General features: G+C 65.1%; 97 protein-coding genes, 6 tRNA genes and 1 riboswitch (2 of these 104 only partly in view). Of the genes, 58 read left to right on the top strand and 45 right to left on the bottom strand.

Annotated elements, in window-relative coordinates; genetic code table 11:
* From truA to C1O66_RS05035, 17 genes are all read left to right on the top strand, one after another.
* Nucleotides 1–726 carry the 3' portion of a tRNA pseudouridine(38-40) synthase TruA gene (gene truA / locus C1O66_RS05115; RefSeq protein WP_243392853.1) on the top strand. 60 nt of this gene lie to the left of the window's left edge, so 726 of the gene's 786 nt are visible here — the last part of the coding sequence; its start codon lies off the left edge, out of view; it ends in the stop codon at nt 724–726.
* 52 nt (nt 727–778) lie between these two features.
* Nucleotides 779–1,426: a phosphoribosylanthranilate isomerase gene (locus C1O66_RS05110; RefSeq protein WP_102766895.1), complete on the top strand. Its 648-nt coding sequence runs from the start codon at nt 779–781 to the stop codon at nt 1,424–1,426.
* 20 nt (nt 1,427–1,446) lie between these two features.
* Complete coding sequence (gene trpB / locus C1O66_RS05105) at nt 1,447–2,742, top strand: tryptophan synthase subunit beta (RefSeq protein ID WP_102766894.1); 1,296 nt, start codon at nt 1,447–1,449, stop codon at nt 2,740–2,742.
* A complete protein-coding gene (trpA, locus tag C1O66_RS05100) occupies nt 2,742–3,539 on the top strand; it encodes a tryptophan synthase subunit alpha (protein ID WP_102766893.1) in 798 nt (265 codons plus the stop codon). Before trpB ends, trpA begins: the two co-directional genes overlap by 1 nt.
* 34 nt (nt 3,540–3,573) lie before the next feature.
* The gene (gene accD, locus C1O66_RS05095) at nt 3,574–4,446 is read left to right on the top strand and encodes an acetyl-CoA carboxylase, carboxyltransferase subunit beta (protein WP_102766892.1); all 873 of its coding nucleotides are present in this window, start codon (nt 3,574–3,576) and stop codon (nt 4,444–4,446) included.
* A gap of 100 nt (nt 4,447–4,546) precedes the next feature.
* On the top strand, nt 4,547–5,914 hold the full coding sequence (gene folC / locus C1O66_RS05090; RefSeq protein ID WP_102766891.1) for a bifunctional tetrahydrofolate synthase/dihydrofolate synthase: 1,368 nt from the start codon (nt 4,547–4,549) through the stop codon (nt 5,912–5,914).
* 149 nt (nt 5,915–6,063) lie between these two features.
* Nucleotides 6,064–7,044: an SPOR domain-containing protein gene (locus C1O66_RS05085; protein WP_102766890.1), complete on the top strand. Its 981-nt coding sequence runs from the start codon at nt 6,064–6,066 to the stop codon at nt 7,042–7,044.
* A gap of 58 nt (nt 7,045–7,102) precedes the next feature.
* Nucleotides 7,103–7,591 (top strand): CvpA family protein, encoded by a 489-nt coding sequence (locus C1O66_RS05080; protein ID WP_102766889.1) that lies wholly within the window; start codon nt 7,103–7,105, stop codon nt 7,589–7,591.
* 91 nt (nt 7,592–7,682) lie between these two features.
* Nucleotides 7,683–9,197: an amidophosphoribosyltransferase gene (gene purF, locus C1O66_RS05075; RefSeq protein ID WP_102766888.1), complete on the top strand. Its 1,515-nt coding sequence runs from the start codon at nt 7,683–7,685 to the stop codon at nt 9,195–9,197.
* 2 nt (nt 9,198–9,199) lie between these two features.
* A complete protein-coding gene (locus C1O66_RS05070; RefSeq protein WP_102766887.1) occupies nt 9,200–10,438 on the top strand; it encodes an O-succinylhomoserine sulfhydrylase in 1,239 nt (412 codons plus the stop codon).
* On the top strand, nt 10,435–11,868 hold the full coding sequence (gene gltX, locus C1O66_RS05065) for a glutamate--tRNA ligase (protein ID WP_102766886.1): 1,434 nt from the start codon (nt 10,435–10,437) through the stop codon (nt 11,866–11,868). Before C1O66_RS05070 ends, gltX begins: the two co-directional genes overlap by 4 nt.
* A 124-nt stretch (nt 11,869–11,992) precedes the next feature.
* Nucleotides 11,993–12,068 (top strand) — tRNA-Ala (locus C1O66_RS05060).
* Nucleotides 12,069–12,187: 119 nt separating this feature from the next.
* Nucleotides 12,188–12,263, top strand: a tRNA-Glu gene (locus tag C1O66_RS05055).
* An 88-nt stretch (nt 12,264–12,351) separates the two neighbouring features.
* A tRNA-Asp gene (locus tag C1O66_RS05050) sits at nt 12,352–12,428 on the top strand.
* A 155-nt stretch (nt 12,429–12,583) separates the two neighbouring features.
* Nucleotides 12,584–12,659 (top strand) — tRNA-Ala (locus tag C1O66_RS05045).
* Between the two features lie 57 nt (nt 12,660–12,716).
* Nucleotides 12,717–12,792, top strand: a tRNA-Glu gene (locus C1O66_RS05040).
* 88 nt (nt 12,793–12,880) lie between these two features.
* Nucleotides 12,881–12,957, top strand: a tRNA-Asp gene (locus tag C1O66_RS05035).
* Between the two features lie 516 nt (nt 12,958–13,473).
* Here the strand turns inward: C1O66_RS05035 and lexA are convergent.
* On the bottom strand, nt 13,474–14,229 hold the full coding sequence (gene lexA, locus C1O66_RS05030; RefSeq protein ID WP_102766885.1) for a transcriptional repressor LexA: 756 nt from the start codon (nt 14,227–14,229) through the stop codon (nt 13,474–13,476).
* Between the two features lie 112 nt (nt 14,230–14,341).
* Between lexA and C1O66_RS05025 the strand changes: the two genes are divergently transcribed.
* A complete protein-coding gene (locus C1O66_RS05025) occupies nt 14,342–15,313 on the top strand; it encodes an asparaginase (RefSeq protein ID WP_243392712.1) in 972 nt (323 codons plus the stop codon).
* A 28-nt stretch (nt 15,314–15,341) separates the two neighbouring features.
* Here C1O66_RS05025 and C1O66_RS05020 read toward each other — a convergent pair whose 3' ends face one another.
* Both C1O66_RS05020 and C1O66_RS05015 read right to left on the bottom strand, forming a co-directional pair.
* Nucleotides 15,342–15,767, bottom strand: a complete 426-nt coding sequence (locus C1O66_RS05020; RefSeq protein ID WP_102766884.1) for an organic hydroperoxide resistance protein — start codon at nt 15,765–15,767, stop codon at nt 15,342–15,344.
* A 16-nt stretch (nt 15,768–15,783) separates the two neighbouring features.
* Nucleotides 15,784–16,269: a MarR family winged helix-turn-helix transcriptional regulator gene (locus tag C1O66_RS05015; RefSeq protein ID WP_102766883.1), complete on the bottom strand. Its 486-nt coding sequence runs from the start codon at nt 16,267–16,269 to the stop codon at nt 15,784–15,786.
* A 163-nt stretch (nt 16,270–16,432) separates the two neighbouring features.
* Between C1O66_RS05015 and C1O66_RS05010 the strand changes: the two genes are divergently transcribed.
* Nucleotides 16,433–16,789 (top strand): DUF1304 domain-containing protein, encoded by a 357-nt coding sequence (locus C1O66_RS05010; RefSeq protein WP_102766882.1) that lies wholly within the window; start codon nt 16,433–16,435, stop codon nt 16,787–16,789.
* 86 nt (nt 16,790–16,875) lie between these two features.
* On the opposite strand, the gene C1O66_RS05005 is transcribed toward C1O66_RS05010, so the two are convergent.
* From C1O66_RS05005 to queF, 9 genes are all read right to left on the bottom strand, one after another.
* Complete coding sequence (locus C1O66_RS05005) at nt 16,876–18,879, bottom strand: ABC-F family ATP-binding cassette domain-containing protein (RefSeq protein ID WP_102766881.1); 2,004 nt, start codon at nt 18,877–18,879, stop codon at nt 16,876–16,878.
* Nucleotides 18,876–19,793, bottom strand: a complete 918-nt coding sequence (gene prmB, locus C1O66_RS05000; protein WP_102766880.1) for a 50S ribosomal protein L3 N(5)-glutamine methyltransferase — start codon at nt 19,791–19,793, stop codon at nt 18,876–18,878. Before prmB ends, C1O66_RS05005 begins: the two co-directional genes overlap by 4 nt.
* A gap of 119 nt (nt 19,794–19,912) precedes the next feature.
* On the bottom strand, nt 19,913–21,730 hold the full coding sequence (locus C1O66_RS04995) for an aspartyl protease family protein (RefSeq protein ID WP_165794489.1): 1,818 nt from the start codon (nt 21,728–21,730) through the stop codon (nt 19,913–19,915).
* A gap of 137 nt (nt 21,731–21,867) precedes the next feature.
* Nucleotides 21,868–23,016: a succinyl-diaminopimelate desuccinylase gene (dapE, locus tag C1O66_RS04990; RefSeq protein WP_102766878.1), complete on the bottom strand. Its 1,149-nt coding sequence runs from the start codon at nt 23,014–23,016 to the stop codon at nt 21,868–21,870.
* 84 nt (nt 23,017–23,100) lie between these two features.
* Nucleotides 23,101–24,255: a PilT/PilU family type 4a pilus ATPase gene (locus C1O66_RS04985; RefSeq protein ID WP_102766877.1), complete on the bottom strand. Its 1,155-nt coding sequence runs from the start codon at nt 24,253–24,255 to the stop codon at nt 23,101–23,103.
* Between the two features lie 78 nt (nt 24,256–24,333).
* On the bottom strand, nt 24,334–25,158 hold the full coding sequence (gene dapD / locus C1O66_RS04980; RefSeq protein WP_102766876.1) for a 2,3,4,5-tetrahydropyridine-2,6-dicarboxylate N-succinyltransferase: 825 nt from the start codon (nt 25,156–25,158) through the stop codon (nt 24,334–24,336).
* A 29-nt stretch (nt 25,159–25,187) separates the two neighbouring features.
* Nucleotides 25,188–26,450: a succinyldiaminopimelate transaminase gene (dapC, locus tag C1O66_RS04975; RefSeq protein ID WP_102766875.1), complete on the bottom strand. Its 1,263-nt coding sequence runs from the start codon at nt 26,448–26,450 to the stop codon at nt 25,188–25,190.
* A 26-nt stretch (nt 26,451–26,476) separates the two neighbouring features.
* Nucleotides 26,477–26,902: an SET domain-containing protein gene (locus C1O66_RS04970; protein ID WP_102766874.1), complete on the bottom strand. Its 426-nt coding sequence runs from the start codon at nt 26,900–26,902 to the stop codon at nt 26,477–26,479.
* Nucleotides 26,903–26,947: 45 nt separating this feature from the next.
* Nucleotides 26,948–27,379, bottom strand: coding sequence for a preQ(1) synthase (queF, locus tag C1O66_RS04965; protein ID WP_102769474.1), 432 nt, complete (start codon nt 27,377–27,379; stop codon nt 26,948–26,950).
* A gap of 400 nt (nt 27,380–27,779) precedes the next feature.
* On the opposite strand from queF, the gene smc reads away from it, so the two are divergent.
* The 9 genes from smc (at nt 27,780) to C1O66_RS04910 (ending at nt 48,763) form a co-directional block, all read left to right on the top strand.
* Nucleotides 27,780–31,292: a chromosome segregation protein SMC gene (smc, locus tag C1O66_RS04960; RefSeq protein ID WP_102766873.1), complete on the top strand. Its 3,513-nt coding sequence runs from the start codon at nt 27,780–27,782 to the stop codon at nt 31,290–31,292.
* Between the two features lie 106 nt (nt 31,293–31,398).
* Nucleotides 31,399–32,454, top strand: coding sequence for a cell division protein ZipA C-terminal FtsZ-binding domain-containing protein (locus C1O66_RS04955; RefSeq protein ID WP_102766872.1), 1,056 nt, complete (start codon nt 31,399–31,401; stop codon nt 32,452–32,454).
* 60 nt (nt 32,455–32,514) lie between these two features.
* A complete protein-coding gene (locus C1O66_RS04950; RefSeq protein ID WP_243392711.1) occupies nt 32,515–33,819 on the top strand; it encodes a polyamine export protein PaeA in 1,305 nt (434 codons plus the stop codon).
* Between the two features lie 318 nt (nt 33,820–34,137).
* The gene (locus tag C1O66_RS04945) at nt 34,138–41,352 is read left to right on the top strand and encodes a carboxypeptidase regulatory-like domain-containing protein (RefSeq protein ID WP_133155108.1); all 7,215 of its coding nucleotides are present in this window, start codon (nt 34,138–34,140) and stop codon (nt 41,350–41,352) included.
* The gene (locus C1O66_RS23840) at nt 41,349–42,251 is read left to right on the top strand and encodes a choice-of-anchor A family protein (RefSeq protein ID WP_165794488.1); all 903 of its coding nucleotides are present in this window, start codon (nt 41,349–41,351) and stop codon (nt 42,249–42,251) included. Before C1O66_RS04945 ends, C1O66_RS23840 begins: the two co-directional genes overlap by 4 nt.
* A gap of 66 nt (nt 42,252–42,317) precedes the next feature.
* Nucleotides 42,318–45,509 (top strand): transglutaminase domain-containing protein, encoded by a 3,192-nt coding sequence (locus tag C1O66_RS04930; RefSeq protein WP_133155107.1) that lies wholly within the window; start codon nt 42,318–42,320, stop codon nt 45,507–45,509.
* 539 nt (nt 45,510–46,048) lie between these two features.
* Nucleotides 46,049–46,792 carry a hypothetical protein gene (locus C1O66_RS23600; protein WP_165794487.1) on the top strand — a complete coding sequence of 248 codons (744 nt, stop codon included), beginning with the start codon at nt 46,049–46,051 and terminating at the stop codon, nt 46,790–46,792.
* Nucleotides 46,789–47,268 carry a hypothetical protein gene (locus C1O66_RS04920; RefSeq protein ID WP_102766867.1) on the top strand — a complete coding sequence of 160 codons (480 nt, stop codon included), beginning with the start codon at nt 46,789–46,791 and terminating at the stop codon, nt 47,266–47,268. Before C1O66_RS23600 ends, C1O66_RS04920 begins: the two co-directional genes overlap by 4 nt.
* Before the next feature lie 637 nt (nt 47,269–47,905).
* The gene (locus C1O66_RS04910) at nt 47,906–48,763 is read left to right on the top strand and encodes a hypothetical protein (RefSeq protein ID WP_102766865.1); all 858 of its coding nucleotides are present in this window, start codon (nt 47,906–47,908) and stop codon (nt 48,761–48,763) included.
* A 34-nt stretch (nt 48,764–48,797) separates the two neighbouring features.
* On the opposite strand, the gene C1O66_RS04905 is transcribed toward C1O66_RS04910, so the two are convergent.
* Entirely contained in the window at nt 48,798–49,688 is an 891-nt protein-coding gene (locus tag C1O66_RS04905; RefSeq protein WP_341476778.1) for a DMT family transporter, read from the bottom strand.
* Nucleotides 49,689–49,812: 124 nt separating this feature from the next.
* Nucleotides 49,813–50,592, bottom strand: a complete 780-nt coding sequence (locus C1O66_RS04900; protein ID WP_102766864.1) for an SDR family NAD(P)-dependent oxidoreductase — start codon at nt 50,590–50,592, stop codon at nt 49,813–49,815.
* A 186-nt stretch (nt 50,593–50,778) separates the two neighbouring features.
* Between C1O66_RS04900 and C1O66_RS04895 the strand changes: the two genes are divergently transcribed.
* The gene (locus C1O66_RS04895; protein WP_102766863.1) at nt 50,779–51,747 is read left to right on the top strand and encodes a LysR family transcriptional regulator; all 969 of its coding nucleotides are present in this window, start codon (nt 50,779–50,781) and stop codon (nt 51,745–51,747) included.
* A complete protein-coding gene (gene ligA / locus C1O66_RS04890) occupies nt 51,744–53,864 on the top strand; it encodes an NAD-dependent DNA ligase LigA (protein WP_102766862.1) in 2,121 nt (706 codons plus the stop codon). The genes C1O66_RS04895 and ligA overlap by 4 nt, the downstream gene beginning before the upstream one ends.
* Here the strand turns inward: ligA and C1O66_RS04885 are convergent.
* The 3 genes from C1O66_RS04885 to C1O66_RS04875 form a co-directional block, all read right to left on the bottom strand.
* Complete coding sequence (locus C1O66_RS04885) at nt 53,856–56,114, bottom strand: putative bifunctional diguanylate cyclase/phosphodiesterase (RefSeq protein WP_102766861.1); 2,259 nt, start codon at nt 56,112–56,114, stop codon at nt 53,856–53,858. The genes ligA and C1O66_RS04885 overlap by 9 nt on opposite strands.
* A 182-nt stretch (nt 56,115–56,296) precedes the next feature.
* On the bottom strand, nt 56,297–57,613 hold the full coding sequence (locus tag C1O66_RS04880) for a 3-deoxy-D-manno-octulosonic acid transferase (protein WP_243392710.1): 1,317 nt from the start codon (nt 57,611–57,613) through the stop codon (nt 56,297–56,299).
* 32 nt (nt 57,614–57,645) lie between these two features.
* Nucleotides 57,646–59,034 (bottom strand): phosphomannomutase/phosphoglucomutase, encoded by a 1,389-nt coding sequence (locus tag C1O66_RS04875; RefSeq protein WP_102766860.1) that lies wholly within the window; start codon nt 59,032–59,034, stop codon nt 57,646–57,648.
* 261 nt (nt 59,035–59,295) lie between these two features.
* Between C1O66_RS04875 and C1O66_RS04870 the strand changes: the two genes are divergently transcribed.
* The 5 genes from C1O66_RS04870 to C1O66_RS04850 all read left to right on the top strand — a co-directional run bounded on the left by C1O66_RS04870 (nt 59,296) and on the right by C1O66_RS04850 (nt 64,268).
* A complete protein-coding gene (locus C1O66_RS04870; RefSeq protein ID WP_102766859.1) occupies nt 59,296–60,462 on the top strand; it encodes a sensor histidine kinase in 1,167 nt (388 codons plus the stop codon).
* 40 nt (nt 60,463–60,502) lie between these two features.
* Complete coding sequence (locus C1O66_RS04865) at nt 60,503–61,318, top strand: LytR/AlgR family response regulator transcription factor (RefSeq protein ID WP_102769470.1); 816 nt, start codon at nt 60,503–60,505, stop codon at nt 61,316–61,318.
* 107 nt (nt 61,319–61,425) lie between these two features.
* Entirely contained in the window at nt 61,426–62,079 is a 654-nt protein-coding gene (locus C1O66_RS04860; protein WP_102766858.1) for a DUF2306 domain-containing protein, read from the top strand.
* A gap of 255 nt (nt 62,080–62,334) precedes the next feature.
* Nucleotides 62,335–63,471, top strand: coding sequence for a sensor histidine kinase (locus tag C1O66_RS04855; RefSeq protein WP_165794486.1), 1,137 nt, complete (start codon nt 62,335–62,337; stop codon nt 63,469–63,471).
* Nucleotides 63,468–64,268: a LytR/AlgR family response regulator transcription factor gene (locus C1O66_RS04850; protein WP_102766856.1), complete on the top strand. Its 801-nt coding sequence runs from the start codon at nt 63,468–63,470 to the stop codon at nt 64,266–64,268. Before C1O66_RS04855 ends, C1O66_RS04850 begins: the two co-directional genes overlap by 4 nt.
* 230 nt (nt 64,269–64,498) lie before the next feature.
* Here C1O66_RS04850 and C1O66_RS04845 read toward each other — a convergent pair whose 3' ends face one another.
* Together C1O66_RS04845 and C1O66_RS04840 are read right to left on the bottom strand one after the other, a co-directional pair.
* Nucleotides 64,499–65,698: a helix-turn-helix domain-containing protein gene (locus tag C1O66_RS04845; protein WP_102766855.1), complete on the bottom strand. Its 1,200-nt coding sequence runs from the start codon at nt 65,696–65,698 to the stop codon at nt 64,499–64,501.
* Nucleotides 65,699–65,918: 220 nt separating this feature from the next.
* Nucleotides 65,919–68,471 carry a GspE/PulE family protein gene (locus tag C1O66_RS04840; RefSeq protein ID WP_102766854.1) on the bottom strand — a complete coding sequence of 851 codons (2,553 nt, stop codon included), beginning with the start codon at nt 68,469–68,471 and terminating at the stop codon, nt 65,919–65,921.
* A 263-nt stretch (nt 68,472–68,734) separates the two neighbouring features.
* On the opposite strand from C1O66_RS04840, the gene pcp reads away from it, so the two are divergent.
* From pcp to C1O66_RS04815, 5 genes are all read left to right on the top strand, one after another.
* Nucleotides 68,735–69,397 (top strand): pyroglutamyl-peptidase I, encoded by a 663-nt coding sequence (pcp, locus tag C1O66_RS04835; RefSeq protein WP_102766853.1) that lies wholly within the window; start codon nt 68,735–68,737, stop codon nt 69,395–69,397.
* A gap of 131 nt (nt 69,398–69,528) precedes the next feature.
* A complete protein-coding gene (locus C1O66_RS04830; protein WP_102766852.1) occupies nt 69,529–69,807 on the top strand; it encodes a BufA1 family periplasmic bufferin-type metallophore in 279 nt (92 codons plus the stop codon).
* Nucleotides 69,808–69,820: 13 nt separating this feature from the next.
* On the top strand, nt 69,821–70,726 hold the full coding sequence (locus tag C1O66_RS04825) for a DUF692 domain-containing protein (RefSeq protein ID WP_243392709.1): 906 nt from the start codon (nt 69,821–69,823) through the stop codon (nt 70,724–70,726).
* The gene (locus C1O66_RS04820) at nt 70,723–71,508 is read left to right on the top strand and encodes an HvfC/BufC family peptide modification chaperone (protein WP_165794485.1); all 786 of its coding nucleotides are present in this window, start codon (nt 70,723–70,725) and stop codon (nt 71,506–71,508) included. The genes C1O66_RS04825 and C1O66_RS04820 overlap by 4 nt, the downstream gene beginning before the upstream one ends.
* Before the next feature lie 55 nt (nt 71,509–71,563).
* Complete coding sequence (locus C1O66_RS04815) at nt 71,564–72,091, top strand: DoxX family protein (RefSeq protein WP_243392708.1); 528 nt, start codon at nt 71,564–71,566, stop codon at nt 72,089–72,091.
* A gap of 16 nt (nt 72,092–72,107) precedes the next feature.
* Here C1O66_RS04815 and tolA read toward each other — a convergent pair whose 3' ends face one another.
* From tolA to C1O66_RS04720, 19 genes are all read right to left on the bottom strand, one after another.
* Nucleotides 72,108–73,034 carry a cell envelope integrity protein TolA gene (gene tolA / locus C1O66_RS04810; protein ID WP_102766850.1) on the bottom strand — a complete coding sequence of 309 codons (927 nt, stop codon included), beginning with the start codon at nt 73,032–73,034 and terminating at the stop codon, nt 72,108–72,110.
* A gap of 7 nt (nt 73,035–73,041) precedes the next feature.
* Nucleotides 73,042–73,491 (bottom strand): protein TolR, encoded by a 450-nt coding sequence (tolR, locus tag C1O66_RS04805; protein ID WP_102766849.1) that lies wholly within the window; start codon nt 73,489–73,491, stop codon nt 73,042–73,044.
* A gap of 19 nt (nt 73,492–73,510) precedes the next feature.
* The gene (tolQ, locus tag C1O66_RS04800) at nt 73,511–74,209 is read right to left on the bottom strand and encodes a protein TolQ (protein ID WP_102766848.1); all 699 of its coding nucleotides are present in this window, start codon (nt 74,207–74,209) and stop codon (nt 73,511–73,513) included.
* A complete protein-coding gene (locus C1O66_RS04795) occupies nt 74,206–74,679 on the bottom strand; it encodes a YbgC/FadM family acyl-CoA thioesterase (protein WP_102766847.1) in 474 nt (157 codons plus the stop codon). Before C1O66_RS04795 ends, tolQ begins: the two co-directional genes overlap by 4 nt.
* 11 nt (nt 74,680–74,690) lie before the next feature.
* A complete protein-coding gene (locus C1O66_RS04790; RefSeq protein WP_102766846.1) occupies nt 74,691–75,902 on the bottom strand; it encodes a pyridoxal phosphate-dependent aminotransferase in 1,212 nt (403 codons plus the stop codon).
* Nucleotides 75,899–76,438 (bottom strand): transcription antitermination factor NusB, encoded by a 540-nt coding sequence (gene nusB, locus C1O66_RS04785; RefSeq protein WP_102766845.1) that lies wholly within the window; start codon nt 76,436–76,438, stop codon nt 75,899–75,901. Before nusB ends, C1O66_RS04790 begins: the two co-directional genes overlap by 4 nt.
* Nucleotides 76,435–76,908, bottom strand: coding sequence for a 6,7-dimethyl-8-ribityllumazine synthase (ribH, locus tag C1O66_RS04780; protein WP_102766844.1), 474 nt, complete (start codon nt 76,906–76,908; stop codon nt 76,435–76,437). The genes nusB and ribH overlap by 4 nt, the downstream gene beginning before the upstream one ends.
* 14 nt (nt 76,909–76,922) lie before the next feature.
* Nucleotides 76,923–78,023 carry a bifunctional 3,4-dihydroxy-2-butanone-4-phosphate synthase/GTP cyclohydrolase II gene (gene ribBA, locus C1O66_RS04775; RefSeq protein ID WP_102766843.1) on the bottom strand — a complete coding sequence of 367 codons (1,101 nt, stop codon included), beginning with the start codon at nt 78,021–78,023 and terminating at the stop codon, nt 76,923–76,925.
* 48 nt (nt 78,024–78,071) lie between these two features.
* Nucleotides 78,072–79,166, bottom strand: a complete 1,095-nt coding sequence (gene ribD, locus C1O66_RS04770; RefSeq protein ID WP_102769467.1) for a bifunctional diaminohydroxyphosphoribosylaminopyrimidine deaminase/5-amino-6-(5-phosphoribosylamino)uracil reductase RibD — start codon at nt 79,164–79,166, stop codon at nt 78,072–78,074.
* A 60-nt stretch (nt 79,167–79,226) separates the two neighbouring features.
* A complete protein-coding gene (locus tag C1O66_RS04765; protein WP_102766842.1) occupies nt 79,227–80,231 on the bottom strand; it encodes a recombination-associated protein RdgC in 1,005 nt (334 codons plus the stop codon).
* Between the two features lie 112 nt (nt 80,232–80,343).
* Entirely contained in the window at nt 80,344–81,606 is a 1,263-nt protein-coding gene (locus C1O66_RS04760; RefSeq protein WP_102766841.1) for a type IV pilus modification PilV family protein, read from the bottom strand.
* 4 nt (nt 81,607–81,610) lie between these two features.
* Nucleotides 81,611–82,957: a PilX N-terminal domain-containing pilus assembly protein gene (locus C1O66_RS23425; RefSeq protein WP_165794484.1), complete on the bottom strand. Its 1,347-nt coding sequence runs from the start codon at nt 82,955–82,957 to the stop codon at nt 81,611–81,613.
* A gap of 8 nt (nt 82,958–82,965) precedes the next feature.
* Nucleotides 82,966–83,721: a PilW family protein gene (locus C1O66_RS04750; protein ID WP_102766839.1), complete on the bottom strand. Its 756-nt coding sequence runs from the start codon at nt 83,719–83,721 to the stop codon at nt 82,966–82,968.
* A complete protein-coding gene (locus C1O66_RS04745) occupies nt 83,700–84,317 on the bottom strand; it encodes a pilus assembly FimT family protein (RefSeq protein WP_165794483.1) in 618 nt (205 codons plus the stop codon). The genes C1O66_RS04750 and C1O66_RS04745 overlap by 22 nt, the downstream gene beginning before the upstream one ends.
* Nucleotides 84,314–84,811 carry a type IV pilin protein gene (locus C1O66_RS24560; protein WP_102766837.1) on the bottom strand — a complete coding sequence of 166 codons (498 nt, stop codon included), beginning with the start codon at nt 84,809–84,811 and terminating at the stop codon, nt 84,314–84,316. Before C1O66_RS24560 ends, C1O66_RS04745 begins: the two co-directional genes overlap by 4 nt.
* Before the next feature lie 102 nt (nt 84,812–84,913).
* Nucleotides 84,914–85,456 carry a GspH/FimT family pseudopilin gene (locus C1O66_RS04735; protein WP_102766836.1) on the bottom strand — a complete coding sequence of 181 codons (543 nt, stop codon included), beginning with the start codon at nt 85,454–85,456 and terminating at the stop codon, nt 84,914–84,916.
* A gap of 139 nt (nt 85,457–85,595) precedes the next feature.
* Nucleotides 85,596–86,039: a transcriptional regulator NrdR gene (nrdR, locus tag C1O66_RS04730; RefSeq protein ID WP_102766835.1), complete on the bottom strand. Its 444-nt coding sequence runs from the start codon at nt 86,037–86,039 to the stop codon at nt 85,596–85,598.
* Between the two features lie 24 nt (nt 86,040–86,063).
* A complete protein-coding gene (gene glyA / locus C1O66_RS04725) occupies nt 86,064–87,314 on the bottom strand; it encodes a serine hydroxymethyltransferase (RefSeq protein ID WP_102766834.1) in 1,251 nt (416 codons plus the stop codon).
* Nucleotides 87,315–87,390: 76 nt separating this feature from the next.
* Nucleotides 87,391–87,530: riboswitch (ZMP/ZTP riboswitch) on the bottom strand.
* A gap of 67 nt (nt 87,531–87,597) precedes the next feature.
* On the bottom strand, nt 87,598–88,452 hold the full coding sequence (locus C1O66_RS04720) for a lytic transglycosylase domain-containing protein (RefSeq protein WP_102766833.1): 855 nt from the start codon (nt 88,450–88,452) through the stop codon (nt 87,598–87,600).
* A gap of 264 nt (nt 88,453–88,716) precedes the next feature.
* On the opposite strand from C1O66_RS04720, the gene ubiD reads away from it, so the two are divergent.
* Nucleotides 88,717–90,294 (top strand): 4-hydroxy-3-polyprenylbenzoate decarboxylase, encoded by a 1,578-nt coding sequence (gene ubiD, locus C1O66_RS04715; protein WP_102766832.1) that lies wholly within the window; start codon nt 88,717–88,719, stop codon nt 90,292–90,294.
* A 205-nt stretch (nt 90,295–90,499) separates the two neighbouring features.
* Here the strand turns inward: ubiD and C1O66_RS04710 are convergent, their stop codons facing one another.
* Entirely contained in the window at nt 90,500–91,309 is an 810-nt protein-coding gene (locus C1O66_RS04710) for a YdcF family protein (protein WP_133155105.1), read from the bottom strand.
* 185 nt (nt 91,310–91,494) lie between these two features.
* On the opposite strand from C1O66_RS04710, the gene msrA reads away from it, so the two are divergent.
* From msrA to C1O66_RS04680, 6 genes are all read left to right on the top strand, one after another.
* Nucleotides 91,495–92,049: a peptide-methionine (S)-S-oxide reductase MsrA gene (gene msrA, locus C1O66_RS04705; RefSeq protein WP_102766830.1), complete on the top strand. Its 555-nt coding sequence runs from the start codon at nt 91,495–91,497 to the stop codon at nt 92,047–92,049.
* 40 nt (nt 92,050–92,089) lie between these two features.
* Nucleotides 92,090–92,767 (top strand): ABC transporter ATP-binding protein, encoded by a 678-nt coding sequence (locus tag C1O66_RS04700; protein WP_102766829.1) that lies wholly within the window; start codon nt 92,090–92,092, stop codon nt 92,765–92,767.
* Complete coding sequence (locus tag C1O66_RS04695) at nt 92,764–93,981, top strand: FtsX-like permease family protein (RefSeq protein WP_102766828.1); 1,218 nt, start codon at nt 92,764–92,766, stop codon at nt 93,979–93,981. Before C1O66_RS04700 ends, C1O66_RS04695 begins: the two co-directional genes overlap by 4 nt.
* 66 nt (nt 93,982–94,047) lie before the next feature.
* A complete protein-coding gene (locus C1O66_RS04690) occupies nt 94,048–94,581 on the top strand; it encodes a DUF3299 domain-containing protein (RefSeq protein ID WP_243392707.1) in 534 nt (177 codons plus the stop codon).
* Nucleotides 94,582–94,611: 30 nt separating this feature from the next.
* Nucleotides 94,612–95,040: a hypothetical protein gene (locus tag C1O66_RS04685; RefSeq protein WP_102766826.1), complete on the top strand. Its 429-nt coding sequence runs from the start codon at nt 94,612–94,614 to the stop codon at nt 95,038–95,040.
* Nucleotides 95,041–95,254: 214 nt separating this feature from the next.
* Entirely contained in the window at nt 95,255–97,390 is a 2,136-nt protein-coding gene (locus C1O66_RS04680; protein ID WP_102766825.1) for a TonB-dependent receptor, read from the top strand.
* 37 nt (nt 97,391–97,427) lie between these two features.
* Here C1O66_RS04680 and pdxH read toward each other — a convergent pair whose 3' ends face one another.
* On the bottom strand, nt 97,428–98,090 hold the full coding sequence (gene pdxH, locus C1O66_RS04675; protein WP_102769466.1) for a pyridoxamine 5'-phosphate oxidase: 663 nt from the start codon (nt 98,088–98,090) through the stop codon (nt 97,428–97,430).
* 222 nt (nt 98,091–98,312) lie between these two features.
* Here pdxH and C1O66_RS04670 point away from each other — a divergent pair, with 222 nt between their 5' ends.
* Complete coding sequence (locus tag C1O66_RS04670; RefSeq protein ID WP_243392706.1) at nt 98,313–98,891, top strand: nucleotidyltransferase family protein; 579 nt, start codon at nt 98,313–98,315, stop codon at nt 98,889–98,891.
* On the opposite strand, the gene C1O66_RS04665 is transcribed toward C1O66_RS04670, so the two are convergent.
* Nucleotides 98,881–99,573 carry a gamma-glutamylcyclotransferase gene (locus C1O66_RS04665; RefSeq protein ID WP_102769465.1) on the bottom strand — a complete coding sequence of 231 codons (693 nt, stop codon included), beginning with the start codon at nt 99,571–99,573 and terminating at the stop codon, nt 98,881–98,883. The two genes, C1O66_RS04670 and C1O66_RS04665, sit on opposite strands and share 11 nt — an antisense overlap.
* Nucleotides 99,574–99,678: 105 nt before the next feature.
* On the opposite strand from C1O66_RS04665, the gene C1O66_RS04660 reads away from it, so the two are divergent.
* Nucleotides 99,679–100,599: an amino acid ABC transporter substrate-binding protein gene (locus tag C1O66_RS04660; protein WP_102766823.1), complete on the top strand. Its 921-nt coding sequence runs from the start codon at nt 99,679–99,681 to the stop codon at nt 100,597–100,599.
* Nucleotides 100,600–100,616: 17 nt separating this feature from the next.
* Here C1O66_RS04660 and C1O66_RS04655 read toward each other — a convergent pair whose 3' ends face one another.
* Nucleotides 100,617–101,963, bottom strand: a complete 1,347-nt coding sequence (locus tag C1O66_RS04655) for a sigma-54-dependent transcriptional regulator (RefSeq protein WP_102766822.1) — start codon at nt 101,961–101,963, stop codon at nt 100,617–100,619.
* A gap of 51 nt (nt 101,964–102,014) precedes the next feature.
* A complete protein-coding gene (locus C1O66_RS04650; protein ID WP_102766821.1) occupies nt 102,015–103,982 on the bottom strand; it encodes a sensor histidine kinase in 1,968 nt (655 codons plus the stop codon).
* Nucleotides 103,983–104,291: 309 nt separating this feature from the next.
* On the opposite strand from C1O66_RS04650, the gene C1O66_RS04645 reads away from it, so the two are divergent.
* The 9 genes from C1O66_RS04645 to eda all read left to right on the top strand — a co-directional run bounded on the left by C1O66_RS04645 (nt 104,292) and on the right by eda (nt 113,492).
* Entirely contained in the window at nt 104,292–105,215 is a 924-nt protein-coding gene (locus tag C1O66_RS04645) for a branched-chain amino acid ABC transporter permease (RefSeq protein WP_102766820.1), read from the top strand.
* A gap of 21 nt (nt 105,216–105,236) precedes the next feature.
* Nucleotides 105,237–106,322, top strand: a complete 1,086-nt coding sequence (locus tag C1O66_RS04640) for an ABC transporter permease subunit (RefSeq protein WP_102766819.1) — start codon at nt 105,237–105,239, stop codon at nt 106,320–106,322.
* 28 nt (nt 106,323–106,350) lie between these two features.
* Nucleotides 106,351–107,148 (top strand): ABC transporter ATP-binding protein, encoded by a 798-nt coding sequence (locus C1O66_RS04635; RefSeq protein WP_102766818.1) that lies wholly within the window; start codon nt 106,351–106,353, stop codon nt 107,146–107,148.
* 39 nt (nt 107,149–107,187) lie between these two features.
* Nucleotides 107,188–107,913 (top strand): ABC transporter ATP-binding protein, encoded by a 726-nt coding sequence (locus tag C1O66_RS04630; RefSeq protein WP_102766817.1) that lies wholly within the window; start codon nt 107,188–107,190, stop codon nt 107,911–107,913.
* A 298-nt stretch (nt 107,914–108,211) separates the two neighbouring features.
* Nucleotides 108,212–108,820 (top strand): choice-of-anchor J family PEP-CTERM protein, encoded by a 609-nt coding sequence (locus C1O66_RS04625; RefSeq protein WP_165794482.1) that lies wholly within the window; start codon nt 108,212–108,214, stop codon nt 108,818–108,820.
* A 91-nt stretch (nt 108,821–108,911) separates the two neighbouring features.
* Nucleotides 108,912–109,343, top strand: a complete 432-nt coding sequence (locus tag C1O66_RS04620; protein ID WP_102766815.1) for a post-PEP-CTERM-1 domain-containing protein — start codon at nt 108,912–108,914, stop codon at nt 109,341–109,343.
* The gene (locus tag C1O66_RS04615; protein WP_102766814.1) at nt 109,330–110,775 is read left to right on the top strand and encodes a PA domain-containing protein; all 1,446 of its coding nucleotides are present in this window, start codon (nt 109,330–109,332) and stop codon (nt 110,773–110,775) included. The genes C1O66_RS04620 and C1O66_RS04615 overlap by 14 nt, the downstream gene beginning before the upstream one ends.
* A 210-nt stretch (nt 110,776–110,985) precedes the next feature.
* Nucleotides 110,986–112,803, top strand: coding sequence for a phosphogluconate dehydratase (gene edd, locus C1O66_RS04610; RefSeq protein WP_102766813.1), 1,818 nt, complete (start codon nt 110,986–110,988; stop codon nt 112,801–112,803).
* Between the two features lie 56 nt (nt 112,804–112,859).
* Nucleotides 112,860–113,492, top strand: coding sequence for a bifunctional 4-hydroxy-2-oxoglutarate aldolase/2-dehydro-3-deoxy-phosphogluconate aldolase (gene eda / locus C1O66_RS04605; protein ID WP_102766812.1), 633 nt, complete (start codon nt 112,860–112,862; stop codon nt 113,490–113,492).
* 21 nt (nt 113,493–113,513) lie between these two features.
* Here eda and C1O66_RS04600 read toward each other — a convergent pair whose 3' ends face one another.
* A complete protein-coding gene (locus C1O66_RS04600) occupies nt 113,514–114,050 on the bottom strand; it encodes a PaaI family thioesterase (RefSeq protein WP_102766811.1) in 537 nt (178 codons plus the stop codon).
* Nucleotides 114,047–114,399, bottom strand: the 3' portion of a protein-coding gene (locus tag C1O66_RS04595; RefSeq protein WP_102766810.1) for a DsbA family oxidoreductase. It continues 325 nt past the right edge of the window; only the last 353 of its 678 coding nucleotides appear in the window; its start codon lies beyond the right edge, outside the window; it ends in the stop codon at nt 114,047–114,049. Before C1O66_RS04595 ends, C1O66_RS04600 begins: the two co-directional genes overlap by 4 nt.

Genomic DNA, 114,399 nt, shown 5'->3' with positions numbered 1-114,399 from the left:
CAGAAAGACCGGCGCACGGTGCAGGACGTGCTGGAGCGCGCGCTCAGCGAGTTTGCTGCGGCCGAAGTGCGCACCATCTGCGCCGGCCGCACCGACACCGGCGTGCACGGGCTCAACCAGGTGGTGCATTTCGACGCGGCCGTGCGGCGCGAGGCGGCCTCTTGGGTGCGAGGCACCAACCGCTACCTGCCGGCCGATGTGGCGGTCCAGTGGTGTGTGTTCCCGCCGGCCGACTTTCATGCCCGCTTTCTCGCGCGCGGCCGGCGCTACACCTTTGTGCTGCTGGAGTCGCCGGTGCGGCCGGCGGTGGAGGCTGGTTCGGTCGGTTGGGTGTTCCGTCCGCTGAATCTGGAGGCCATGCAGGCTGCCGCGGCCTTGCTGATCGGCGAACATGATTTCAGCAGCTTTCGCTCCTCGGACTGCCAGGCGCTGTCGCCGGTGAAGACGGTGCGCGCGATCGAGATCTCGCGCCGCGGCGCCTACTGGCGCTTTGACTTCGATGCCTCGGCCTTTTTGCATCACATGGTGCGCAACATCATGGGCTGCCTGGTGGCCGTGGGCGCTGGGCACCGCGACCTGCACTGGATGGCCGAGGTGCTGGCGGCTCGAGATCGCAGCCGCGCCGCGCCGACCTTCTCGCCGGACGGGCTCTACTTCAATGGCCCGTACTACGACGCGGAGTTGGCCATCCCGACCCGCACCGCGGCCATGGATTGGCTACCCTGAGCAGGTCCTGACTGAGTTTTCAACACCCCCGTTTTCGCCGAGGCGCCTGCGCATGAGCCGTACCCGAATCAAGATCTGTGGCCTGACCCGCGAGGCCGATGTGCTGGCTGCGGTGGCGGCCGGTGCCGATGCCGTCGGCTTCGTGTTCTACGCCAAGAGCGCCCGCTTTGTCAGCCCGGCGCGGGCGGCCGAGTTGGCGCGCCTGCTGCCACCGTTCGTCACGCCAGTGGGCTTGTTCGTCAACGCCAGCGAGGCTGAGGTGCAGGCAGCGCTGGCGGCACTGCCGAACATGCTGCTGCAGTTCCACGGCGATGAAAGCGCGGCGGATTGCGAGCGCTACGGCCGGCCTTATCTGCGCGCTGCGCGCATGGAGCCGGGCTTCGATTTGCTAGACTACGCTCAACAGTTTTCAACAGCACAAGCCATCCTGCTCGACGCCCACGTCGAGGGCTATGGCGGTGGTGGAAAGGTTTTCGATTGGTCACTCATTCCAAAAAACGTGCCCTCTCCAGTCGTTTTGTCTGGTGGGTTGCATGCCGGAAATGTGCTGACTGGCGTGCTTCAGGTCCGGCCCACGGCCGTTGATGTGAGCTCCGGCGTCGAACAGGCCAAGGGCCTGAAGGACGCTGCCCTGATCCAGCAGTTCTGCGCCGCCGTGCGCGAGGCCGATGCCGAGATGGCTCGCCAGAACTGCGCCTGAAGAGAAGCACGATTCCCACCATGCAAGACTACGCACAGCCCGATGCCCAGGGGCATTTCGGCCCCATCCATGGCCAAACCTACGGCGGCAGCTTTGTTGCCGAGACCCTGGTTCACGCACTCGACGAGTTGAAAGAGGCCTACGCTCATTTCAGCAAGGACCCGGAATTCATCAAAGAGTTCAAGCGTGAGCTGGCTCATTTTGTCGGCCGCCCGAGCCCGATTTATCACGCCGATCGCCTGAGCCGCGAGCTCGGCGGTGCCCAGGTCTACCTCAAGCGCGAGGACCTGAATCACACCGGCGCGCACAAGATCAACAACACCATCGGCCAGGCCCTGCTCGCCAAGCGCATGGGCAAGAAGCGCATCATTGCCGAGACCGGCGCCGGCCAGCACGGCGTGGCCACGGCCACCATCTGCGCCCGTTACGGCATGGAATGCGTGGTCTACATGGGCAGCGAGGACGTCAAACGCCAGAGCCCCAATGTCTACCGCATGCATCTGCTGGGCGCCCGCGTGGTGCCGGTGGAGTCGGGCTCCAAGACGCTGAAAGACGCGCTCAACGAGGCCATGCGTGACTGGGTCACCAACGTCGAGTCGACCTTCTACATCATCGGCACCGTGGCCGGCCCGCATCCGTATCCCATGCTGGTGCGCGACTTCCAGCGCGTGATCGGTGACGAGTGCCTGACGCAGATGCCCGAGATGATCGGTCGCCAGCCCGATGCGGTGATTGCCTGTGTGGGCGGCGGCAGCAATGCCATGGGCATTTTCTACCCCTACATCCCGCATGCCGGTACCCGCCTGATCGGCGTGGAGGCCGCCGGGGAGGGCATGGACAGTGGCAAGCATGCGGCCACGCTGAACGCCGGCAGCCCGGGTGTGCTGCATGGCAACCGCACCTACCTGCTGCAAGACGACAACGGCCAGATCATCGAGACCCATTCGATCTCGGCCGGCCTGGACTACCCCGGCGTCGGCCCCGAGCATGCCTACCTCAAGGACATCGGCCGCGCCGAGTACGTGGGCGTGACCGATGCGGAAGCGCTGGCCGCTTTCCACCACCTCTGCCGCACCGAGGGCATCATCCCGGCGCTGGAGTCCAGCCATGCGGTGGCCCACGCCATGAAGCTGGCGCCGACGATGCGGCCCGATCAGCACCTGCTGGTGAACCTGTCCGGCCGTGGCGACAAGGACATTGGCACCGTGGCCGATCTGTCCAAGGCCGAGTTCTACTGCCGGCCGTCCTGCAAGGGGCAGTCGGTCAAGGGCGGCGAGCAGCCGGTCCATGTGCTGAGCTCGAAAGGAGGCGTGTGATGAGCCGCATCCAAGCCACCTTCGCCCGTCTGGCCGCACAAGGCCGCAAGGCCCTGATCCCCTTCGTCCACACCGGTGATCCCTACCCCGAAACCACGGTGCCGCTGATGCGCGCCATGGCCGAGGCCGGCGCCGATGTGATCGAGCTGGGCGTGCCGTTCTCTGACCCCATGGCGGACGGCCCGGTGATCCAGCGTGCGGCCGAGCGTGCCTTGCAAAAAGGCATAGGCTTGGCCCGCGTGCTGGCCGATGTGCGCGAATTCCGCCAGGCCGACGATGTCACGCCGGTGGTGCTGATGGGCTATGCCAACCCGATCGAGCGCTACGGCATTGCCCGTTTTGTCGACGATGCGGCGGCAGCCGGTGTCGACGGCGTGCTGGTGGTGGACTACCCGCCCGAGGAGTGCGAGACCTTCGCCGCTCTGCTGCAGGCGCGTGGCCTTGACCCGATCTTCCTGCTGGCGCCCACCTCGACCGAGGCGCGCATGGCCCGCATCGGCAAGATCGCCAGCGGCTATGTCTACTACGTCTCGCTCAAGGGCGTGACCGGCGCGGGCCACCTGAACACCGCGGCCGTGGCCGAGATGATCCCGCGCATCCGGCAGCATGTCAGCGTGCCGGTGGGTGTGGGTTTTGGCATCCGCGATGCGGCCACCGCCCGGGCCGTGGCCGATGTTTCGGACGCGGTGGTGATCGGTTCTCGCCTGGTCGAGCTGCTGGAGACGCAGACACGCGATAATGTCGCTTTGACGGGTGCCCAGTTCATCCGCGAGATCCGTGCTGCGCTCGATGCGTAGCCTGACCTGAGAACCAGAACAAAGGAGTCTGCTTGTGAGTTGGCTTGAGAAACTGTTGCCGCCCAAGATGCAGCAAACCGACCCGACCGAGCGCCGCATGGTGCCGGAAGGTTTGTGGATCAAGTGCCCGTCCTGCGAGACGGTGCTCTACAAGACCGATCTGGAAAAGAACGTCAACGTCTGCCCCAAGTGCAGCCACCACCACCGCATCGGTGCCCGGGCTCGCCTGGATGCCTTCCTCGACGGCGAAGGCCGCTACGAGATCGGACAGGAAGTGCTGCCGGTGGACGCGCTGAAGTTCAAGGACAGCAAAAAGTACCCCGATCGCCTGAAGGAAGCGCTGGAGCACACCGGCGAAACCGACGCGCTGATCGTCATGGGCGGCGCCGTGATGACGCTGCCGGTGGTGGTGGCCTGCTTCGAGTTCAACTTCATGGGCGGCTCCATGGGTTCGGTGGTCGGTGAGCGCTTTGTGCGTGGCGTGGAAACCGCCATCGAGCAAAAGACTCCGTTCATCTGCTACACCGCCACCGGCGGCGCCCGCATGCAAGAAGGCCTTTTGAGCCTGATGCAGATGGCCAAGACCAATGCGGCCCTGACCCGTCTGGCCAAAGCCAAGCTGCCCTACATCAGCGTGCTGACCGACCCGACCATGGGCGGCGTGTCGGCCTCCTTTGCCTTTGTCGGTGATGTGGTGATCGCCGAGCCCAAGGCGCTGATCGGCTTCGCCGGCCCGCGCGTGATCGAGAACACCGTGCGCGAGAAGCTGCCCGCTGGCTTCCAGCGCGCCGAGTTCCTGATGGAAAAGGGCGCCGTGGACATGATCGTGGACCGCCGCGAACTGCGCGAGACCATCGCCCGCTCACTGGCCATGCTGCAACGCCAGAGCTCGGACGCCGTGGCCTGAGCTGCCTTGGCAGCCGCTGTCTGAGCCCTCGCTCCTCACCCCACACGGCCAGGCCCACAAGGTCTGGCCGTCTTTCTTTGCTGGAAGCGTTTTCTTCGCCATGACCTCTCAGAACCTCACGCCCGTGCCTGCCACTCTGGACGACTGGCTGGCCCATTGCGAGCGCCTGCACCCCAAGACCATCGACATGACCCTGGACCGGGTCACCACCTTGCGCGAGCGCTTGGGCTTGAACTTCGAGCCGCCGGTGGTGGTGGTGGCGGGCACCAATGGCAAGGGTTCGACCTGCGCCATGCTGGAGTCCATCGCCTTGCAGGCGGGCTACCGCGTGGGCCTCTACATCAAGCCGCATCTGGTTCATTTCCAGGAGCGCTGCCGCGTGAACGGCGCGCCGGTGGAGGCCGAGAGCCTGCTGCCGCATTTCGAGGCGGTGGAGGCGGCGCGCGGCGAGATGACGCTGAGCTACTTCGAGTTCACCACCCTGGCCATCATGCGCCGTCTGGCGGCCGAGCCGCTGGATCTGGTGATTCTCGAGGTGGGGCTGGGCGGGCGCCTGGATGCCGTCAACTGCATCGACGGCGACTGCGCCGTCATCACCAGCATCGACCTGGATCACACCGAGTACCTGGGGCCGGACCGTGAGTCGGTGGGCCGCGAGAAAGCCGGCATCATGCGCGCCGGCCGCACCGTGATCGTCAGCGACCCCATGCCGCCGGACAGCCTGGCGGCACGCGCCGCCGAGATCGGCGCCGATCTGCGCCAGCTGGGGGTTGATTTCAGCTACAGCGGCGATCGCCAGCAGTGGCAATGGTCGGGCCGCGAGCGCCGCTTCAGCGGCCTGGCCTATCCGGCGCTGCGCGGCGTCAATCAGCTGCTCAATGCGGCCGGTGTGCTGGCGGTGTTCGAGGCCTTGTACGAGCGCCTGCCGATCAGCGCGCAGGCGGTGCGCACCGGCCTGGCCTTGGTGGAGCTGCCCGGACGCTTCCAGGTCGTGGCCGGCCAGCCGGCCCTGGTGCTGGACGTGGCGCACAACCCGCATGCGGTGGCGGCCCTGGCCCAGAATCTGGACCAGATGGGCTTCTACCCGCGCACCCATGCTGTCTTTGGCGCCATGGCCGACAAGGACCTGGCCGGCATCTTCCAGCGCATGGCCCCGCTGGTTGACGTCTGGCATTTCTGCAATCTGGAACTGCCCCGTGCCGCCAGCGCCGCCGATTTGCAGGCTCAGTTCGCGGCCCTGCAGGCCGAAGGGCGCCTGAAGGCACCGCCGCAGGTGCTGCTGCACACCCATGCGCAGCCGCTCGACGCCCTGGCGGCCGCGGCGGCCGAGGCAGACCCCGCTGATAGAATTCTGGTCTTCGGTTCCTTCTACACAGTGGGTGGCGTACTCAAGAACGGTGTCCCCCGTTTGCAGTCCCACAAACCGCCGTCAGAAGCGGTGCCGCCACCGCAATTCCCCACCGCCTGATCGGGCTGGGTCGCCGGATTCTCCGGGCGGCCGGGCGGGGTGTTCGGTGCGGCGCTGAAGCGCCGAGGCCGGACGCCTCACCCGCTCCGGTGCTTCGCTTTCCATCGTCAACGCTGTCCTTCACCTCGGCGCAGGCCGGATTTCTTGCCATGGGTTTGCTGTCCTTTTTCAAGCGCGACAAGGCCGCACCGGCTGCCAAGCGGGTGTCGGATTCGGCCGATGCGGTGCAGCAGCTGCGCCTGCGCGCACGCCATCGCTTGATCGGTGCCGCGGTGCTGGTGGGTGTGGGTGTGATCGGCTTCCCGCTGGTGTTTGAGACCCAGCCGCGGCCCATCCCGGTGGACCTGCCGATCCAGATCCCCAGCAAGGACGGCGCGGCGCCGCTGGCGATTCCGCAAGCGCGTCCGGCACAGGCTCAGCAGCTGCCCCAGCAAAGCCTGCCGACACTGGCCTCCGAGGACGAATTCGAGGTGGCCAAGTCTTCCGCCAACACCGCAGCAGGCAGTAGCCGTGCCAGCGAGGGCAAGGTGGCGTCCAACGCGGCGCCGACCCCGCTGCCGGTTCCCGCTCCGGCCAAGGTGGCTGAAAAGGCGATCGAAAAGGCGGCAGAAAAGGTGGCCGAGAAGCCTCCGGTCAAGCCGATCGAGCGACTGGTCGACAAGCCCGCCGAGAAGCTGGCTGACAAGCACGCCGAAAAGGCCAGCACCAAGCCGAGCGCAGAAAAGCCTGCCGACAAGGCCGCAGACAAGGCTGCCGAAAGGGCCGCCGACAAGCGCAATGCCGCCGCCAACAGCAGCAACCACAGCCCCGAGGCCGCCCGCGTGCAGGCTTTGCTCGAAGGCCGCAGTGGCAGCGGCACAGCCGCTGCATCGGCCAGCAAGGCCGGCGACGCCGCAGCGGGCGCACGCCACATCTTGCAGATCGGCGCCTACGCCGACAGCAAATCGGCGCAGGAGGTTCGCATGAAGGTCGAGCGTCTGGGCCTCAAGACCTACACCCAGGCTGTGGACACCGCCGCAGGCAAGCGCATCCGCGTGCGCCTGGGCCCGTATGCCAGCCGCGACGAGGCGGACAAAGCCGCGGCCAAGCTGAAATCGGCCGGTTTGTCGGCTGCGGTGCTGACACTTTGATGCTGCACAAGGCCGCCTTGCTGGGGCATGCGCGACTTGCGCGGGAGCATGGCGCACCATGAGCTGGGTGGACCTGACCCTGCTGAGCCTCTTGCTGCTGTCCGTGCTGGTTGGCCTGTGGCGGGGTTTGGTGTTCGAGTTGCTGTCGCTGGCCGGCTGGCTGGTGGCCTACCTGGCCGCGCCGCATGTGTCGCCCTGGCTGCAGGCCTGGTTGCCCCAGCAGCGTCTGGGGCCGAGCCTGAGTGCGGGCTTGGGCCTTGTGCTGAGTTTTGCCCTGGTCTTGTTGCTCTGGGGCCTGGGTGCGAAACTGCTGCGGGCCTTGATCCAGGCCTCGCCTCTGAGTGTGTTGGACCGTTTGGCGGGCGCCGGATTTGGCGCGCTGCGGGGGCTGTTGCTGGCCTTGTTGCTGGTGGTGCTGGTGCAGATGACGCCGGCGGCCCAGTGGCCGGCCTGGCAGGAATCGCGGCTGGCGCCGCAGCTGCATCAGGTGCTGGGCGCCTTGCGGCCGCTGCTGCCGGAGGCGGTGGTGAATCGATTGCCGGCCTGAGCCACAAGCTCGGGCCGGTGTGAGTTGGAGCGGTGCCTCGTGGCGCCGCTGGGTATTGCGTAGAAAAGTCTCATCCAGAGAAGGAAAAGCCATGTGCGGCATCGTTGGCGTCATCTCCCGTTCCCCTGTCAATCAGCTGATTTATGACGCCTTGCTGCTGCTGCAGCACCGCGGTCAGGATGCGGCGGGCATCGTCACGATGCAGGGCAACAAGTGCTTCATGCACAAGGCGCGCGGCATGGTGCGCGACGTCTTCCGCACCCGCAATATGCGCGCGCTGCCAGGCAGCATCGGCCTGGGCCAGGTGCGCTACCCGACTGCCGGCAATGCCTACAACGAGGAAGAGGCCCAGCCCTTCTACGTCAACGCGCCGTTTGGTTTGGTGCTGGTGCACAACGGCAACCTGACCAATGCGCAAGGCCTGAAGACCGAGCTGTTCGACATCGACCGCCGCCACATCAACACCGAGAGCGACTCCGAGGTGCTGCTCAATGTGCTGGCGCATGAGCTGGAGCAGGTCGCGCGCGACCTGCCGCTGAGCCCCGAGGCCGTGTTCCAGGCCGTGCGTGCCGTGCACAAGCGCATCAAGGGCAGCTATGCCGTGATCGCCCTGATCGCCGGCCATGGCTTGCTGGCGTTCCGCGACCCCTTCGGCATCCGCCCACTGTGCTTCGGCCAGGCGGCCGATGGCGAATTCATGGTGGCCAGCGAGAGCGTGGCGCTGGAAGGCAACGGCTTCCAGCTGGTGCGCGATGTGGCGCCCGGCGAGGCCTTGTTCATCGACATGAACGGCACGCTGCACACCCAGCAATGCGCCGAGAACCCGACGCTGAACCCCTGCATGTTCGAGTTCGTCTACCTGGCCCGCCCGGATTCGGTGATGGACGGCATCTCGGTCTACCAGGCCCGTCTGAACATGGGCGAGACGCTGGCGCAGCGCCTGATCTCGACCATGCCGCCCAGCGACATCGATGTGGTGATCCCGATCCCGGAATCGAGCCGCCCCTCGGCCATGCAGCTGGCCCATCGCATCGGCAAGCCCTACCGCGAAGGCTTTGTGAAGAACCGCTACGTCGGCCGAACCTTCATCATGCCGGGACAGGGCGCGCGCAAGAAGTCGGTGCGCCAAAAGCTCAACGCCATCGGCCTGGAGTTCAAGGGCCGCAATGTGCTGCTGGTCGATGACTCCATCGTGCGCGGCACCACCTCCAAGGAGATCGTGCAGATGGCCCGCGAGGCCGGTGCGCGCAAGGTCTATCTGGCCTCGGCCGCGCCGCCGGTGCGCTTCCGCAATGTCTACGGCATCGACATGCCGACCAGCGAAGAGCTGGTGGCGCACAACCGCAGTATCGAAGAGATCCGCGCTTTCATCGGCGCCGATGCGCTGATCTACCAGGATGTGGATGCAATGAAGCGCGTGGTCGCGGCCCTGCAGCCGAATCTGCAAGGCTTTGAAGCGTCCTGCTTCGACGGCCGCTACATCACCGGCGATGTGACCGCCGAAGACTTCGCCAAGCTTGAAGCCCAGCGCCGCGCCCAGGGCGACGAAGAAGACGGCCCGGCCCGCACCCGCCTGGCCCTGCAAAGCGGGGGCGAGGGCCAATGAGCATGAGCGAGGAAGCCCGCCGCATCGCCCGCGCCACGCTGCCCGAGGGCCTGCGCCCCGAGACTCTGGCCGTGCGCACGGCCTTGCCGCCCAGCCAGCATTGCGAAAACTCAGAAGGCCTGTTCCTGACCAGCGCCTATGTGCAGCCGGACGCAGCCACCTCGGCCCAGCGCTTTGCCGACTCGGAAGACTTCACCTACTCGCGCACCAGCAACCCGACGGTGCGCAGCCTGGAAGCGCGCCTGGCCGCCATGGAAGGCACCGAAGGCGCCATCGCCACCGCCACCGGCATGAGCGCCATCCTGCTGCTCTGCATGGGCTTGCTCAAGGCGGGCGACCATGTGCTGTGCTCGCGCTCGGTTTTCGGCACCACCATCAATCTGTTCGCCAAGGAGTTTGGCAAGTTCGGGGTGGAGACGACGTTCGTTTCGCAGACCGAGCTAGCCGAATGGCGCGCGGCCCTGCGCCCCAACACCCGGCTGCTGTTCGCCGAGACGCCGACCAACCCGCTGACCGAGGTCTGCGACATCCGCGCCCTGGCCGATATCGCCCATGGTGCCGGTGCGCTGCTGGTGGTGGACAACACCTATTCGACGCCGGCGCTGCAGCAGCCCACGCGCTTTGGCGCCGACTTGGTCATGCACTCGGCCACCAAGTACATGGACGGCCAAGGCCGGGTCATGGGCGGTGCGCTATGTGGCCCCAATCGCCTGATCAAGGACGTGTTCGGCCCGGTAATGCGCACGGCCGGCATGGTGCTCTCGCCTTTCAACGCCTGGGTCATTTTGAAAGGCCTGGAGACCTTGAGCCTGCGCATGAAGGCCCAGAGCGAACAAGCCCTGGCCGTGGCCCGCTGGCTGGAGGCCCGGCCCGAGGTGGCACGGGTGTACTGCCCGGCTTTGCCCTCGCATCCCCAGCATGAACTGGCCATGCGTCAGCAGTCGGGGCAGGGCGGGGCGGTCCTGTCTTTCGAGCTGAAGGCCGACACGCCCGAGGCCGCGCGAGCCGCGGCCTTCCATGTGATCAACAGCACCCGGGTGCTCAGCATCGCCACCAATCTGGGCGACACCAAATCCATCATCACCCACCCAGCCACCACCTCGCATGGTCGCCTCAGCGAGGCCCAGCGCCAGGCCGCCGGCATCAGCCAGGGCTTGATCCGTCTGGCCGTCGGTCTTGAGCATGTCGACGACATCACCGATGACCTGAACCGCGGCCTCTCCACTTTGAACAGCTTATGAGCCAACACGCCAACACTCCCGTGCGCACCCGCATTGCGCCGTCGCCGACCGGTTTTCTGCACCTGGGCACGGCCCGCACAGCCCTGTACTCCTGGGCCTATGCCCGCCACTACGGTGGCAAGTTCGTGCTGCGCATAGAGGACACCGATGTGGCACGTTCCACCCAGGATTCGGTGGAGCAGATCCTGGCTTCGATGAAATGGTTGGGCCTGGACTACGACGAAGGCCCGATCTACCAGATGCAGCGCCTGGAGCGCTACCACGCGGTGGCCGAGCAATTGATCGCTGAAGGCAAGGCCTACCGCTGCTACTGCACGCCCGCCGAGCTGGACGAGATGCGCGAGGCTCAACGCGCGCGCGGCGAGAAAACCCGTTACGACGGCCGCTGGCGCCCGGAGCCCGGCAAGGTGCTGCCGCCCGTGCCGGCCGGTGTGACACCGGTGGTGCGTTTCAAGAATCCGCTGGACGGTGACGTCACCTGGGATGATCTGGTCAAGGGCCCCATCACCATCAACAACCGCGAGATTGACGACCTGATCATCGTGCGTCCCGCCGCTGAAGACGCGCCGGCCGGCAGCCTGGGTGTGCCGACCTACAACTTCGCCGTGGTGGTGGACGACTGGGACATGCAGATCAGCCATGTGTTCCGCGGTGATGAGCATGTCAACAACACGCCCTGGCAGATCAATATCTTCCGTGCCCTCGGCGCGCCGCTGCCGGCCTTTGGCCATGTGCCGGTGATTCTGGGTGACGATGGTCAGAAGCTGTCCAAGCGCCGCGGCGCGGTCAGTGTCACGGCTTACGAAGAGGGGGGTTACCTGCCCGAGGCCATGCTGAACTACCTCTCTCGCCTGGGATGGAGCCACGGCGATGACGAGCTGTTCAGCCGCGAGCAACTGGTGTCCTGGTTCGATGGCAGCCATCTGAACAAGAGCCCCGCGCAATGGGACCCGGCCAAGCTGGAATGGGTCAACAGCCAATACATCAAGCAGGCAGATGACAGCCGTCTGGCTGCGCTGGTGGCGGCGCATTTCGCTGCACGCGGCGTGCAGGTGGATGCCGCCAATCTCGCGCCCATGTGCAGCCTGTTCAAGGACCGTTGTTCGACGACCGTGGCTCTGGCCGACTGGCTGGCCATGTACTTCGGCCCGGTCAGCCCCTCGGCCGAGGATCTGGCGGCGCATGTCACGGACGCGGTGAAGCCGGCCCTGGCTGCGCTGGCGGACAAGCTTGAAGCACTGCCTGAGTGGAGCAAGCCCGTCATTGCCGCCGCCATCAAGGAAACCATCGGCGCGCATGGCCTGAAGATGCCTCAGCTGGCCATGCCGGTGCGGGCATTGGTGTGCGGGCGTGTGCAAACGCCCAGCGTCGACGCGGTGCTGGAACTGTTCGAACAAGAAATTGTTGTGAAACGCTTGCGCTCCTTGTAAAAAGCGTCCTATAATCTATGTCTTGCTTGAACAGCGCGAAACTTTAGATGTCTCGCGGTGCTTTGGAAGGCGAGTCGATCCGCAAGGAGCGGCTAGGCAGTCTGAAGTACTGATAAGAATCGTCGGGGGTATAGCTCAGCTGGGAGAGCGCTTGCATGGCATGCAAGAGGTCAGCGGTTCGATCCCGCTTACCTCCACCAAATTCAAATTGAGTTTGTGTGGCGCGCGGTTCAGATGCAAAAGTTTTGCGATATACTGCAGAGCTTGAATATATAGAGTTAATTGCTGTATACTATGCGGCAGTTAATAAGAAGGTTTAGTCCCCTTCGTCTAGAGGCCTAGGACACCACCCTTTCACGGTGACTACAGGGGTTCGAATCCCCTAGGGGACGCCAAGTTTGACAAGGCTTGGTAGTTATTGAAAAATAGCTGCAAACTTGTTTGATGTGATTTAAATTGTGTATATAATTTAAATCATCATCTGGAGTGGTAGTTCAGTTGGTTAGAATACCGGCCTGTCACGCCGGGGGTCGCGGGTTCGAGTCCCGTCCACTCCGCCAGCTTTGAGGCAAAGATTGAAATGTCTTTGTCTGCGTTGAAGAAATCTGCTGCGGTAGATTTCAAAGGCGGCCAAGAGATTGGCCGCTGTTATTTGTGAAGTTGTTTGAGGTTTGACACGCTTGAATGGCGCGGCGACCGAGATTCGCAAGGATCTGGGGGTATAGCTCAGCTGGGAGAGCGCTTGCATGGCATGCAAGAGGTCAGCGGTTCGATCCCGCTTACCTCCACCACCAAATTTTGTTTGGAAGTGGCGCGCGATTCAGGATGTGATCAGGCTAGAAGGTTGAGTCCCCTTCGTCTAGAGGCCTAGGACACCACCCTTTCACGGTGACTACAGGGGTTCGAATCCCCTAGGGGACGCCAAGTTTGACAAGGCTTGGCAGTGTTTGAATGAACACTGCGTAACTTGTCCGGTGCAGCGCAATATCGATTTCGATATTGTGGCTCATCTGGAGTGGTAGTTCAGTTGGTTAGAATACCGGCCTGTCACGCCGGGGGTCGCGGGTTCGAGTCCCGTCCACTCCGCCAACATATTGAGAAACCCCGCAAACGAAAGTTTGCGGGGTTTTTTCTTTGCCACTCGATATTCGTGGCTTTGCGCTGTTGATGAAAACGGGCTGTTTGATCTATACCTGCCCGACATTTCCTTGTCGTTCCGGCGGTTCAGTCGCGAAAACTCTGCTGGAGATCAAGCCTCAGCAATGGAGCATCGTCTGTGAGGTATTCAGCTGCAGTAATGCAAGGGTTCGATACGGGGTTTGGTATGGGCCTTGCGAGTTCAGGCGGCGCATCTTTTGGGGTTGGTGCAGATTGCTTTGCGCTACCCACACACCTCGTGACTGGACAAATGTTTGATCAAGCTTCCGTCCGGCCAGGACGATTGTGAATACAAACAAAAGAGCCTCCATTGGAGGCTCTTTTGTTTGTGCTGGTTCTTCCCCGAACGAGGCGGCCAGCGATTCAGACGCGTCGTTGGCTGTCTATCGACGGGCGGAGCAAGTAAGCCCGACCCGGGCAAGGGCTGCACATCGTGCGGTCGGGGGATCAACTGAACATCTGATTGCGGATCAGGCCCACCGCCAGCCCCTCGATGGCAAAGCTGTCGTCATCGGCGGCCACCTGAATCGGTTCGAAATCGCTGTTCTCGGGCAGCAACTCAATGCCACTGCGGCCGCGCTTGAATCGCTTGACGGTCACTTCGTCGCCGATTCGGGCCACCACGATCTGGCCGTTCTTGGCGTCCGAGGCTTTCTGCACGGCCAAAAGATCGCCATCCATGATGCCGATGTCTTTCATGCTCATGCCTTTCACTTTGAGCAAAAAGTCGGGCTTCTTGGCGAACATGCTGGCCTCGACGGCGTAGTTTTGCTCGATGTGCTCCTGCGCCAGGATGGGGTGGCCGGCGGCCACGCGCCCAATCAAAGGGAGATTCAGCTGTGCCAGGCTGGCCAAAGGGAAATCGAGTTGCTGTCGATCGCTGCCGCGGGGCGCGGCGCGGCCGCGCGCATATCCAGCTTGAAACTCGCGCGCCTCTTGTGACTCTCGGGCATCGCGTGCGGAGTTGAGCGCTCTCAATGTGTCAGACTTCAGGCGGATGCCGCGCGAGGTGCCGCCGACCAGTTCGATCGCGCCTTTGCGAGCCAGGGCCTGCAAATGCTCTTCGGCGGCATTGGCAGAACGAAAACCGAGCTCGGCGGCGATTTCGGCCCGGGTCGGTGGAGCGCCGGTGCGTTCGATGGCGGCTCGCACCAGATCGAGAATCTGCTGTTGGCGCGCGGTGAGTTTCGGGCTGTCTTCCACGGTGGTCGTCCTCTGCTTGGGGCCCTGGGGCTTGATTGCCTGAATATTTATCCAGTGACTGTATTTTCATCCAGGAAATTCAAAATTGCAAAGCAAGCAAGAAACAATTGCCGTGAATGCGCCGGTGTTTGAAGCGAAATCGGGGCTGGTCGTGATTCTCGGAACCGGTGGCACTATCGCCGGTACGGCGGCCGATGCCTCGGACAATGTCGGTTATCAGGCCGCGCAGCTCGGTGTCGCACAGCTGATTGCGGCGATCCCGCCGCTCGCCCGCCGTGCGCTGGAGGCCGAACAAGTTGTGCAGCTGGACAGCAAGGACATGGATTTCGCGACCTGGCGTCTGCTGGCGGAACGGGTCGCGGCGCATCTGGCGCGTCCAGAAGTGGCCGGCGTGGTCATCACCCACGGCACGGATACCTTGGAAGAGACCGCCTATTTCCTGCAGCGCGTCCTGGCACCCGGCAAGCCCGTGGTGATCACCGCGGCCATGCGGCCCGCGACCGCCCTTCAGACCGATGGTCCGCAGAACCTGCTGGATGCAGTCACTCTCGCTGCGGAAGGTAGGGTGCCGGGTGTTTTGGTGATGTTTGCCGGCAGCATCCATTCCGCCGAGCAGGTGCGCAAGGTGCACAGCTACCGGGTCGATGCCTTCGCGTCGGCCGACGGCGCGCGTCTGGGGGCGATGGAGGAGGGGGGGGTGCGCTGGTTTGCAGCGGGCCCGCAGCGCGGTGCGCAGCCGGTGGTAGGTCTTGCCCACTTGCCCCAAGGCGACCTGAGCTGGCCACGGGTGCAGATCGTGCTCAACCATGTCGGCGCCGATGGCTCGGTGGTTCAAGCCTTGTTGGCGCAGGGTGTGGATGGGCTGGTGGTGGCCGGTACCGGCAATGGCAGCCTGTCGCACGCCCTGGAGGCAGCTTTGCGCGAGGCGCAGCAGCAAGGCGTGCGCGTGCTGCGAAGCACGCGCTGCGATGCCGGGCTGGTCACTGCCTCGGCCGAGGCCTTGCCCAGCGCGGGAGCGCTGAGCCCGGTGAAGGCGCGAATCGAGCTGCTGCTGGATTTGCTCTCAAGCCCCGTGCCGCGCTGATTCGCGCCTCTGGCCTTGCTCGGTCGACTCAGGCCAGGGTCAGCGTGACGTCGATATTGCCGCGGGTGGCATTCGAGTAGGGGCAGACCTGGTGGGCGGCGTCCACCAGATCCTGGGCCAGGCTGCGGTCCACGCCGGGCACCGAGATGTTCAGGGCCACCTGGATGCCGAAGCCGGCCGGGATCGGGCCGATGCCCACATCGGCGGTGATGGACACTTCGGCCGGCAGGGCGACCTTCTTCATCATGGCGACATGCTTGAGGGCGCCGATGAAGCAGGCCGAATAGCCGGCTGCGAACAGCTGTTCGGGGTTGGTGCCCGGGCCGCCGGCGCCGCCCAATTCCTTGGGTGTCGAGAGTTGCACGTTCAGCGCGCCGTCCGAGCTGGATGAGCTGCCTTGGCGGCCGCCGGTGGAGGTGGCGCGAGCGGTGTAGAGGACTTTGTCGAGTGCCATGGTGATGTGCTTCCTATCAATCAGGGGTGGTGGGTGAAAGTTCGGCGACCGCCAGCTGCTGTCGCAGCTCATGCAGGCGTCGGGTCAGGGAACTCAGTTCTTCCAAAGAGCAGGCGGCCGCACAGGCCAGTCGCGGTGGAATCTTTTGGGCTTGCACCTTCAGGGCCAGGCCCATGGGCGTGAGCAGGATGTCGACACGCCGTTCATCTTGCGCGGCGCGCTGCCGTTTCACAAAACCCGCCGTTTCCATGCGTTTGAGCAGGGGCGTGAGCGTTCCGGAGTCGAGCGACAGGCGTTGCCCCAGGGTGGAAACGCTGATGCCGTCCTGCTCCCAAAGCACCAACATCACCAGGTACTGCGGGTAGGTCAGGCTCAAGGGCTCCAGCAAGGGCTTGTACAGCTTGGTCATGGCCAGAGAGCTGGCGTAGAGCGCAAAGCACAGCTGCTGATCCAGACGCAGCCAGTCCTCGTTTGCGGCGGCCGCCGGGGCAAGCTGCGGCATGTCGGGCTGGGGACAGTTGGATGGGCGTGACATGGGCGATAATGTAGTCCTCAATTTAATTGCACACAATTTATGTGGCTAAGGGTCTTGCTGCTAGACGTTTGCGACTCAGCAGCGCAGGGCCAAGCAGACCCGGTGTCCTGAAAGCGAGCACAAGATGGCGATGAGCATGGTGGCGAATGGTTTGGTGGCCTTGGTGGCCGCCTTGCACCTGTATTTTTTGGTGCTGGAGATGTTCTTCTGGACCAAGCCTTTGGGTCGGCGCGTGTTTCACCTGACGCCGGAGTTTGCTGAGGCCAGCAAGACCTTGGCGGCCAATCAGGGCCTGTACAACGGCTTTCTGAGTGCCGGCCTGGTGTGGGGCCTGCTGCAGGGCGCGGCCGGTGTGCCGACGCAGCTGTTCTTCCTGGGCTGCGTGGTGGTGGCCGGCGTGTTCGGCGCCGCCACGGTGGGCAAGAAGATTCTGTTCGTGCAGGCGCTGCCGGCGGCGCTGGCTGCGGCCCTGGTTTTGCTGACCTGAACGTCTGAAGCCCTGCGCCAGAAAACAAAAAAGGGCCCGAGAAATCTCGGGCCCTTTTCATCGGTGCGTAGGGGCTGCGCTTGCGATCAAGCCGCCGCGTGAATCGCGTCGACCTCGGCGCTGAGCTCAAGCCAGCGCAGCTCGGCGCTTTCCAACTCGTCGTGGATGGCCTTGAGGCGCTTGCCGGCTTCAACGATCTGAGCCGGTGTCGCCTTGCCTTCCGCCAGTTGGGCCTCCAGGGCCGTGCGTTCATCGGCCAGCTTGTTGAGCTTGGCGTCGATGGCGTCCATCTCCTTGCGAAGCGGGCGGGTTTGGTCGGCAAGCTTTTGGCGAGCTTGGCCGCTGAGTTTGCGGTCCTCGCGCGCGGCCGGGGCCGGGGTCGGGGCAGGGGCGGCTGCAGCAACTGGAGCCGGGGTGGCTGCCGCCACCGTGCTGCCTGACTTGCCGGCTTTGGCCAGGGCCTTGGCGGCATCCTTGGCGGCCTTGGCTGCTTCCTTGGACTGGTCCAGCAGCCAGCGCTGGTAATCGTCCAGGTCGCCGTCGAACGGGGACACCACGCCCTTGCTGACCAGCCAGAACTCGTCGCAGACCTCGCGCAGCAGGGCGCGATCGTGGCTCACCAGCATCACCGTGCCTTCGAACTCGTTGAGCGCAATCGACAGCGCCTCTCGGGTGTTCAGGTCCAAGTGGTTGGTGGGCTCGTCCATCAGCAGCAGATTGGGGCGCTGCCACACCAGCATGGCCAGCACCAGGCGGGCCTTCTCGCCCCCCGAGAGGCTGCCCACCTGCTGGTTGACCATGTCGCCAACAAAGCGGAACTGGCCCAGGAAATCGCGCAGCTCCTGCTCGCGCGCCTGCGGGCTCACCTCTTTGGCCAGGCGGACCATGTGCGAGAGCGGGCCTTCTTCCGGCCGCAGCACGTCCATTTCCTGCTGGGCAAAGTAGCCGATCGTCAGGCCCTTGCCTTCGGTGATCTTGCCGCCCATGGCGCGCTGCATGCGGGCCACCGTTTTCACCACGGTGGATTTGCCCTGGCCGTTGGCGCCCAGGATGCCAATGCGCTGGCCGGCCAGCACCGAGCGGTCGATGCCGCGCACGATGATGTTCTCGACGCCGTCGACCTCATAACCGCAAGCCACATCGTCAAACATCAGCATGGGGTTGGGCAGGCTGACGGGCTCGCGGAACTCGAAATTGAAGTCCGCTGATGCCAGCACCGGTGCCAGTTTTTCCATGCGCTCCAGGGCCTTGACCCGGCTCTGCGCCTGCTTGGCCTTGCTGGCCTTGGCCTTGAAACGATCGATGAACTTCTGCAGGTGCGCAATGCGCTCTTGCTGCTTGCCAAAGGCGGCTTGCTGCTGCTCCATGCGCTCGGCGCGCATGGCCTCGAAGGCCGTGTAGTTGCCGCCGTAGCGGTGCAGCTTGGCTTCGTCCAGGTGCAGGGTGACTTTGGTGATGGCGTCCAGGAACTCGCGGTCATGGCTGATCACGATCAGGGTGCCGTCGTAGCGCTGCAGCCAGGCTTCCAGCCAGACCAGGGCGTCCAGGTCCAAGTGGTTGGTCGGTTCGTCCAGCAGCATCAGCTCTGCCGGGCACATCAGGGCGCGGGCCAGCTGCAAACGCATGCGCCAGCCGCCGGAGAAGCTGTTCACCGGCGCATCGACCTGCTCGCCCTTGAAGCCCAGGCCCATCAGCAAGGCCTGCGCGCGCGGTTTCGCGTCGAAGGCGCCGGCGTCCATCAGCAGGGCATGGGCGTCGGCCATGGCATGGCCATCCTCGGCCGCTTCCGCATCGGCCAGGGCCTGGCGCGCGGCCATCAGGCGCACATCGCCTTCGAGCACAAATTCGGTCGCCGGCATGTCGGTTTCCGGCATGTTCTGGGCCACTTCACCCACGGCCCATTGGCGGGGGATGTCCACCTCGCCCTTGTCGCTTTGCAGACGGTCGGTCAACAGCGCAAAAAGGCTGGACTTGCCGGCGCCGTTGCGGCCCACCAGGCCGACTTTTTCGCCCGGTTGCAGGACGACGCTGGCGTCGTCGAGCACGACCTTGGTGCCGCGTCGCAGCGTGATATTGCGCAGGGTGATCATGGCGTGTGGCGACCTTCCGGGTTCTTGTTCTTGTGGGCGTTCATCATGTTCAGGGATTCTTCGGTGATCAGCAGCACCTGGTCGGCCCCCGAGGAGGTGTCCATCCAGGCCACCTCCAGCTCGGGGAAGGCGGCTTCAAAAAACGGGCGCTCATTGCCGATCTCCAGCAAGAGCACGCCGCGCGGTTTGAGCACGGCCGGTGCCTCGGCCAGCAGGCGGCGGATGAAATCCATGCCGTCATCGCCGCCGGCCAGGGCCAGCTCGGGCTCGGCGCGGTACTCAGCCGGCAGGCGGGACATGGTCTCGCTGTTGACATAGGGCGGGTTGCACAGAATCAAGTCGTAGCGGCGGCCGGCCGCCAGGGCCGGCGCCAGACCATCGCCCTGCATCAACCGGATGCGCGACTGCAGGCCATGCTTGTCGACATTGATGCGTGCCACTTCCAGGGCTTCGGCGCTCAGGTCCAGGCCATCCACTTGCACCTCGGGCCAGGCCATGGCGGCCAGCACGGCCAGCGAGCCATTGCCGGTGCACAGGTCCAGCACCTCGGTGGTCTGGTCGGAGAGCCAGGCATCGATGCTGGCATCGGCGATCAGCTCGGCAATGAAGCTGCGCGGCACGATGGCGCGCTCGTCCACGTAAAACGGCACGCCCTGCAACCAGGCCTCGCGGGTCAGGTAAGCGGCAGGCTTGCGCGTCGCAATGCGTTGCTCGACCAGCTCGGCGATGCGCGCTTGCTGGGCGTCGCTCAGCGTCAGGGCCTCGTGCTCGTCCAGCTGGTCCAGCGGCAGCCCCAGGGCCCAGAGCGCCAGCCAGGCGGCCTCGTCAAAGGCGACAGCCGTGCCATGGCCAAACGAAACGCCCGCCTCGGAAAGGCGGGCGGCTTGGGCCTCGATGCAGTTCAGTAAATTCATGGGGGCTCGGTGAAGGGCAGGGCGTGATTGTCGCCGATGGCGCGCGCCCCCTCGCCAACCCGTTACCGCCAACCCGTCACTGCCAACCCGTCACCGGCAAGCAGCCACAGGCTGTCGGCCTAGGGCGCGGAGGCTGGTGCGGGCTTGGCCGCGGCCGCGTCGACCGCCAGGCCGTAACGACCCGCCTCCTGGTCGATCTCCGGACGGCGCTCGCGCGCTGCTGCGAGTGCAGCTTGGGCGCCTGCGGCGTCGCCCAGCTTGCCCAGTGCGATGCCACGGCCGTAGTGGGGCCAGGCGAGCTTGTCGTCCAGCTTCAACGCACGATCAAAATCGGCCAGGGCCTTGTGCCACTCACCCTGCCGCAGGCGCAACCAGCCTCGGCTGTCGAAGTACTTGCCTTGCTCGGCATCCAGATCGATGGCCCGATCGCAGTCCCGCAGCGCCTGTGTCAAGTCACTGTGGAGCATCACGCGCGTCCAGCAGCGCTGGTTCAGCGCGTCGGCGGTGGCCAGGTCATGCGGGTAGGCCGCGAGCCAATGGTCCAGCTGCTTCACCACGGCGGGCAGGTGCTGCAGGCGCAGGTAGATCTGCGCCATCTGCAGGCGCTGCGGGGCTTGCGCGGGCAGCAGGCGATCCAGTTCGTCCAGGTCCTGGAGCGCGGCATCCGGCTTGCTCGGCTTGGCCATCAAGGTCGCCCGCTTCATCCTTGCCTCGGCGTGCGCCGGGTCTGCCGCCAGCGCTGCGTCCAGGTCTTGTTTGGCCAGCTTCGCTTGTCGCATCTGCAGGTGCAGGGTCGCACGAATCACGCGGTGTTCGGCGACTTGGGGCTCCATCTCGCAGGCGCGGTCCAGGTCGGCCAAGGCTGCTTTGTAGTCCTTGCGCGCCATCGAGGCCGCGCCGCGCCGGGCGTAGGACGAGGCCTTGGCTTCGGGGCCGAGTTCGGGCAGGCCGCTGGACTTGGCTTCGTCGCTGTCGTCCTTGGGCTCGGGCTTGCTCAGCGCGAACACCTGGCCGCCGTTGTAGGTGAAGTACATGCGGCGCTGCTTCTTGGACACATAGATGCGGTGCGAAAGGAAAAAGTCGACGCCCAGCAGCATGTCGATCTCGCGCAGCTCGAAGTCAGCGACGCTCAGGCGCACGTTGTGCACCACTTCGGCCCCCAGCTCGAAGCGATCGATCGCGCCGCTCCAGCCGGCCACCGTGCCTTGGCCCACACCGCCCACCCGGCCGGTTGCCTTCAGATCCGTGACGCCGACACTCTTGGCCGCCTTGAGCGACATCACCGTGCGGGCGCCGGTGTCGAACAACACACGCAGGCGTTTGCCATTGACCAGGGCGATGGTTTCGATGGCGGGAGTCTTGGCCTTGCGGTCGGGGCGCAGCAGCTCGATCTCTGAAACCGGCGTGTCGCCGGCCCAGTAAGCCATGCCATGCTTGTCGCAATCTTCGTTGGGGAACATCAGGCGAACCAGACCATGCGCCAGGTCGTATTCGGTGTCGGCCACCGACAGGATGTTGCGGCCCAAAAGGCCCATGGTGCCGTTGCGGTCGTCGTTGCCGCCGATCACAAAATCGACGTTGGGCAACTCGCCGCCAAGCAAATTGATGCGTTCTGCGGTGGCAAGGCCCGCGTGTTCGTCTCGCCCGGTCACGCCTGTGATTTCCATGCCCCAGGGCAGGGCACGCACCTTCATCTTCAGCTGCTGGGCTGCGGCATGGGTGAGGGTGCTGAAGAACGCGCCGCTGTCGACGATCAGGGGAATGTCCTGCCCGTTGATGCCCAGTGTGGCCACTGCCCGAGAGCCCTTCATCGTGACTGGCAACTCCAGGCTCTGAACCTTGCAGGCGGCCCAGCCGGGCTGAGCGCAGGCCACCCAGAGGCCCAAAGCACTGATCACTGCGAGCGCTTGATGCGCCCAGCGCTTTGCTGCACGCATGCCTGTGCTTTCTTCTGTCATCTCCATGGCCTCCCTGCCTGCCTGATTGGTTTGGTTTTGCGCATGCGTTCGTGCTTGCGCGGGCTGCACTGCCTGCTCTTGCAGGTCTTGGGCTGCCGTCGAGTTTGGACTTGAGGTCAGTTCAGCAGCTGCTCCAGCGTGCGGCGGTAGATGTTCTTCAAGGGATCGAGGTTGTCGACCGGCAGGTACTCGTCCACCTTGTGAATGCTGGCGTTGATGGGGCCGAACTCGATCACTTGCGGGCAGATTTTGGCGATGAATCGGCCGTCCGAGGTGCCGCCGGTGGTGGAGAGCTGGGTCGGGCGGCCGGTCTCGGCCTCGATGGCGGCGCAGACGGCGCCGCTCAGCGTGCCCACGGGGGTCAGGAAGGGCTCGCCGCCCAGGGTCCAGTCGAGCGCGTATTCCAGGCCGTGGCGGGCCAGCAGCGATTGCACACGGGCTTTGAGGCCTTCCGGGGTCGACTCGGTCGAGAAGCGGAAGTTGAAATCCACCACCATCTCGCCGGGGATGACGTTGGTGGCGCCGGTGCCGGCATGGATGTTGGAGATCTGGAAGGTGGTGGCCGGGAAGTAGTCGTTGCCTTCGTCCCAGCGGGCGGCCGCCAGCTCGGCAATGGCCGCGGCGGCCTGATGCACCGGGTTGCGGGCCAGCTGGGGATAGGCCACATGGCCTTGCACGCCCTTCACCTTGAGCTTGCCCGAGAGCGTGCCGCGGCGGCCGTTCTTGATCATGTCGCCGACCTGGTCGACCGAGGTCGGCTCTCCGACGATGCAGAAGTCCAGGCGCTGGCCCTGGGCCTTGAGCCGTTCGCAACAGACCTTGGTGCCGTCGACCGAGGGGCCTTCTTCATCGCTGGTCAGCAAGAAAGCAAGGCTGCCGCGGTGCTCGGGATGGGCGCGCACAAACTCCTCGGCGGCCACCACCATGGCGGCCAGCGAGCCCTTCATATCGGCCACGCCACGGCCGTAGATGCGGCCCTCGCGGTAGCTGGGCACAAAGGGGTCGGAAGCCCAGGCGTCCAGCCGCCCGGGCGGCACCACATCGGTGTGGCCGGCGAACATCAGCACCGGGCCGTCTGCATCGCTGCCGCGCTTGATCGCCCAGAGGTTGCTGACACGGAAGTTCTCTGGCCCGCTGTCCATTCGCTGCAGCTCGAAGCCCAGGGCAGACAGGCGCGCGCCAATCAGCTCCAGGCAACCGGCGTCATCGGGCGTGACGGAGGGGCGGGCGACCAGCGCTTCCAGCAGGGCGAGGGTGTCGGACATGAAGGCGAGGGCAAAAGAAAGGTGAGGGGAAAAAGACGCGCTGAAGCCTGAGAAGGCGCTGCGCCGCACAGCGCAGCACGGACTTCAGTCGCCGCGCACGTCCAGCGTGATCTCGGTGAAGCTGGCTTCGTCGCCGGCCGCTTCTTCCTTGGCCGGCGCTTGCTTGAGGGCGCCCGGGCTGTCGTTTTGCAGGCGCCAGAGCAGGTTGGTCGGCGAGTCGGCAAAGGCCAGGCCTTCGTCGCGGGTGATGGTGCCGTCCTTGATGAGCTGGGCGAAATGCTCTTCGTAGCTCTGCGAGCCTTCGGCGATGGATTTCTCCATCGCGTCCTTGACCCCGCCGAAGTCACCTTTCTCGATGAACTCGGCGATCAGCTTGGTGTTGAGCATGATCTCGATCACCGGGATGCGGCCGCCGGCCGTGGCGCGCACCAGGCGCTGCGAGATGATGGATTTCAGGCCTGCGGCCAGGTCGTTCAGCAGGGCCGGGCGCGACTCGGGCGTGTAGAAGGACAGGATGCGGTTCAGCGCGTGATACGTGTTATTGCCGTGCAGCGTGGCCAGCACCAGGTGGCCGGACAGGGCGTAGGAAATTGCCGCCGTCATGGTCTCGCGGTCACGGATTTCACCGATCAGGATGCAGTCTGGCGACTGACGCAGCGCGTTTTTCAGGGCAATCTGCAGCGAGGCCGTGTCGCGGCCCACTTCGCGCTGGTTGACCACCGAGCGCTTGTTGCTGAACAGGTACTCCAGCGGATCCTCGATGGTGAGGATATGGCCGGCCATGGTCTGGTTGCGCAGCTCCAGCATGGAGGCCAGCGTGGTGCTCTTGCCCGTGCCGGTAGCGCCCACCATCAGGATCAGGCCGCGCTTTTCCTGTACCAGCTTGCCCAGGATGGGTGGCAGATTCAGCTCTTCCAGCGAGGGGATGACGTGCGGGATGTGGCGGAACACTGCGGCGATGGTGCCGCGTTGGCGGAAGCCCGAGAGGCGGAAGCTGCCCACGCCGGGGATGGCCACCGCCATGTTCAGCTCGCCGTTCTGGTCCAGCTCGGCCATCTGGGCCGGGTCCACCACCTCGGCAATCAACTGACGCGGCTGCATGGGCCCGAGCAACTGATCCGACAGCTGCACGATCTGCCCGTTCAGGCGGATCAGCACCGGCATCTTGGCCGAAAGGTAAGCGTCGGAGGCACCCTTCTCGGCCATCAGCCGCAGGATGCGTTCCATATTTCCACTCATCCGCTGTCTCCCCGTTCTTGGTCTTCAAGCCGCTGGATGCGCCCCGGTCTCAGCCGGGGCAGTGCTTTTTTGCCCGGTTCAGGCGCGCAGCAGGTCGTTGATGCTGGTCTTGGCGCGGGTGCCGGCGTCGACCTTCTTGACGATGATGGCGGCGTACAGGCTGTACTTGCCTTCGTTCTTGGGCAGACTGCCGCTGATCACCACCGAGCCGGCCGGCACGCGGCCGTAGCTGACGGTGTCGGTCTCGCGGTCATAGATCGGCGTGCTCTGGCCGATGTAGACGCCCATGGAGATGACCGAGTTTTCTTCCACGATCACGCCTTCCACCACTTCCGAGCGGGCGCCGATGAAGCAGTTGTCTTCGATGATGGTGGGGTTGGCCTGCAGGGGCTCCAGCACGCCGCCGATGCCGACGCCGCCGCTCAGGTGCACGTTCTTGCCGATCTGGGCGCAGCTGCCGACCGTCGCCCAGGTGTCGACCATGGTGCCTTCATCGACGTAGGCGCCGATGTTGACGTAGCTGGGCATCAGGATCACGTTCTTGGCCAGGAAGCTGCCGCGGCGCGCCACGGCGGGCGGCACCACGCGCACGCCGGTGGCGCGGATGGCTTCTTCGCTCAGGCCGCCGAACTTGGTCGGCACCTTGTCGAAGAAGGTCATGTCGCCGGCGCCCATGAGGCGGTTGTCGTTCAGGCGGAAGGACAGCAGCACGGCCTTCTTGACCCACTGGTGCACCGTCCACTGGCCCACGGCCTGGCGCTCGGCCACGCGCAGGCGGCCGGCGTCCAGATCGGCCAGCACATGTTCGACCGCCTCGCGCACCTCGGGGGCATTGGCCGGGTTGAGGTTGGCGCGGTTGTCCCAGGCCAGTTCGATGGTCGATTGCAGATGGGCTTGTGTCATGAGTGAAAGCTCGCGGCAGCGGGTGCCAGTCAGGAAGAGGAAGAAGAGGAGGAAGGAGACGGGAAGGATTCGATGTAGGCGACGATGCGCTGGGCCGCTTCAAGGCATTCCGCACTTTCGGCCACCAGGGCCAGCCGGATGCGGCCGGCGCCGGGGTTCATGCCGTGGGCCTCACGCGCCAGCAGGCTGCCGGGCAGCACGGCCACATTGTATTGAGCCAGCAGGCCTTGAGCGAAGGCGATGTCATCGCCGCCGTGGATGTGGCGCGGCACGCCGCACCAGAGGTAGAAGCCCGCATCGGGCAGGGCCACGTCCATATGGGCGGCCAGCAGCGGCGTGACGGCGGCGAACTTGGCGCGGTACTGCGCACGGTTCTCCACCACATGGGCTTCGTCGTTCCAGGCGGCCACGCTGGCGGCTTGGACGATGGGGCTCATGGCGCTGCCGTGGTAGGTGCGGTAGAGCAGAAACTTCTTCAGCAGCGCCGCGTCGCCGGCGACAAAGCCCGAGCGCATGCCCGGCACATTGCTGCGCTTGGACAGGCTGGTGAAGGCGATCAGGTTCTTGAAGTCCGCGCGGCTCAGGCGGGCTGCCGCTTCCAGGCCGCCCAGCGGCGCTTCCTCGCGGAAGTAGATCTCCGAGTAGCACTCGTCCGAGGCGATCACAAAGCCGTGGCGATCGCTGAGCTCGAAGAGCATGCGCCATTCGTCCAGCGGCATGACCGCGCCAGTCGGGTTGCCGGGCGAGCAGACGTAGAGCAGCTGGGTGCGGGCCCAGGTGGCCTCGTCGATCTGTGACCAGTCGGCGGCGAAGTTCTTGGCCGGGTCGCTGTTGGCAAAGGCGGTCTGCGCGCCGGCCAGCAGGGCGGCGCCTTCGTAGATTTGGTAGAAGGGATTCGGGCAGACCACGGTGGCGCCGGCGCGGCTGGGGTCGATCACGGTTTGCGCCAGGGCGAACAGCGCTTCGCGCGAGCCATTGACCGGCAGCACCTGGGTGGCCGGGTTGAGGCTGAGGCCGTAGCGGCGCTGCAGCCAGGCGCAGATGGCCTCGCGCAGCGCCGGCTCGCCGGCCGTGGCAGGGTAGCCCGACAAGCCCTTGAGGCTGGCCATCAGGGCGTCTTCGATCAGCTTCGGTGCCGGATGCTTGGGCTCGCCGATGCCCAGGCTGATGGCCCGGTAGGCGGGGTTGGGTGTGATGCCCGCGTTCAGGGCCCGCAGGCGCTCGAACGGATAGGGGTGCAGTTTGTCCAGCAGCGGGTTGTGGGGCACGGAAGAGGCGGCAGCAGCGTTCATGACAGCGGTTGGGGGAATCGCCGGCATCATAGCCAGCCCAGGCACCCCGGCTGGCTACAGCGACAGGCAAGCCTGCCTTCGTGGTGGGTGGCGCCGTAGGCCACAGTGATCTCCTCGCCCACGGCAATCTCCTGCAGGGCGAAGAACTCGATGGCGCCGTCTTCCACGGCGATGCGGGCATTGGGCCGGCAGCTGTGGTTGGTGAAGCGCATGGGGTCGCTGGAGCGGGTGGCGTCCACCGCCCGGCTGCTGGACAGCTCGACCAGCATGATGCGCTGGCGGCCCTGGGCACGCCGCCGGGCCTCGGCCACGCTGATGGCCTCGCCGGTGAGCGCGCCAATCTTGGCGCCCGCGCGCACAGGCTCGGCCGCAAACACGCCGAAGCCATCGATGCGGCTGCGCCGCACCGTGACTTCGATCAGCTGGTAGGCCGGATGCGAGGCGAGGGCCAAGGCGGCGAGACGCTCAAGCAGGCAGGATCAGGAAGCGCGCTTGATTCAGCGCAGCAGGCCGGATTCGAAGCCGTGGGCCGGCAGGTCCACGCGCGGCTGCTGCTTCCAGCCTTTCTTGCGGTGCTCGACCACCACATTGGTGTAGATGCCGCCGCGCACATACCACTTGGCGGTGATGCGGATGAAGCGCGGGTCGGTGACCTTGACGATGTCTTCCAGGATGGTGTTGGTCACCTTCTCGTGGAAGGCGCCCTCGTCGCGGTAGCTCCAGAAATACATCTTCAGGCTCTTCAGCTCGACGCAGTACTGGTCCGCAATCATGTCGATGGTGAAGTGCGCAAAGTCGGGCTGGCCGGTCAGCGGGCAGTGGCAGGTGAACTCGGGCACCTGGAACTGGATCACATAGTCGCGCTCGGGAGCCGGGTTGGGGAAGACGTGCAGCTCTTTGCTCGGGGCCGAGGGCGGGTTGGGCGGCATTTCGCGCATCTTGGGCGCGGGCTTGGCGGCCGCAGATTTGGCTGCGGGCTTTGCGGCTGCTTTGATCGGGTCCTTGTAAGCCTCGGCGGGCAGCAGCGCAGGCGCGGCGGCCTTGCGTCGGGGGGCGGCGGCTTTGGCGGCGGTCGTAGCGGTGGGGGTCTTGGACGAAGTGGAGGGCGAGGACTTGGCCATGGCGTCAATGCAGGGCGGCCACCGCGTCGAAACAACGCGACGGCGTGCCAAAAGATGGGGAAGGGCGGATGGTATCATCCAGGCCCGCTCAAGCCCCAGGTTTAAGGGCTTTTGTTCAAATAAATCAACAGCTTAGGAGGCTCGTCGGGAGCCGCTGCCGGTGCAAATCGAGCGGCCGCGCCCGGCGGGTAAGAATGGTCTTGCGCCCATGCGTCTGAACTCGATCAAGCTCTCGGGCTTCAAGTCCTTCGCCGATCCCACGGTGTTCCAGCTGCCCGGGCAGCTGGTCGGCGTGGTCGGGCCCAATGGCTGTGGCAAGTCCAACATCATGGACGCAGTGCGCTGGGTGCTGGGCGAGAGCAAGGCCAGCGAGCTGCGCGGCGAGTCCATGCAGGACGTGATCTTCAACGGCTCGGGCAACCGCAAGCCGGCCAGCCGCTCCAGCGTGGAGCTGGTGTTCGCCAATGAAGACGGCCGCGCCGGTGGCCAGTGGAACCAGTTCTCGGAAATCGCCGTCAAGCGCGTGCTGACACGCGACGGGACCTCCAGCTACTTCATCAACAACCAGCCGGTGCGCCGCCGCGATGTGCAGGACGTGTTCCTGGGCACCGGCCTGGGTCCGCGCGCCTACGCCATCATCGGCCAGGGCACCATCAGCCGCATCATCGAATCCAAGCCGGAAGAGATGCGCATGTTCCTGGAGGAGGCGGCCGGCGTCTCCAAGTACAAGGAACGCCGCCGAGAGACCGAGAACCGGCTCAAGGACACGCGCGAAAACCTGACCCGCGTCGACGACATCCTGCGCGAGCTCAACAACAACCTCGAAAAGCTGGAAAAGCAGGCCGAGGTGGCGGCCAGCTACCGCGCCCTGCAAGACGCTGGCACGCTCAAGCTGCACCAGCTCTGGTTCCTCAAGCACCGCGACGCCACCTCCGAGCAAGGCCGGGTCAAGGCCGAGCACCTGGAGGCCGTCAATGCGCTGGAATCGCGCATGGCCGAGCTGCGCCAGGTCGAGGCGGAGCTGGAGACCGTGCGCCAGGCCCATTACGCTGCAGGTGACGAGCTGCACGCTTCACAAGGCCGTTATGCCGAAGCGCAGCTGGAAGTCAGCCGCCTGGAGGAGCGCATCCGCTATGTGGTCGAAGGCCGCCAGCGGGTGGAATCGCGCCTGATCGAGCTGCAGGCCCAGAACACCCAGTGGCAGGAGCGCTCGGTCCAGGCCCAGGAGGAGCTGGAAACCATCGCCGAGCAGATCGCCACGGCCGAGGAGCAAAGCGAGATCCTGGCCGCCCAGGCCGAGGAGCAAGCCGCCAATCTGCCCAATGGCGAAGACGCGGTGCGCGCCGCCCAAGGCCGGGCCAATGAGCAGCGCGCCCTGGTCGTGCAGGTGCAGCAACAAATCCAGGTGCTGGCGGCCGAGAGCCGCAGCATCGAAGAGCAGGCCCGCCAGCTGCGCACCCGGCGCGAGCGCCTGGCGGCCGAGCGCCAAGGCCTGGCCGTGCCCGATGCCGATCGCCTGGCTGAACTGAAGCGCCAGAGCGAGGCGGCTGACGAAGCCCGCGACATGGCCGACGCCCGCCTGCAAGAGCTGCAGGAGCAGGTGCCGCTGCAAGACGAGCAGCGCCGCCATGCCCAGGCCGATGCCAATGCCCAAGGCCGGCGCCAGTCCGAGCTCTCGGCCCGGCTCGATGCCTTGCGCGCCCTGCAGGAGAAGGTGCAGACCGAGGGCAAGCTCAAGCCCTGGCTGGCCAAGCATGGCCTGGATGGCCTGCAAGGACTGTGGACCAAACTCCATATTCAAGCGGGCTGGGAGAACGCCCTGGAGGCCGCGTTGCGCGAGCGCATGAGCGCCCTGCAGGTCGGCCGCCTGGAAACGGTGCAGGCCTTTGCCGCCGATGCGCCCCCGGCCCGGCTGGCCTTTTACTCGCCGCCGGCCGCCGCCATTGCCAACACCCACGAAACCCTGGCGCGCCTCAGCGATCTGCTGCGCCTGGACGACGCCGGCCTCAAGGCCTTGCTCAACGACTGGCTGGAGGGTGTCTACACCGCGGCCAGCCTGGAAGAGGCCCTGGCCCAGCGAGCCCGCCTGACCCATGGCGAGCTGATCATGACCCCGGCCGGCCATGCGGTCAGCCAGTTTGCGGTCAGCTTCTATGCGCCTGATTCCGAGCAGGCCGGCATGCTGGCCCGTGCGCAGGAAATCGAGCAGCTGCAGCTGGAACTGCGCGCCCAGACCCTGATTGCCGAAGAGGCCAAGAGCGCCCTGGTGCGCGCCGAAGCCGCCTACACCGAAGGCTCGCAACGCCTGGTGCTGCTGCGTCGCGAGGCCGGCGAGGCGCAGAACCGCGCCCACCAGCTCCACGTCGAGCTGCTGCGCCTGACCCAGCAAAGCGAGGCGGCCAGCGCCCGGCGCGGCCAGCTGGAAGGCGAGCTGGCCGAGATCGATGCCCAGGCTGAGGGGTTGCAGGAACGCCGTGTCACCGGCGAAGCCCGCTTCGAAGAGCTGGACATGCAGCTGGCCACCACGCAGGAGCGCCATGCCGAGCTGGACGAGGCGGTGATCCTGGCCGAACGCCGCCTGGGCGAGGCGCGCGAGCAGCTGCGGGCGCTGGAGCGCCGCGCGCAGGAGTCGCAGTACAGCGCCCGCGCCCTGGCTTCGCGCCGGGCCGAGCTGCAGCGCGCCATCGAGACGGCCCAGCAACAGGTGCAGACCAACACCGCCTCGGCCGAGAGCCTGCAGCGCGAGATGGACACGCTCAACGATGCCGCCGCACAGGCCGGCCTGCAGGACGCGCTGGCCTTGAAGATGGAGCGCGAGCAGGCCTTGGCCGCCGTGCGCAGCAACTACGACGACCTGAGCTTGCGCCTGCGCAAGGCCGACGAGCAGCGCCTGACCTTCGAGCGCAGCCTGGACCCGCTGCGCGACCGCATCACCAAGCTGCAGCTGGAGGAACAGGCAGCCCAGCTCGGCGGTGCCCAGTTCATGGAGCAACTGGTCGCGGCCGAGGTGGACCTGGAGGCCCTGGCCCAGGGCATCGAGCAAGGCCAGGTCAAGCTCTACGGCCTGCAGGGCGAGATCGACCGCATCAACCGCGAGATTGCCTCGCTCGGCGCCGTCAACCTGGCTGCCCTCGATGAGCTGACGTCGGCGCGCGAGCGCAAGACCTTCCTCGATTCGCAGTGCGCCGACCTGATGTCGGCCATGAAGACCCTGGAAGACGCCATCCACAAGATCGACCTGGAGACCCGCGATCTGCTGGGCGCCACCTTCGATCAGGTCAACCACCATTTTGGCCGCATGTTCCCGACCCTGTTCGGCGGCGGCCAGGCCAAGCTGGTGATGACGGGCGATGAAATCCTCGACGCCGGCGTGCAGGTCATGGCCCAGCCACCGGGCAAGAAGAACAGCACCATCCACCTGCTCTCGGGCGGCGAAAAGGCGCTGACGGCGATTGCCCTGGTGTTTGCGATCTTCCAGCTCAACCCGGCGCCGTTCTGCCTGCTGGACGAGGTGGATGCGCCGCTCGATGACGCCAACACCGAGCGTTATGCCAAGCTGGTGGCCGAGATGAGCAGCGGAACCCAGTTCCTCTTCATCTCGCACAACAAGATTGCAATGGAAATGGCCGAGCAACTGATCGGCGTGACCATGCAGGAACAAGGCGTGTCCCGCATCGTGGCGGTAGACATGGACAAGGCCCTGGCCATGGCCGAGGCCTGAAGAGGATGAGCAGCGAGAAGATGCAGCAGCAGAAAGCGACAACTGTGACGAAGAACTGGATGCGGGCGCAGCTTGCGGGCTGGCGCGCTGAGCGGGGAGCCTGCGCATGAGCCTGACCGAAATGCTGGCCATCCTCGGCGGCCTGGTGCTGGCCGGTGTGGTGGGCCACGGCGCCTGGAGCGCCCGCAAGGCCGGCCCACGCCGCGCCGAGCCGCAGAAAGAGCCGGTCATGGACGGCCAGCGCCAGGAGCCTGGCCTGGACGGCGCCGCCGCGGCCGAGCCCTCGGGGGCGGGCCTGGATGAGGCCTTGCCGACCGTCAGCCGCCCGCCGCGCAAGCCCTCGGCCCGCATCGATGCCTTGATCGACGCCATCGCCACCATCACCCTGGACGCACCCATCAGCGGCGAGATGGCCACCTCCCACCTGCCGGGCAGCCGCCGCGCGGGCACCAAGCCCTTTCACATCGAGGGCTTGAACGCCGAAAGCGGCGAGTGGGAGCTGCCCCTGGCCGGCCAGCGCTACGGCGAGTTCCAGGCCGGCGTGCAGATGGCCAACCGCAACGGCGCGATGAACGAGATCGAGTATTCGGAGTTTGTGCAGAAGGTCCAGGGTTTTGCCGATGGCATTGGGGCCTTTGTGCAGTTCCCCGACATGCTCGATGTGGTCAGCCGCGCGCGCGAGCTGGACCAGTTTGCCAGCGCCCATGATGCCCAGCTGGCCGTGGTCCTGCGCGCCCGCAATGCCGCCTGGACCCTCGGTTATGTGCAGCAGATGGCCTTGCGCCACGGCTTTGTGCCGGGCGCCATGCCCGGGCGCCTGGTGCTGCCGGCGGCGGAAGAGGGCGCGCCGCCCATCCTCTCGCTGAGCTTTGATTCCCAGGCTGCGCTGGCCGAAGATCCGCAGCAGTCCTCGCTGCGCGACCTGGCCCTGTCGCTCGATGTGCCGCAGACGCCGGAAGCGCTGGAACCCTTCGCCAGCTGGCAGGAAGCTGCACGCGGCCTGGCCCGCGACATCGAGGCCGATGTCTGCGATGACCGCGGCCACATCCTCAATCTGCACGCCTTCGCCAGCATCGGCCAGGAGCTCAGCACTTTGTACCGTGCCCTGGCTTCGCGTGATCTGGCAGCTGGAACGCTGGCGGCGCGCCGTCTGTTCAGCTAGGCTTCGAACGCAACGCGGCCCAGCGCCGCCCATCGCCAACCCCGACCCAAGGATCCCAATTTGCTCAGCAACCTGCTCTTCATCGCCGCCCTGATCGCCGCCAGCGCTTTTTTCTCAGTGGCCGAAATGGCGCTCGCCGCCTCGCGGCGGATGAAGCTGCGCCAGCTGGCCGATGAGGGCGATGGGCGTGCGGAGCAGGTGCTGGCGGTGCAGGAGCAGCCGGGCCATTACTTCACGGTGGTGCAGATCGGCATCAACACCGTGGCCATCCTCGGCGGCATCGTCGGTGAAGGGGCCTTGACCCCGCATTTCGCCGCCATGCTGGGCTATCTGGTGGCGCCCGAGCTGGCCCAGACCCTGGGCTTTGGCCTCTCGTTTGCGTCCATCACCTCGCTCTTCATCGTGCTGGCCGATCTGGTGCCCAAGCGCCTGTCCATGAATGAGCCCGAGCGCATGGCGGTGGCGGTGATCGGCCCCATGCAGTGGCTGGTGGCCTTGTTCAAGCCCCTGGCCTGGGTCTTCAGCGTGCTGACCGAGGGCCTGATCCGCGTGATGGGCCTGCCGGCCGCGCGCGACAACAGCATCACCCATGCCGACATCCTGGCCCTGGCCGAGGCCGGCAACCAGGCCGGTGTGGTGGCGGACGCCGAGCAGCAGGTGATCGAGAACGTGTTCGAGCTGGACACCCGCACGGTCGAGAGCGCCATGACCACGCGCGAGCGGGTGGTGTTCTTCTCGATCAACGACGATGACACCCTGATCCGCAACCGCATCGCCGACGATCCGCACTCGACCTATCTGGTCTGCGAGAGCGAGATCGACCAGGTGGTGGGCTATGTGGACGCCACCGATCTGTTCCAGCGCGTGCTGCGCGACGAGCCCATCGCCCTGCGCGCGGAAGGCCTGGTCAAGAAGGTGCTGATCGTGCCGGACCGCCTGACCCTGTCCGAGGTGCTGATGCAGTTCCGCGAAAAGCACGAGGACTTTGCCGTCATCGTCAACGAATACAGCCTGGTGGTGGGCGTGATCACGCTCAACGATGTGATGAGCACGGTCATGGGCAGCCTGGTCACCTCCTACGACGAGGAGCAGATCGTGCGCCGCGAGGACGGCTCCTTCCTGGCCGACGGCATCACCCCCATCACCGAGGTGCAACGTGCGCTGGAGCTGGACATCCTGCCCCATGCCGGCCAGTACGACACCTTGGCCGGTTTCCTGATGGTGATGCTGCGACGCATCCCCAAGCGCACCGACCAGGTGCTCTGGGCCGGCTGGCGCTTCGAGGTGGTCGATGTAGACAGCCACCGCGTCGACCAGGTCATGATCGCCCGCGTGCCGCCGGCGCCGCTGGCTGAGGCAGGTTGAGGCAAAAGTAGGGCAGCGGCCCGACATCCCTGAGCGGCCCGGCCCGAGCCGGCCATGCTCAGCGCCTTGGGCGCACACGAATTGGTTCTCAAGAGGCCTTCGGATTTCACGGTCTCTTGGCGAGGTGCGGACATCCATGCCAACTCTCGGTAGCCATTGCGCTGGACTGGCAAGGGTATTGGCGCAATCGCTTGCCATCAACATACAGACTTGACCCGCGCAAGCTGTAAGACCTTACATATTGCGACCTCGGAGCTTCTGGCAGCATCCGCCCCATAAGAATCAAATCAATACCAATGGGGTACCAGTACCTGGTTCGTGCTTGATGAATCGGTGCTGCAGGGAGGGTTCGAGATGCGGTCTCAAGGGCAGAGAAGGACGTTCCACGCGTTGCGGAGCCTATGGCTCGTGCTCGTGCTGCTGGTTCTTGGTTTGAGTGAGGCCTTGGCGGCGGATGCCGTCGACCTGTCCATCCAGAAAGCGCAAGCCTGGTTGCAGGCCCAGCTCAAGCCGGACGGCAGCTTTCAGAGCGAAGCCCGCTCGACAGTCCACCAGGCTCAAGCTGAGTTGGCGCTGGCATTTCGCGCTCAAGGACTGGCTCCACCGGAGTCGGTCCTGAATGCGCTTTCGCGTGGAACCGCTTCGGGACTCACCGAGGACGTGGCCCGCAGCACCTGGGTGTTCGGGGGGGCGAGCGCTGGCCCGTGGCTGCAATCGCTGCGGCAGCGACAAGGGGCAGATGGAGGTTTTGCGGCCCATGCAGACTCGCAGTCCTCCATGCTGGACAGTGCGTTCACCTTGCGCACCTTGCCACGGGCGCTCGACGACGAAGCGACGAAGGCGCTGGCCTATTTGCTCTCCAACCAAGCTGCTGACGGCTCTTGGAACAGCCCACCGCTTTCACCGATCTACCTGACGGCAGCATCGCTGCTGGGCCTGCGCGAGTGGGCCTCTGTCAAGCCGCAGGCTGCGGTGGCTGCGGCCAAGGCCGCGAGCTATTTGCTGGCGCAACGGAGCCCGGAGGGTGTGTGGAGCACGGCTGACTGGCTGAATGCATGGGTTTACCTGGCTGTCCATGACTTCAGTACGGCCCCGGCAGTTCAGGACATGGCTCGGACACGTTTGCTGGCCGGGCAGGCAATCGATGGCAGCTGGGGGCAAGATCCTTTCGCCACGGCGCTCGCGATTCAGGCCTTGTCGCTGTCCAAGCAAGCCCCTTTCAATCCGAGCCAGTCCGTTCTCAAGCTTCAGCTGGTGGACTCTGAATCGAATGCCGCTGTCTCCGGTGCGCGGATTCGTCTGCTTGGAACGGTGCCTGCGTCCAGCAGCAGTGATCCACGCGGACATATTGAGATCCGCGAGCTCGCGAGCGGCAGCTATGACTTGCTGATCAGCCACGATGCCTATGCCGATGTGTCGGTGCAGCTGCAACTGCTACCGGGCCAAGTCTCAAACCTGGGCGCTCTGCGACTGGCGCGCAAGAAGGCGGGTGACTCGGAGTCGACAAGCCTCAGCGGAACAGTGGTGGACGCCAGCACCTTGACACCGATCGCCGGGGCCTCGATTGCCTGGGCAGATGGTTCTGCTTCGACCGTCAGTGATGCGGGAGGGCAGTACAAGTTTGATTCAATGGCTCGTGGCAACCTGACTCTTGTGGTCAGCAAGCAGGGCTACATCAGCACGGCGGCGAGTTTGAACACCATGGCAGGAGGCGCCCATCTGTTCTCGCCCCAGCTGAGGCCTTCGACTGCGAGCTCGGGTTCGGAGGCCATGGGCTGCCGGATGTTCGGTAGGGTCACTCGCGCTTCGGATGCTGCACCCTTGGCCGGGGCGCTGATTCGCTTGAGCGGCGCCAACAACAAATCAACGAGCAGCGATACCGCTGGCAACTATCTGATTCCGCAGCTGGTGTCTGGCCTGACGACCGTACAGGTCAGTCGAGCTGGATTCGATCCGGCCACCGCCACCGCCACCTTGGCCTGTGCTGGCGCACCGGGCTTCGAGCTGTCGCCGAGCTTGCACCTCAGCGGCACGGCACCCCCGGGCTCCAATCTGGCCAGCGTGACCTTTTCGGTGCGTGACTTTGACACTGGCCTGCCCCTGGCGGGGGTGGCCGTGCAAGCCCGACCGCAAGATCAGGCCCCGTTGAACAGCCTGAGTGGCGCGGATGGCCGGGTTTCCATCGAGGGCTTGCAACAGACCAGTCTGCTGCTTCGCCTCAGCTTCGCTGGCTATGACGATGTGCTGGCCACCGTCAAGATCGATGCACTCAGGCCGATTGAGCTCGGTGGTCTGCAGATGCGCAAGAGCCGAGCGGCCATCGTTCGCGGCACGGTGTTTGATGCTGTCACCTCCCTGCCATTGGCTGGGGCCAAGATCCAAGTGGCAGGATCTACTCTCGAGGCCAGCAGTGACTCGGCGGGGCGCTACCTCATCGCGGGGCTGCAGGCAGGCTCCCAGGTGGTGACCGTGAGCCTGGACGGCTATGCCAGTGCTTCGGCATCCATGGCCGTGCAGGCCCATGGCGAAGCGCTGTTTTCGCCCAGCTTGTCGCCGATCGCTTCGGTCCCGGGTTCAGGCGCACAGAGCTGCCGCTTGTTTGGCAAGCTGCTTCGTTTCCGTGACGGAACACCTGTGCAAGGGGCAAGCGTTCGCATCTCGGGAGCCAGCAATCAGCAGGCAATCAGTGACTCAAATGGCAGCTACCAGATCCATGGCTTGAGCAGTGGCCTGGCTTCAGTGTCCGTGGAAGCACAAGGTCATGACACCGTGACCGCCGGCCTTGGCTTCGCCTGCACGGCGGGCGCGGCGATCGAGTTCTCGCCCCCTTTGTATGAAACTGGCAGCTCGCCGCCCGATGCCAACAGCGCCGGGATGTCCTTTCAGGTGATCGACGCTGCAACGGACCGGCCGCTGCCTGGCCTGAGTGTTGTTGTCAGTCCCTTAGGGCAGAGCCCTCGCCAGGTCCTGACCGACGTCAACGGCCGATTCACGGTCAAGGGTTTGAAAGAGGCGACCGTTCAGCTGGAGCTCAGCCCTCCTGGCTTTGACCCGGTGAGTCTGAGCTATTGGGTGACACCTTTGCGCAGCCAGGATCTGGGTCAGCTGCGATTGCGGCGCCAGGGCTCGGACGCTGAACTGAGTGACTTGGCCGTGATTCGGGTGCAGCGGCACACGGCCGTGACCGAGGTGCAGACCCTGGCCCTGACGGGCAGCCTGCGCGTGCAGATCAGCAGTATGGGCCGTGCCGGCAGCCCGGAAAGGGTAGGACTGCTTGCCTTCCATGACCGCAACGGCAATGGGCACTACGACAAGGAGCTGGACACCGTACTGGGACGCAGCGAATTGGCTGCGGGCCTGGCGGCTGGCACGGCCACCGAAATCGAAGTCTCTGTTGCCGGTCAGTTGCCCTTCAGGGACGCGCCGATTCATGTGCTGATCGACCCCGACCTACAAGTTCCCGAAGTCCGGCGCAGCAACAATATGAAGTCCACGGCCCAGGCCGCGGAATTGCGTCCGGCGATCGGTAGCTTCAATCCTTTGTTGAAGTGGCATTGGGATGGCGCCACGTCGATCTACCCCGACTACAACCAAGTCATGATGGCGCCGGTCGCGGGTCGCATCCTGGACACCAATGGCGACGGCAAGATCGATGCCTCGGACCATGTCTCGGTGGCATTCACCTCTTTCAATCGTGCCGGGGACACCTGGCGAGGTGATGGTGTCATTCGCGTCGTGGATGGGCATACGGGTGTCGACCAGCTCAGCATCAAAGACAGTGAAAGGCCGATCTCGGCGGTGGGCAATCTCGTTCTTGCCGATCTAGATGGGGATGGCCGTCCAGAGATCATCGGGGCCTCGCAGGACTATCGCGTTTCGGTCTATCGCAACGATGGAAGCCGCTGGTGGACATCCCAGCCAGTTGGTCCTGCGGACGGGTATCCGCCCTCGGGCGGAGCCAATGTGGCGGATCTTGACGGTGATGGCTCGCCCGAGATCCTGTTCGGTAGTTCAGTGTTTTCTGCACAAGGCGAGTTGAAGTGGCAGGCTCCGGGAATAAGTTTGGAAACTTCAGAAATTCGAGTTGCATTCCCGATTGCGGCCGATCTCATGGGTGTTGGCCAGCAGAACTTGATTCTTGGCAGTTCGGCCTTCACTGCCCAAGGTGAACTTCTGTGGCGAATGGGTGATGGATTCGCGGCTCTGGCTGATTTCGACGGAAACGCGATACCCTCAATTGCGGTGGTCGGAGGAGGCAAAGTTTCACTTTTGAATCGTAACGGCTCGGTGCGTTGGACGGTCCCCCTCCCCGGAGGGGGGTGGGGTGGGCCCGCGACGATTGCTGATGTTGACGGTGACGGTGTGCCGGATATTGGTGTCGCAGGGGCTAGCGCGTACACCACGTTTCGAAAGGACGGCAGCGTCATTTGGTCGAGGACTTCGCAGGACTATTCCTCGCAGTTCACTGGCTCTACCGTGTTCGACTTTGACGGCGATGGTTCTGCCGAGCTGTTGTATGCCGATGAGCTGCATCTGCGAGCCTTCAAGGGATCGACCGGCCAAGTGCTTTGGGAGATTCCGAACTCCTCGGGCACGGCGCACGAGTACCCCTTGGTTCTGGATATCGATGCCGACAGTCACGCCGACCTGCTCGTCGTGTCGAATGACTATTACCGACCGGCCAATGCCACCGAGCTGATGCATGGGGTGAGGGCTTTCCAGGACCGAGGCAACAGCTGGGTGAACACGCGCCAGCTCTGGAACCAGCACGCCTACAGCATCACGAACGTCAACGACGACCTGAGCATTCCGGCGCTGCCGCGATCTTCATGGACTGCACACAACAGCTTCCGCGCCAACAAGCGACTGGATGGCGCTGCAACGGAAGTACCTGATTTGACCGGCAGCTATCTGCGTGTCGACGACCGCGGCGCCGCTGGAACCTCGTCCTTGACGGTCCGTGTGGGCAATGGCGGCGCCCTGAGTGCGCCGGCCGGCGTTGCGGTCGCCGTCTTTGCCTTGGGCGAAAGCAACCCTCGCTTGCTGGGCGTCGGCCGGACTTCGCAAGCGCTCGACAGCGGGCAGTTCGAGGACCTACAGCTCGTGCTGCCAGGCGCTCTATCCACGGTGGAGCGCCTTCGTGTGGTGGTCGACGATGATGGCCAGGGTCATCAATGCTGCAGCGACTTTGATCGCAGCAACAATGAGGTGAGCGTATCGCTGCCCGGTTTGACGAACGCGATGACCCTGAGCCTGAGCAGTGACAAACCCAGCTATGGACCTGAGGACACCGTGCTCCTCAGCGCTCGCGCTGGCAACACGGGGAGCTTCGCCAAACGGGCCCGCGTGCGTGCCAGCATCCTGACTCAGGACGGAACCCTTGTCGCGAATCTGCCGCTGTCTGAACTGGCTGAGGTGCCGGTACAAGATGGGCGAAGTTTTGAGCTGGCCTGGTCGGTGGCTGATGCCCAGCCAGGCGGCTATCGTGCCCGGGCCGAACTGCAGGATTCGACGGGCAGGGTGCTGGATCGGGCCGAGCTGGAGTTCTCGGTGCAGGCCAGTCCGGTGAGCAGCTTGAACGCCTTGCTGCGCAGCGACAAGCGCCGCTATGCACGGGGGGAACTGATTCAGCTCAGATCTCGTGTCAGCAACGCCTCGACCCACACCGATTGGCAGGGCCTGATCGTCCAGACCGAAGTCCGAAAGAGCGGTGTCGCTCAATGGCAACGCAGCGAGACCGTGGCCCAACTGGGCGTTCGCACGCAGCGCGAATTCAGCTATGCGCTGACGGATGTTGCCCTTCCCGTGGGTGAGCATGAGGCTTGGCTGCGAGTTTCGGACAGCAGTGGCCTTGAACTGGCTTCGAGCACGGTCAAGCTGACGGTGCTGGACGTGGCCCAGACCGGCGTCGGCTTGAGCGGCCAGTTGCAACTGCAAACGGAACCCGTAGAACTGGGCAGTTCAATCGCTCTGGCATTGACCGCCTTCAATCGCGAAGCCAGCCCCTTGGTGGACTTGCCGCTGAAGCTGCGTCTGGTCGATCCGGCAAACGGTAGTTTGCGTGCCGAATTCGGTTTCACGGCCCAGCTTGCTGCACAGGGCAGCCACGCCAGTTCGATCGATTGGTTGAGCAGCGGCGAGCCCGGAAAGCTGCTGGCGGTCTTGTCGGCCAGCATCAATGGACGAGAACAGCTGCTGGACCAACGCGGCCTTGAACTTGTGCCGCCTCAGGTGCGCCTGAACTTTGCGCAGACGCTCAGCTCATGGCAGAAGGTTCTGGTTCTGAGTGCCTGTCGCCGCGCGGTGGATGATGTCTTGGGGCAATGCGGTGCCAAGCCCCTTCCAGCTGAAGATGCTGCGGCCTTGGTCCGTTGCGACAGCCAGCGCAACACGGCCTTGGCCCGCTATCTGGAAGCGCAGGGCCTGGAGCACAAGATCACCAGCACGGCACTGGAGTTCAGCCGCGAGTTGCGCAGTGGGTTGTTCAGCAACTACTGGGTCAACGAGGGCGCCGGCGGGCTTCGCGAACCCCTGCCCAGCGAGCTCAAGGCGGCGCTGGCACGTGGGCAAGGCCTGGTGTTGGAGGGCTTGCGCTTGTCGACGCCCCAGAGTCTGCATGCCTGTGCCGGCGTGTCCGTCCAGGGTGCGTTTGCCAATCCCACTCAGACCCTGACTTTTGCCGAGCAACTGTTCCCGGCCGGCGTGTTCACGGTCAGCAGCCAGACGGTGCCCTTGAAAGCCGGGCCTGCTGCCGTCGTGCAAGCCAGGCTTGGCAATGCCGATGGCGTGGTCAGTGCGCAAAGCACGGGAGGAAAGACACTCGCCCTCGGTTTCGACTGGCAGGCCACCTTGCTGTCCCAGCAAGCCGATGCCCGCTGGCCAGGGGTGCTCAAGAAGGCATTCCAGCATCTGCGCCCGGCCGCGCCTGAGCGTGCCAGCCATCTGGCCGGCGAGGTGATACAGCTGAGCTCGGTGCTTCGCAATGAGCTGGCCCCCTTGAAAGCGCAGCTGCTGATGACCTTGCCCGAAGGCATTCAATGGCTGCAAAGCTCGCAGAGTCCAGCGCTAGAACTTGTAAACGGCCGGCAGCGCTTGCGCTGGCAGCTGGATCTTGCCGCCCAGTCAGAACAGACCGTGGACACCCGCCTGCGTGTCTTGCCGGGGCGCTCGGTGCTCGATGTCGAAAGCGAGATCCTGGTTCAAAAGAACGGTCAGTACCAGCCTTACCAAAGCAAGACGCTTCGCATCCAGGTCACCGAACTTGTCGATCTGATCCAGGAAATCAAGAGTGGATTGACGGAGTCGGGCACGCCCGAGCCGGAGCAGCAAGCTCTGCGCCAGCAGGTTCAGACGCAGTTGCTTCGTATCGAGGCCTTGCTCGGCGCAAGCCAGTACAGCAGCGCTTTGACTGCGGCGCTCTATGTCCAGGCGCGCTTGCCAGGACTCGCTGCCAGTGCCGGCGTCACGGATTCGATGGCGCGCTTGGTCGGGGCCATTGCTTGGCTGCAGCACAGCGCACAGGAGACCCCATGAAGCCCGTTCAGAACCTAGAGCGTCGCGCCTTGCTGCGTCGCACCCGTGCGCTGAGCCTTGCCACCCTGGTGACGGTGAACCCGTGGAGCCGAAGCGCCCGCAGTCAGCCGGCTACGGCCACCGCCTTGGGCAGCCCTTCGGCCATCGACCTGGGCGTGGCAGCCCAGTACTCGGGCTTCTTCTTTGGGCGCGTGAGCCGGCTGCCCCATATCGAAGGCCGCCTGGCTGCCGCCGGCGACATCAATTTATCCGGCACCAGCATCGGCGAGCGCGCGCCGCCTGGCCTGCAAGCCTCCTTGGTCGTGGGCGGCAACGTCGTCCGCTACACCGGTGGCTTCATCCATGCGGGCTCTCTGGACAGCCACGGTGTCTATGCCGGCAACCTGGTCCTGGCCTCCCATTTTCTGGACCTGCGCAAGCAGGCCTCGCCCATCGACTTTGCGGCCGAGCAGGTCTATCTGTGCGGCCTGAGCGAGCAGCTGCGAGCCATGGTGCCCACGGGAAGCGTCAGCAAGCTCTGGTCCACCGTCACGCTCAAGGGCAGTGGTCGAGATCTGGAGGTCTTCGCCCTGAGCGCCGAGCAGGTCGCGAGCGGCCTGAACCTGCAGCTGGATGGCATCAAGCCCGGCGCCAGCCTGATCCTGAACGTGGCCAGCAACAGCCAGCGCCAATTGCTGCTCGGCATCGAAATGGCCGTGCTCAAGCCCTTCCATGGCCGGGTGCTGGTCCATGCGCCGGATGTGGATGTGCTGCGCATGGTGGGCATCCGGGTGGAGGCCAGCGTGCTGGCCCCCTTCGCCTGCGTCAAGGACTCCAGCGGCCACCTGGAGGGCAGCGTCATCGCCGCCAGCTGGGACAGCAGCATGGATATTGGCTACGGGCCGTTCATCGGCGCCTGAAGGCATGCCGCTGCATCAAACAACAAGAAGTCGGTGAGTCCGACAGACCCAGAGGGAGAGCCCCCCATGTTTTTCAGCTCCAAAGTGAACAAGGCGATCGCATCGACGCTGCTTCTGGCACAGCTGTGCCTGGCGGTTCAGCCCTTGATGGCTGCCGTGCGCGCTGACGGTGGCGCCGGTCTGCCCCAGGTCCAGGCCCAAACGGCCAGATTCCAGGCATTCCAGCAGCAAATGCAGGAAGCCAAGGTGCAGCTCGCAGCGGCCCAGGCCTCGCCGGCCGACCAGGCCAGCCGGCGGCTGGACCGCCTCCGCACCGTGATGCAGTCATTGAACGAAGGACAGGGCAGAGCAGCCAGCGCTGCCGATGAAGGCGCACTTCAGCTGCGTGCCCTGGGGCCGCAGATCCAGATCAGCGTTCGGGCGCCCGCCATGAGCGCTGAACAGCGCCGCCTCCATCAAGCGCAGATGAGCGCCTGGCGAGAAGAGCTTCGCGACCTCTTGTCGCAAGTCCAGGCGGATGAAGCCGCCACCCGTGAGGATCTGGCGCGCACCCGTCAATGGCTGCTGGATCGCAAGCTGCCGGGCGAATTGCTGGCCCGACATGACCAAGCCCTGCGTCAGTTCGAGCAAACGGCTGCGGCCTTGCGGCTTGCCGCGCAGGCTACCGAAGCAGAGATGCTGCCAGCCTTGACGCGGGCTTTGGCACCTCTGGATGCGCAGCGGCGCCAGCCCGCTGCGCCCAGCCGCAGCCTGCCCTGGCGAGCGCCCGAACCCAACAAGCGCCAGCCCGCTGACACCCGTTCGGCCTGGTTCCAACATTTGCTGGGCTCGCGTGATGTGCGTCTGGCTCAGGCCGGCTCGGGGCTGGACGGTATTCACTTCGAGGTGCCGCCCGAGCCTTCGGAAGCCCCGGTGCCGGCCGACCTTGCCGAAACGCCTGAGACCCAGCTCAGCCCGGCCCTGCGCGCCAAGGCTCTGGAGCTTGGCAACAATCCGGTCCAGATTCAGAACTGGGTGCGCAATCACATCGAGTGGCAGCCCACCTGGGGCGCGCTGCAAAGCGCCCAAGACACCCTGGACAAGCGACGCGGCAATGCCCATGACATTGCCAGCTTGCAAATTGCCTTGCTGCGAGCGGCCAAAATTCCGGCGCGCTATCAGTACGGAACCATCTCCTTGCCCGTCGCCCAGGTGCAAAACTGGCTGGGCTCTTTAGCTAAGCCGGAGGTCGCCCAGCCCCTCTTGTCCCAAGGCGGCATTGCCAGCAAAAGTGTCTGGTCCGCCGGCCACATCAACGAGGTGCAGCTGGAGCATGTCTGGGTGCGGGCCTACGTGAATTGGGCACCGAGCCGAGGTGCCAAGGCGGGTGCGGCCAGCCAGCATGTGAACCCGGTCGGGCCTCTCAATGCCTGGGTGGACATCGACGCCAGCTACAAGCAATACCAGTATTCGCCGGGCTTGGATCTCAAAAACCAAGTACCCCTGGACGGCGCTGCCCTGCTGACAGCTGCCCAGCAAGGCGCCACGGTCAACGAGGCCGAAGGTTGGGTGCAAAACCTGAATCAGGCGGCCATCCAGAATCAGCTCAGCAGCTATCAAAACCGGCTGAAGAGCTATATCGACCAACAAGCCCCCAACGGGACCGTCGGCGACGTTATCGGCCGAAAGATCGTGCCGGTCTTTGCCCCGCCCATGTTGGCTGGCAGCCTGCCTTTCCGTGTGGTGTTCAAGGCTCAGCAACTCAGCGCCGTGCCGCCGGCTCTGCAGCATCGCTTCAGCTACCGGCTCTACGCCAGCGCCCAGGACCGGCTGGATGACGCGCCTTTGCTGAGCTTTACCGAGAAAACCAGCCAGCTGGTCGGCAAGCGCCTGAGCCTGAGCTATGTGCCGGCCAGCCAGGCCGACGCCGATCTGATTGCGAGTTATTTGCCCAAACCCCATGCCGACGGCAGCCCCATCGACCCCAGCGAGTTTCCTCGCAGCCTGCCGGCCTATTTGATTCGCCTGAAGCCGCAGATCGTTCTGGACGGTCAGGTGGTGGCCAGCACCCAGCTGGGACTGACCATGGGCACACCCTTGTACGGCCAAGGCGGCTTCAGCCAGTTTCACGACCTGCAGCAATGGGACCTGGCCGAGGACGAGACGCACTCGGTCGGCAATGCCACGGTGTTTGGCCTCAGTGCCGGCGGCATCAGCGGCGCACAGCTGAATGCCTTGAAGCTGCGCCTGGAGGCCAGCAAAACCAAGCTGCAGGCCGGGGATCTGACGGGTCTGAGCGGCGAGCAGATCACCGGTGACTTGCTGACGGCCACGATCTGGAGTTGGTTCGCCGCCGCCGAGAGCCACAGCCGCCTGAGCCAGAACCAGGCCGGCGTGGTGGAGACCTTGGGCCTGAGCTACGGCTTGTTCCATGCCCAGGCCGAGCCGGTCTACAGCTGGGGTTTGATCCGCAAAGTGGAGTTCCCAGGCGTGAACATCGATATCGGCCATGTCCGCTTGCTAGGCTGGAGCAAGAACGGCCAGGCCGGTGATTGGGCGCAGTACATGCGCTTGCGGGGGCAGTACATGAGTGCCCTGGAGCATGCGGTACCCGAGCGCTTCTTCAGCGACAGGGCGAAGTGCAATCTGGTGGGCGAGCCGGATCCGAAGCCGGGCTTGCCGGCCTGTCCGCAAGGTATCAGCGCGGTCAAGGCATTGGCGCTGGCAGCAGCTCAAGGGCAGCGGATTTACACGATCACGCAGAAGGTGTTTCAGGATAACCCGGGTCTGGTGACCAGCCATTTGTCAGCGCACAACTGGGACACGAGGCAACGGGTGCAGCAAGCACTGGAGGCGGGCCAGGAGGTCACGATTCATCAGCGGCCGGTGCTGCAGGATGGCTGGGCCGGCGCGGGTTTCGTCTTGTTGGATCCGGAGACTGGGGCGGGGAGGTATTTGATTGAGGGTGGGGGGAATGGGGGTTCTGTGCCGCTACTTAAAGCGCTTGCAATGGCCCTAGGAATTACATCTGCCGCGCTCCCGTTTATCTTAATTGCCGCGTATATCAGTATTTTTCTCATATCTTTAATTGCAGCCCTTGCTTGGTACCTCGTCTTTTGTGAAGTCGACGGGAGTGGCTTCCCCAGCAAAGGAGATATTGGAAACATTGCGTGGTCGGTTATGTGGTTCTCGGCGCTAGCCGGGATGACCGTCGGCCCAATTGCTTCCTTTGTAATCGCAGTCGTAACCAGTGGACTACAAAATCATGCGTGTTTCTAAGATTGATGGCTATGGTGGTTTGTTTGTGCTATGTGCTTCAGTGGTGGGAGGGTTCGTAGTCAAGGATTTACCCTGCATACGATCAGTCGTGTCACTTACTTGCCTTGGCGTTATGTTGCTGCTGTATTTTCGCGCCCCCGTTCGATCGTGAAACTGGCCAGAAGGTTTGCCGTTCCTGGGGGGGGTTGTTGCATTGGCCTCTGCGGCAAAGACGATGCTCAAGATGGCAAAGGCATCGCGGTTATGGTTGTTGCCGTGCCATCAAATGCAGGTACACAGTGCCTTTGAGTTTATGAAATTTCAGTACTTGTATTGGCTACTGCTTGCTTCGTTGGTCGCGTCCATTGCGGTGAAATTTCTCACCGACAGGAGTGCGAACGCACGACTTGGGTGGATTGGAAAAGGCCTGCAGTTTTTGATCGCTTGTTTATTGCTGCTTATAGTGATTTTAAGCCAATTTTTGATTTTAATCTGATTTAAAAATATGCCGCGACCATTGTGAAAACAGGCGACGCTGTATGAACAAGATCCCTTAATACATGGGCTTCAGTCTTCGAAAGACTGAGTTGGTGCAAGCGGTGTTGGAGCGATCTTTCAGCGACAGGGCGAGCAAGTGCAATCTGGTGGGCGAGCCGGATCCGAAGCCTGGCTTGCCGGCCTGTCCGCAAGGTATCAGCGCGGTCAAGGCGTTGGCGCTGGCAGCAGCTCAAGGGCAGCGGATTTACACGATCACGCAGAAGGTGTTTCAGGATAACCTGGGTCTGGTGACCAGCCATTTGTCAGCGCACAGCTGGGACACGCGGCAACGGGTGCAGCAAGCGCTTGAAGCTGGGCAGGAGGTCACGATTCATCAACGGCCGGTGATGCAGGATGGGTGGGCGGGAGCGGGTTTCGTCTTGTTGGATCCGGAGACCGGAGCGGGGAGGTATTTGATTGAGGGTGGGGGGAATGGGGGGCAGTTCGCACTGGGTGTTGGCCTTGGCTCCTTGCTTATTGCAGCTGGATTGATCGTAGGTGAAGCATATGCGGCTTTGGCAGCTGCAGTTTTTGGCCTGGGGCCACTTATGATTCTTGTGCTATCTGCAGTGTTGTTTTCACTTATTGTACTTACAGTTGCGATGTATTACTTGGAATCTGGAAATCCATGCCTTGCGAGTGGAATTGGGTTTGCCGCCTCGATTCCTTGCTTGCGTCTTTCAAGCATATTCTCTTTCGCATTCGCAGTATTTGGATGGGTGCTGCCAACGGATCCTGTCTGGGCTTGTGTGGGAGGTGGCCGATGATTGATTTCATGTTCTGGCCGTCGGCTCTAGTATTTGTCATGCTGCTTCGCGTGGATTCGAAGGTTCGAACCTTCATGGTGGTCGTCACGCTGTTTTTTTGGATGAGTAGTATTGCTTGGTCTGGCTACCAATTCTTGAATTGGCAATTGAAAGCTATCGAACTGATTATGCTCGGGGCGGTTGCTTCTAAAGCTAAAGCGTTGGGTTTCAGAATAGGTTACTTGATATTGGTTGCGGCTGCATTGCTCGGTTTGAGGGGTGCGTCGCCTTCAGTCGCGTTGGTGCTCTGCTCGTGTGCGTTGGCCTCATGTTTTTTTGGTTGGCACATTGAAATAGTGGAAAAACGAAAAATGCTGAGCCCCAGGTGGTGGATTGGTTTTGAGTCCTTTGTGGATCGACTTCATCCATATGACTTCATTATGTTGATGGCTATTCCATTTTTTCAAATCTCGCGAGGAGTAGATATTCTCCGATGATAAGTGGAAATTCTGCGGATCCTGATTGGTAATGAAACTCGGATTTGAAGGAGGTCGGCCTTCTCGAGTTACGTTTTTCGCGGAAAAGGCATCCGTGAGTTCGTAGATTGGTGGTGTCAATTTTCTCGGTGATCGCTTTCGGTGTAATTGGTGCATTTGCGCCTGGCAATCCGATTCAAGAAGGCTTTGCGCTATGAATGTCGGCATTAGGTTCTTCTTGTTTGGTATGTTTGTGTTGCTTGGTCTAGCGTTGCTAGTCTTGATTTTCGTTAAATTTGAAGCGGCAAGTGATCAAAGAAGAAGGCAGATTTTGTTGGCCTTTTACATCAATTTGGTGGTTTTTTGTTTATTGAGTATTGTGTCTGCCTTCATTGATTGGCGCTAGGTTAGGTGGATTTTCTTGGTCGTGTTTTCGGTGAACATGATTTTGGAATTCGCCGGCTTGGCGATGAATCCCGCACTTGGAATCGCAGTGGCTTTCAGTGGCCTCCTAATTGGAGATTCTGTGGCGCGAGCGACTGAAATGCGCTGTACCAATATCGCCTGTCCGAAGGGGCTTCCATGACATCTACATAATCACGGTCCGCAGCAATGGGAGCTGGCCGAGGACGAGACGCACTCGGTCGGCAATGCCACGGTGTTTGGCCTCAGTGCCGGCGGCATCAGCGGCGCACAGCTGAATGCCTTGAAGCTGCGCCTGGAGGCCAGCAGAACCAAGCTGCAGGCCGGGGATCTGACGGGACTGAGCGGCGAACAGATCACCGGTGACTTGCTGACGGCCACGATCTGGAGTTGGTTTGCCGCCGCCGAGAGCCACAGCCGCCTGAGCCAGAACCAGGCCGGCGTGGTGGAGACACTGGGCTTGAGCTACGGTTTGTTCCATGCCCAGGCCGAGCCGGTCTACAGCTGGGGTTTGATCCGCAAAGTGGAGTTCCCAGGCGTGAACATCGATATCGGCCATGTCCGCTTGCTAGGCTGGAGCAAGAACGGCCAGGCCGGTGACTGGGCGCAGTACATGCGCTTGCGGGGGCAGTACATGAGTGCCCTGGAGCATGCGGTACCCGAGCGCTTCTTCAGCGACAGGGCGAAGTGCAATCTGGTGGGCGAGCCCGATCCGAAGCCGGGCTTGCCGGCCTGTCTGCAAGGCATCAGCGCGGTCAAGGCTTTGTCGCTGGCTGCAGCTCAAGGGCAGTGGAACTACACGATCACGCAGAAGGTGTTTCAGGACAAGCCGGGTCTGGTGTCCAGCCATTTGTCAGCGCACAGCTGGGACACGCGGCAACGGGTGCAGCAAGCGCTGGAGGCGGGCCAGGAGGTCACGATTCATCAGCGGCCGGTGCTACAGGATGGCTTGGCGGGGGCGGGTTTGGTTCTGCTGGATCCGGAGATTGGGGCGGGCAGGTACCTGACCGAGCCTCGAGGAATGGCCCGCCAGTGTTGCCAGGGCAGTCTTTCAGCCTCGCCATGTGTCTGCGTCTCGGTACACAAGGGCTGATCTGAAATTGATCAGCGAGCGAGGCCATACCGACTCAGGACAGCGTCCTACTTGGTTCTGGAGGCTTGATCAGCCCCACCGCCAGCGCCGTCCCCAGAAGCACGATGGCGCAGCCCATGGCCATGTGCATGGTGAAGGCCTCGCTCAGGAAGACATAGCCCCAGATCACCGCGAACACCGGGATCAGAAAGGTCACGGCGATGGTGTTGGTGGGCCCCACGCGCTGCATCAGGCGGAAGTAGAGGATGTAGGCCACGCCCGAGCACAGCACCGCCAGCATGGCCACGCTGAGCCAGGCCGGGCCGCTGGGCATGCGCTCGGGCCAGGTGAGCAGCGCGGGCAGCAGCAGCATGGCTGAAGCGGTGAGCTGGCTGCCGGTGGCGACGGTCAAGGGGTTCAGGCCGTTCAGATAGCGTTTGCTGAAGTTGGCGACGATGCCGTAGCACAGGGTGGCCAGCAGGCAGGCCAGGATGGCCCAGCCGCTGCCGCCCGGCTTGAAGCTGGCCTGATCCCAGGCCAGGAACACCACGCCCGCAAAGCCTAGGGCCAGGCCGCAGAGGCGGCTGAAATCCAGGCGCTGACCCAGCCACACCCAGGCCACCATCGCCCCCCAGAGCGGCGTGGTGGCGTTGAGGATGCTGGACAGGCCGGCCGTGATCGACAGCGCCGCGTAGGCGTAAAGCGCAAAGGGCAGGGCGCCGTTCAGCAGGCCCACCACCATCAGCGGCCGCCAGTGCTGGCGCAGCTCCGCCAGGCCGACACGAAAGGTCAGCAGCGGCAGCAGAAAGAGGCTGGCGCCCAGCACCCGCATGGTGGCCATGGGTACCGGGCCGAACTCATGCGCACCGAGCCGCATGAACAAAAACGAGGCGCCCCAGATGGCGGCCAAGAGGCTCAGTTCGATCAAATCCTTGGGCTTCATCATCTCGTGCCGGTGTTTTCCATGGCCGGCGACGGGCCAGCGAGCCGGCATGATAGGGGCTGGCCGGCGCCGGCCCACCCGTATCTTGCGTTCGGCCCGCCCCGGCTGGGCGCGCAGCGCGCCTCATTCAGAGAAACATGCCGCCCGAGGCTTCGATGCGCTGGCCGTTGATCCAGCCGCTGCCTTCGCTCAGCAGGGCGGTGATCGCGCCGCCGATATCGTCCGGCAGGCCGACCCGGCCCAGGGCCGTCTGCGCTGCAATGAAGCCATTGACATCGGCGTTGTCGCGCACCACGCCGCCGCCGAAATCGGTCTCGATGGCGCCGGGCGCCAGCACATTGACGGCGATGCCGCGCGGCCCCAACTCCTTGGCCATGTAGCGGCTCAGCACTTCCACCGCGCCCTTCATCGCGGCGTAGGCGCCATAGCCGGGCAGGGCGAAGCGGGTCAGGCCGCTGGAGATGTTGAGGATGCGGCCGCCGTCCCGGATCAGCGGCAGCAGCGTCTGGCTGAGCAGGAACACACCCTTGAAATGCACACGGAACAGCTCGTCGAACTGGTCCTCGGTGGTGTCCATCAGGCTGGCGTAGACGCCCATGCCGGCGTTGTTGATCAGGTGGTCGAAGTGCTCACGCTGCCAGGTCTGGGCCAGCGCCGTCTGCACGGCGGCGGCGAAGCCGGCAAAACTTTCGCTGCGGCCGGTGTCCAGCTGCAAAGCCACAGCGCGGCGGCCCAGCGCCTCGATCTCGGCCACGGCGCGGGCCGCTTCGTCGGCCCGGCTGTGGTAGCTGAGAATGATGTCGTGGCCCTGAGCGGCCAGGTGCAGGGCGCTGCTGCGGCCCAGTCCTCGGCTGCCGCCGGTGATCAGGGTGATGGGCGGGCGGGGGGAAGGGGTGCGGGTGTACATGGATGCGTCTCGGTGAATGGTCGAATGCCCGGTCGGGCTCTTTGTCGCTGCTGCTGGTGCTGCTGCCGCTGCGGCTTGCTGCCAGAACAGAGCGTGAGCGAAGCTTATTGAAAGCCCTGGCTTCGATAAACTGCTCTTCTGAGGAATGACTGTTCACCAAACAAAGACAATGCAAGGGGCCCCGCGATGAATCCGATGGAGCAAATGCAGGTCTTCAGCCGTGTGGTGGAGACCGGCAGCTTCACCCAGGCTGCTGCCAGCCTGGGTCTGGCCAAGGCCAGCGTGTCGGCCGCGGTCCAGCAGCTGGAGGCGCGGCTGGGCACGCGGCTGCTGCATCGCAGCACCCGCCGCGTGCAGCTGAGCCAGGACGGCCAGCTCTTTTACGAGCGGGCCAAGGATGTACTGGCCGATCTGGACGAGCTGGACGGCATGTTTCGCCAGGCGAGTCCGCAATCGCTGCGTGGCCGGCTGCGCCTGGACATGTCCACCGGCGTGGCCCGCCAGATCGTGATGCCGCGCCTGCCCGAGCTGCTGGCGCTTCACCCGGAGCTGGAGATCGAATTCGGCAGCACCGAGCGCCGTGTCGATCTGGTCCGCGAAGGTTTTGATTGCGTCCTGCGCGTCGGCCCGCTGGGCCAAGCCGAGGCGGGGCTGCAGGCGCGCCCGCTGGGCCTGCTGACGATGGTCAACTGCCTGAGCCCCGCCTATCTGGCCCGCCACGGCGAGCCCGAGGGTCTCGACGATCTGCGCCAGCACCGTCTGGTCCATTACGTCTCGGTGCTGGGCGCGCGCAGCAGCGGTTTCGAATACCTGGACGCCAGCGGCCAGCTGCAGCGCCAGGCCATGGCGGGCGCACTCACGGTCAACAACGCCGAGGCCTACCAGGCCGCCTGCCTGGCCGGCCTGGGCTTGATCCAGGCGCCGCGTGTGGGCGTGCAGGCCTTGCTGGATCAGGGCCTGCTGCGTGAAGTCCTGCCCGGATACCGGGCGCCGGACATGCCGCTGAGCCTGCTCTACGCCCACCGGCGCCAGCTGCCGGCTCGGGTGCGCGTGGTGATGGATTGGTTGGCCGGGGTGGTGGCCGAACATCTGCGGCAGGGCGTTGCACGACCGGGAGGCGAGGCAGGCCACGCTCAGCCACAATCCACATCATGAGTTCCACGCCCCACGAATTGTTTTCCACGCTGTCCGCTGAGGCGGTCAGCCCCGCCGCTGTCAATGCAGCGGCCGCCCGCGCTGCTGAACTGCGCGACACGCTGAACCACCATGCCCACCTCTACTACGTGCTCGATGCGCCGGCCTTGCCCGATGCCGAGTACGACAAGCTTTTCCAGGAGCTGCAGGCGCTGGAGGTGGCCCACCCCGAGCTGCTGACGCCCGATTCACCAACACAGCGCGTGATCGGCCAGGTGCTGGATGGATTTGTGCCGGTGCGCCATGCCGTGCCCATGCTTTCCATCCGCACCGAGACCGACACCGAGGCCTCGGGCGCACTCAGCTTCGACCAGCGCGTGCGCAAGCAGCTGGAGCTGGACGAGGCGGCCGCGCCGGTCGAGTACGCGGCCGAGCTGAAGTTCGACGGCCTGGCCATCAATCTGCGCTACGAGCAGGGCCTGCTGGTGCAGGCAGCCACGCGCGGCGACGGCGAGACCGGCGAGGACGTGACCCAGAACATCCGCACCGTGGCCCAGATTCCGCTGCGCCTGCGTGGCATCACGGCGCCGGTGCTCGAGGTGCGCGGCGAGGTGTACATGCGCCGCGACGATTTCGAGGCCTTGAACGAGCGCCAGCGCGCCGCAAACGAAAAGACCTTCGTCAATCCGCGCAACACCGCCGCCGGTGCGGTGCGCCAGCTCGACCCGGCCCTGGCGGCGCAGCGGCCGCTCAGCTTTTTTGCCTACGGCCTGGGCGAGGTGCAGGGCTGGGCCCTGCCGCCCACGCACAGCGGCTTGCTGGCCGCCCTGGCCGAGATGGGCCTGCCGGTCTGCGCCGACCGGGCGGTGGTGCAGGGCGCCGATGGCCTGGTGGCGTTTCATCAGGCCATCGGCGCCAAGCGCGATGCCCTGCCTTTCGACATCGACGGCGTGGTCTACAAGATCAACAGCCTGGAGCTGCAGCAGCGCCTGGGCTTTGTCAGCCGCGAGCCGCGCTGGGCCGTGGCCCACAAATACCCGGCGCAGGAGCAGCTGACGCGGCTGAACGACATCGAGATCCAGGTCGGTCGCACCGGCAAGCTCACGCCGGTGGCCAAGCTGGAGCCGGTGTTCGTGGGGGGCACCACGGTGTCCAACGCGACTTTGCATAACGTCTTCGAGCTGCGGCGCAAGGGCGTGCGCATCGGTGATCAGGTGATCGTGCGCCGCGCCGGCGATGTGATCCCCGAGGTGGTCGGTCGCCTGGCCCAGGCCCGCGCCAGCTATGTGCCCAACTTCCGCATGCCGCGTGCCTGCCCGGTCTGCGGCAGCGAGACGCTGCGCGAGCGCGGCGGCATGGACTACCGCTGCAGCGGCGGCATTTCCTGCCCGGCCCAGCGCAAGCAGGCCCTGCTGCATTTCGCCAGCCGGCGTGCGGTGGACATCGAGGGCCTGGGCGACAAGCTGGTCGACCAGCTCGTCGATGCCGGCATCGTGCTGAGCTTGCCGGGCCTGTACAAGCTCGGCGTGGCCAAGCTGGCCGCCCTGGAACGCATGGCCGAGAAGAGCGCCCAGAACATCGTCGACGCGCTGGAGAAAAGCAAGCGCACGACCCTGGCGCGCTTTCTGTTCGGCCTGGGCATCCGCCAGGTCGGCGAGACCACGGCCAAGGACCTGGCCCGTCATTTCGGCCGCATCGACGCCTTGATGGATGCCAGCGTCGAGCAGCTGCTGCTGGTGCGCGATGTCGGCCCTATCGTGGCCCAGAGCATCCACACCTTCTTTGCCCAGCCGCACAACCGCGAGGTGGTCGAGCAGCTGCGCGCGGCCGGCCTCAGCTGGGACGAGGGCGAGGGTGCGGCCGCCCAGGCTGGCCCGCAGCCCCTGGCCGGCAAGACCCTGGTGCTGACCGGCACCTTGCCGACCCTGTCGCGCGACGCAGCCAAGGACTTGATCGAGGCCGCTGGCGGCAAGGTCAGCGGCTCGGTGTCCAAAAAGACCCACTATGTGGTCGCAGGTGAAGAGGCCGGCTCCAAGCTGGACAAGGCGCGCGAGCTCGGGGTGACGGTGCTGGACGAGGCGGGCCTGCAAGCCTTGCTGCAAGCGTCGCAGGCAGGCGAGCCGACCCGCTCAGACTGAGGCGGTTTTCGCGGGGCTGGGGCTGCCGGCGACTGCGCTGTGGCCTTGCAACTGGCTTTGCAGCTGCTCGGCGCTGACCGGGCGGCTGAACAAAAAGCCCTGCACCTGGGCGCAGTCCAGGGCTTGCAGGGCGGCCAGCTGTTCGGGGGTTTCCACGCCCTCGGCCACGGTGTTCAGGCCCAGGCTGCGCGCCAGGCCGATCACGGCTTCGATGATGGCGCTGTCGCCTGCCTCGGCACCGGCCTGAGCGATGCCGGCCACAAAGGAGCGGTCGATCTTGAGCGTCTGGATCGGCAGCAGTCTGAGGTAGGCCAGCGAGGAATAGCCCGTGCCGAAGTCATCGATGGACAGCTGCACGCCCAGCGCATGCAGATCGTTCAGTGTGGCCAGGGCGTTGTCGGCATTCATGATCACCGATTCGGTGATCTCCAGCTCCAGCGCCGGGGGTGGCAAGCCGGTGGCGGCCAGGGTTTCGCGCACCAGCTCGACAAAATCGCCGCGCTCCAGCTGCCGCACCGAGACATTGACGGACACATGGTCCAGCACCAGGCCGGCGGCGCGCCAGGCCATCATGTCCTCGCAGGCGCGGCGCAACACCCAGGCGCCCAGCTCATTAATGAAACCGCTCTCCTCGGCCAGGGCGATGAAGCGGCCCGGCGGCACTGCGCCCAGCTCCGAGCTGTGCCAGCGTGCCAGGGCTTCGACCCCGCAGCAGGGGCCTGCTTCGTCAAGACAGTCGGAAGCCTGTGCCAGGAACTTGCTTTGGTAATGCACGCTCATCTCGCCGCCCTCCAGGCTGCGGCGCAGCAGGCGTTCCATATGAGCGCGGGCCAGCGCGGCCTGGGTCAGCTCGGGGCGGTAGAAATGGAAGCGGTTGCGGCCGGCGCGCTTGGCTTCGTACATGGCGGTGTCGGCGGCGCGGGCCAGCTCCTCGCCCGTGGTGCCATCGCTGGGGAAGAGGGCGATGCCGATGCTGGCCGAGACCTGCACCTCATGGCCTTGCAGCTCCATCGGCCGACACAGGGTCTGGATCAGCTTGTCGGCCACCACCGGGGCGTCCAGCAGCGCATCCTCACTTTCCAGCACGCAAACGAACTCGTCCCCGCCCAGGCGGGCCAGCAGATCGCTGCTGCGCACCAGTGCGCCCAGGCGTCGCGACACCTCGATCAGCAGGTCGTCACCGACAGAGTGGCCCAGCATGTCGTTGACTTCCTTGAAGCGATCCAGATCGAGGAAGAGCACGGCCAGCTGCCGCTGCTGGCGCTGCGCCTTGGCGATGGCATAACGCAGGTGTTCATGACACAGCAGGCGGTTGGGCAGGCCGGTCAGCGGGTCGTGGTGGGCCAGGTGTTCCAGCCGAGCCAGGGCGGCGCGCAGCTCTTCGGTGCGGTCCTGCACGCGCTGGTCCAGCACCCGGTTGGCGTCCTCCAGCGCCTGCGCCTGCCGGCGCAGAATCCCCTGCGCCCGCTGCACCAGCAGCAGCTGCAGGCCGTAGAGGCCCAGCATCAGCCCGAAACCGAACAGCACCAGGCGGCGGTGCAGGCCGGCCAGGCGCTCGACGAAGGGCGTGACGTCCTGGTAGAGCTCGATCACGCCCTGTGGCGCGCTTTCGCCGGGCGCGGGCGGTATGGGCATGTAGCTGCTGATCAGGTCAACCTGGGCGCGCTGCCCCTCGAAGGCGTCGAAGCTGTCGCGATGAACCAGCGCGCTGGCCGTGCGGCCGACCAGGGCCGACTGAAAGCCGGCGTTGTCGCGCTTGTTCTCGCCGATCTGAGCGGCACTGCTGGAATAGACGGTCAGGCCGGCGCGGTTGTAGAGCTTGATCTTGATGATGTCGGCATTGCGCATCAGGGCGCGGGCCTGTGCGTGCAGACCGTGGGCCTCGATCATGGTGCGCAGGCTGTCTGGGTCGGCGGGCAAGTCAGCCGCCAGCAGGGGGCTCAGCTGCGTACCGAGGGCGTTGATGAACACGGCCGTCATCGCCTCGTTGCGGCGCTCGGCCATGTGGATCAGCTCGCGTTGCATTTGTGCACGCATGCTCAAGGTGAGCAGCAGGCCGACGGCGGCGATCAGGCCGAGCGAGACCAGGGAGAAGTAGCGGGTCAGGCGGAATTGGCTGTTGGGGGCCGCAGGGGGGGCTGGGGGCGACACCGGGGCGGGCGGCCGCTGCAGGCCTGCCGGGCCACCAGCGGTGGCCGGCGCTTTCAGCGAATCGGAGTGGGGGTGGCCCTGCCCAGGTGTGGATCGCATTGTGCTCCCTTGCCGCCCGCCTCATGTTTCGTCTGCGAGTGCGGAACACAAATGTAGGCCAAAGCGGCTGACGCCGGCATGACGAAACGCAGGCGGCCTGCCGGGGCTGAGCAGGCTTGCACAGATGCTGCTCTAAACCCTTGCCTCGCGAGCCCTACGGGCAAGGCCGGGCGTACGGCGCCTCAAGCCCGAGGTGCCGGTTCCAGCGACAGGATGTCAGCCGCCATGCGTGTGGCGGCGCCGCGGTGGCCTTGCGCAAATGCCAGCGCGCGCTGGCGCATGGCCGCGGCATCGTCGGGCTGTTGGCACAGGTGCAGCGCAGCACTCAAGGCCTGGGCCAGGTCGGGCTGGCGACGGGCCGCGCCGGCCGCCTCGGCCAACTCTGCCGCCTGAGCGAAATTGAAGGTGTGCGGGCCCATCAGCAAGGGGCAGCCGCAGGCGGCGGCTTCGATCAGGTTCTGTCCGCCGAGAGGCGCAAAGCTGCCGCCCAGCAAGGCCACATCGGCCAGGCCGTAGTAGAGCGCCATCTCACGCATGGAATCACCCAGCCAGGCATCGGCCGCCAAAGCCTCCGGGTCCGGCACATCAGCCCACTGGCTGCGCCGCGCCAGGCGCAGGCCGGCGTTGCTGATGGCCTGGGCCACCTCATCAAAACGCTGCGGGTGACGGGGCACGATCAGCAGCAGGGGGCGGCCGGCCGCCTTCAGTGCGGCGCCCTGGGACTGCCAGGCTTTCAGCAGCAGGGCTTCTTCGCCCTCGCGGGTGACGGCGGCCAGAATCACCGGCCGACCCAGGGTCTCGTGCCAAGCCTGGCCGCGGGCCAGCAATACAGCGTCCACCGTCATGTCGAATTTGAGATTGCCGGCCACCTGCACGCGCGGCACGCCGCTGGCACGCAGGCGCTCGGCATCGGCCTCGGTCTGGGCCAGGGCCAGGCTGAGGCGCTGAGCGGCCGGGTGGAGCAGGGCGCGCAGGCGCTCGCCGCGCCGCTGGCTGCGAGCCGACAGCCTGGCATTGGCCAGCACCATGGGCAGGCCGCGCCGTGCCGCCTCGGCCTGCAGGCAAGGCCAGATTTCCGTTTCCATCAGCACGCCGACGCCGGGCTGCCAATGATGAAGGAAACGGCGCACCGACCCCGGTGTGTCAAAAGGCAGCCAGACCTGGGCGTCGCCATTGCGCAGCAGCTCGACACCGGCTTCGCGACCCGTGGCTGTGCTGTGGCTGAGCAGCAGGCGCAGCCCCGGCTGGGCGCGGCGCAGGGCGTCGATCAGGGCCGCCGCGGCCCGGGTTTCGCCCAGCGAAACGGCATGCACCCAGACCCAGCCGGGGCGGGGATGCTCATGGGCAGGGTAGATGCCCAGACGCTGGCGCAGAAAGCGCCGGTAAAGCGGCTCGGCCCGGCCACGCAGCCACAGGCGCAGCAGGTAGGCCGGCGTGAGCAGGCGCATCACGCCGCCGTACAGCCACAGCGCCAGGCGAGCGGCCAGGGTGGCTTCCAAGCGCGCAGCCTCGGGGGAACCCAAACCCTGGGTCAATGGCCGGCGGCGAAGGTGGCGTCGGGCTTGACGCGCTTGAGCTGGGCCAGCACGTCATGCTCGATGCGGGCCAGGGCTTCGGGCGTCTGGCCTTCGAAGCGCAGCACCAGCACCGGCGTGGTGTTGCTGGGGCGAACCAGGCCGAAGCCGTCTTCGTACTCCACGCGCAGGCCGTCGATGGTGACGATCTCCTTGGAGCCGGGGAACTCGGCCACTTCCAGCAGCTTCTTGACCACCTCGTGGTGCTCGCCTTCGGCGCAGGGCACATTGATCTCGGGGGTGTTGAAGCTGTTCGGCAGGCCGTTCAGCACGGCGCTGGGGTCGGCCACCTTGGAAAGGATTTCCAGCAGGCGGGCAGCCGTGTACATGGCGTCGTCAAAACCGTACCAGCGGTCCTTGAAGAAGATGTGGCCCGAGAGCTCGCCGGCCAGCGGCGCACCGGTTTCCTTGAGCTTGGCCTTGGCCAGGGAGTGCCCGGTCATCCACATCAGCGGGCGGCCGCCATGCTCACGGATCCAGGGCGCCAGGCGCTGGGTGCATTTGACGTCGAAGATGATCTCGGAGCCGGGCTTGCGGCCGAGGATTTCGGCGGCGAAGAGCATGATCTGGCGGTCCGGCATGATCATGGTGCCGTCCTTGGTGACCACGCCCAGGCGGTCGCCATCGCCGTCGAAGGCCAGGCCCAGTTCGGCATCGGTGGCGTGGACGATGCGCTTCAAGTCGTCCAGGTTTTCCGGGCGCGAGGGATCGGGATGGTGGTTGGGGAAGTCACCATCGACCTTGGAGTAGATGTCGATCACCTCGCAGCCCAGGGCGCGCAAGATGGCCGGGGCCGAGGCGCCGGGGATGCCGTTGCCGGAATCGACCACGATCTTCATCGGGCGCTTGAGCTTGGCATCGCGCACGATGCGGTGGCTGTACTCGGGGATGATGTCCATCTGGCCGACCCGGCCCTGGCCGACCGTGTAGTCCTCGGCCTCGATGCGGCGGCGCAGGCCCTGGATCTGCTCGCCGTAGACGGCGGCGCCCTTGAGCACCATCTTGAAGCCGTTGTAATCCTTGGGGTTGTGGCTGCCGGTGACCATGATGCCGGAGCTGCAACCATGCTTGCTGCGGGTGGCGGCCACGTAATACAGCATGGGCGTGGTGACGGCGCCCAGGTCCACCACATCGAGGCCGGTGGACTGCAGACCACGGATCAAGGCGGCCACCAGGCTGGGGCCGGAGATGCGGCCGTCACGGCCCACGGCCACGGCTTTTTCGCCCAGCTTGCGCGCCTCGGTGCCGAAGGCGCGGCCCAGATGTTCGGCCAGGTCTTCGTTCAAGGAGGTGCCGACGACGCCACGGATGTCGTAAGCCTTGAAGATGGATGCGTGAACTTGCATGTGTTGTGCTTCTGCCTGAAGTTGACGGGCGGGTGATGGGCGAGCGCTGAGCGCGGTACGCCGGAATTGCGTGGGTGCCAGCGGCGCCAAGCGTCGCGTGGATGGTGGATTGTAGGCAGGCTTGATGTCGGCTCTTCCGGCAACAGAACGCTTCGCACGCGGGCCTGCGTTCGAGACGCCGGCTCGTCGATTCGTTCCGGTTTGAAACCACCGATCGCACGCCGGCCCGCCCATGATCGCCTCTTGCCTAAACTGCCGCGCATGAATCCACTGAGCAATGCGTGGCGGCACACGGTCAGCACCGCTTTTGACGATCTTTGGCACATCGGTGCACCTCGCCGCTTGCCCGGGTACGTCCACTGGCCACTGATCGCCCTCACGGGCGCCAGCGTGGGGGCCTTGATCGTTCTTTTGGCCGCCTTGTTCAGCGGCAATCTGCTGCGCATGGGGTGGTGGTCGCCCAATTTCTTGTGGTCCATGCTCACGGGCAGCATCATCATGGGGCTGTTGCAGGGCAGCTTCATCGCTTTGGGCTGGCTCATTCCGTCAGAGCGACTCCGACAGTGGCGTGACGGCGTGGGCCGATCGCGCTGGCTGGTCTACATCGGCTTGCCTGCGCTGTGCAGCTTGCTCGGTCTGATTCTGCTCGATGTCCTGATGCGTTCCGTGGCCATGGGCAGCCTGGCCCGACCTCGATGGCCCAACTTCGGTCTGGTGATCACCTTCCTGATCTGCGGGACCTTGCTGGCCGGCCTGAGCTGGTGGCGATTGCGCGCCCAACTGCAGGCTCACAAGGTTCGCCAGCAGATGACCGAGGCGCAGCTGCGGCTTTTGCAGGCTCAGATCGAGCCACACTTTCTATTCAATACCTTGGCCAATGTGCAGGGCTTGATCGACTATGAGCCGGCCCTGGCCAAGCGCATGCTGGATGCGTTCACCGACTATCTGCGCGCCAGCCTGCTACAAATGCGCGCCGAAGACGTCAGCCTGGGCGAGGAGCTGGACCTGGTGCAAAGTTATCTGACCGTGATGCAGTGCCGCATGGGCCAACGCCTGCGTTGGCAGCTGGACATTCCGGCCGAGCTGCGCACCGCTCGCATCCCGCCTCTGCTTTTGCAGCCCTTGATCGAAAACGCCATTCACCACGGCTTGGAACCGCAGATTGATGGGGGACAGCTTTGCTTGCGCGCCCGCATGGATGGCTCGGGTTTGTGCATCGAGATCGATGACGATGGCATCGGCCTTGCTGCTGCGCAGCAGCGTCAGCGCCGGGGCAGCGGCGTGGCCTTGCAGAACATCCGCGAGCGGCTGCGGGCCACCTACGGCCCTGAGGCCAGCTTGCAATTGCAGGCGAGCACGGACGGACATGGCACGCACGTGCGCCTGAACTTGCCCCGTCTGCACCCTCAAACGGCCCCCGCCATCTGATGACCCCGAGATTGAGCTGAATCCGATGAATATTGACGCCATGACTCGCCCTCGCGCCCTGCTTGCCGACGACGAACCTCATCTGCTGCGCGTGCTGCAGGATCGGCTGCATGAGCTGTGGCCTGAGCTGGAGATTGTGGCCACGGTCCAGCATGGTCTTGCTGCGGCCGAGCAGATTGAACGGCTGCAGCCCGACATCGCCTTCCTGGACATCCAGATGCCCGGGCTGACCGGTTTGGAGGTGGCCCAGGGCATCGAAGGCGCGACGCGCGTCGTGTTCGTGACCGCTTATGACGAACACGCGCTGAACGCGTTCGAGCATGAGGCGGTGGACTATGTGCTCAAGCCGGTCCGGGCTGAGCGGCTGCAGCTGACGGTGGACCGCTTGCGCCGTGCCTTGGCGAGCCGTCCGGGCGCGCCTTGGCCTGCAGGCGACGAAGGTGGCGTGCCAGTGCATTCATTGCAAGCCGATGCCACTCAGCTGGCCAAGTTGCTGGCTCAACTGATGCCCAGCGCTACCCCTGTTCAGCCGACGCTGCGTCATCTGCGAGCCAGCCACGGCAGCAGCACGCACATCATCCCGGTCGAGGACATCCTGTACCTGCAGTCCGACGAGAAATACACCCTGGTTCGCACCGCAGCGCACGAGTACCTGATCCGCAGCTCGATCATGGAGCTGGCCAGCCAGCTGGACCCGCAGCGTTTCTGGCAGGTGCATCGCGGCACGCTGATCAATGTGGACCACCTGCTGTCCACCCGCCGTGACGACAACGCACGGCTCTTGCTGCGAATGCGCGGCCATGAGCGCGAGCTGCCGGTGAGCCGGGCCTATGTGCATCTGTTCAAGGCGATGTAGGCGCGAGCAGGGGGCTGGATGTCTGCGCCTGTCGTGCGTTGCGTGTGGCTTGCTTTGATTTTGAGGCTCCATCGACAGAGCCATTTTTTGGGGTACGGAGGGGATGCATGGCTAGGAAAATTGCGTGGGTTCTGATGCTGCTGTCGGCGATTCTGGTGGCCCTGTATGCCGTGGTCTTGCTGCTCATGCCGGGCATCAGGCCTGCGTTCATTCAGAATCTGTTTGCGCGCTTCCCGGTCACTACCTTGATCCACTTCATGGGTGGGGCGGTGGCTATCGTGGCGGGAGCGCTTCAGTTCTCTGTCTCATTGCGTCTGAGATACCGGGGTTTGCACCGTTGGCTTGGTCGGGCCTATGTGTTTTCGATCGTCTTTGCTGGGGTTGCTGGGCTGATCTTGGCTGTGAAATCAATCGGGGGCTTGTATGTGGCATCAGGATTCGGCTTGATGGCGGTTTTCTGGTTGGCCACCACGCTGAATGCATACCGTCTGATTCGCCAAGGACATGTGAAGTCTCACCAGGACTGGATGGTCCGAAGCTATGCCGTCACTTTGGCCGGCGTGACCTTGAGGCTGTACCTGGGCGTGAGTGTGATCCTCGGAATCAAGTTCTTTGATGCCTATCCAGTTTTGGCCTGGATCTGTTGGGTTCCAAACTTGCTGGTGGCCGAATGGTTGATACGGCGTCGTTTGCCTGCAGCCCGTGAGTCTGAAAGACCAGGACCCATCGAGCTGAATCTCGGGGCAGGTCGGCAGACATGAATCCTTGGCAAGCAGTGCATGCGAAAGCGGTCGAAGCTGAGTTGCCATGCAGCCGCTCAACCCTGGCTATGAGCCTGGGGCCGTGGGGGAGCTTCAAAACGGTCTGCCTTGAACCATGAGTTCATGCCTCGCCGCTGTCATTGACGGCCCCGGCTTGCCATTGGGCAGCGCAGCTTGCCGTTCGTCGCAGCCTTGCTTCTTGGACGACACTCGCGCCCTAAGCTTCAGCGCATGTTCAAGCTGAACCGTCCCTCCATGAAAACCAATTCCTTCAGCGCAGAGATGCGCTATGCCGCCCGTCGCTACTTCCGTCTTTACAAGCGGCGTAACGAAGCCGGCTGGGCCCGGGCTTTGATCACAACCGGCATAGGCCTGGCTTTCCCCAGTCTCTTCCTCATTCTGGCCGTGTTGTTTGGCAGCGCCACAGTCAGCGCGCCGAACTTGGCTTTCAGCTGGCTCAATGGCTTGTGCATCGCCTTCTTGATCCACGGCGTGTACCGGCTCATCGAACTGACGCAGCCGCAAGCCCGGCTCGATGCAATCCAACAAGGGGGCTGGCGGGCGGGGCTGTTCTTTAGTCTGATCCCGGTGGCCTGTATTCTTTTGGGCATGGTGCTGTTCGCCCAAGGCCTGGGCTGGTGGATGCAGTTGCAGGTCTCGACGCCGCTGGAAAGCACCCGTGGCCTGAGCCAGTTTCTTTTCATCTCGCTGGTGGGCGTCTTGATTGGCTGGGCGGTTGACCATCAGGTGCGCCGCCGCCAGGCCTTGGAGTTGCAGGCCACCGAGGCCCGCCTGCTGCATCTGCAAGCGCAGATCGAACCGCATTTTTTGTTCAACAGCCTGGCGGCGGTTCAAAGCCTGATCAAGCCGGCGCCGGACCAGGCCCTGGCCATGTTGGAACACTTCACCGACCATTTGCGTGCCAGCCTTGCCGCCCTGCGTGAGGACAGTTGCCTGCTGGGCACCGAGCTGCAAGCCGTGCGCAGCTATCTGGCCCTGATGCAGATCCGCATGGGTGACCGCCTGCGCTTTGTGGTGGAGGCCGAGCCCGCGGCCGAGCAGTTGCGCCTGCCTCCGCTGCTGCTTCAGCCCCTGGTCGAGAACGCCATCGTCCACGGCATCGAACCCAAGGATGAAGGCGGCGAGGTGCGACTGCGCGCCTGGATCGAGGGAACAAGCCTCAAGGTGCTGGTGCAGGACGATGGTCTCGGCCCGCTGGCCAAGCCCCGCCGCAGCCAGCAAGGGCATGGCATCGCCCTCAAGAACGTACGTGAACGGCTGGCGGCCCGCCATGGCGCGCGCGCCAGTTTGGATCTGCATATCGACGAGGCCGGCTGCCGCGCCTTGCTCTCCCTCCCCATCCAGCCTAAAGATCAAGGATCAGCAGCATGAGCCTGCGCGCCATCATCGCGGACGACGAAATTCATCTGGCCGAACACCTGAAGTCCGAACTGAGCCGGCTATGGCCGGAGCTGGAGGTTCTGGCGCTTGCACGCACCGGACGCGAGGCCGCCCGCCTGATCGAAACCCTGCAGCCTGAGCTCGCGTTTCTCGACATTCAGATGCCGGGCTTGACGGGTCTGGAGGTGGCGCAAGGCATCGAGGGCAAGACCCGGGTGGTGTTTGTCACGGCTTACGACGAGTACGCCGTCGAGGCGTTTGAGCATGCCGCGCTCGACTACCTGCTCAAACCCCTCAAGCCCGAGCGCCTGGCCCGCACTCTGGAGCGCGTGCGGGCGGGCTTGGCGCACGACGCAGCCGCTGTCGCTGCGGCCGAGCCACTGACGGATGCCGGTCTGGCCGGCGTGCTGCGCCAGCTGATGGTCCGCAGCGAGGGGGGCTCAGCCGGCGCTGTGCCCGCCCCGCGATTGCGTTATGTGCGGGCTGGGCAAGGGGAGTTGATGCACCAGGTTCCGGTTGAAGAAGTGCTGTTCTTCCATGCCGATGACAAGTACACCGTCGTGCAGACGGCCGAGGCCGAGCATCTGATCCGCACGCCCATCGTCGAGCTGGCTGAGCAACTCGACCCTGAGCAGTTCTGGCAGGTTCACCGCTCGACCATCATCAATTTGCGCCATCTGGCCGGCACCCGGCGTGACGAGGTCAGTCGCCTGTTCGTGCGCATCAAGGGTCAGGCCCGCGAGCTGCCGGTGAGCCGGGCCTATGTGCATTTGTTCAAGGCCATGTGAGCTTTCGCGCTGAGGGCAGGTCTGGCGACTCCATCGAGACGTCTGTACACGGCGGAAGGCCTTCGTGAGCGACCCCTTCGTGGTGTCCCTGCCCGCACCTCAGCAGCCTGCTGTGCGGTCACATGCCCATCCGGCCACCCCATGGCGTGTTGGTCTGGCGGCACGGAGCCCGAGCGACCGAGGCTCGCGCGCGCGAGGCCGGGGGGGCAGGAGCTCCGGCCTTCAGCTTCTCAGAGCCCAGGGCGCAGATCGGTGCTCACGCCTTTGAGCTTGCGGTAGAGCGTGCTGCGGCCGATGCCCAGCTGACGTGCTGCCAGCGCCATATTGCCCTGGCAGTTCTGCACCGTTTGGAGAATCATGCGCATCTCTGACTCGCGCAGCGTCAGTGCATCGGCCGGCACCATGCCAGAGACTGAGGCGCCGTCGCTGAGCAAAGGGCTGAAGGCGGTGTCGCTCTCGAAGCCGCTGTGTCCCTCGGCGGCCGGTGGCAAGGCCGAGGCCTGCCGGACGGCCATGGCATCGCCGGCAAGGACCACTGGCGTCGGGTGGGCGCCCACGGGGACCACGGCAGCGGGAGTGCCCGCGAACTGCATCGGTGACGCAGCTCCGTTGGCGCCGGGACTCAGGCGCCCGTAGAGCAAGGCCGAGCCTTCCTTGACACCCGCCGCAGGGTGCAGCATCAGGCTCATGGCCGGCTCGGCCTGGCGGCGGCTCAGCTCGAACAGCTCGCCCAGGCTCAGGCCGAAGAGCTGTTGCAGATCGAGGCGGCGCAAGGCGGTTGAGGGCAGGTTGAGCAGGTCGAGGGCGCGCCGGTTGGCTCCCAGCAGTTGCCCGTCGTCGCCCAAGGCCAGCACGCCCTCGTTGAGGGTGCCCAGTCGCTGTGGGCTGGCATGCAGGTGCAGGCGCAGGTTCTGGCTGAACTTGTCATTGAACCACTGGTTCTCGATCATGCGCGCCGAGATGCGGGCCAGCGCCAGGGTGTGGGGGTGGTAGCTGCGGCGGTCGCTCGAGACGTCGATCACGCCCAGCAAGGCGCCCTTGTGGTCGAAGATGGGCGCGGCCGAGCAGGTCAGGAACTGCAAGGAGCGCAGGTAATGCTCGGCGCCATTGACCAGGGTGGGGCGCTCGGTCATCAAGGTGGTGCCGACCGCATTGGTGCCTTGCGTGGCCTCGGCCCATTGCGCACCCGGCGCCAGGGCCACTTGCTGGGCACGGGCCAGGAAACCGGGGTCGCCCAGCGAATGCAGCACCACGCCACTGGCGTCGGTCAGCAGCACCATGCTTTGTGCATGGCTGAGCTGCTCGTACAGCATTTCCATCAAGGGCAGGGCCTGGGCGCAGAGCCGGGCATTGCGATGCAGCAGCTCGTTCAGCCGGCTGCCTTCAATGCGGTGGAGATCGGGGGCTTGCTGGGGCTGCAGACCGAACATCTGGCAGCGTTCATGCGAGCTCTGGATGGTGCTGTGGTGTAGAGCCTGGCTATGCGCGGAGGCGGTGCCCCGCGCGATTTGGGATGAAAACAAAACCGACCCCTGTGTGCATTATTTGACGGTCGACTATGGTCCAAGCGTCAGGGGCTGACAAGCGGGGAAGATTGGGTAAGCAGGCTCAGCCCCCCAATTTGAAGTAACAATATTTGAAAAACGTATGTCAGGCGTTGCTGGTTGCGCGCACTTCGCCCATTGTGGTGGTGCCTTGCAACACTTTCAGAATGCCATCCTGGCGCAGCGAACGCAGGCCTTCGTTCAATGCGGCCTGGAACAGTTCTTCGGCGCGTGCACCGGTCTGGATCAGGCGCCGGATCGGCTTGCTGACGACCAGCAATTCGTGCAGCCCCGCGCGCCCCTTGAAGCCGCTGAAGTCGCATTTTTCGCAGCCCGGGCTGTGGAAATGCAGCAGTTCTCCGCCAATGCCGAAGCGGGCCTGCCAGTCAGCCAGCAGAGCGGCCCGGTCGGGGCGCTGCTCCGGCGCGAAGACGTGGAGGTAATCGTCCAGCCACTCTTCCTGGTCGCTGCTGCTCAAGGGCTCGCCTACACGGCAAGACGGGCACAGGCGCCTCACCAAGCGCTGGGCCAGCACGGCCAGCAAGGAGTCGGCAAAGTTGAAGGGGTCCATGCCCATGTCCAGCAGGCGGGTGATGGTCTCGGCCGCGCTGTTGGTGTGCAAGGTGGACATGACCATATGGCCGGTCAACGAAGCCTCGACTGCGATCTCGGCGGTTTCGTGGTCGCGGATCTCGCCGACCATGATCACGTCCGGGTCGGCGCGCAGGAAGGCGCGCAAGGCCTTGGCAAAGGTCCAGTCGATGCGCGGGTTGACCTGCACCTGGCGCAGGCCGGCCTGGGTGATTTCGATCGGGTCCTCGGCCGTCCAGATCTTGCGTTCGGGCGTGTTGATGTGGGCCAGGGCCGAGTGCAAGGTGGTGGTCTTGCCGGAGCCGGTCGGGCCCACGCACAGCACCATGCCGTAGGGTCGGGCCACCGCTTCCTGCAGGTTCTTGAGGTTGGATTCGCTCAGGCCCAGCTTGGCCAGGGGCAGGGGCTTGGAAGACGAGAGCAGTCGCATGACCACGTCTTCCAGATTGTTGTTGGTCGGGATCGTGGCCACGCGCAGCTCCAGCTTGGACTGCGGCATGAAGCGGCCGAAGTTGATCTTGCCGTCCTGCGGCTTGCGGCGCTCGGAGATGTCGAGCTCACACATGATCTTGATGCGGGCGATCATGGCATTGCGGTAGGTGTGCGGCAGCTCCAGATAGGGGTGCAGCACACCGTCGCGGCGGAAGCGGATCTTGACCTTCTCGCTGCCCGGGTGGGTTTCGATGTGGATGTCGGACACGCCCTGGTTGCTGGCGTCGAGGATCATGGTGTTGATCAGGCGCACCAGGGAGTTGTCGCTTTGCTCGATCGGTTGCTCGTCTTCGCGGACATTGCGCTCCTGGCCCTCCCGCTCCAGGGTTTCGATCAGCTTGTCAGCCTTGTCCAGGCTGAAGTCGATCTGGAACCCGCCTGGCCCCGCATCGGTGGCGCGGCCCAGGGACTCAGAGCCGTAGCGCTCGTAGGCCTGGTGGATGGCAAAGCTCAGCGAGCCGACCTTGGCCAGGGTGGGCGTGACCTTGAGCTGGGAGATGAACTCCACCTCGTCCAGCGCATCGCGCCGGGTGGGGTCTTCCATGGCCACGATCAGGCGCCCGTCGCGCAGCAGCAGGGGCAGCACCTCCAGGCGCTTGGCCACGGCATAGGGCAGTTTGACGATGGCATCGGGCTCGAACGCGAAGTTGGTCACGTCCACCAGCGGATAGCCCATCTTGCGTGCCAGGGCCGACTGCAAGGCCTGCCGTGTGACCACGCCCTTGCGCACCAGCAGTTCGCCCAGCGGCACCGAACGGTCATCGCGTTGTTGCAGCAGGGCCTGTTCCAGCTGGTCTTGTGTGATCAGGTCCAGGGCCAGCAAGGCCTCACCGATGCGCACCATGGGCATGCGGGCTTGCTGGTCGATGGCTTGGATCAGCTGGTCGGCGGTGACGATCTGCTGGGCCACGAGGATGTCGCCGACGCGGCGCGAGCGCAGATGGCTTTGCTCGTTGACGGCTTCCTCCACCTGATCGGAGGTGGCCAGTTGTTCCTTGATCAGCAGGTCACCGATGCGCTCGCCGATCTCGAAATGCTCCAGCGCCTCGCGTGGGATGAAGACGCGCAGCACCGAGTCGTCGCTGTCGCTCAGCGGCGGAAAGAGAAAGAGGCCCAGGTCATCATGGCCGTGGCCGATGGTGATGCCGCGCAACTCGCCACCGCCGACGAAGTGCAGCTTGAACTCGCTGCGCGGGCGGTGGTCCAGCCGCAGCACATCCTCGGTGGTCTGCGAGCGCGGCGGCACGGTGATGGGCCGCAGCAACTTGATGGCCCGGAACTGGCTGAACTTCAGCGGCATGGCGCTGCGTGCCGGCGGCACATTGATCTGCGCCAGGCGCTCATGCGGCGCCACAAGGATCACATGGCCGGCGGTGCGGCTGTTGTTCAGCCCCAGGATCTCGCAGGGCTCGGCCGACAACTGCGGCGTGGCCTGAGGGTAGGCGGCATAAGGCGGCATCGGCCATGCGAAACCATCGGCGGCCCGGCCTTGGGGGCGCTGGGGCGCCAAGCCCTCGCCCGCACTGGAGCCGGCCTTCTCATGGGGCCAGGGCAGTGGGGTGGACAGATCGGTCATGCTGAAAACTCTCCAATGAGGGCAAGGTGCGAGTCAGGGCGCGTCCGCTTACGCGAGACGCGCTACACGCGCGCCTTGAATGCTAAAGCCGCTGGCTTGGTCGGCAAGCCGCGATTAGCCCAGCCTGCCACATTCTCTTTGTTTTTTCCTCCCGCTCGCTTCGACGCTGGGGCACCGAGCGGTTTCAGTGTCCTGTGCGGCGCGCTTCACACAAGGCCTCACAATCCCTGCCCAGATCGCCATCCATGCCACGGATTTGTTTCATGCCCCACCTTCCGCCGAGCCATCCCTGCATTCTTCTGACTGGCTTTGATGCCTTTGGTGGCGAGTCCATCAACCCCTCCTGGCTGCTGGCCCAGACCCTGGACGGAGCGCTGCTCTCGGGCCACCGGGTGGTCTCGCGTCGTCTGCCCTGTGTGTTTGGCGAGGCCTTGCGCGAACTTCAGCAAGCGCTGGACGAGCTTCAGCCCAGCCTGGTGCTGGCACTCGGACAGGCCGCAGGCCGGGCCGAGTTGTCGCTGGAGCGCGTGGCCATCAATGTCGACGATGCCCGCATTCCCGACAATGCGGGCGCGCAGCCCATCGACGAGCCCGTGATCCCCGGCGCACCTGCCGCCTACTTTTCAACCCTGCCGATCAAGGCCATGTGTGCCGCCCTGCGCGAAGCCGGTGTGCCGGCCGGGGTTTCGCAAACCGCCGGTACCTTTGTCTGCAACCACGTCTTCTTCGGCTTGCAGCATGCCTTGGCGGGCCATCCCGTGCGCAGCGGCTTCATGCACATCCCCATGCTGCCGGAACAGGCGGCTCGGCACAGCCCCATGCCCAGTATGAGCCTGGCCACCATGGAGCTGGGCTTGCGCCTGGCATTGCAGGCGGCCCTGCATGTGAGGCAAGACCTGCATGTCAGCGCCGGCAGCATCGCCTGATTTATTTCTGCTCGGGGCTGTAATCCTGGATCCCTTGCTTGCGACAGACGTGGGCGGCAGGCAAGATGCCGCCGAGTCCGCACTGCGGTCTCGTTCGGTTTCATTCATCTCAGTCTTCAGGAGTTCTTCTTATGCAAAGCAAGCAAGTGGTATCCGCCGCCTTGGCCGCCGTGTTCGCCGTGGGTTTGGTCGGCCAGGCGGCCGCGCAAGAAAAGGCCGCCAAGGAAAAGTGCTACGGCATTGCCAAAGCCGGAGAAAACGACTGCGCCAACCTCAGTGGCTCGCATTCCTGTGCGGGTCAGTCCAAGGTCGACATGGCCGTGGAGGAGTGGAAGTACGTGGCCAAGGGCAGCTGCAAGTCCCAGAACGGCCTCAGTGCCGAGGAGGCCAAGGCCAAGCTGAAGAAGTAATTCAGTCGGCAGCTTGTCCGGCAGCACCCGCCTTCTTGTCAAGATGAAGCATGGCACCGTGGGCATGGGCTGGCGACAGCCTCATTACGATGCCGTATTGGCGGGTGAGGTCGGCGCCTCGGATGTGGATTTTCTTGAGGTCCATTCCGAGAATTTTTTTGCCGAGGGCGGCGCGAGCCTGCAGGTCTTGCTGGCCGGCCGGGAACGCCTGCCCCTCAGTCTGCACGGGGTGGGCTTGGGGCTGGGGTCGGCGTGTGGGCTGGATCCGTGGCACCTCGATCGCTTGGCCGATCTGGTGGAGCGGGTCGATCCCTTTCTGGTGTCTGACCATGCAGCCTTCACCCGGGCGCCTTGGAATGGCGCGCAGCAAAGCCTGATGCATGCAGCCGATCTGCTGCCCATTCCCTTCGATCGCGTCAGCCTGGACTTGATGATCGGCCATGTGCAGCAAGTGCAGGAGCGCTTGCGCCGGCCGATTCTGGTCGAGAACCTCAGTGCCTATTTGGCCTGGCAGGCAGACGGCGCATCGGCGCTGTCTGAGCCCGAGTTTTTCAATGAGCTGTGCCGGCGCAGCGGCTGCAGGATGCTGCTGGATGTCAACAACCTGGTGGTCAATGCCCGCAACAGTGGCGCCCCGCCGGACGAAGCGGCACGGCGCGCCATTGACTGGGTGCAGGAGATTGCTGTCGATGCGGTCGGCGAGATTCACCTGGCGGGTCATTTGGAGCTGCCTGACGTGGTCATCGATGACCATGGCAGTCGCGTCTCTGAAGCAGTCTGGCAGGTGTACCGCGCGGCCATCGAGCGTTTTGGACCGGTGCCCAGCCTGGTGGAATGGGACAACGACATTCCCGATTTGTCCGTCTTGCTGGGCGAGGTAGCGCGCGCGCGTCAGGAAATGCGGATCTTGTGTCCATGAGTCTCGATCAGCTTCTACAGCGTCAGCAGGCCTTGTTGCAGGCTTTGACCGCGCCGCCATCCCAGGCCGCTCGCGCATTGCCCGAGGGTCTGGCGGCGCCGCCGGGTTTGAAAGGCGGCGTCGATCGGGGGCTGCTGGCCTATCGACTCAATGCCCAGGTGATGGCCGACAAGGTGCTGGCCCAAGCCTTTCCACGCCTGCGTGAAGTGTTGGGCGAGTCTTCGTTTGCGGCCATGGCTTGGGAATGCTGGCGCCAGCGCCCGCCGCAACGGGGTGATCTCGGCGAGTGGGGTCAGGTCTTGCCTGACTTCCTGGCCGAGCAGGAGGGCATGGACGCCTGGCTCTTGGAGTTGGCGCAGCTGGAGTGGGCGGCCCACGGTTTGGAGCGAGGGCCTGATGACGGCTTGGATGCAGAGTCCTTGCAGCTGATGGCCACCGAATCGCCCGCTGACTACACGGTGATCCTGCGAGCCGGCTCCCGGCTCCTGGACTTGAGTGCGGCTGCTTGGAACGCATGGCAGGGTGGACCTGTTCCAAATGACGGGTCTGTCGACGCCATGCCCACGCCGGTTTTGCTGTGGCGGCCCTTTTGGCGTGTTGAGGCGCAAGTTCTGAGTGTGGCCGAAGCGGCATTCACGCGCGCGCTTTTGCAGGCGTGCAGCCTGGAGCAGGCGCTGGAGGCTGCGCAAGCGGCGGACCCATGCTTTGACTTTACGGTCTGGTTGCAGCGGGCCTTGGAACGCCACTGCCTCAGTTCGGTGCGTTTACTGGCTCGACCTTAAGGCGAGCCATCGCGTTCGAACACGACCTTCATTTTTTTCCCGAAAGGAGGCGCTCATGGCGACTCAATGGATGGATGGCCTGCGTTCGGCCTTGTGTTTCTTGATGGATGCCGGTCCGCGGCGCGTGCCGGCCGCGACCGGGCAGCCCGACCGTGTCAACGTCCTGTTGTACGGCATTGAGTTTCAGGCCCAGGGCCTGGCCAGTCTCTTGGCCCGACTCTATGTTGCACAGGTGTTTTTCCTCTCGGGCTTGACCAAGCTCCGCGATTGGTCGGTGACCTTGGCACTGTTCGAGGACGAGTACCAGGTGCCGCTCCTGCCGCCGGAGCTGGCGGCCTACCTGGGCACGGCGGGTGAGCTGGCTTTGCCCGTGTTGCTGGTGCTCGGTTTGGGCGGCCGATTCGCCGCCCTGGGCCTGAGCGTGGTCAATGTGATGGCCGTGCTCAGCCTCAGCGAGATCGCTCCGGCCGCGCTGCTGGGCCATCAGCTCTGGGGCGCCTTGTTGCTGATGCTGGCGCTTTGGGGCGCCGGCCCCTGGTCGCTGGACGCCTGGTTGGGTGCACGCCGGGTGGCGCGCGCCTGAACCATCACCCACCCCCTCATTCGCGCGGCTGGAAACTGATCACCAGAACCGGCGGCACGCGGCCGTCGGTGTCGCGCGGCAAGGTCTCGGTCTTGTCGATGGCGCGCAGCACGGCCTTGTCCCACTCGGCATCGCCGCTGGACTTGAGCAGCTTGCTGGCCACGATCTGGCCGCTGGGCAAGGTCCGCACCTCCACCTCAGCCACCGGATTGCCGGCGGGCATGTCGGTGTAGATGATGTTGGGGCGGATGCGCGCCTTGATGCGGCCGCCATAACTGGCCGAGGGGCCGGAGCTCTTGAGCGCCGTGCCCGTGGCGCTGGGGCCGCCGCTGGCGCCGGCCATGCCCTGGATGCGGCGCAGGTTCTCCTGGCGCTGCGCCTCCAGCTTGGCTTCGCGTTTGGCTTCTTCGGCCTTGGCTTGCTTGTCTTTGAGTTGCTTGTCGAGCTTCTCTTTCTTGAGCTTGTCCTCGGCTTCGCGCTTGGCCTGCAGCTGCTTCTCGCGCTCGCGTTCGAGCTTTTCCTTCTCCTTCAGGGCCAGCTGTTTTTTGCGCTCGGCTTCCAGCTCGGCCAGGCGCTGCCGTTCGGCCTCCAGCTTCTTTTTCTCCTTGGCCTTGGCGATGGCGATCTCGGCATCGCGCTCGGCCTGGAGTTCTTCGGGGCTGGGCTGTTGGACCTTGGGCTCGGGCTTGGGCTCAGGCTTGGGCGGCTCGGGTTCCGGTTCCGGCTCGACCAGCTTGGGCGCGGCCACTTGCGGCACGGCGGACCACAGCTCCGCCTCAAAGGCCGGCGGGTCTTGCGTGCGCCAGCTCACACCGGCGCTGAGCGCGGCCAGCAGGGCCGCATGGGCGATCAGGGCGAAGGCAAAACCGCGGCCCATGCCGGGCGGGGCCGGCGGGCGCAGGGGATCATGCAGGTGGCGGGCACCCAGGGGCAGGCTGCTCATGGCCGGATCAAGGGTTCCCGCTGCTGTTGCTATTGCCGCCATTGCGCACGGCAAGGCCCACACGCTGGATGCCGGCACTTTGCAGCACGTCCATCACCTTGATCACGGCTTCGTACTTGACGTTCTTGTCGGCCGAAATCACCACCGGCGTGTTGCTCTGGGCGCCCTGGGCTTGCCGTGCGCGCTCGGGCAGTTGCTTGAGGGTCAGGGCTTGCGGCTCTTCCTGGTCCAGCTTGAGCTTGAGCTTTTCGTCGGGGCCGACGATGACGTGGATCACATGCTCGGGCTGCTGGCGGCTCTTGCCCACGCTGGGCAGGTCCACCACGCCGGTGGTGATCAGCGGCGCGCTGACCATGAAGATGATCAGCAGCACCAGCATCACGTCGATGAAGGGCACCATATTGATTTCATTGATGGTTCGGCGGCGAGATCCGCTGCGCGAGGAAACGGCGGCCATGGTGGCGGGCTCCGCGTGCTCAGCGCGCCGGGCCGGCCGGCTGGGCGGGCAGGGTGGCGTTGCGCTGCAGGATGTTGGAGAACTCTTCGATGAAGGATTCCAGGGTGATAGCGCTGCGGTCGATCTGGCGCGCGAAGCGGTTGTAGGCCAACACGGCAGGGATGGCAGCGAACAGGCCGATGGCCGTGGCCACCAGGGCTTCAGCAATGCCGGGCGCCACCGTGGCCAGTGTCACCTGCTGCACATTCGACAGGCCGACGAAGGCGTGCATGATGCCCCAGATGGTGCCGAACAGGCCGACGTAGGGAGAGACCGAGCCGACCGAGGCCAGGAAGGAGAGGTTGCTCTCCATGGTGTCCATCTCGCGCTGGAAGCTGGCGCGCATCGCGCGGCGCGAGCCGTCGAGCAGGGCGGTGGGTTCGACCACGCGACGCTCACGCAGCTTCAGAAATTCGCGCATGCCCGAGGCGAAGATGCGCTCCAGCGGCGCGCCACCGGTCTTGCCGTTGACGGCCGTGTAGAGCTCGTTGAGGTTCTTGCCCGACCAGAACTCCTGCTCGAAATCCTCATTGCCCTTTTTGATGCGCGAGAGCGAGATCAGCTTGCTGAAAATCACACTCCAGCTGGCCAGCGACACGGTCAGCAAGGCAGCAATCACCAGTTGCACCGCCAGGCTGGCGTGCATGATCAGGGCGACGATGGAAAGGTCTTGGTTCATAGAGCCACAACAGGTTTTTGGAGCGCCTCGATCACCGAGGCAGGAATACGGCAGGGTTTGAACTCGGCGATGCCGCCCTCGGCAGACAGCTGGGAGGCCACGCAGCCAATGCGGATCTCGCCTTCGGCAAGCAGGCGGCGGCCCTGGGGCCCTTCGATGAAGGCCTGCTGAAAGACCAGCATGCTCGCACGCCCGAGCTCGCGCGGCTCGACGGTGACGAACAGCCAGTCATCCAGCCGCGCCGGGCGAAGATAACGCACCGAGGTCTGGCCGACCACGAACATCACGCCCGATTCATGGCGCATGGCCTCCTGGCCAAAGCCTAGGCGACGCAGCCATTCGGTGCGGGCGCGTTCGAAAAACTTCAGGTAATTGGCATAGAACACCACGCCACCGGCATCAGTGTCTTCCCAGTACACGCGCAGGCCATGTTCAAAAACGGGTGCGACGGCGCCTGCGTCAGGGTTCATGTCCTTCGAACTCATGCGGATGCGATCCGGTAACGCGGTAGTTGCTCGGCCAGCCGGGCCACGGCCTCGCGCAGATCGTCCATGCTGCTGGCGTAGGACAGGCGCAGCCAATGTTCGCTGCCGCTGCGGCCGAAGTCGCGGCCGGGCGTCAGGGCGATCTGGGCGCTGCGCATCAGATCAAAGGCCAGCTCCCAGCTGCTGCGGCCTTCGGCGCAGAAGTCCGAGGCATCCATCCAGACGTAGAAAGCGCCGTCCGGTATCACCGGCACGCGCAGGCCCAAGGCTTGCAGCGCCGGCACGATGTAATCGCGCCGTTCGCGGAAGGCCGCGCGGCGTTGTTCGTAGATGGCCAGGCTGTCGGGTTCGAAGCAGGCCAGGGCCGCATGCTGGGCGATGCTGCTGGGGCAGATGAAGAGGTTTTGCGCCAGCTTCTCGATCGGTGCCACCAGCGCGGGCGGCAGCACCAACCAGCCCAGGCGCCAGCCGGTCATGCTGAAATATTTGGAGAAGCTGTTGACCGAGATCACGTCCTCGCCCAGCGCCAGTGCGCTGTGCTCGAAGCGGGCGTCCTGGCTGAGGCCGAGATAGATCTCATCGACGATGGTCACGCCGCCGCGCGCACGCACGGTGGCCACGATCTCACGCAATGCCTCGGGTTCGATCGAGGTGCCAGTCGGGTTGCTGGGCGAGGCCAGCAGCACGCCGCGGGTCTGCGCGGTCCAGGCGTCGCGCACCTGGGCCGGGCTGGGCTGAAAACGCTGCTCGGGCCCGGCGGGCAGCAGCACCGCCTCAGCGTCCACCGCAGCGACGAAATGCCGGTTGCAGGGGTAGCAGGGGTCGGGCATCAGCACCTGATCACCCGCCTCGAACAAGGCCTGGCAGACCAACTGCAAGCCCGCCGAAGCGCCGGCGGTGATGACGATGCGCTCCGGCGCGATCGTCAGACCCCATCGCTGGCCATACCAATCGGACAGGGCCTGACGCAGCGCGGGCAGGCCGGTGGCCGGTGTGTATTGGGTGCGGCCGGCGCTGATGCAGGCCTGCGCCGCCGCTTGCACGGCCGCGGGCGCGCCAAAGTCGGGCTCGCCGATGTTCAGAAAGACCATGGGGCGGCCGCCCTGCGCCGGGTCGCAGATGGGGCTGCGCGCCAGCTCGGCGGCAGCCTTGCTGCACTCCATCACATAGAAAGGCTCGATGTGGTCGAGTCGGCCGGCCAGCTTCATTTCGAAGCGGAACTCCCGCTGCCGGACTTGCCGCGCGCGCTCACTTCCAGCGGGCGCAGATCACCGGCGGCGCGGTCCAGCACGCCGTTCACGTACTTGTGACCATCGGTGCCGCCAAAGGCCTTGGCCAGCTCCACCGCTTCGTTGATGGCCACCTTGTAGGGGATGTCGATGCAGTGCTTGAGCTCGTAGGCTCCAATCATCAGCACGGCGTGCTCGATGGGCGAGAGCTCGGTGGTCTTGCGGTCCACATGGCGCGCCAGCACGCCATCGAGATCGGGGGCTTCCAGGATGCATCCGTTCAGCAGGGCATCGAAATGGGCCCGATCGGCCTTGTCGAAGTCTTGCTGTTCGCGCATGTGGGCATCGATGGTGCCGACGTCATCGCCGGTGATCAGCCACTGATACAGGCCTTGCAGCGCGGCTTCGCGCGAACGGCGGCGGGCTGACTTGGGCTGCACGCGCTTGCGCGGGGCGCTGGCGCTCTTGCTGGGGCTCGGGGTGGCGGCTGTCGCGCTCTTGTTGTTCGTGTTCACTGCAGGTCTTCCATCAAATTGGCCATCTCGACCGCCACACGGGCCGCATCACGGCCTTTTTCCTCGGCGCGTGCCCAGGCTTGTTCTTCGTTTTCGACCGTCAGGATCGCGTTGGCGATGGCGATCTGGTTGTCCAGGCCCACGCGCGTGATGGCTGCGCCACTTTCGTTGGCGACCAGCTCGAAGTGGTAGGTCTCACCACGGATGATGCAGCCCAGGGCCACCAGGGCGCTGTAGTCCTGGCTGTCGGCCATGGCATTGAGGGCGATGGGTACTTCCAGGGCGCCCGGCACGGTGACGTGGCGGATGTGCTTTTCGTCCACGCCCAGGGCCTTGAGCTCGGCCACGCAGGCCTCGGCCAAGCGGCTGGTGATGGCGTGGTTGAAGCGGGCTTGCACGATGCCGATGCGCAAGTCTTGCCCGTTCAGCGAGGCTTGAGCCGCGGCGTGGCCTTTGTCCGATCCTTGCATGGTGTGCGCTCTTCTCAGGAGTTAGGGGTGGCGGCCTTGAAGCCGGTGACTTCCAGGCCGTAGCCGGTCATGCTGGGCATGCGGCGCGGGCTGCCGAGCAGGCGCATCTTGTGCACGCCGAGTTCACGCAGGATTTGCGCGCCCACGCCGTAGGTGCGCAGATCCATGACGGTGCGCGGTGGCTGGGCCGGCTCGTTGGCTTGCAGACGTGCCAGCAGGCTGCCGGCTTCTTCGCCACAATTCAGCAGCACGGCCACGCCGCAAGGGGCGGCTTGCAGCTCGGCCAGGGCGGCGGGAAGCGGCCAGGAGTGGCCGCAGGAGCCGGTGTCCAGCAGGTCGAGCACCGACAGGGGCTCGTGCACGCGCACCAGCACCTCGTCGCTGGCCGACCACTCTCCCTTGCTCAGGGCCAGGTGGGTGGCGCCGGTGCGGTCGGTGTAGACGCTGCAATCGAACTCGCCCTGGGCGGTCTGCAGCTTGCGCTGGGCCACGCGGCTGATCAGGGTTTCGTTGCGGCTGCGGTATTCGATCAGGTCGGCAATGGTGCCGATCTTGAGCCCATGCTCCTTGGCGAACTCGATCAGGTCGGGCAGACGGGCCATGGTGCCGTCGTCCTTCATGATTTCGCAAATCACCGCAGCGGGCGTCAGGCCGGCCATTTGGGCAAAGTCGCAGCCGGCTTCGGTGTGACCGGCGCGCATCAGCACGCCACCATCCTGGGCTTGCAGCGGGAAGATGTGGCCAGGTTGCACCAGATCGCGCGCTTCGGCACCGCGGGCTACGGCGGCCTGCACGGTGCGCGCACGGTCGGCGGCCGAGATGCCGGTGGTGACGCCGGTGGCGGCCTCGATGGAGACAGTGAAGGCGGTGGCGTGCTTGGTGCCGTTGCGGCTGGCCATGGGCGGCAGCTGCAGGCGCTCGCAGCGCTCGCGGGTGAGGGTCAGGCAGATCAGGCCACGGCCGTACTTGGCCATGAAGTTGATCGCCTCTGGCGTGACATGGTCGGCCGCCAGCACGAGGTCACCCTCGTTTTCGCGGTCTTCTTCGTCAACCAGGATCACCATACGGCCGGCTGCAAGCTCGGCCACCAACTCGGGGACGGGAGATATGGGCATAAACCCGATTGTAGGCGGGGCAGGGCCGCTCCAACTGGAGCGGGGTCATCAATCGCGCAGCGGCCGGGCCCGCAGGCGCAGATCCTCGCCGATCGGCGTGCATTCTTGCCATTGCCAGCGCTGGGCCTGGTCGAGCTGGCTGAGGGCGGGCAGGGCAGCCAGTTCGCGCCCCGGACCCAGCAGCAGGGGGGCCAGGTAGACCAGGAGTTCGTCCACCAAGCCAGTGCGCAGCAGGGAGCCGTTGAGCTTGTGCCCGGCTTCGACATGCAGCTCGTTGATGCCGCGCCGGCCCAGTTCGTCGAGCAAGGCGGGCAGATCGACCTTGCCACCCGGGCCCGGAAGGCTGATCAACTCGGCGCCTTTCTCGAGCAGGGCAACGGCCGTTGCATGCCCTTCCAGCGATTCAAGCGCGTGGCAGAGCACGACCTGACCCGGTGGCTGCAGCAACCGGGCCGCGGGCGATATTTCAAGCCGGGAGTCAACGATGACGCGCAGCGGTTGCAAGACGGTGTCGACCAGGCGCACATCCAGCCGCGGGTCGTCATCGCGCACGGTGCCAATGCCGCTGAGCACGGCGCCCGCGCGCTTGCGCCAGGCATGTCCGTCCTGGCGGGCGGCCGGGCCGGTGATCCATTGGCTGACGCCGTTTTCCAGAGCCGTGCGGCCGTCCAGGGAGGCGGCCATCTTCATGCGCACAAAGGGCCGGCCGCGCTGCATGCGCGAGAGAAAGCCGAGGTTCAGCTCGCGCGCTGCCGTGCTGAGAGCGGGGTCTTCCACCCACTCGGCCTGCACGCCAGCGGCGCGCAGCCGTGCCATGCCCTGGCCGGCCACCTGCGGGTTGCTGTCTTCCAGGGCGACGACCACGTGGCCCAGGCCGGCGGCGACCAAGGCATCACAGCAGGGCGGCGTGCGCCCGTGGTGGGCGCAGGGCTCGAGCGTGACGTAGGCGGTCGCGCCCAGCACCGATTCGCCGCGTGCTTGCGCATCGCGCAAGGCCATCACCTCGGCATGGGCCTGGCCGGCGGCCTGGGTGTGGCCTTGGCCGAGCAGCCGCCCATCGGCCGCGACGATCACGCAGCCGACCCGCGGGTTGGGGTCGGTCAGGCCGATCGCACGTTCGGCCAGGCTCAGGGCATGGCGCATGGCCTCTTGCGCGGAGGCCAGGTGAGTTGGGCGGGGCAGGGCGGCGCTGTGGTTCAACGCTCAGTCCCAGGGCGCGGTTTCGAGCGTCTGGTTGGCAGATTCGCTGCCGGTCGGGTCGGTGCTCGGGCTTGCGTTTGCGGGCAGGGCGGCCAATGCAGCACCCGCAGCAAAGAAGTCATGCTCGCCACCGAGGCCGTCGATTAGCTCGGGGATGAGCTTGCACAGCTCGCCGGTGGCCAGGGCGGCGTCGGCATCAAAAGCCTCGTCCTTCTCGGGCGTGTCGCGGCCTTCGAAGGCGAGGTCGAGGAAGCTGATCTTCTTGATTTGCAAGGTGTCGGTGAGCATGAAGGACACACGGTCCTTCCAGCTCATGGCCAGGCGGGTGGGGGCCTTGCCGCTTTGCAGATGCTGACGCACCTCTTCAATGTCCAGCGCATGGCGAGCGTAGCGCACCACGGATTTCATTTCGTCGCCGCTCTTGAGTTCGCACTCGCGGTCGATGGTGAAGCCCTCGGGCGGCACACCGTCCATCAACCAGGCGGCCATGCAGACGGCGGGCGATTCGGCGGTCTGGATCAGGTGCAGGTTCAGGCCGTCGAGTGCCTTGACCAGCAAAGTGACCACCTCTTCGGCCCGGCTGGCACTGCCGGCGTCGATCATCAGGAGCTGCTGAGCCGGCGCGATCCAGACTCGGATGGAGGATTGTTTGGTAAAGGCCTGGGGCAGCAGTTCCAGCGTGGCCTGCTCCTTGAGATCCTTGGTCTGTTTTTTTCCGGGCTTGCGGCCGGTTTCCTGCTCGACGCGGGCGGCCAGCTCATCGGTGCGCTTGCGCACCACCGAGCCGGGCAGCACGCGCTGCTCCAGCATCAGCTTCAGCAGCCAGTGACCGCCGATGTCTTCGACCAGGGGTGCATGAGGGATGCCGCGCGGTGAAGTCCAGCCCAGCGACTGCGCCTGGGTGGCGCCGCACTCGACGAAAACGGACTTCGCCAGGCTTTCCTCGATCTGCTCTACCGTGATCTGCCAATCCGCACCGATGCGGTACACCATCAAATTCTTGAACACTGCAGTCCTTGCTCTTGTCTCACGTGCGCGGCCGCCGCCTGAGGGCGCGCGACCAAAACGTGATTGTCACTCAGGCCGATGGCCGAGGACGAGAGACGGGCGCGGTTCTCGATCAGGGTTGCGCGGGCGCCGCTTGTTGGAGCTCGGTGTTGCTGTTGACGAACACGCCGTTGTCCGGATCGACGGCTGCGCCAGTCGGGCAGCGGCTCACGCTGGCATTGATGACCAGGAAGTTCTGCCGCGCCAGCGAGGAGCTCACGGCGTCGTAGTTTTCCGGGTGCTCCGCATTGCTGATGCTGCCATTGCCGTCGTAGTCAGCGCTGTAGCGGCAGACCTTGCGGGCATTGGCTCCCGTCAATTCGATGCCGCTGAGTTCTGCCCGGCCGGACCAGATTCTCGGTGTGCCGTTGTTGGGCTCGATGAAGCAGTTGTAGCTCACGAAGGGCATGGTCGAGGAGGGGCTGGTCGGCGCATCGTCGAAGCATTGCTGCACGGTCGGGGCCGCAATCGCGTCGGCAAGCCGGCTGTTGGTGATCACCACATCCAGCGGCAAGGCAAAGCCTTCCGGATGGGCCGGGTCCGGGCGGAGGCTGTTCGAGAAACGAATGGTGCCACTCAGCAAATAGCCCACCGTGTTGTTCGAACAAGACTCGACGTCTTGCAAGGTCAGGCTGCTCGACGATGTGCCCATGGCCACCGTGCAGCGCCCGGTGATCACGCCGGTCAGGTTGTTGAACACCCAAGCCACCGTCGCCGTGGGGCCGGGCACGAACACGCTGGTCTTGTTGCCGAGGTCCTTGGCTTGGACCGGGATGCTGGCGTCGCGTTCTCCAGGACGGCGAGTTGGAGAAGACACAGCAGGCACCGAGAGTGAGCCGGCCAAAGCTGGGTCAGCTTTGGCGATGAAGGTATTCAGCTCGACTTGCTGTATTTCATTGGCTCGATCCAGCCACGAGACCTGCACTGTCAAGGCCTTCATGCTGGGCAGCGCCTGGGGTTGGGTAGCGGGCCAGTCAACCCAGTTAGTGACTGTGCGTGTCAGCGTGAAGGTGGCATTGCTGTTGGGGTTTCCAGCTTGGTTGTTGGCAGCCTGCGTGACCAGGCCTTGGTAACTCACAGTGCCAGCCGGCGCCGCGACTGTCGTAGGCAGCGTCCAGTAGCCTCGCGCTGTCTCAATGTCCTGCTGTGCAATACGCAGCGCTTCGCCGCGCTGCTTGGCCAGATCGGCTCCTCGGCGCATAGAACTCTGAATGCCTACAAGCGCAACCATGCCGAAAGTCATGATGAGCATGGCCACCAGGGCCTCGATCAAGGTCACACCGCGGGCAGTGCGGCGCTTGGCTGCGCAGGCTTGGCTGTGTCTGGTTGAGCTCATGGCGTCAGTTCCACCAACTGCCCGGCAGGCGCACAAAGCTGCCCGTTCGGTTCTTCAAAGCATCAATGATGCCGGCTTGGTACCAGATATCGACATTGCCGCTGACTGTCAAATTGCCCTCGGACATCAGGGCACCATTCAAAAGTGAAAGTTGTCCAATGGGGCTTGCCCACGTCACATCGCCTGTGGCGTAGAAGAGACCGGTCAACTGCATGGGGCCACTCAGTTGCAGGCCGCCCATGACGACGACGAGCATGGGGCTTGCTGCTGTGCCCAGGGTGATGTTGCTGGACAGCGCCATTGGCCCAATGACCCACGCCATGCGCACGCCACGGTTGTACTCCCCCAGCAAAATGGCTGCACAGTCTCCTGGCGCCGCAGGGCAGATGACTTGTCGCATGGCCGGCTGATTGATGTAGCTGTTCATCGACATGCCGAAATGCATGGAGAAAAAGCGACCAGGCGTGGCGCTCGTCGCAGCCAGCGTAGAGTCATTGGTGATCACCGCCAGGTGGCCAGGTGTGCCGGGAATACTATCTAGTCGGCTGTTGTCCAGCCCAGCAGCACTTCCTCCAGCGACGAGCAGGATGCCGCTGCTGGATGGCGAACTGTTGTGCAGGCCTAATCCTGCTGCCCCGCTCGCCACACCTCCCGCCAGTGTCAGTGGTGCTGCCGGAGGCATCTTCAAGGCGCTGACAAACCCAAAATCGGTCTCGATCCAGTTTGAACCCAGCTGTTTCTCACGTCGAGCCAGTTCGTTGTCGCAATCGCTTTGCACGACGCCATTGGCAAGCGAAGTTGTGCCGCTGCTTGAGCAAGCCCTGGACAGGATGCGAATCGTGCCGGGTCTTCGAGCATCTGCCCGGGTCTGGTTCATGAGTTGGATTCTGAAGTTTGGTTGCATCGCACTGGCTGCCGCCACACCTGCATTGACAGTCCAAGCGCCCATGCCAGGGCATCTGCATTGCCACCCTTGACCGGCGACTAAGGAGCAGTCAGCAAAGTACACGGTGTTGCTGGCGGGAGGGATCGATACTTGCAGCTTCTGTGTGTTGGGGTCCACACTTAGATAGCGGTCTCTGAAGCGATTTGCGCCTGCGGCCATAGTTGGCTGACAGGCTGCGTCAACATTCAAGCCATTCAGCTGGGCTTCTGTCCAGGCCACACCTGCATCCGCTGCTTCCATGGCGACACTGCCGCGGTAGTAGTTACTGGCAATGCGTTGCTCGAAGATCAAATTGCGATTAGCAAACGCTGCCACCATGGCCATCACTAAAAAAAGAACCATGACCACGACCAGGGTGGCAGCGCCTACTTGCGTGTCTTGACCATGCGACGGAGTTGAAAGCACGTAGCGCCTCATGCTGGAACGGCCGGGCAGGCCCCTGCAACATTGTCATTTCTCACGCGGCCACTCAGTTGAATGCTCCGGACCACACTGCTGTCGTGCACCGCTTGACCCACCAGGTTGATGCTGACCTGTCGGACCTGAAGCAAGGGGCATGCCGTTCCGGGGGGGCAAGTAAGCTCACAGAACTGCTGAAGTGGGAGGTTTTGGGTTTGCAGTTGAACCTGAAAGGCCGTAATTGTCAGAGTGGCTGGGTCTGTTATTGGCTGCCATGCTGCGCCGAGGCGCACCTTGAGAATCCCATCTTCCAATTTGAATCCAAAGCGCTCTGTGTTGTCGTTGATGGCGCCGTCTTCTGGATTTGGATACCCAGCTGCGTTATCTCGATTGGCCAGATGACGTGAATACTGAAACTCTAGGGATCCATTTTGGGCGTTTCCGCCACTGGTTACACTGGCATATGGATTGGGAGTTGGGGCCGCAAAGCTCCCTTCTGCCCAAACGCCGTTCTGTGGCATCGCCCAAAACCCGGCTCGCCTCAAGTCTCGCAATATCAAATCTCCAGCTGCTCGCAGGTCTTGTTGCAACTGGGTTTCCAGTACCAACAGTTTGTGTTCCTTCAGCTGGCTCGTCATCATCAGACTCGCTGCAGCCACCACGATCATTCCGACCGTGATGCCGACCATGAGTTCAATCAAACTCAGTCCGCGTTGACGGCGCCTCTCGTTCATGAGCCCGTTGCGCATCATTGACTGTTGGCCGGGCATGTCTGGTATCCAGGAATGTTGCCGCTGCCACTCGGCGAGCAGGTCAGAACCCGGCCGGCAGCATTCGTCTTGACCAGCAGAGTCGCGCCACGTGAGCCAGCCACCGTGACATAGAAGTTGGGATCGCTGGATCTGAGTTGGGTGCCGGAAAAGCCGAAGGGGTTTTCTGCCTGGCTGGGCGTCATGGTGACGCCGAGAGAGCGCCGTAATTGATTGATCTTGAGCTCGTAAGCTGATGAAAGGCCGCTGCCGCAACTTGTTCCCGCTTCTCGCAGGCAGTCGCACATACCGATCCCTGACCAGTAGGAAATCGAGTAGCAGGTGAGGTTGTCGTCGCTTCTGAACCGAACATAAACCTGTTCGGAACGAACGGCAGCCTCTGTTCGTGCATAGGCCAAATCAGTGGCCAGTTCTGCAGCCACCGCCTCGACTCGACGGCGATTGATGAAATCAGCCAAGGAGGGGGCTGCCAAGGCAAGCAAAACGCCAAGAATCGCGAGGCCCACCAGCAACTCGACGAGAGAAAAGCCGCTAACCCGGAGCCTGCGCATGGCAAAGGGCTTGAAATGCTTCGTATATGCGTTGCGTATCTTCATTTCGGCCAACATTGCGTGTTGCTACTTCCACTGGAGTCGCTGGCGAGGTAGTAAAGCTGCCCCCCTCGCACCTGAATCGAGATCGTTGCGCACTTGCTGTCGTTGGCTTGAGGCGTGCCGCTGACCGGCGTGGCAGTTACGGTGTAGCCGGAGTCAAAGGCTACATTGGGTGCGGTGCCGATGCCGGCGATGCTTAGCGTGTAGTGGCCGGCAGGCGTGCGATTGCTCGGGAAATTGAGACCCAAGTCCGAGAAACTGCTGGCGTAGGCGCTGCGATTCGCGCGCCAACGTTCCTGGGCTTGCGTGACTTGCGTCAACGCACTGATGGCATCAGAGCGACGACTGCGATTCATGTATTCGCGATAGCTCGGCAGCGCAACGGCCGTCAAGATGCCGATGATGGCCACTGCAATCATGAGCTCAATCAGCGTGAAGCCTTTCGCGGAAGACGTGCGTGAGTCAGGCGCGAGCAGTGAATTGTCGGGAGATTCCATTCGACGATTATCGAAACCCAAGGCCTGCCGCCAGTCGTTTGAAGTGCCGTCGGTCGGCCAAGTCCAACCGCCGGTCGTCCTCCACTTATTCGGGGGGGGTACTCAGCAGGTTTGGAGGCCGGAGTGCGCTTGGCCCGGTGCGCAGCTGCGCACTCGACCGGTGATGCTGACCACGTGGCGAATCACGTCGCCGTTGCGATGGTGGATGTCGATGCTTCCCGTGCTGCTCGTTGTGCCTTGGCGCGGGCTGTAGCTCAGGCCGCTGACGTTTGCGCGAATCGCCACCTCGCCCCGAGTCGGGAACCATTCCGACTTCACAACTTGCCCTTCGCCCGTGCAGACCGCCTGCCCGGATTCCTCGCAGCTGCATGAGGAACTGGGGCCGGAGTGCAGCACGTAGCAGGTACCCGAAGCGTGGCTGCTGAATTTGAGGTGGACATTGCTGCCATTCAGCACGGCCTCGCTGCGCGCCTGCTGCAGATCGGTCATCACGGTCTGGGCGACGCCGTTCAGGGACTGGCGCTGCTTGAGCTTGCCCAGGGCGGGTATGGCTTGTGAGGCCAGAAGCGCGGAGATCAGGAGGCTGATGCTGGCTTCCAGCACGGTGAAACCTGTTTGCTGCATCCGTTGGCTGGGCTTGCGCATGATTTAACTCCTGAGCTTGTTCATGGGGATGAACACAATCTAGGAGGCGCTGGCCTGAATCTCTGTCACTCCGTGGTGGGAGTCGGCCCCCTCTTTGGTGGGGGGTGTTCACGTGGGCCGGGGCGGCGCTAAAAGCGGCTCAGATCTCGCGGATCAGCTGGCGGAACTCGTCCACATCTTCAAAGCTGCGGTACACGGACGCGAAGCGGACATAGGCCACCTTGTCGATGCGCTTGAGTTCGCGCATGACCAGCTCGCCGAGCTTGGTCGAAGGCAGTTCGCGGGCGCCGCTGGTCAGCAGGGCTTCTTCGATGCGCAGCAGGGCGGCGTCGATTTGCTCGATGCTAACAGGGCGCTTGCGCAGCGCCAGTTGCATGGATGCGCGAACCTTGCGGGAGTCAAAGTCCGCGCGCGTGCCGTCTTTCTTGACCACCACGGGCAGGGCAATTTCTGCCCGCTCGTAAGTGGTGAATCGCTTGTCGCAACCCAGGCAGCGACGCCGACGGCGCACCACATCGCCTTCATCCGATTCCCGGGTCTCGGCGACCTGGGTTTCTCCGTGATTGCAAAAGGGGCAGCGCATCGGCGTGTCGTGCCTGGATCAGGCTCAGCGGTAGACCGGGAAATCGCGAGTCAGGGCGGCGACCTTCTCGCGCACGGCGGACAGATTGGCCTCGTCATGCGGCTTGTCAAGTACATCGGCGATCAGGTGAGCGGTGGCGCGCACCTGTTCTTCCTTGAATCCACGCGTGGTCATGGCCGGCGTGCCCAGGCGGATGCCGCTGGTGACCATGGGTTTTTGCGGGTCGTTGGGGATGCCGTTCTTGTTGCAGGTCATGTGGGCGGCGCCCAGGATGGCCTCGGCTTCCTTGCCGGTCAGGTTTTTGGGGCGCAGGTCCACCAGCATGACGTGGCTCTCGGTGCCGCCCGAGACGATGCGCAGGCCGCGCTCGATCAAGGTGTCGGCCAGGACCTTTGCGTTCTTGACCACCTGAGCCTGGTAGGCCTTGAACTCGGGCGTCAGCGCTTCCTTGAAGGCCACGGCCTTGCCGGCGATGACGTGCATCAGCGGGCCGCCCTGGATGCCGGGGAAGATGGCGGAGTTGATCTTCTTGGCAATGGCTTCGTCATTGCACAGGATGATGCCGCCACGTGGGCCGCGCAGGCTCTTGTGGGTGGTGGAGGTCACCACATCGGCGTGCGGAACCGGGTTGGGGTAGACACCCGCGGCGATCAGACCCGCGTAGTGGGCCATGTCCACCATGAAGTAGGCGCCGATTTCCTTGGCGATCTTGCCGAAGCGCTCGAAATCGATACGCAGGCTGTAGGCCGAAGCGCCCGCGATGATCAGCTTGGGCTTTTTCTCCCGGGCCAGGGCCTCCATGGCGTCGTAGTCGATCTCTTCCTTGGCGTTCAGGCCGTAGGAGATGACGTTGAACCACTTGCCGCTCATGTTCAGGGCCATGCCGTGGGTCAGGTGGCCGCCTTCGGCCAGGCTCATGCCCATGATGGTGTCGCCCGGCTGCAGCAAGGCGAAGAACACGCCTTGGTTGGCTTGCGAGCCGGAGTTGGGCTGCACATTGGCGAAGTTGGCGCCGAAGAGCTCTTTCAGGCGGTCAATGGCAAGCTGTTCGACCACGTCCACGTACTCGCAGCCACCGTAGTAGCGCTTGCCGGGATAGCCTTCGGCGTACTTGTTGGTCAGCTGGCTGCCCTGCGCCTGCATCACGGCGGGCGAGGTGTAGTTTTCCGAGGCGATCAGCTCGATGTGATCTTCTTGGCGACGGTTTTCGTTCTGGACGGCAGCCCAGAGATCCGGATCGACTTGGGCGAGGGTGGAAGTGCTACGGTCAAACATAGGGGTGGCAGTGCTCTAGAGGTGGAGTGCCCGTCCGGCTGGGCACCGATTTGAAGAAACAGGTGCATCAGCGAGACCAAGCTGCCCAGGCGAACGGCTGAAGTCGGCGTGGGGTTCAGCCCATCGACGTTCGCGCTTCCCGGTGGTCCACCACCTCAGGCTGCCGGTGACGCTCGGTCACCTGGCCCTCCTTGATCGCCAGTCGCGCGAAGGCTGCAGTGTAGCCGCAGCGCCAGGGGCTCCCGAGGAAGCCGGCTTCGCCAAAGCACAGGGCAGGCTGCGCTCAGTGCAGCTGGGCGACGCGCTCGTCCTCGACCGTGGCCGGGCCGCTCGGCAGCTTGGGTGCTGCCATTGGCGTGCTGGCTGGGCGAGCGGGTACAGGTCGGCCCGCGGCCACGGCCTTGAGTTGCTCCTGCATGGCCAAGACTCGGCTGGTGTAGTTGCCTTCGTCGGGCAAATTGGCTGCACCCACGTAGTAGCGCAAGCCTTCCTCCACCGTGCCGGCTCGCTGGATGCACTCTTTCAGCACTTGAACACCGACACGCATATTGGTGATCGGATCGAAGGCCGCGAAATTGCCGCCGAACGCCTCGTACTTGTCGTTGTGCACTTGGGTCATCACCTGCATCAGACCCTGGGCGCCCACCGTGCTTTGTGCAAATGGGTTGAAGGCCGACTCGATGGCCATGATGGCCAGAATCAGGGTCGGTTCCACCCGAGCGCGCTGGCCGACCGCGTAGGCTTCTTGAACCAGGCGACTGATGGGTTCCGGTGCAACCTTGTAGCGCCGTGCCACCCACTGGGCGATGGCGGCCTGCTGGCGGGGTAGGTCCTTGGGGTCGACCGCCGTGGCGCGGGCGATCGCATCCGGTTCTTCGTTGCCGATCAAGGTGTTGCCATCGGCGATATTGCGGGCTTCTTGGCGGGCATGGAGCCAGCCTCGGGCCTGGCCTTCGAGTTGCTGGCGCAGTTCAGCCTGGCTGGCAAAGGTCAGGAGCACAGCCACCACGGCCAGGCCGACCAGGGCCAGGGTGTTGTGGCTGACGACCAGCAGGCCTTGGCCGATGTCCTTGATGAACAAGGACGCAGCGGCTCCGGTGCTGCGGGTCAGGGATAAAAGATCACGACGCGCTGTCATGCGACTCCTTTCTTCTCTTCCACAAATCAAGCATCCCGGCTGGTGCCAGGGGCTCAAGAGGTGGCAGTGATAATGGGCCGGCCCAGGTGGCGGGGCTTGCGGATTGCAGGCCTTCGCCGGGGCTGACGTCCATCGGCAGCGGGACGTCTTCACCCTCCCAGAGGCGAAGACACGGGTTAACCCTGAATGTTCAGGGCAGGCGGATTTTAAGGGTCAAAAATAACCCGTCAAGCTTGTTAACTGGTTTTTATATTACTGAATATTATGAAGTATCGTGACCTGCGCGACTTTATTGGCGGTTTAGAGGGCATGGGTGAGCTCAAACGGGTGAGCCAGCCGGTCTCCCCCGTCTTGGAGATGACGGCCCTCAGCGACCGGGTTTTGCGCGCCGAGGGACCAGCACTCTTGTTCGAGCAGCCCACCGGTCACACCATGCCGGTGCTCAGCAATTTGTTTGGCACGCCGCGTCGTGTGGCCCTGGGCATGGGGGCCGACAGCCTCGATGATTTGCGCCAGGTCGGCCATGTGCTGGCCAATCTGAAAGAGCCCGAACCGCCCAAGGGCGTCAAGGACGTCGGCCGTTTGCTGCAGATGATGAAAGCAGTCTGGGACATGAAACCCCAGACGGTGCGTCGCGCGGCGTGCCAGGAGATGGTGCTGCAGGGTGCCGACATCAACCTCAAGGACATCCCGATCCAGACGTGCTGGCCGGGTGATATCGGCCCTCTGATCACCTGGGGTTTGGTCATCACCCGGGGGCCGCAGTCGGTGCCCAAGCCGCGAGCGCGCCAGAACTTGGGGATCTACCGCCAGCAACTGATCGGACGGCGCCAGCTCATCATGCGCTGGCTCGCCCATCGCGGCGGCGCCTTGGATTTCCGCGAGTTTGCGCTGGCCAATCCGGGGCAGCCGTTTCCGATTGCGGTGGCGCTGGGCGCCGATCCCGCCACCATCTTGGGCGCCGTCACGCCGGTGCCCGACAGCTTGTCGGAGTACCAGTTCGCCGGACTGTTGCGGGGCTCACGCACCGAACTGGTGGACAGCGGCGTGGGTGAAGCCGGCCGCATGTTGCAAGTGCCTGCCAGCGCCGAGATCGTGCTGGAGGGGCATATCCCGCCGGCGGCTGCGGGCTTCACCGGTGCCAGCGAGGACGGCGTGCCGCTGAAAGAAAAGGGCGGCTACCTGCACGCGCTGGAGGGGCCGTACGGCGACCACACCGGTTATTACAACGAGCAGGATTGGTTCCCGGTGTTTGAAGTCAGCCGCCTGACAAGGCGCGAGCAGCCGATCTACCACTCGACCTACACCGGCAAGCCGCCCGATGAGCCGGCCATTCTGGGTGTGGCGCTGAATGAAGTGTTCGTGCCGATTCTGCAAAAGCAGTTCACCGAGATCGTTGATTTCTATCTGCCGCCCGAAGGCTGCAGCTACCGCATGGCGGTGATCTCGATTCGCAAAGCCTATCCCGGCCATGCCAAGCGGCTGATGTTCGGGCTCTGGAGCTTTTTGCGGCAGTTCATGTACACCAAGTTCATCGTCGTGGTGGATGAGGACATCAACATCCGCGACTGGAAGGAAGTGGTCTGGGCCATCACCACACGCATGGACCCGGTGCGTGACACCACCCTGGTGGACAGCACGCCGATCGACTACCTCGATTTCGCCTCGCCGGTCAGCGGTCTGGGCGGCAAGATGGGCCTGGATGCCACCAACAAATGGCCGGGTGAGACCAGCCGCGAGTGGGGCCGGGGCATCGTCATGACGCCCGAGGTGCAAGCGCGCGCCGATCAGCTGTTTGAAACCCTGTTCACATCCTCAGCCTCGGGTTTGTCCGGGGCTTGATGGCTTGAAAGCGAGCCGGGCCTCACCTAGTGTTGGGAGGCCTGTCTCAGGCACAACCTCTGGCGCAATCATTGCGCGCCAGGAGCCCTCGGGCACATCCCCCGAGAGCCCCATCGGTGGCGTCAGCCACCACACCCCTTCCCGGTTCAGGCCTGGAAGGGGTTTCTACTTCTGGGCTTGACGTTTTCCGCTGGGCGTCGCCGCTTCAGTGGCCCGCGGCCAGGGCAATGGCCTCGTAGATGACATAGCGCACCCGGGCATAGCCCTCGCTGGATGGCAACCAGGTGCTCAGTCGCCATGGGCCGTCCGGACGCAAGCCGGCTGGGGCAGGGATCAGGGTGATGGAGCCCGGCACGCCCTTGTCATTCATGGCTTCGCGAAAAGCGCGCAGCGCGCGCGGCAGATGCTGCTCATGCGTGACCAGCACCAGGGTGCGGATCTGGCGCTGCTGCAGATAGTCGAAGCTGAAGCGGGCGTTCTCGCGGGTGTCGCGCGAGCGGTCTTCGATCCAGGACAGGGGGTGTTGAAATTCATCGGCAGCGACGCGGCGGGCGATCTGGCCTTCGCTGAGCAGCTGGTCGCGCGCCTGCCAGCCGATGCCGCCCGAAAAGCCCAGCGGCGCCTGGATCTGCCGTGACAGCCAGATGCCCAGCCGCAGCCGGGGCAGGCCGTATTCATTGAGCGAGGGGCCCTGGTATTCCGGCGCCCACTGGCGTGCACCGCCGCCGAGCACCAGCACGGCCACGCCGCCGTCCTTCGCTTGCAGCTGGCGCAGCCGGGCGATCTCCGCCCGGTCCAGGGCGGGCGGGGTGTTCAGCCATTGCTGGCTCAAAAAACGTCCGAAGCCTTCGCAACCACTGAGCCAGACCGCGATCACGGTCGCGAACAGGAGCAGCCAGCCACGACGCCGGCGTCCTTTTTGCAACTGCCAGCCGCCTGCGATGGCCAGGGCCATGAACACCATGGGTGCCTGCACCAGGCTCATGGCCAGCGGCTTCAAGTTTGGGGTCAACAAGCTCCAATCCACCTTCGCTCCACCTCGATTTCCACACCTGTTGTCGAATTGATTCTGTTTCGCCGGTGCGCATCATCGCTGCATGTGGGCATGAGCCCGTCGTCGGCGGGTGCGGGTCGGCTCGGCTATGCTCGCGCCGACTCGTTTGTCTCCCCCATACCTTCGCTGTGACGCGACCCGACACCATGAACAGCTCCATCCCTTCCTCCTTGCAACGCATCACCCTCGGTGGCGGCTGTTTCTGGTGCACTGAGGCCGTGTTTGAGCAGGTGCGCGGCGTGCATGCGGTGCAGTCGGGCTACTGCAATGGCCCGGTTGAGAACCCGTCCTACGAGCAGGTCTGCTCGGGCCAGACGGGCCATGCGGAAGTGGTGCGCGTCGATTTCGATCCGTCTGTGGTCAGCCTGCGCGAGTTGCTGGAGGTGTTCTTTGTCATCCACGACCCGACCTCGCTCAATCGCCAGGGCGCCGATGTCGGCACGCAGTACCGATCGGGTATCTACACCCATTCAACTGAGCAGGCGGCGCAAGCCCGCCAGGTATGGGATGAAGCCCAGGCCGCCCATCAGGGCCGGGTGGTGACGGAACTTCTGCCCGAGCAGAACTACTGGCCGGCCGAGGCCTACCACCAGCATTACTACGCCCGCAACCCTGGCCAGGGTTACTGCGCTTTCGTCGTGGCCGGCAAGGTCGAGAAGTTCCGCAAGACCTTTGCGCGCCTGCTGCGCCCGGCCGATTGACGCATCACGTGCACAAACACCTGCGGAGCGCTTGGCGTCGATGAGTATTCAATGGTCCGGGCTCAGCCACCACTACGCGGGTGGCGCCAGCCCCGTCGTTTTTCCTGATTTTTCGCTGCCGACCGGACGGCATTTGCTGCTGCGAGGCCCCTCGGGCAGCGGCAAGTCCACCTTGCTGGCCCTGATGGCCGGTCTGCTGACGCCGAGCGCGGGCCGCATCCAGATGGCTGGCACCGAGCTGAGTGCGCTGAATGCGCGCCAGCGGGATGCCTGGCGCGGCGCGCAGCTGGGCTTTGTGCCGCAGCGCCTGCACCTCAGTGCCAGCCTCAGCGTGCTGGACAACCTGGCTCTGCCCTTCATCAGCGCTGGCTTGCCGCCCCAGCCTGAGCGTGCCTTGGCTTTGATGCAGCAGCTGGGTTTGCAAGGCCTGGCCGCGCGCCTGCCGCACCATCTGAGCGTGGGGCAGGCGCAGCGGGTCGCCCTGGCGCGGGCCTTGATGCGGCAGCCGGCGCTCTTGCTGGCCGATGAGCCCAGCGCCAGTCTGGACGATGCCCATGCGCAGCAGGTCTTGCACTTGCTGCTCGAGGTCGCTGCGGCGCAGGGCGTCAGCTTGATCCTGGCCACGCACGACGGCCGTCTGGTCCAGCCGCTGGCGGGCAGGGCGGATTGGTCGCTGCTGGATTTGGCGGCGGGCCGCGCGGGCGAGGTGCAGGCATGAGCGCCCTGATTCGCCTGGCCTGGCGGTATCTCTGGGCGCAGCCACTGACGGCCGGCCTGAATCTCTTGCTCCTGAGCCTGGGCCTGGCGGCGATCAGCTTTGTGCTCCTGGTCAGCGAGCAGATCGAGGCGGGTGTGCGCCGTGATCTGGCCGGCATCGATCTGGTGGTCGGCGCCAAAGGCAGCCCCATGCAGATCATGCTTTCGGGCGTGTTTCATCTCGATGTGCCCACCGGCAACATTCCGCTGGCCACACTCAAGACCTTGCGTGCGCAGCCCCTGGTCGCACGCGCCGTGCCCCTGTCGTTGGGTGACAGCCTGCGTGGCTTTCGCATCGTGGGCACGGAGCGCAGCTATCTGGATCTGTACGGCGCCAGCCTGGCTCAGGGGCAGGCGTGGAACGGGCCGATGCAGGCCGTGCTCGGTGCCGAGGTCGCACAGCGCACCGGCCTGGGCCTGGGCGCATCGTTTGCCGGCAGCCACGGCCTGGGCGAGCAGGGGGATGCGCACGAGGGCAGCGGCTACATCGTGACCGGCATCCTGAAACCCACAGGCACCGTGATCGACCGCCTGGTGCTGACCGATCTGGCCTCCGTCTGGCAGGTTCACGAGGCCCACCATGGCGAGGCGCATGAGGCGCATGAGGCGGAGGACAGGAATGAGGCCCAGCGCGAGGTCACCTTGATCCTGCTCAGCTATCGCAGCCCGCTGGCGGCCATCAGCCTGCCGCGCTGGGTCAATGCCCAGCCGGGCCTGCAGGCGGCAGCGCCGGCGCTGGAAACCGCGCGCTTGCTGCGCATGGTGGGGGCGGGCACCGAGGTCTTGCGCGGCTTTGCGTGGGTGCTGCTGCTGGCGGCGGGCTTGTCGGTGTTCGTGGCCTTGCTCAATGCCGTCCGGGCCCGGCAGGCGGATCTGGCCATGATGCGCATGCTGGGCGCGCCACCGTGGCGGGTGGCGGTGCTGGTGGGGCTGGAGGCGGCGATTCTGGCGGCACTGGCCTGTGTCATCGGCCTTGGCCTGGGGCATGGTCTGTGCGAGATCCTGGGCCGGGTGCTGGCCGAGCGCCAGAGCCTGCGCCTGACCGGCGCCTGGTTCTCGAGCTGGGAGTGGGGCCTGCCCCTGCTTGCCGCGGCGCTGGCCCTGCTGGCCTCGGCCTGGCCGGCCTGGCGCGCTTACCGGCTGGATGTCAGTGAATTGCTGCAGGCGCCGCGCTGAAGCGATGCCGCTGCAGGCACAATGCCGCACTCGATCCGAATCGCCATGAACCGAACTGTGCTTCTTGTGAACACTCTGTCCCGCTCCGCGTTTGCGGCACGCCGCCACCTGCTGATGCTGGGCTTGGCCTTGTGCTGCGCTGGGGTGCAGGCGCAGGTGCCGGCTCAGGTGCCAGCCATCGGTCAAGGGCCGGGCTATCACGACCCGCGCAGCCCCTTCAAGCCGCTGCAGGAGCGCGAAGGCGTGCTGTCCTGGAGCCTGCTGTCCTCGGTGAGCACCAAGGCGGAGAAAAACCGGCTGGTGCCGACCTTTCCCGCTCCGGTGCAGGCGCTGAACCAGAAGAAGGTCAAGGTTCAGGGTTTCATGATGCCGCTGGAGCCGGGCGACAAGCAGCGCCACTTTTTGTTGTCTTCGGTGCCCACCTCCTGCTCGTTTTGCGTGCCGGCCGGTGCCGAGGGTTTGATTGAAGTCTTTACTCAGCAGCCGGTGCGCTACACCCTGGAGCCGGTGCTGGTCGAGGGCGTGCTGGCCGTGCTCAGCGACGACCCTTACGGTCTGTTCTACCGCATCAACGGTGGCCAAGGTCTGGGCGCGCCTTGAGCTCAGGCCCGAACCTGATCGACTGAACCCATGAGCCGCAGCTCCCAGACATCAGCCCGCAGCGCCCCGGCGCTGCGCTGGCCGCTGGCTCAGGCCTGGCGGGTCTGGGCGCTGCTGGCCTTGATGCTGGCCTTCCAGGGCCTGGGGCAATCGCACCGGGTGCTGCACAGCGCCGGCTTCGCGCGGGCCCTGGTGCCGCTGGCTTCGCTGGCGCCGGCCAGCGCTGTGTCGGATGCCCAGACCGCCCGGATGACGTCCGGCGAGGGCTGGGGTCACACACGCGGCGAGCTGATTTGCTTGCTGCTTGACCAGCTCAGCCACGACCACGCGCCCCTGGCCTTGCCCGCGGTGGCGCTTCAAGACGCTGTGTTCGCGAGGCCCGATGCGGCTCCGGTGGCGTCCTTGCACCTGGCGGCGTACTGGAAGCGCGCCGCCCGCGGCCCGCCTTCGGTGGCCTGAGCGAACTCCCTTTTTCGCCTCGACCGCGCAAGGTTCCGCGTGTTGGCCGCTGTGTTCAGCGGCGACCGTCTTTGTGACCTGCGTTCGGATCGAGATGGGCTTCGCGCGCATCCCATCTGGGTTTGTCCGAGCCCCGTTCCTCCGGTCATGTTTCGTGTCCACGAGTCCGCATGCAAGCGGACCGTCGGCACGAGCGCCAGAAAGTTTTCCGATCATGAGCACCGCTTCCGTTTTTGCCCCGCGGCCCTTGGCCCTGGGAGCCGCACTCCTGTGTCTGAGTCTGTCCAGCCAGGCCCAAACAGCCTCGATCGCTCCATCTCAGACTGCAGTCACGGCGGGTCCCGCTGGCGCGCTGGCCGCTGCGCCGTCCGCAGCCGGCAGCACCGAGCACCTGGGCCGTGTCCAACTGACCGGCAACCCCTTGCGCAGCCAGCAGCTGACCCAAGCCAACAGCGCGCTCAGCGGCGATGTGCTGAGCCTGCGCCGAGCCTCCTCGCTGGGCGAGACCCTCGATGGCCTGCCCGGCGTCTCGGCCAGCTACTTCGGCCCCAACAGCAACCGGCCCACCATCCGTGGCCTGGATGGCGACCGGGTGCGCATGCTGAACAACTCCGGCGCCTCGGTCGATGCCTCCAGCCTGAGTTTTGACCATGCCGTGCCGACCGACCCCTTGGTCATCGACCGGGTCGAGGTGTTGCGCGGTGCGGCCGCCTTGCTCTACGGCGGCAACGCCATCGGTGGTGTGGTCAACACCTTGGACAACCGCATCCCCAAGGCCATGCAGCCCGGCTTGAGCGGTGCGGCGGAAGTGCGCTTCGGCGGCCCGGCGCAAGAGCGCAACGGCGCCGTGGTGCTGGACGGTGGTGTCGGCTCGGGCAGCCAAGGCTGGGCCTGGCATGCCGACCTGGCCGGCCGTCGGGCCTCCAACCAAAGCGCCCCGCGCTTCACCGCCGAGGGTGAAAGCGCCACCGAGGTGCGCAACTCCGCGGCGCGCAGCCACGGCGGCGCGGTGGGCGGTTCCTACATCTTCGCCCAGGGCTATGCCGGGCTGTCGCTGGAGGACTATCACAACGACTACGGCGTGACGGTCGAGCCCGATGTGCAGATCCAGATGCAACGCCAGCGCGCGGCCACGGCCGGCGAATGGCGTTTCGCCCCGGGCAGCGGCGCGGCCGAACTGTTTCGCCGGGTGAGCTGGAACGCCAGCAGCAGCCGCTACCAACATCAGGAGGTGGAAGGCTCGGGTGAGGTGGGCACGGTGTTCAAGAACCGCGGCAAGGACCTGCGCTTGGAACTGGAGCATGCGCCCTTGGGCGCGAGTGCTGCCGTCAAGGGCATGCTGGGCCTGCAGATGGAGCGCAGCGACTTCTCTGCCATCGGCGCTGAAGCCCTGGTGCCCAGCTCGCAGACGCGCAGCAGTGCGGTCTTCTTGCTGGAGCAATACTCAGCCGGCCCGCTGACCCTGGAGGCGGGCGCGCGTGCGGAATCGGTGCGCGTCAACTCGGCCGGTGATGCGGCCGATGCCGAAGAGCCGCGTTTTGGCGCTGCCAGCAGCCAGCGCTTCAAGCCACGCAGCCTGAGCTTGAGCGGCAGCTATCGCCTGAGCGAGGCCTTCAGCCTCAATGCCCAGGTCAACAGCAGCCAGCGCGCCCCCATGTTCTATGAGTTGCATGCGCAAGGCGTGCATGTGGCCAGCGGCGCCTACGAGCGCGGTGACGTCAATCTCGGGCTGGAACGTGCCAAGGGTGTGGACTTTGGCCTGGAATGGAAGCAGGCCGAAAACTTCGTGCGCTTGAACCTGTACCGCACGCGCTTTGCCAGCTATATCGCCCTCGACGCCACGGGTGAGGAGTTTGAAGACGAAGGCGAGCGCTTCCCGGTCTATGCCTTCAAATCGGTTCCGGCCGTGCTGACCGGCTTCGAACTGGAAGGTCACTGGCATTTGCCGGCTCAGCTGCTGCCGGGCACGCAGTTCGCGGTCTCGGCCACGCTGGATGGCGTGCGTGGCCATAACCGGCAGACCGGTGAAGCCTTGCCTCGTCTGGCGCCGCTGCGCGCCAGCCTGGCGCTGGACGCCAACCAGGGCCCGTGGACGGCCCGCGCTGAGTGGCGCTTGAGTGCGCGGCAGAACCGTGTGCCGGCCCTGGACCATGCCACGGCCGGTTACGGTGTGCTCAAACTGAGCCTGTCACGACAGCTGCGCATCGGCAACAACGAGGCGCTCTGGTATCTGAAGCTCGACAATGTGGGCAATCAACTGGCCTACAGCGCCAGTTCGGTGGCCACCATCCGCGAGCTCAGCCCGCTGCCGGGCCGCAGCCTGCACACCGGCTTGCAGCTGCGCTTCTGAGCGAGCGCCGCCTCGAGCTTGTTAAGGGGGCAGGGGCTCAGGGGGCCAGGCGCTCCTTGAGCCACTGGCCGTCAGCTTGAAGGCGGTAGCTGAGGCGGTCATGCAGGCGCGACTTGCGCCCCTGCCAGAACTCCCAGCGCTCGGGCACCAGGCGGTAGCCGCCCCAGTGCGGCGGGCGGGCGGGGTTCAGGCCGTGCTGCACGGCGGCCTTGGCGGCGTTGGCCACCAGCACGCCGCGCGAGCTGATCACCTGGCTCTGCGGCGAGGCCCAGGCGCCCAGGCGTGAGTCCAACGGGCGGGAGTGGAAGTAGGCGTCCGATTCCTCGTCGCTGACCTTCTCGACCCGGCCCTCGATGCGCACCACCCGCTCCAGCTCCACCCAATGGAACTGCAGGGCGGCAAAAGGATGGATCGCCAGCTCCTGGCCTTTGCGGCTTTGGTAGTTGGTGAACCAGACGATGCCGCGCTCGTCATAACTCTTGATGAGCACGATGCGGGTGGATGGGCGGCCGTCGGCGCCCACCGTGGCCACGGTCATGGCATTGGGTTCGGGCACCCGGCTGGCCAGGGCGTGATCCAGCCATTGCTTGAACTGGCTCAGGGGCTCGTTCGCGGCCATGGCCTCGTCGAGCTCGCCTTGCTCGTAGCTCTTGCGCAGGTCGGCCAGGGATTCGGGTTTGCTGTGGTTGCTGCTGTTCATGCGCAGAGTATCGGCCCAGAGCGGGCGCTGGTACTTGCTCTGACGGTAGAACACCTTAAGTGATGGCCCCATTGCGCACAGCCGGGCCCGGGCGGCATGCTTGCGGCACTGTGCAGCCCGGCGTGTCGATCGGGCAGCGCCCGAGCCGAGGGGCTTTTTGAAGGATTTGATCTGATGACACATCGGCGACCGGCTGTCGTCGTGCTCGCGGCAGGACGCGGCATGAGATTCACCGGCCAAGGGCACAAGCTGGCGCAGCGCCTGGGTGCCGGCCAAGACCCGCTGCTGGATACGGTGCTGGCCCGCACCGTGGCGCATGCCTTGGCGACCGAGCTGCGGGTGGTGGTGGTGACCACACCGGCCCTGGCCGGCAGCCTGGAGCAGCTGGTGGCCGAGCGCGATGTCGTGGTGCTGCCGGAGCTGGACAGCCAAGGCCGCCCCAGTCCCGTGGGCATGGGCCACTCGATTGCGGCCGGCGTCAGTGCCAGCGGCGATTCCGAAGGCTGGTTGATTGTGCCGGCCGACATGCCCCTGCTGCGGCCTGAGACCATGACTGCGGTGGCCGTTGCGCTGAGCAGTTATCCCGTCGCCTACGCCCAGTACCGCGGCCGCCAGGGCCACCCGGTGGGCTTCAGTGCCGAGCTGTTCTCCGAGCTGGTTGATCTGCATGGCGACGAGGGCGCGCGCCGCATCATGGCGCGGTACCCCTCGCAGGCGGTGGATGTAGACGATCCCGGTGTGCTGCTCGATGTCGACACGGTGGCCGATTTGCAGCGGGTCAAGGCCCAGGTCAGCGCCTGATCGGCGCCAGGGTTTCGCACAGGCCGTGGGTGGCGGCCAGATGCAGCTGCCGCTCAAGTTCGCGGTCATGGATGCCGTGCGCGCGCAGGCCCAGCACGCAGCGCTGCAGATAGTCCAGGGTGCTGCCGTAACGGCCGCGAGCATGGCGCAGGATATGCAGCAAGGCGGCATCGTCCAGCGGGCCGACCCGGGCCGGGCTGTTGCGCTTGAGCGTGAAGCTCAGCGCCAAACGGGGGCCGGCCTTTGTGTGGCAATGCAGCCAACGCGGCGTGTACGAGCCCACCACCATCTCGCGCACCCAGAGCTCGTCCAGGACCCGCGCGCTGTGCTCGGGCGCCACCCGGTAGACCAGGCCGCGGCAGCTGCCGCCGGGCAGCAGGGTCAGCACCAGGCCGGGTTGTTCGCGATTGCCACGGTTGGACAGGCTGCGCAGGCGCAGCGCGCGGTGGTAGCCCTGGACCCGCGCCGGCCATTGCTCGGCCGCTTCAAAGCCCGGGCGCCAGATCAGCGAGCCGTAGGCGAAGAGCAGCAGGCCTTGTTCGCGGCACCACGTTTTGCGCGCCTCTTGCAGCAAGTCCTGGCTGTGAGCGGGCAGGGCGGCCAGGGCCTGCTCCAGAGGCAGGACTTCGCGCCATGCCGCATCACGGGCGGCGGCGTCGAGAGAAGGCGAGTGAGGGTTCATCAGGGCAGTCATCCTGCCACAGGCTCGCGCCGCGCGCGGCAGCTGTGACAATCGCGGCAGCTTTTCCGCAGCAGCTTCCCGCGGCCTCTGTCTCGACCTCGCCTCATGTTCAACACCTGTTTCCGGTCTTTCGCTCTGCTCCTGCTGATCGGCCTGTCGCTGCTGACGGCGCGGGCGGCCGAGCCCCTGAGTTCACCCACCCTGCGCAAGATCCGCGACACGGGCGTGATCGTGCTCGGCTACCGCGTGGCCTCGGCGCCGTTTTCCTACCTTGATGCCGATCTCAAGCCGGTGGGTTACTCGATCGAGTTGTGCGAGCGGGTGGTCCAGGCGGTGCGTGAGCGATTGCAGCTGCCGGAGCTGGAAGCCAAGATGGTCAGCGTCAGTTCGGCCACCCGCATGCCTATGGTGGCCAATGGTGCGGTCGATCTGGAGTGCGGCATCACCACCCACACGGCCGAGCGCCAGCGCATCCAGGCGTTTTCTCTGACCACTTTTGTGGCCGAGACCCGCCTGCTGTCCAAGCGCCAGCAGCCGATCCGCAGTGTGGAAGATTTGCGCGGCCAGCCGGTGGCGTCCACCATCGCCACCACCAGCATCCAGTTCCTGCACCAGCTCAACCAGACCCGCGAGCTGGACATGAAGATCCTGGTAGGCCAGGACGACAAGGACGCCTTCCGCCTGCTGCAGACCGGCCGTGCCGTGGCCTATGCCATGGACGATGTGCTGCTGCGCACCTGGCTGGCCGGCAGCGGCCGGCCCCAGGACTACCTGATCTCCGAGGCGTCTTTTTCGATCGAGCCCTATGCCCTGGGCTTGGCGCAGGGCGATCCGGGCTTCAAGCAGCTGGTCGATGAGGTTCTGCGGGCCTTGTTCCGCAGCGGCGAGATCCGCCGCATCTACCAGCGCTGGTTCGAGAGCCCGCTGCCGGGTTCGGGACTGAATCTGCGCCTGCCCATGAGCCCTGCGTTTCAGCGCCTGATCGAGCAGCCCAGCGATTCGCCCGATCCAGCGCATTACCGCTGAAACTGGCGGTCATTGCTTCAGTTCGATCTGAAGCGTTCCAGGTCGATGCCGTGGCGGTGCAGCTTGTCGTACAGCGTCTTCTTGGCCGTGCCCAGCAGCTCCATGGCCGCGGGCACCTTGCCCTGGCAGCGTTGCAGGGCCTGCTCGATGAGTGCCTTCTCCACCTGGTCCATCTGCTGGGCCAGGGTGGCTTGCGGCTCGGGCGTGGGGGCGCTGGTGCCCTCGAAACCGCCAATGTCCAGCACAAAGCGGTCGGCCGCATTGCGCACCTCGCGCACATTGCCGGGCCAGTCATGGGCCATCAGTTCGCGCAGGCGTTGCGGGCTCAGCTCGGGCGCGCTGCGCTCGTAGCGGGCGCAGGCCTGGTTGACGAAGTGCTGGAACAGCAGCGGAATGTCCTCGCGCCGCTCGCGCAGCGGCGGCAGTGAGAGGGTGGCGACATTGAGCCGGTAGTAGAGGTCGCCGCGGAACAGCTGCTGTTCGCTCAGGGCGCGCAGATCGGCCTTGGTGGCGGCGATCACGCGCACATTGATGGGCAGCTCCTCGTTCGAGCCCAGGCGCTCGACGCGCCGCTCCTGCAGCACGCGCAGCAGCTTGATCTGCAGCAGCATGGGCATGGTCTCGATCTCGTCCAGCAGCAAGGTGCCGCCGTTGGCATGCTCGATCTTGCCGATGCGGCGCTTGGACGATGAGGTGAAAGCGCCCGGCTCATGGCCGAACAACTCGCTCTCGAACAAGGCCTCGGGCAGGCCGCCACAGTTGATGGCGACGAAGTTGCGGTCGCGGCGCCGGCTCTCGTCGTGCAGGCAGCGCGCCACCAGCTCCTTGCCGGTGCCGGTCTCGCCCAGAATCATCACATCGGCCGAGGTATCGGCCAGGTTCAGCACCTGGCGCCGCACCTGCTGCATGGCGGCCGAATTGCCCAGCAGCACCGCCTCCATGCCGCTGCGCCGCTGCAGCTGGCCGCGCAGCTCGTCCACCGCCACGCGCAGCACGCGCTTGTCCAGGGCGCGGCGCACGGCGTCGAGAAAGCGTTCAGGCGCAAAAGGCTTTTCGATGAAATCGTAAGCGCCCGTGCGCATGGCCCGCACGGCCATGGCCACATCGCCATGGGCGGTGACCAGCACCACCGGGATTTCGGGGTCGGTGGCCATGACATGGTCGAGCAGGCCCAGGCCGTCCATGCCCGGCAGGCGCACATCGGTGACCACGATCAGCTGCGCCCCGGCCTGGATATGGGGCAGGGCCTCTTCGGCGCTGGCACAGGCCTGCACCTCCAGGCCCTCCAGCTCCAGGGTCTGGCTCAGGCTGGCCCGCACCGGCGGATCGTCTTCGACAAAGAGGACTTTGAATCCCTCGAACATGGATGGGTAGCTTTCCGGGTGAAGAGGTGAACGGGTGAATGGGTGAGCGCGTCAGCGGTAGTCGGCCGGCGCCAGCTCGAGGTCGAACTCGAAACACATGCCGGGCAGGCTGCCCACATCATCGCTGCGGCCGGCCGGCCGCGCGCGCAGCGTGCCGCCAAACTCGTGCACGATCTTGGCGGAAATCACCAGGCCTAGGCCCAGGCCCTGGCCCGGCGGCTTGGTGGTGAAAAAGGGTTCGAACAAACGCGCCATCTGCTCGGGCGCCATGCCGGCTCCGCTGTCGCAGACGCGCACCCAGACGCGGCCCAGGCGTTCACCCGGGCTCTTGCTCTCGTCCTCAAACGGCGCGGTGCTCAGGCGCAGATGGCGGGGCCGCGGGCTGCCGTCCTCGGCAAGCGGCAGTTCGGCCATGGCGTCCAGGGCATTGGCCATCAGATTGATCAGCACCTGCTCCAAGCGGTTGGCCTCGCAGTTGACGCGCAGCTCGGGCGCGATGGCCAGCTCCAGCCGCACCTGCTCGGCCTCGATGCGGTGGCCCAGCAGCACGCGCGCGCCTTCCACTGCGGCGGCCAGTGAAACCGGTGCGCTGGCGCTTTGCGCCTTGCGGGCAAAGCTCTTCAGTTGCCGGGTGATCTGGCTCATGCGCTCGACCATGGCGTCGATCGCGCCGAGGTTCTCGCCCACGGTGGTGTAGCGGCCCTTGTCGAGCAGCAGCAGGCTGTTGCGCGAGAGCGCGCGCAAGGCGGTCAAGGGCTGATTGATCTCATGCGAGATGCCGGCCGACATCTGGCCCAGCACGGCCAGCTTGGCCGCCTGCATCAGCTCGTCCTCGGCTTGCAGGCGCTGGGCGATCTGGCGTTTGAGTTCGGCATTGCTGAGCTGCAGCTCGGCCGTGCGCTCGCTCACCTGGCGCTCCAGCTCGGCATGGGCGCGCCGTCGCGCCAGCAGATAGAGCGCCAGCAGGCTGAGCGCCGCGCCCAGGGCCGCGCCGCCCCAGGCGACAAAGCGGGCCTGGCGCCAGACTTCAGCGGGATCGGACAGGGTGACCAGGCGCAAGCCCAGGGGCACGACGGCCAGCTCCTGCGCCAGCAGGCGGTGGCGCTGCTGCGGTCGTGCCGGGTCCCAGGACGGGAGCTGCACCAGGGCGTTCTGCTGCTGGCTCAGCGCCTTCATGTCCAGGCCCAGCGTGTCTTCCAGCGTGCCCGCGTAGTGGCCGCTGGCGCGCAGGGCGGCGCGCTGCTCGGCACTGGAACTTCCCAGCATGTGGTACTTCCAGGTCGGCACTGAGGACATGATGACCACGCCCTGGCCATCGACCACCAGCAGCTTTTCGCCCTGCGAGCGCAGGCCTTGGTCCACCCAAGTGGCCTCCAGGGGCGCGAGATTGAGCTTGAGCACGATCTGACCCCAACGCTGGCCGGCGCGCCGCAGCGGCTGGACGAGGAAGTAGTCGCTGCTGCCGTTGTCTTCATGTGCGGCAAAAAACTGGCCCGGCCCGCTGAGCAGGCGCTCGCCCAGGCGCAGCGCCAGGCGGCGCGCCTCGGCATCTGGTTCCTGGGCCGTCTCTGTGTCGGCGATTGAGCCCTGCGGGTTGTAGTTGTTGCTGGAGGCCAGCACCCGGCCATGGGCATCGCTGATGAAGGCCAGGCTCAGGCCCGAGCGCACCCGCACACGGGCCAGCTTGATCCGGGTCTGCGTCCGCAAGGCCTCGCTGTCGGGGCGGGCCAGCAAGGCCTGCACATCGGTGTCGACACTGAGCAGGCCCGGCAGATAGGCATGCCGGCCCAGCTCGGCCTCCAGGCCCGCGGCGTAGAGTTCCAGACGCTCATTGGCCACCGCCGCCAGCTGGGCCAATCCGGCGCGCTCACTCAGGCGTTGGCCCAGGGCTGCGCCGAGCACCGCCAGGGCCAGGCCGGCGCAGGCCAGCACCCAGGGCTGCAGCCGGCGGCGTGCGGCCGGGCTGGCTGCAGTGCTGGCAGCGGAGGCGGGGAAGGGAAGCGAGGAGGGCGGATTCATGCGTGGCAGCCTGCGGGCTGCGTAGTGTGCCCAATTTGCGAGCCCACTTGGAGCTCGAAGGCCGCGGCTTGTGGCGCCGAGTTCTCACTGGGGCGCGGCGTTCAAGCAGGTCTTGTGCGGATTTCCGCCCTGGCTGGCGGCAGCCGGTGTCGGATTCCGCCCGAGGGCGCTTGCCGCCCGGTCTGCGGGCTCCTCCCGCTTCATGGGAGGCCCTCGGTGAATACCCGCAAATCGTGATTTTTGGCATGTCGCTTGCAAACCTCCTGCCCAGTTCGACGCCACAGTCGACACAAAAAAAGGACGACATCTATGGAAACTTTTTTCCAGCAAATCATCAACGGGCTGGTGCTCGGGAGCATGTATGCGCTGGTGGCGCTGGGGTACACGATGGTGTACGGCATCATCAACCTGATCAATTTTGCGCACGGTGAGATTTTGATGGTGGGGGCGCTGGTGAGCTGGACGGTGATCAGCGCGCTGGCGGGCTCTGGGCTGCCGGGCTGGGCGCTGATGCTGATCGCGCTGGGCTGTGCGGTGCTGGTGTGCACGACGCTGAACTTTTTGGTGGAGAAGATCGCCTACCGGCCGCTGCGCAATGCGCCGCGTCTGGCACCGCTGATCACGGCCATGGGCATGTCGCTGCTGCTGCAGACCCTGGCCATGATCATCTGGAAGCCCAATCCCAAGCCCTTCCCGCTGCTGCTGCCGACCACGCCGATCGATCTGGGCGGGCCGGTGATCACGGTGACGCAGTGCGTGATCCTGGGCGCCACGGTGATGATTCTGGCCACGCTGATGTGGCTGGTGAATCACACGAAGCTGGGCCGCGCGATGCGGGCCACGGCCGAGAACCCCAAGGTGGCGGGCCTGATGGGGGTGAAGCCTGACTTCATCATCTCGACCACCTTTGTGATCGGTGCGGCGCTGGCCGCGGTGGCCGGCCTGATGTGGGCGGCCAACTACGGCACGGTGCAGCACACCATGGGCTTCATGCCGGGGCTGAAGGCCTTCACGGCGGCGGTGCTGGGTGGCATTGGCAACCTGGCCGGGGCCATGGTGGGCGGCGTGCTGCTGGGCCTGATCGAGGCCATCGGTGCGGGCTATCTGGGTGACCTGACCGGTGGCGTGCTGGGCAGCCACTATGCCGACATCTTTGCCTTCATTGCGCTGATCCTGGTGCTGACGCTGCGGCCCTCGGGCCTGCTGGGCGAGCGCGTGGCGGATCGGGCTTGAGGCCCCAAGGAGACACAGACCATGCAACAACAGAACAAACTCTTCGTCTTCCTGCTCTCGGCCCTGGGCCTGCTGGTGGTGCCGCTGATTGCGCAGCAGTTCGGCAACGGGCCGGTGCGCATCATTGACCTGGCGCTGCTGTACGTGATGCTGGCCCTGGGCCTGAATATCGTGGTGGGCTACGCCGGTCTGCTGGACCTGGGCTATGTCGCGTTCTACGCGGTCGGCGCCTACATGTTCGCGCTGCTGTCGAGCCCGCACCTGAGCGAGAACTTCGAGGCCTTCCGCATGGCCTTCCCCGACGGGCTGCACTCGCCGCTGTGGCTGGTGATCCCGCTGGCGGCGGGGCTGGCGGCCTTCTTCGGCGTCATGCTGGGCGCGCCCACGCTGAAGCTGCGGGGCGACTACCTGGCCATCGTGACCCTGGGCTTCGGTGAAATCATCCGCGTGTTCCTGAACAACCTGGAGTACCCGGTCAACATCACCAACGGCCCGCGCGGCATCGGCCAGATTGACTCCTTCCACTTCTTCGGCCTGGACCTGGGCAAGGGCACCGAGCTGTTCGGCTTCCCCATCCCCTCGGTGACGCTGTACTACTACCTCTTCCTGGTGCTGGTGGTGTTCAGTGTGCTGATCTGCTATCGCCTGGAGAACAGCCGCATCGGCCGCGCCTGGATGGCCATCCGTGAGGACGAGATCGCCGCCAAGGCCATGGGCATCAACACCCGCAACCTGAAGCTGCTGGCCTTCGGCATGGGCGCCACCTTCGGCGGGGTGTCGGGCTCCATGTTCGGCGCCTTCCAGGGCTTTGTGAGCCCCGAGTCCTTCAGCCTGCAAGAGAGCGTGATGATCGTGGCCATGGTGGTGCTGGGCGGCATCGGCCACATCCCCGGCGTGATCCTGGGCGCGCTGCTGCTGTCGGCCCTGCCTGAGGTGCTGCGCTACGCGGCCGGCCCGCTGCAGGAGATGACGGGCGGGCGTCTGGACGCCTCCATCCTGCGCCAGCTGCTGGTGGCCCTGGCCATGATCGGCATCATGCTGGTGCGTCCGCGCGGCCTGTGGCCGGCGCCCGAGCACGGCCGCGCCGCGCCGGTGCCGCAGAAGTGAACACCGGGTCTGCAAAGGAAAACAAGCCATGACAAGCAACAACAACAGCAACGCAGATGTGGTGCTCAAAGTCGCCGGTGTGTCCAAGCGCTTCGGCGGCCTGCAAGCCCTCTCCGACGTGGGCATCCAGATCAACAAAGGCCAGGTCTACGGCCTGATCGGCCCCAACGGCGCGGGCAAGACCACCTTCTTCAACGTCATCACGGGCCTGTACACCCCGGACGGCGGCACGTTCGAGCTCGGCGGCAAGCCCTATGCCCCGACCGCCGTGCACGAAGTGGCCAAGACCGGCATCGCGCGCACCTTCCAGAACATCCGGCTGTTTGCCGAGATGACGGCGCTGGAGAACGTGATGGTGGGGCGCCATGTGCGCTCCGGTTCGGGCCTGATCGGCGCCATCTTCCGCACCCCCGGCTTCAAGGCCGAGGAGGCGGCGATTGCCAAGCGTGCCCAGGAACTGCTTGATTACGTGGGCATCGGCAAGTACGCCGAATACAAGGCCCGCACGCTCAGCTACGGCGACCAGCGCCGGCTGGAGATCGCGCGCGCCCTGGCCACCGACCCCAAGCTGATCGCCCTGGACGAGCCCGCCGCCGGCATGAACGCCACCGAGAAGGTGGTGCTGCGCGAGCTGATCGACCGCATCCGCAAGGACGGCCGCACCATCCTCCTGATCGAACACGATGTGAAGCTGGTGATGGGTCTGTGCGACCGCGTCACGGTGCTGGACTACGGCAAGCAGATTGCCGAAGGCACGCCCTACGACGTGCAGCGCAACGAGAAAGTGATCGAAGCCTATCTGGGCGCCGGGCATGCAGCCCACTGATCGCGGCCCCAGGATCACCAGCAACAAGGCGACACCCACATGAACCCACAACAAGACATCCTGCTCGAAGTCAGCGGACTCAAGGTCGCCTACGGCGGCATCCAGGCCGTCAAAGGCGTGCACTTCGAAGTGCGCCAAGGCGAACTCGTCAGCCTGATCGGCGCCAACGGCGCGGGCAAGACCACCACGCTCAAAGCCGTGACCGGCCTGCAGCCGGTGGCCGACGGCGACGTGAAGTACCTGGGCCAGAGCATCAAGGGCCAAGGCCCCTGGGACCTGGTCAAGCAAGGCCTGGTCATGGTGCCGGAAGGGCGGGGCACCTTCACCCGCATGACCATCACCGAGAACCTGCAGATGGGCGCCTACCTGCGCAGCGACAAGGCCGGCATCGAGGCCGACATCGAGCGCATCTTCGGCATCTTCCCGCGCCTGAAGGAGCGCCGCGCGCAGCTGGCCGGCACCATGAGCGGCGGCGAGCAGCAAATGCTGGCCATGGGCCGGGCGTTGATGGCCAAGCCCAAGGTGCTGTTGCTGGACGAGCCCAGCATGGGCCTGTCCCCCATCATGGTGGACAAAATCTTCGAAGTGGTGAACGACATCCACAAGCAAGGCGTGACGGTGCTGCTGGTGGAGCAAAACGCCAGCCGGGCGCTGCAGTTGGCCAACCGGGGCTATGTGATGGAGTCGGGCCTGGTGACGATGACAGGCGAGGGTCAGTCCTTGCTCAATGACCCCAAGGTGCGTGCCGCGTATCTGGGGGAGTGAAGTGGGCGAGTGAGCTCCGCCACATCCGGACCCGCTTCAACCGCAAGACAGGGTCAGGTCTTGCTTTCGAAGGCAGCCGCTAGCGGCTGCCTTTTTCATTCCTGCCTCCGTGTTTTCCCATCCCCCATGGCTGAGGGGGCTTAGGGCTTTGTACGCATATGTGAAATATCACCGGGGTTCTACGCTGCCATCACGTTCTTCGGTTGTAACGCTCGCGCAAGCAGTGTTGCTGCCGAGGGCTGATCAACACCTCTTTCGAGGGGAAGACGAGGAAACTATGAAACTAGCTAAAAAATGCTTGTTGGGATTGGCCGGCGCGACGCTGGCCCTTGCTGCGCAAGCTGACACCTACACCGAGGGTTTTGACAACCTGGCCGCCTCCGGCTGGACCTTGACCAACAACAGCAGCCCCGCCGGTCAGGCTTGGTTCCAGGGCGTGCCCGAGTATTTCGCGGCCCAGTCGGGTGGCAGCGGCTCTTATGCCGCCGCCAACTTCCTGAGCGCGGCCGCCGGTGCCGGCAGCATTTCCAACTGGTTGATCAGCCCCGAGCTGACCCTGGGTGGTGCCAACACCGTGAGCTTCTTTGCTCGCACGGAAGCTGTCGAAGGCTTCTCGGACACGGTCAAGGTCTACTTCAACGCAGGCGCGGACGTCGCCACCTCCAGCTTCACCAGTCTGCTGGGCACCGTGACGCTGAGTACCTCGGGCTGGACGCAGTACACCTTCGCCCTGCCGAGCGCTGCCACCGGCCGCATTGCCTTCGAATACGCCGTCAGCGACGCCGCCACGGCCAATTTGGCTGCGATCGACAGCGTCAGCGTCAGCGCCGTGCCGGAACCCGCCAGCTTCGCCCTGATGGGTCTGGGCGTGCTGGGCCTGGCTTTCCTGCGCCGCCGCCAAGACTGAGAACGCCGGGGCCGCAACGCTGCCTCCGGCGCTAGCGTTCGCTGCCCAAGCTCGGAAACACAGATTCGGCTCTCCACACAAGGACATTGCCATGATTGAAAAGAAAACCCAGCAAGCCCTGCGGCTTGCAAGCGCCGCGGCCTTGATGGCCGTGGCTGGTCTGGCCCAAGCGGCCAGCCAGACTGTCGCCAAAGACCCCGAGACCGGCGCTCTGCGTGCACCGACCGCCGCCGAAGCCCAGGCCCTGCGAGGCAAGGCCGCCGCCGGCCGTGTGAGCAACGCTGCCAGCCAACCGCGCGGCCTGCTGACTGGCAAGATCAACCCGGCGCCGGTGTACCACCGCGACGGCACGGTCGAGCAAGAGCTGGATGAAAGCAGCCAGTCCTTCTCGGTGGCCGTGCGCAATCCGGACGGCACCATCGAGACCGCCTGTGTGACCGGCGCCGAAGCCGCCCAGGCCATCGTCAAGGGCAAGAAGTCCATCAGCAAGACAGCAAAGGTGCATGCACATGAGCACAAATAAATTCATCGGCGGCAAGTTCGCCACCGGCGCGCTGCTGATCGCCGCCGGCCTCCTGGGTGCCAGCCTGCAAGCGCAAGCCGCGGCCATCATCACCATCAACAACATGAATGCGCCGGGTGTGGGCTTCAATGACCCGACGCCGGTTGACCCGGTCGGTGGCAACACCGGCACCACCCTGGGTGAGCAGCGCCTGATCGCCTTCACGCATGCCGCCAACATCTGGGGTGCGACGCTGACCAGCAATCAGCCCATCGTCATCAATGCGCAGTTCACCGACCTGGCCTGCACGGCCACTTCGGCGACCCTGGGCAGCGCTGGCGCCACCTCGATCTTCCGCAACTTCCCCAACGCACCGAAGGCCAACACCTGGTATTCGTACGCGCTGGCCAACAAGATTGCCGGCGCCTACCAGGGCACCGCCGGTGCGGCTCAGATCAACGCCAACTTCAATGCCAAGCTGGGCAAGACGGGTTGCCTGGACGGCACCTTCTTCTACCTGGGCCTGGACAGCAATCACGGCACGAACATCGACTTCGTCGTGACCCTGCTGCATGAAATGGGCCATGGCGTCGGTTTCCAAACCTTCACCAACGGCTCCACCGGTGCGCAGAACGGCGGCTTCCCGGCCATCTGGGACCATTACCTGATGGGCACGGCCACCGGCAAGCTGTGGAAGGACATGACCAATGCGGAGCGTCAAGCCTCGGCCCTGAGCGGCGACAAGCTGGTCTGGACCGGCCCGCTGACCAACGCGGCTGCGCCTCAGGTGCTGCGCGCTGGCGTGCCCGCACTCAATGTGAGCGGCTCGCAAGCCGGTGCTACCGCGGGTGCCCATCCCGTCGGTGAAGCCTCCTTCGGCCCCGCCCTGACCGCCACCCCGATCACGGGCGCGATCATGCCGGTGGTGACCGCGACGGGTGCGCTGGATCTGGCCTGCGAACCGGTGACGGGCCTGAACGCCATCGCCGTGCGCAACAACATCGCCCTGGTCAGCCGCGGTACCTGCGGTTTCACCGTCAAGGTGAAGAACCTGCAGAACGCAGGTGCCAAGGCCGTGCTGGTGGCCGACAACGCACCCGGCACCGTCACGGGCCTGGGTGGCAGTGACCCGACGGTCACCATCCCCTCGGTGCGCATCACGCAAGCCGACGGTGCCGCTCTCTTGGCTGCACTGAGTAAGCGCACCCGCACGACTTCGGCCGTGTACGCCTCGCTGGCTCTGGACATGACTCGTTACGCCGGTACCGACGCTGCAGGCCGTCTGCTGATGTTCGCGCCGAATCCTTTCCAGGGCGGCTCGTCGGTGTCTCACTTTGATACATCGGCCACCCGCAATCTGTTGATGGAACCGGCCATCAGCGCCGACCTGACCCAGTCGCCCATGGTGCCGCAGGATCTGACCTTCAAGCTGCTGCAAGACATCGGCTGGTAAGCATGTCGATGTGGGGGCGATCCGTCGCGCCCACTCGCTGTTTTCGCGGCGCGTCGCCTTCGGGTGGCGCGCCGTTTTTCTTTAGGGGCGCGGCTCGGGTGGGGCGGCGAGAAAGCTCGCGTTCCGTACCTCGCATGTAACCCACGGGTCGGCTTGTTCTTGTAATATGGTTACCAACTTTCAAGCTGCCGAGTTACACCGGCCGACTGTATGAACAAGACCCTGATCGCCGTCACCGAACGCATCCGCGCGCGCAGCGCTGCCAGCCGCGCCGCCTACCTCGACGGTGTCGACCGACTGGCGGGCCGCAAGCGCGGCATCGAGCGCATGGGCTGCGCCAATGTGGCCCATGCCGTGGCGGCCATGCCCGCCAACGACAAGCTGCGCATCGTGGCCGAAAAGGCGCCGCACCTGGCCATCGTCACCGCCTACAACGATATGTTGTCGGCCCACCAGCCCTACGAGGCCTACCCGAATCTGATTCGTGCCGAAGCCCATGCTCAGGGTGCCACGGTGCAGGTGGCCGGCGGCGTGCCCGCCATGTGCGACGGCGTGACCCAAGGCCTGCCCGGCATGGAGCTGAGCCTGTTCTCGCGTGACACCATCGCTATGGCCACGGCCGTGTCGCTGAGCCATGATGTGTTCGATGCCGCCTTGCTGCTGGGCATCTGCGACAAGATCGTGCCGGGTCTGCTGATCGGCGCCTTGCATTTCGGCCATTTGCCCTGCGTCTTCGTGCCGGCCGGGCCGATGAGCAGCGGCCTGCCCAACAATGAAAAAGCCAAGGTGCGCGAGCAGTTCGCGCAAGGCCTGGTCGGCCGCGATGAGCTGCTCAAGGCCGAGTCGGCCGCCTACCACGGCGCCGGCACCTGCACCTTCTACGGCACGGCCAACAGCAACCAGATGCTGCTGGAAGCCATGGGCCTGCATGTGCCCGGTGCGGCGTTCGTGCACCCGCATGAGCCGCTGCGCGAAGCCCTGACCCGCGAGGCGGTGCGCACGGCCCTGTCCATCACCGCCAAGGCCCGCTACACGCCGATCGGCCGCCTGGTGGACGAGCGCTGCATCGTCAATGCCATGGTGGCCCTGCTGGCCACCGGAGGCTCGACCAACCACCTGATCCACTGGGTGGCGGTGGCCCGTTCGGCCGGCATCTTGATCGACTGGAGCGATTTCTCCGAGCTGTCCGCCGTGGTGCCCCTGCTCAGCCGTGTCTACCCCAACGGCGCGGCCGATGTGAACCAGTTCCAGGCGGCCGGCGGCCCCAGTTTTGTGATCCGCGAGCTGCTCGATGCCGGCTTGATGCACGAGGATGTGCTGAGCGTGGCAGGCAACTCGCTGCGCCCCTTCGCTCGCCAGCCGCATCTGGCTGAGAACCAGGCCGTGCAGTGGCACGATCTGGCCCCCGAGAGCGGCGACGAGAGCGTGGTGCGCCGAGCAAGTGCGCCCTTCAGCGCCAGCGGTGGGCTGAAGCTGCTGCAGGGCAATCTGGGCCGTGCCGTGATCAAGGTCTCGGCCGTGCCGGAAGACCGCCACATCGTCGAAGCGCCAGCGCGCATCTTTGCCGACCAGGAGTCGATGCTGGCGGCCTTCAAGGCGGGTGAGCTCGAGCGCGATGTCATCGTCGTCGTGCGCTTCCAGGGCCCGCAAGCCAATGGCATGCCCGAGCTGCACAAGCTGACGCCGCCGCTGGCAGTGCTGCAAGGTCGTGGTTTCAAGGTGGCCCTGGTCACCGACGGCCGCATGAGCGGTGCGTCGGGCAAGGTGCCGGCTGCCATCCACGTCTCGCCCGAAGCCTTGGCCGGCGGCCCGCTGGGCAAGCTGCGCGATGGTGATCTGGTGCGTCTGGATGCCGTCACGGGCGAACTCCTGGCCCTGGTGTCCGAAGCCGAATGGGCCGCCCGCGAGCAGGCCCAGATCACCCTCGAGCACGCTGCGCAGAACGGCCAAGGCCTGGGCCGAGAGCTGTTCGCCGGCCTGCGCCGCAATGTACGCACGGCGGAAGAGGGCGCCGTTAGCTGGCTCTGATCCGCCGCTGCTTGCCGCCTCGCCCTTTGTATCGATTCCCCACAAGGTTCTAGCCCATGAGCATCTCCAACACCCAGGCCCTGGCCGCGCACGGCCCCGTCATTCCCGTCATCGTGATCCAGCGCCTGGAAGATGCCGTGCCCCTGGCCCAGGCCCTGGTGGCGGGCGGCGTGCGCGTGCTGGAAGTGACGCTGCGCACGCCGGTCGCCCTGCAGGCCATGGAAGCCATGGCGCGAGCCGTGCCTGAGGCCATCGTCGGCGCCGGCACGCTGCGCACGGCGGCCGATGTGCAGGCAGCCAAGAACGCCGGCTGCCAGTTCGGCGTCAGCCCCGGTTTCACCGAGGCCATTGGCGCCGCCTGCCAGCAGCATGGCTTGCCCCTGTTGCCCGGCGTGTCCACCGCGAGTGAGGTGATGCAGGCCAATGCGGCCGGCTACAGCTTTTTGAAGCTGTTCCCGGCCGTGGCCGTGGGCGGCGTGAACTTGCTCAAGGCCCTGGGCGGACCTTTCCCCGATGTGGCGTTCTGCCCCACCGGCGGCATCAGCCTGGAGACCGCGCCGCAGTTTCTGAGCCTGCCCAATGTGAAGGTCTGCGGCGGCTCCTGGCTGACCCCGCAGGACGCGGTCGATGCCGGCGATTGGGCGCGCATCACGCGCCTGGCGGCCGAGGCTGCCGCGCTGCGCGCCTGAGCCTGAGCCTGAGCCTGAAACTCAGGCCGGACGTTCAAACACCAGGCAGGTCGTGCTGGCATGGGCGTACAAGCGCCCGTCATGGCCGACCAGTGTGGCCTCGGCCGTGGCCACTTGGCGGCCGCTGTGCAGCACCCGGCCGACGGCGCGCACCAGGGGCACCTGCTCGGTCAGGGCGCGCACCATATTCACCTTGAACTCCAGCGTGGTGTAGGCCCGGCCCACCGGCATGGTGGTGTGGACCGCGCAGCCCAGGGCCGAGTCCAGCAAGGTGGCAAACCAGCCGCCGTGCACCGTGCCCAGCGGGTTGTAGTGGCGCCGCTTCGGTTGGCCCTGGAACACTGCCTCGCCAAAAGCGCCGGATACCAGCATGAAATCCAGGGTGTCGCAGATGGGCGGGGGTGGCAGCTCGCCGTCCAGCATCGCGTGCAGGATTTGCAGGCCGCTCAGGCTCTGCACCTGCTCCGGGCGGGCAATGCCGGCGTTCTCCGGGCGAATGCGGGCGCGCACCGCTGCTTCGTCGGCACGCCATTGCTGCAAGATGATGTCGTGGCTCATGAGCGGGGGCCTCCTTCGGCGGTGGCGGCGATTTGGCGCAGGGCCTGGGCGAAGACCTCGGGCGGCTGGCCGCCTTGAATCAGGTGGCGTTGGTTGATGACGATGGCGGGCACGGAGTTGATGCCGGCGGCCTGCCACTCGGATTCGGCTTGGCGCACCTCGGCGCTGAATTGATCGCTGGCCAGCACGCTGGCCGCGGCCTCGCCGTCCAGGCCCACGCTCTCTGTCGCGCGGCGAAGCACCTGATGGTCGCCGGGATTCCGGCCTTCGGTGAAATAGGCGGTCAGCAGCGCCAGTTTGAGATCACGCTGCGCCGCGCCGCCTTGCAGGCCGGCCCAGTGCAGCAGGC

Source organism: Paucibacter aquatile (assembly GCF_002885975.1).
GTDB classification, from domain to species: Bacteria; Pseudomonadota; Gammaproteobacteria; order Burkholderiales; family Burkholderiaceae_C; genus Paucibacter_A; species Paucibacter_A aquatilis.
Note: the sequence above shows the minus strand (reverse complement) of the source record. Positions and strands in the feature narration are given on the sequence as shown.

Coding starts and splice junctions, on each gene's coding strand:
- C1O66_RS05110 (WP_102766895.1), top strand. CDS start 779: ATGAGCCGTACCCGAATCAAGATCTGTGGCCTGACCCGCGAGGCCGAT.
- trpB (WP_102766894.1), top strand. CDS start 1,447: ATGCAAGACTACGCACAGCCCGATGCCCAGGGGCATTTCGGCCCCATC.
- trpA (WP_102766893.1), top strand. CDS start 2,742: ATGAGCCGCATCCAAGCCACCTTCGCCCGTCTGGCCGCACAAGGCCGC.
- folC (WP_102766891.1), top strand. CDS start 4,547: ATGACCTCTCAGAACCTCACGCCCGTGCCTGCCACTCTGGACGACTGG.
- C1O66_RS05085 (WP_102766890.1), top strand. CDS start 6,064: ATGGGTTTGCTGTCCTTTTTCAAGCGCGACAAGGCCGCACCGGCTGCC.
- C1O66_RS05080 (WP_102766889.1), top strand. CDS start 7,103: ATGAGCTGGGTGGACCTGACCCTGCTGAGCCTCTTGCTGCTGTCCGTG.
- purF (WP_102766888.1), top strand. CDS start 7,683: ATGTGCGGCATCGTTGGCGTCATCTCCCGTTCCCCTGTCAATCAGCTG.
- C1O66_RS05070 (WP_102766887.1), top strand. CDS start 9,200: ATGAGCGAGGAAGCCCGCCGCATCGCCCGCGCCACGCTGCCCGAGGGC.
- gltX (WP_102766886.1), top strand. CDS start 10,435: ATGAGCCAACACGCCAACACTCCCGTGCGCACCCGCATTGCGCCGTCG.
- C1O66_RS05020 (WP_102766884.1), bottom strand. CDS start 15,767: ATGGCACTCGACAAAGTCCTCTACACCGCTCGCGCCACCTCCACCGGC.
- C1O66_RS05015 (WP_102766883.1), bottom strand. CDS start 16,269: ATGCCGCAGCTTGCCCCGGCGGCCGCCGCAAACGAGGACTGGCTGCGT.
- C1O66_RS05010 (WP_102766882.1), top strand. CDS start 16,433: ATGAGCATGGTGGCGAATGGTTTGGTGGCCTTGGTGGCCGCCTTGCAC.
- C1O66_RS05005 (WP_102766881.1), bottom strand. CDS start 18,879: ATGATCACCCTGCGCAATATCACGCTGCGACGCGGCACCAAGGTCGTG.
- prmB (WP_102766880.1), bottom strand. CDS start 19,793: ATGAATTTACTGAACTGCATCGAGGCCCAAGCCGCCCGCCTTTCCGAG.
- C1O66_RS04995 (WP_165794489.1), bottom strand. CDS start 21,730: ATGCGTGCAGCAAAGCGCTGGGCGCATCAAGCGCTCGCAGTGATCAGT.
- dapE (WP_102766878.1), bottom strand. CDS start 23,016: ATGTCCGACACCCTCGCCCTGCTGGAAGCGCTGGTCGCCCGCCCCTCC.
- C1O66_RS04985 (WP_102766877.1), bottom strand. CDS start 24,255: ATGAGTGGAAATATGGAACGCATCCTGCGGCTGATGGCCGAGAAGGGT.
- dapD (WP_102766876.1), bottom strand. CDS start 25,158: ATGACACAAGCCCATCTGCAATCGACCATCGAACTGGCCTGGGACAAC.
- dapC (WP_102766875.1), bottom strand. CDS start 26,450: ATGAACGCTGCTGCCGCCTCTTCCGTGCCCCACAACCCGCTGCTGGAC.
- queF (WP_102769474.1), bottom strand. CDS start 27,379: ATGCCGCCCAACCCGCCCTCGGCCCCGAGCAAAGAGCTGCACGTCTTC.
- smc (WP_102766873.1), top strand. CDS start 27,780: ATGCGTCTGAACTCGATCAAGCTCTCGGGCTTCAAGTCCTTCGCCGAT.
- C1O66_RS04955 (WP_102766872.1), top strand. CDS start 31,399: ATGAGCCTGACCGAAATGCTGGCCATCCTCGGCGGCCTGGTGCTGGCC.
- C1O66_RS23840 (WP_165794488.1), top strand. CDS start 41,349: ATGAAGCCCGTTCAGAACCTAGAGCGTCGCGCCTTGCTGCGTCGCACC.
- C1O66_RS04930 (WP_133155107.1), top strand. CDS start 42,318: ATGTTTTTCAGCTCCAAAGTGAACAAGGCGATCGCATCGACGCTGCTT.
- C1O66_RS23600 (WP_165794487.1), top strand. CDS start 46,049: ATGGGCTTCAGTCTTCGAAAGACTGAGTTGGTGCAAGCGGTGTTGGAG.
- C1O66_RS04920 (WP_102766867.1), top strand. CDS start 46,789: ATGATTGATTTCATGTTCTGGCCGTCGGCTCTAGTATTTGTCATGCTG.
- C1O66_RS04905 (WP_341476778.1), bottom strand. CDS start 49,688: ATGATGAAGCCCAAGGATTTGATCGAACTGAGCCTCTTGGCCGCCATC.
- C1O66_RS04900 (WP_102766864.1), bottom strand. CDS start 50,592: ATGTACACCCGCACCCCTTCCCCCCGCCCGCCCATCACCCTGATCACC.
- C1O66_RS04895 (WP_102766863.1), top strand. CDS start 50,779: ATGAATCCGATGGAGCAAATGCAGGTCTTCAGCCGTGTGGTGGAGACC.
- ligA (WP_102766862.1), top strand. CDS start 51,744: ATGAGTTCCACGCCCCACGAATTGTTTTCCACGCTGTCCGCTGAGGCG.
- C1O66_RS04885 (WP_102766861.1), bottom strand. CDS start 56,114: ATGCGATCCACACCTGGGCAGGGCCACCCCCACTCCGATTCGCTGAAA.
- C1O66_RS04875 (WP_102766860.1), bottom strand. CDS start 59,034: ATGCAAGTTCACGCATCCATCTTCAAGGCTTACGACATCCGTGGCGTC.
- C1O66_RS04870 (WP_102766859.1), top strand. CDS start 59,296: ATGAATCCACTGAGCAATGCGTGGCGGCACACGGTCAGCACCGCTTTT.
- C1O66_RS04865 (WP_102769470.1), top strand. CDS start 60,503: ATGACTCGCCCTCGCGCCCTGCTTGCCGACGACGAACCTCATCTGCTG.
- C1O66_RS04860 (WP_102766858.1), top strand. CDS start 61,426: ATGGCTAGGAAAATTGCGTGGGTTCTGATGCTGCTGTCGGCGATTCTG.
- C1O66_RS04855 (WP_165794486.1), top strand. CDS start 62,335: ATGAAAACCAATTCCTTCAGCGCAGAGATGCGCTATGCCGCCCGTCGC.
- C1O66_RS04850 (WP_102766856.1), top strand. CDS start 63,468: ATGAGCCTGCGCGCCATCATCGCGGACGACGAAATTCATCTGGCCGAA.
- C1O66_RS04845 (WP_102766855.1), bottom strand. CDS start 65,698: ATGTTCGGTCTGCAGCCCCAGCAAGCCCCCGATCTCCACCGCATTGAA.
- C1O66_RS04840 (WP_102766854.1), bottom strand. CDS start 68,471: ATGACCGATCTGTCCACCCCACTGCCCTGGCCCCATGAGAAGGCCGGC.
- pcp (WP_102766853.1), top strand. CDS start 68,735: ATGCCCCACCTTCCGCCGAGCCATCCCTGCATTCTTCTGACTGGCTTT.
- C1O66_RS04830 (WP_102766852.1), top strand. CDS start 69,529: ATGCAAAGCAAGCAAGTGGTATCCGCCGCCTTGGCCGCCGTGTTCGCC.
- C1O66_RS04820 (WP_165794485.1), top strand. CDS start 70,723: ATGAGTCTCGATCAGCTTCTACAGCGTCAGCAGGCCTTGTTGCAGGCT.
- C1O66_RS04815 (WP_243392708.1), top strand. CDS start 71,564: ATGGCGACTCAATGGATGGATGGCCTGCGTTCGGCCTTGTGTTTCTTG.
- tolA (WP_102766850.1), bottom strand. CDS start 73,034: ATGAGCAGCCTGCCCCTGGGTGCCCGCCACCTGCATGATCCCCTGCGC.
- tolR (WP_102766849.1), bottom strand. CDS start 73,491: ATGGCCGCCGTTTCCTCGCGCAGCGGATCTCGCCGCCGAACCATCAAT.
- tolQ (WP_102766848.1), bottom strand. CDS start 74,209: ATGAACCAAGACCTTTCCATCGTCGCCCTGATCATGCACGCCAGCCTG.
- C1O66_RS04795 (WP_102766847.1), bottom strand. CDS start 74,679: ATGAACCCTGACGCAGGCGCCGTCGCACCCGTTTTTGAACATGGCCTG.
- C1O66_RS04790 (WP_102766846.1), bottom strand. CDS start 75,902: ATGAAGCTGGCCGGCCGACTCGACCACATCGAGCCTTTCTATGTGATG.
- ribH (WP_102766844.1), bottom strand. CDS start 76,908: ATGCAAGGATCGGACAAAGGCCACGCCGCGGCTCAAGCCTCGCTGAAC.
- ribBA (WP_102766843.1), bottom strand. CDS start 78,023: ATGCCCATATCTCCCGTCCCCGAGTTGGTGGCCGAGCTTGCAGCCGGC.
- ribD (WP_102769467.1), bottom strand. CDS start 79,166: ATGCGCCATGCCCTGAGCCTGGCCGAACGTGCGATCGGCCTGACCGAC.
- C1O66_RS04760 (WP_102766841.1), bottom strand. CDS start 81,606: ATGAGCTCAACCAGACACAGCCAAGCCTGCGCAGCCAAGCGCCGCACT.
- C1O66_RS04750 (WP_102766839.1), bottom strand. CDS start 83,721: ATGCCCGGCCAACAGTCAATGATGCGCAACGGGCTCATGAACGAGAGG.
- C1O66_RS04745 (WP_165794483.1), bottom strand. CDS start 84,317: ATGAAGATACGCAACGCATATACGAAGCATTTCAAGCCCTTTGCCATG.
- C1O66_RS24560 (WP_102766837.1), bottom strand. CDS start 84,811: ATGGAATCTCCCGACAATTCACTGCTCGCGCCTGACTCACGCACGTCT.
- C1O66_RS04735 (WP_102766836.1), bottom strand. CDS start 85,456: ATGCGCAAGCCCAGCCAACGGATGCAGCAAACAGGTTTCACCGTGCTG.
- nrdR (WP_102766835.1), bottom strand. CDS start 86,039: ATGCGCTGCCCCTTTTGCAATCACGGAGAAACCCAGGTCGCCGAGACC.
- glyA (WP_102766834.1), bottom strand. CDS start 87,314: ATGTTTGACCGTAGCACTTCCACCCTCGCCCAAGTCGATCCGGATCTC.
- C1O66_RS04720 (WP_102766833.1), bottom strand. CDS start 88,452: ATGACAGCGCGTCGTGATCTTTTATCCCTGACCCGCAGCACCGGAGCC.
- ubiD (WP_102766832.1), top strand. CDS start 88,717: ATGAAGTATCGTGACCTGCGCGACTTTATTGGCGGTTTAGAGGGCATG.
- msrA (WP_102766830.1), top strand. CDS start 91,495: ATGAACAGCTCCATCCCTTCCTCCTTGCAACGCATCACCCTCGGTGGC.
- C1O66_RS04700 (WP_102766829.1), top strand. CDS start 92,090: ATGAGTATTCAATGGTCCGGGCTCAGCCACCACTACGCGGGTGGCGCC.
- C1O66_RS04695 (WP_102766828.1), top strand. CDS start 92,764: ATGAGCGCCCTGATTCGCCTGGCCTGGCGGTATCTCTGGGCGCAGCCA.
- C1O66_RS04685 (WP_102766826.1), top strand. CDS start 94,612: ATGAGCCGCAGCTCCCAGACATCAGCCCGCAGCGCCCCGGCGCTGCGC.
- C1O66_RS04680 (WP_102766825.1), top strand. CDS start 95,255: ATGAGCACCGCTTCCGTTTTTGCCCCGCGGCCCTTGGCCCTGGGAGCC.
- pdxH (WP_102769466.1), bottom strand. CDS start 98,090: ATGAACAGCAGCAACCACAGCAAACCCGAATCCCTGGCCGACCTGCGC.
- C1O66_RS04670 (WP_243392706.1), top strand. CDS start 98,313: ATGAGATTCACCGGCCAAGGGCACAAGCTGGCGCAGCGCCTGGGTGCC.
- C1O66_RS04665 (WP_102769465.1), bottom strand. CDS start 99,573: ATGAACCCTCACTCGCCTTCTCTCGACGCCGCCGCCCGTGATGCGGCA.
- C1O66_RS04660 (WP_102766823.1), top strand. CDS start 99,679: ATGTTCAACACCTGTTTCCGGTCTTTCGCTCTGCTCCTGCTGATCGGC.
- C1O66_RS04655 (WP_102766822.1), bottom strand. CDS start 101,963: ATGTTCGAGGGATTCAAAGTCCTCTTTGTCGAAGACGATCCGCCGGTG.
- C1O66_RS04650 (WP_102766821.1), bottom strand. CDS start 103,982: ATGAATCCGCCCTCCTCGCTTCCCTTCCCCGCCTCCGCTGCCAGCACT.
- C1O66_RS04645 (WP_102766820.1), top strand. CDS start 104,292: ATGGAAACTTTTTTCCAGCAAATCATCAACGGGCTGGTGCTCGGGAGC.
- C1O66_RS04640 (WP_102766819.1), top strand. CDS start 105,237: ATGCAACAACAGAACAAACTCTTCGTCTTCCTGCTCTCGGCCCTGGGC.
- C1O66_RS04635 (WP_102766818.1), top strand. CDS start 106,351: ATGACAAGCAACAACAACAGCAACGCAGATGTGGTGCTCAAAGTCGCC.
- C1O66_RS04630 (WP_102766817.1), top strand. CDS start 107,188: ATGAACCCACAACAAGACATCCTGCTCGAAGTCAGCGGACTCAAGGTC.
- C1O66_RS04620 (WP_102766815.1), top strand. CDS start 108,912: ATGATTGAAAAGAAAACCCAGCAAGCCCTGCGGCTTGCAAGCGCCGCG.
- C1O66_RS04615 (WP_102766814.1), top strand. CDS start 109,330: ATGAGCACAAATAAATTCATCGGCGGCAAGTTCGCCACCGGCGCGCTG.
- edd (WP_102766813.1), top strand. CDS start 110,986: ATGAACAAGACCCTGATCGCCGTCACCGAACGCATCCGCGCGCGCAGC.
- eda (WP_102766812.1), top strand. CDS start 112,860: ATGAGCATCTCCAACACCCAGGCCCTGGCCGCGCACGGCCCCGTCATT.
- C1O66_RS04600 (WP_102766811.1), bottom strand. CDS start 114,050: ATGAGCCACGACATCATCTTGCAGCAATGGCGTGCCGACGAAGCAGCG.